We start from the raw sequence: 112806 nt of genomic DNA on the forward strand, positions 1-112806 counted from the left end.
TCCGCTGAGGTCTTCCTCATTCTTGGAGATAAGGATCTCCGAAGGATTGCTTACTTCCCGGAGTCCGTTCCCCTGCATCTCGTAAATTCCCAATTCGTTGGTAGAGCCAAAGCGGTTCTTGTGCGCCCGAAGGATCCTGTAAACGTGATTTCGGTCTCCTTCGAACTGCAATACTGTATCTACCATATGCTCCAGCACCTTTGGCCCGGCAATGCTCCCTTCTTTGGTAATATGGCCGATAAGGATAACGGGGACAGAAGTTTCTTTGGCAAACTTTATTAATTCGGCTGTACATTCCCTTATCTGGGAAATGCTTCCGGGACTGCTTTCAATGTAGTCGCTGTGCAGGGTCTGAATGGAGTCAATGATGACGATCTCGGGCTCCAGCTTTTCGATCTGCTGAAAGATGTTCTGGGTTTTGGTTTCGGTGAGAATATAGCAGTTGTTTGAAGCCGGATTGATCCTTTCTGCCCGCATCTTTATCTGCTGCTGACTTTCCTCACCCGATACATACAGGGTGCGGTAATTGAGGTGTAGCGAGATCTGGAGCAGGAGCGTACTTTTTCCAATTCCGGGTTCCCCGCCCAAAAGAGTAAGGGAGCCGGGAACTATCCCGCCTCCCAGTACTCTGTCGAGTTCGTTGTTATTCGTTTTTAACCTTTCTTCCCTTGAAACCTCTATTTCAGAAATTCTCAGAGGCTTTGCTGCCCTTTTCGTGGCAGGGGCTGAAGCAGGAGATCTCCAGTCTTTTTTTTCTTCTTTTTGAAGGACTTCTTCTACCAGGGTGTTCCATTCCCGGCAGGAGCTACACTGGCCCTGCCATTTACTGTGTTGCGTGCCGCAGTTCTGGCAAAAAAAGGTGGTCTTTGTTTTGGCCATTTAGTACCCGAAATCTTTTTTGATGAGTTCAGCTTTTCGAATCATGAAATCTGCGGTGATGAACCCGGCTTCTTTCTTGTCATAGGCGCTCTCATACATCCTCATGGCCTTCTTTGTTTTTCCTCTTTCCTCAAGAGATTTAGCCATATAATAACTGCCCAGCATAGAATCGGGATCCTGCTTCAGGGCAAGTTCGCCCAGTTTTTCAAGTTCGTCCCAGTTTTCTTTATGCTCTATGGCTTTTCCCACTGCAAGAAAATCGTTCAGTCTCACAGGGAGATTCACTCCGTAGAGGTTTTTAATGGTGCCGTATTTCTTGTTCAAAAATGCCAACGGAGAAGAGTCATCGGTTTTAAGCTCCTCGTACTCCTCGAGGTTGATCGGCTTATATGCAGCGAATATTTGCTCCAAGGCTCTTGGAATAGCGTGAGCCACCAAAGAATAATGGAACGGCTTATCAAAATTGTCAAAAGTGTAATGCAGGTTATCGTTGTCAATTGTATTTAGCTGAAGGTGCAGCTGCTCAATAGATCTTTTCAATTCGGCTACATCATTGGATGCTGTTGCCAGGTAGAACCATTTCTGTGACCCTGTGCTCCCAAGCGCCTGGTATAACCTTCCCGCCATTTGCGGAGAAAGATCGGGGCTTAAGTTGATATACGCCTGAAACAATGGCCTGTCCTTGAACAGGTAGAAGTTTGCGAAGTTGGCGGTAAGGTCATGCCCCGCGATCACGTTGAAATTCGTGGTGCGGTATGTGCTGTTGATAAATGGGAATAGTTCGCCCCCAATAAAATCAAAGAAGTTCTTGCCCGATTTTGATGGAAAATACTGTATGTCATCTGCGTAGGTGTCGGCTCTTCTGCTTCCCGCCTGGTTGATCCCAACCACAATGGCTTCGGGAATATCATCCCAGTAAGAGAAGAAATCAACGTTTCCGGCAATGGGTTCAAAAAGGTAATCCCCGTCCAAAACCAGGATTACCGGGTAATGATTTTCAGGATTCTTGTCGTAGTTTCGAGGAAGCTGGATCTTGATCTGTCTTTCCTGCCCCAGCATTCTGGAGTCGATCGATTTGTAAATGGCTTGCGCGTTGGAGAAAGTGGTGACAAAAAAAATAGCTAGAAAAAGGTAGATTTTTGACATAATTGGGGGGTGTTGATTTGGGTAGCAATATATAATTATTTCTTCTGATTAAAAATCGGAAGAAATAATAAAGAGAAACCTCCCAGGAGGATAACTAGCACAGTCTGAGAGCCCCACAAGATCCATCCAAAGGCTTCGCCGGCCTGTTGGTTGACGCCAAAAAGCAGTAGCACGGCTCCCATGGCAATTGGATAAACGCCTATGCCGCCATTGGTGGTTGAGATGGCGAAAGAGCCTACAATGAAAGCTGCCATTATTCCCGCAATGGAAAGAGGTGTGGTCTCCGGAATGGTGAATTTGATCACGTAGAACATTAGCAGGTACATGGACCAGATGAAAACGGTGTGGAAGATGAATTCCTTTTTTCGTTTCATTTGAAGGATGCTTCGCATTCCTTCCAGGAGGCCTCTGGCGAAATTTCTGATCTTGACCATTATGCTGTGCTGAGACCTTTTGATAAGCTTCAGAAGAAAAATACCCAAAAGAACAGCTATGAATACGGTTCCTATGGAAACGAACGGATTGATGTCGTGGTTGTCAAAATAGTTCAGCAATCCTTCGGTTTGAATAAGGAGCCCGGCGATCACTATCAGCAACAGCATCAGGAGATCGGCGATCCTTTCAGAAACTATGGTTCCGAAGGCTTTTTCAAAGGGAATGTCTTCGTAAGTGGAAATGGTGGCGCCTCTTAGCACTTCACCGGAACGTGGAACACCAAGATTGGCGAGGTAACCGCCCATAACCGCCATGAAGCTGTTGGCGAATTTGGGTTGATATCCCATAGGCTCTAAAAGATACTTCCAGCGGTAAGCCCGTGACATGTGGGAGAGGAGTCCTAAAAAAAGCGAGATCGCGATCCATTTATGATCGGCCAGCAGAATATTGTTCCACAGTTCGGCTCGTTCGGCAGGGGTGGCGCTGCTTAAGGAGTACCAAACCAAAAAAACTCCCAGCAGGAGCGGGAGTGTGGTTTTCGCAAATTTTATGATCTTTTTCCTGGGCACTTATTTTAAAAGATTGGTTCCTTCTTCAGGAAAAACCAATGACGGCTTAAAAGATTTTGCTTCCTCAATATCCATCATCGCATAGGTAATCAAGATGAGGATATCGCCTTTGGCTACTTTACGCGCCGCGGCACCGTTTAGCGTGATCTCTCCGGTGTTTCGGGGACCGGGAATGGCGTAGGTTTCCAGTCTTTCCCCATTGTTGTTATTAACGATTTGCACCTTTTCTCCTTCAATTATGTTGGCAGCGTCCATAAGGTCTTCATCAATAGTGATGCTTCCTATATAATTAAGATCTGCCCCTGTTACCTGTACGCGGTGAATTTTTGACTTAACAACGTGTATTTGCATACCTGCCTAATTTAATGCTATATTATCAATTAACCTAATATCGCCAGAATAGGCGGCGATAAAAGCTCTATATTTCTCTCCTTCTTTCTTCTCTTCAACCGGTCGTAGAGTATCGGCATTGGCGATCTCGAAATACTCCAGTTCCAGGCTGGATTCAGACCTAAAACGGTCTCTTACCCAGTCGGTTAGTTCAGATGCACTTTTTGTGCCAAAATCTTCCTTCACCTGTTGCAGGACCTTATAAATGGCCGCGGCGTTCTGTCGTTGCTCGGTGGTTAACCTTTCATTTCGGGAACTTCGGGCAAGACCTGAGATCTCGCGGTCAATAGGGCAGCCGATTACCTCTACCGGCAGATGCTGCTTCTCTACAAGCTTTTTGATGATCTGGAGCTGCTGGTAATCTTTCTCTCCAAAAAAGGCTTTATCGGGCTGCACCATTTCAAACAGCTTCTTCACTATGGTGCCTACTCCGTTAAAATGGCCTTTTCTGAACTTGCCTTCCATTTGATGCTCAAGCCCGTCAAAAGAGAATTCTTCCGAAGTGACATTACTGCCATAGATCTCATTTGCAGCAGGAGAAAATACGATCACCTGATCGCTGATTTCCTTGATCCTGTCCACATCTTTTTCAAGGTCACGCGGATATTTTTCAAGGTCTTCGGGATTATCGAACTGGGTAGGGTTCACAAAAATGCTCACCACCACCTTATCGCAAAGGGATAATGCTTTTTGAATGAGGGAAATATGCCCCTGGTGAAGCGCTCCCATGGTAGGGACAAATCCAATGCTCAACCCGTCATTTTTGTAAGCCTGAATCTGTTCTTTTAGAGATTGCTTCTCCTTTAAAATCTGCATCTTATTGTAAAATTAACAGCGTGCAAACTTAATATAATACTGGCAATCTGCATAAAAATTTGTATTTTTGCGTGTTTTTTATTCACAACAGCACAAAAGCAGTGAACCTATGAAAGATAAGAGGATATTGTACGTATCATCTGAAGTTATTCCCTACCTACCCGAAACTGAGATCTCATCCATGTCATTTGAAGCCCCCAGAATGGTGAATAACCAGGGTGGGCAGATACGGATCTTTATGCCTCGCTTCGGAAATATAAATGAGCGCAGACATCAGCTTCACGAGGTGATAAGACTTTCAGGAATGAACCTGGTGATCAACGACCTGGATATGCCTCTTATCATTAAAGTAGCTTCTATTCCAAAAGAGAGAATGCAGGTCTATTTTATAGACAACGAGGATTACTTTAAAAGAAAGGCGACACTTACCGATGAAGAAGGGAACCTGTTCCCCGATAATGACGAGAGAGCGATATTTTTTGCCAAAGGGGTGATAGAAACGGTGAAAAAACTAAATTGGGCGCCAGATATTATTCATGTGAACGGCTGGCTTTCTTCGCTTTTACCATTGTACCTTAGAAATTACTACGGAAATGAACCTTTGTTCAATACCGCAAAGATCGTGACCTCTGTTTATAATCAGGATTTTGAAGGTACGTTGGACAAGGATATGCAGAAGAAAGTGCTGTTTGACGGTCTTGAGAGCGACCAGGTAAAACATCTTAAAAAACCAGATTACGTGAACCTGATGAAGATCGCCGTTGATAACTCAGACGCTGCCATCATTGCAGGTGACAATATACCCGAGGAACTTAAAAAATACCTTGCCAGGCTGGATAAGCCCGTACTGGAATACAAGAACCGCGAAGAGTTCGCGACGGCTTACCAGGATTTCTACATGAACAAGGTCCTGTCTTAAATTAGAAAAAATAGAAGATTTAATCGAATGAATATAAAGAACACGATGTTGAAAATAACAACAGTCATTGCTGTTGTTTTTTCTTTTGTAGCCTGTGAGGATGATTTTGAAACAGTTGGTGGCAATGTGATAGGTGGACCCAATTTCAATGCCGACGTTTATGACGAGGCGATGATATCGGCCACAAACAACGATCTGGCGCCGGTGCAGACCAATAATCTGCCGGTCAACCTGCTGGGTGTTTACAACGATCCCGTTTTTGGAAGCCAGGTTGCCAGTATTTTAACACAGGTTTCTCTTTCAGCAATCAATCCAGATTTCGGAGACCAGCCTGTGCTCGACAGTGTGGTGCTCAACATCCCATATTTCTCCACTCAGATTGAGAATGACGCCGATGGTAATCCACAATATAAGTTGGATTCCATCTACGGAAATGATCCTATAAAGATAAGTGTGCTTGAAACTAACTTTTTCATGAATCAATTCGATCCTGAAACTAATTTTGAGCAGGCACAGAAATATTATTCTGACCTTGAAGGGCAGATAGAAAACAATCTTACCGGGAAAGTACTTTTTGCTACTGAAAGCTTCAGGCCTTCTGATGAAGAGGTAATTGAATATACAGAGACAGATACCCTGCAGCATGCGCCAAGGATGAAGCTAAAACTGAACTCTGAATTTTTCCAGTCAAAGATCATTGATAAAGAAGGTTCTTCAGAACTTTCCAGCATGGCGAATTTCAGAAATTACTTCAGAAGCATTTATTTGAAAGCTGAAGCAGTAGGACAAGACGGTACAATGATGTCGCTTAACCTGGCGCATGCAGATGCCGGAATTACCCTTTACTACACGGTGCAGGTAGTCGATACAGGTGATTCTGATGATGATGGGGACATTGAGGAAATGGTAAGTGCTCCAAGAAGCTTTAAACTTAATTTAGGGCCTGCTCGTGTGAACACTTTTCAGCAGGAAACACCAGCCTTTCCAGATGCCTCAAACCTCTACCTGAAAGGCGGGGAAGGGTCAATGGTGATCATTGATCTTTTTAATGGCATAGATTCTGATAGTGATGGTATCTCTGATGAATTAGAGTATTTGAGAGGTAACGATTGGCTGATAAACGAAGCCAATCTTGAATTTTTTGTTAATAAATCAGCTGTTTCAGGAGTAAATGAACCTGAACGTTTATATTTATACGATCTTACCAATAACAGGTTCCTTGCAGATTATGTTTTGGATACTCCGGGGCAGGCAAACGCCATGACTTCGGTTTCCAACAATAATCACCTGGGGCCGTTAAAAACAGATGAGAATGGTGAGGGTGTTAGCTACAAGATCAAATTGACCAGACACATAGACAATATATTGAACAAGGATTCCACGAACGTGAGATTAGGTTTGGTGGTTGCCGAAAATGTGAATTTGGTAAGCAGTTCTGCTGTCAAACAAACAGAAACTGCTGATGTTAAGAAGATCCCTACTACTTCTGTTATAACGCCTGAAGCTACAGTCCTTTACGGACCTGCCGCTCAGGATGATCAAAAACGTCTCAAATTAAAGATCTACTATACAGAATCAAAGTAAAGAAAAATTGTTATGTGCGGAATTGTTGGATACATTGGCTATAGGGAGGCATATCCTATAGTTTTAAAAGGATTGCAGAGACTGGAGTACAGGGGATATGACAGTGCGGGTATCGCCTTGTATGATGATAAAGAATTGAAGGTCTCAAAAACTAAGGGAAAGGTTGTTGACCTCAAGGAAAAACTTGAGAGCGAGATCAGCACTACCGGTACCCTGGGAATGGGGCATACAAGATGGGCAACCCATGGTGTTCCCAATGACGTGAACTCACACCCTCACTTGTCAAATTCAGGTAACCTGGTGATCGTTCACAACGGGATCATAGAGAACTATGAGTCTCTTAAAAAAGAACTTACTTCCAGAGGATATACTTTTCATTCGGATACTGACACCGAAGTGTTGGTCAATCTTATTGAAGATGTCATCAAGAAAGAAAATGTAAAGCTTGGAAAAGCAGTGCAGATCGCCCTTAACCAAACAGTTGGTGCATACGCGATCGCAGTATTCGACAAGACCAAGCCGAATGAAATAGTGGTGGCCCGTTTGGGTAGTCCGTTAGCGATTGGAGTGGGTAATGAAGAATATTTCATCGCGTCTGACGCGTCTCCTTTTATAGAATTCACCAACAATGCAATTTACCTTGAAGACGGGGAAATGGCTGTAGTGAGAAGGAATAAAGGTGTGAAGGTGAGAAAGATCAAAGATGATTCTTTGGTGGATCCTTATATCCAGGAGTTGCAGCTTAACCTTGAGCAGATAGAGAAGAATGGCTTTGACCACTTCATGCTTAAGGAGATCTATGAGCAGCCAAGCGCCATCACCGATACTTACAGAGGGCGACTGCTGGTTGACGATGGTATCATTAGAATGGCCGGAGTAGATGATAACCTGGAGCGTTTCCTCAACGCGAAAAGGATCGTTATCGTTGCCTGCGGAACATCGTGGCATGCAGGTCTTGTTGCCGAGTACGTTTTTGAAGACCTCGCACGTATTCCGGTTGAAGTGGAATATGCGTCCGAATTCAGGTATAGAAACCCTATCATCAATTCAGATGACGTGGTGATCGCTATTTCGCAAAGTGGGGAAACTGCCGATACAATGGCTGCTATCAAGCTGGCTAAGGAAAAAGGAGCTTTCGTGTTTGGAGTTTGTAATGTGGTTGGTTCTTCCATTTCCCGTGAAACCAATGCAGGGGCTTATACTCACGCCGGACCCGAAATAGGGGTGGCTTCCACAAAAGCCTTTACTACTCAGATCACGGTGCTAACTCTAATTGCTCTCAAGCTGGCGAAAGCTAAGGGAAGCATTTCAAATTCCGATTTCCACATGCACCTGCGTGAACTGGAGACCATTCCGCAGAAGGTGGAAGAATCACTGAAATCTAATGAACATATTCAGAAAGTGGCCTTTAAGTATAAGGACGCGAGGAACTGTCTTTATTTAGGTAGAGGGTTTAATTTCCCGGTGGCCCTTGAAGGAGCATTAAAACTTAAAGAGATATCTTATATACACGCCGAGGGTTATCCCGCTGCCGAAATGAAGCACGGGCCGATCGCTCTTATTGATGAGGAAATGCCGGTAGTGGTGATCGCCACCAGAAAAGGGCATTATGAGAAGGTGGTAAGCAATATCCAGGAGATCAAATCCAGACAAGGTAAGATCATCGGGATCGTGACCGAAGGAGATACCAGCGTGAGAGAACTTGCAGATTACGTGATCGAGGTTCCCGATACTATTGAAGCGTTGACTCCGCTTATCACGACCATTCCGCTTCAATTGCTTTCTTACCACATTGCAGTAATGCTTGGTAAGAACGTGGATCAGCCACGAAACCTGGCGAAGTCGGTTACTGTAGAATAATCGGTTAAAACCGAATTTTTCAAACCTGCATTCTCTTGGGAGTGCAGGTTTTTTTGTGGAACGAAAGAGTTTGTTCATCAGCTTTTTTCGAAGAAGAAAAAAGTTGTACTTTCTCTTATAGACTTTTATACAAAAAAACTATCTTTGCAGCCTGAAAAAGAGCTTGGCTTTGTGAAATAAGTTCAAAGTTGTTAAGAGTTCTTTTTTAAGTATTTATAAAACAAAAACATTAAAGGATTAGATAATGTCTAAAGTTACAGGTAAAGTTGCACAAGTTATCGGCCCTGTGGTTGACGTAGCGTTTAACACAGAGAATGCTGAATTACCAAGGATCTACGATTCTTTGGAAATTACCAGAGAAGATGGATCTGTATTGGTTCTTGAGGTTCAATCTCACATTGGAGAGGACACCGTAAGAACTGTTTCTATGGATTCAACCGATGGTTTGAGCAGAGGAGTTGAAGTAGTTGCTACAGGAGCGCCTATTCAAATGCCAATCGGAAAAGATGTATACGGACGTTTGTTCAACGTGATCGGGGATGCTATTGACGGACTTGGTAATTTACCAAAAGCTGACGAAAACGGACTTCCAATTCACAGGGAAGCTCCAAAATTCGAAGACTTATCTGTATCTACAGAAGTTCTTTTCACAGGGATCAAAGTTATTGACCTTATCGAGCCTTATGCAAAAGGAGGTAAGATTGGTCTTTTTGGTGGAGCCGGGGTAGGTAAAACCGTATTGATCCAGGAACTTATTAATAACATTGCAAAAGGTCACGGAGGTCTTTCTGTTTTCGCCGGAGTTGGTGAAAGAACCCGGGAAGGAAATGACCTTTTGAGAGAGATGCTTGAGTCAGGTATTATCAAGTACGGTGATGACTTCATGCACTCTATGGAAGAAGGAGGATGGGATCTTCAGAAGGTTGACAAGACCGCGATGAGAGATTCTAAAGCTACTTTCGTATTCGGACAGATGAACGAGCCACCTGGAGCACGTGCGCGTGTTGCCCTTTCTGGTCTTACCATTGCTGAATACTTCCGTGATGGAGCCGGAGAAGGACAGGGGAAAGACGTACTTTTCTTCGTTGATAACATCTTCCGTTTCACCCAGGCAGGTTCTGAGGTGTCTGCACTTCTTGGACGTATGCCATCTGCGGTAGGATACCAGCCTACGCTTGCAACAGAGATGGGTGCGATGCAGGAGCGTATTACTTCAACAAAGAACGGGTCTATTACTTCTGTACAGGCGGTTTATGTACCTGCAGATGACTTGACTGACCCTGCGCCGGCGACAACTTTCGCCCACCTTGATGCAACAACAGTACTTTCTCGTAAGATCGCCGAGCTTGGTATCTATCCTGCGGTAGATCCGCTTGATTCTACTTCAAGAATTCTTACTGCTGAGATATTAGGTGATGATCACTACAACTGTGCTCAGAGAGTAAAAGAATTACTACAGAGATATAAAGAACTTCAGGATATCATCGCCATCCTTGGTATGGAAGAACTTTCTGAAGAAGATAAGCTGGCTGTATCACGTGCAAGACGTGTGCAACGTTTCCTTTCTCAGCCTTTCCACGTAGCTGAACAGTTTACAGGACTTAAAGGAGTGTTGGTAGACATTAAGGATACCATCAAAGGATTCAACATGATCATGGACGGGGAATTGGATCACCTGCCAGAAGCTGCCTTCAACCTTAAAGGAACCATTGAAGAAGCTATCGAAGCCGGTGAGAAAATGTTAGCTGAAGCCAAATAAAAACCCAAATTCCAATACCCAAATTCCAATTGTTCTTAATTGGAATTTGGAATTTGGAGATTGAAATTTGCTAAAACATATGTATTTAGAAATAGTTACTCCGGAGGCCGTTCTGCTAAGTGCAGAAGTTGATTCTGTAAGCGTGCCGGGCATCAATGGGCAATTCCAGATGTTGAACAATCACGCCCCCATTGTTTCTGTCCTGGGAAAAGGTGAGATCAAAGTGTACACGCATTCAAACACTGTGAATAACGAAGATATTTCTGCTGAATTTACCCGCGATGCGAAAGACAGCAAGATCCTGAACCTTCCTATTGCCGGTGGGGTAGTTGAAATGAAAGACAATAAAGTGATCGTTCTTGCCGATTAAGCTGAAGAAGATCAATAAAACATAAAAAACCCGTTGCGAAAGCGACGGGTTTTTTCGTTTCTACAGACTTCAGAGATAAATCTTACATATCGTCTTAGCGAGGCAAATTATTTCCCAGCCATTTATTTCTTGCTTTTTTTGCTGCTTTAGAAGCTTGCTCATCCAGAGAAATGGTATAAGTCGGATCTTTTTCGAGCTCTACATCAATTTTTTTGGTAGTTCCAAACCGGAGGATCTCCAGTTTAAGGGTATCTCCGACTTTAGAATTATTCAGGATTTCATTCCACTCCTTTTCGGTCTTTAATTCTTTCCCGTTTACCTTCAGGATCCTGTCCCCTTTGTCCAGGCCTGCTTTGTAAGCTGGTGAATTTTGCGCCGGGTTGCCACTGATATAGATTCCCTCTGTATCTTCGAGAACAGAAGGCCCAAAAAAGGCCTTTTCTGAACCTCTTTCCAGCTTTAGTCCAACAGATCTGAAAAGCTCTTCATAATTCGGCATCTTACTGTCATAAATGTAGTTCTCGAAAAATATTCGGGCAAGGTCCTTTCCGGCATATTGGGCAAGGCTTGATTCCAGATCTTCCAGGGTGTAGGGTTTTTCGGGTTCGCCGTAAGTTTCCCATAACAACTTCATGTAATCATCAAGATTCAGTCCTTCCATGCGCAGCTTCAGGTCAAGGGCAAGGCCGAGCATACTTCCGTAGGAATAATAGGAGATAAAAGTGTTCTCCCTGTTCACCGGATCAACAGAGGTTGCAGCGTCTACAAAAGGTGCCTGGTAACTCATCTCTACCGGATTGAAATACCGGGTGCCGGGAGAGTTCCACACGTAGTTGAAAGTTCCATTGAGTCCTTTGGCATATTCTTCAGGAGAGATGATGTCCCCACGAACCAGTGTGAGCGGAGTATAGTAACTGGTGAAGCCTTCCGCGAACCATAAAGCGCCGCTCATGTTGGCTTCCGTAAAATCAAAAGGCTCTAAAGACAGGGGTCTTAATCGCTCCACATTCCAGGCGTGGAAGAATTCGTGTGCCACCGTTCCAATATTCCTGTCCATACCACTTTCTGCAAGGCTTCTGGTGCTGGTGAGGATTGTGCTGTTGCGATGTTCCATGCCGTCACCCGAAACATTCGGCATATAACAGGCCAGGAAGGTGTATTCTCCAAAATCGAACTCCGGCAGCTCTCCAAAAATCGCTTTTTGCTCAGCCACTATCTTTTTTACTTTTTCAAAATATTCGTCAAGTTCAGCTTCCGTGCCCTGGTGGTGCAGTACAAATCGGATGTTCTGCCCATCCATTTGAAATTGCCTCATATCGTAATCGCTGATCTCTGTAGGACTGTCCATGAAATAATAAAGATCTGGGGCGTAATATTTATTTCCTTCGAGCTGCTTCAGTTGGGTCGCGACCTTCCAGTCGGGTTGAGATTCCAGATCAAAATTAACCTCTACCGGACGTTCTTTCAGATCTTCAGAATACATGAAAGTTGCAGGGATGTTCAGGTGTGCATGAGTTTCATCGATCTGTGTGTAGGTACCATCTGCTCTGTTCCCGAATAAAGTATATTCGAGCTTCACCGTACCGTCATGGCCGGTTATCTGCCAGGAGTAAGGGTCGGGCCGGCTTATCTGCACAGGCTGTCCTTTAGAATCTTTTGCCTTGACGCCGTATACGTTCTTTGCGAACTCGTGAAGGGCATATCGTCCGGGCGAGGTGCGGCTCATTCTTAACGTGAGCGTGTCTGTTTCTACTTTTGGAAAAGTTGCTGTGATCTTTGCTTCGTGATGTACGGCATTTTTAAACGAAATTTGATATTCTACGGTCTGGCTGAAGCCGGCCGTAGTGAAAAACAGCAGTAGCAGAAAAATTCGCATAATGATCTATGATTTTTGAGAGGCTGTAAAATAGAAAAATAAACCGAGTGCAGGAATAGAAGAAGAGTTTATAACCTGCTGCGGAATGATAAGGTAAAATTATTGAAAATTCGATATTTGTTTTTTCTTGCTGAATTTTAGTTGGTTAGCAGTAGCAGCAGAAAAAAGTTCTTCTCCAGATAATTTTTTTTCTATTTCAGAATTGATTTTCTCAATTACTAAATGTAAGGACCGGGTTTAAATCCTCAATTTTTACTGCTATATTTGCTGTTAATCGAATTCCGAACCTCTACTATGCTTACAGCGATACTTTCAGGTTTTTTCTTCTCTCTTTTCCTGGTCTTTGCAGGAAAATTTTTTAAGGGGAAGCTTGCTGTACTTTCTGCTTTGGTTCCTTTAGGATTGTTCGTGTACTTTGCTTCCTTCATCAAAAGGGTTTCTGAAGGCGAGATCATTACGCAACAATACGAGTGGGTGCCGTCGTTTGGGGTGAACCTAAATTTCACTCTCGATGGACTGTCATTGCTGTTTTCACTGCTCATTACCGGGATCGGATTCCTTGTTTTTGCCTATACCGCCGAATATCTAAAAGGACATAAATATCTCGACAGGTTTTATGGATACCTTGGGATGTTCATGGGTGCCATGTTGGGCCTTGTTTTAAGCGACAATCTTATCTCTCTTTTCGTTTTTTGGGAACTTACGAGTATCAGTTCTTTCTTTTTGATCGGGTTCAATAACACCAGTCAGGCTTCCCGACGATCGGCGATCCTGGCACTAGCCGTAACCGGTTCCGGTGGATTTCTTTTCCTCGCCGGCTCCTTATTGCTGGGGGGTGTGGCAGGAACATACAGCATCACCGAAATGGTGAACCTTAGCCCCGAAATTATTGGCAGCCCGTTCTATTTATGGATCGTGATCCTGCTTTTTGGAGCGGCTTTTACCAAATCGGCTCAATTTCCTTTTCATTTCTGGCTTCCGGGTGCGATGAAGGCGCCAACGCCGGTGTCTACTTACCTGCATTCGGCTACCATGGTAAAAGCGGGTATTTATTTACTATTAAGATTTACCCCCGTCCTGGGAGGTGAGGAGATCTGGAACACAACTTTGATAATAATCGGTGGGATCACCATGTTCTATTCTGCAGTGCATACGTTGTTCAGAACAGACCTTAAAGGTGTCCTTGCATATTCCACTATTTCAGTACTTGGGATTTTGGTTTTCCTGATAGGTTTGGGAACCGAATATGCCTTGACCGCGGCCGCTGTGTATATCGTGGTACACGCTTTATATAAAGCCACGCTGTTCCTTGTTACTGGAATTATAGACCATGAAACGGGAACCAGGGATGTTACCGTGCTTTCAGGCTTAAGAAAGGTGATGATGCCGGTAGCCATTGCCGGATTCCTGGCAGCCATTTCGAGTGCGGGAATGCCACCCACTATTGGTTTCGTGGGAAAAGATCTTGTCTACGAATCTACCCTGCACATGGGCGACTGGTCCACAGTGTTGACCATTCTGGCTATATCCACAAATGTTTTGGTGCTATATGCCGGATTTGTTGCCGGAATAAAGCCTTTTACCGGCAGGTTACCCGAAAGACATTCCAAAGTGCATATGCCCGGATTCCTCATGTGGCTTCCTCCTATGATCCTGGCTTTGCTGGGGCTGATTATTGGGATCTACCCTGCTTTTATTGACGGCCCTATTGTGAAAGGAGTGGTTAAGGCCGTAGGAATGGCAGGTGAAGAGGTGCATCTAAAGCTATGGCATGGTTTTAATTTTATCCTGTTGCTAAGCGCCATTACCCTCACTCTCGGAATCCTGTTGTATTTCCTTTTGAAGCCTTCCAAGAAAAGGGAAAAAGCCATTGCGAAATTCGATTTTATAGCTCCAAAAGAGCTTATCCTGAAGTTTGGTTCTGGCGTTTGGCATTTCTCGAACCTGTGGACAAGGGTATTTCAAAACGGCTTTTTAAGGAACTATGTTTCCACCATCATCCTGTTTCTGGTTGTATTGGTGGGATATTCCCTGTTCAATGGCGAGCAGGAATTCTATATAGATTTTTCCTCCTTCTCAAGAATGACCTACTATGAAATGATCCTGATGGGGATAATGTTCCTGTCTGTGTTGTTTGTGGTGGGAGCCAGGTCAAGACTCACCGCGGTAGTGGCCATGGGGGTGGTAGGTTACGCCATTTGTCTCATGTTCGTTATCTACAGTGCGCCCGATCTGGCTATGACCCAGTTCTCAATAGATACTTTGACCGTTATTCTTTTTGTGCTGGTGTTGTCGAGCCTGCCGAAATATTTGTCTATTTCAGACTATAAAATGAGAATAATCGACGGAGTTCTGTCAATTGGTTTTGGACTCCTCATCACCCTTATCTCTCTTGAAGTGCTCTCTGAGCCGGTTAACAAAGACGTGAGTAATTTCTATGCAGACAATGCCTATATTCTTGCCAAAGGAAAGAACGTGGTGAACGTGATCCTGGTTGACTTCAGGGGTTCTGATACACTAATAGAGATCTCGGTCCTAACGGTTGCAGCCCTTGGAGTGTTCAGCTTATTAAAGCTGAGGCTAAAAAGGGATGACAGGGAATTAAAAGATTAATGAAGATAAAGTAACGAAGATGAAGACAATAATTCTAAGAACCGCCTCAAACTACATGCTGCCTTTGCTGCTGGTCTTCTCTGTATTCATTCTGCTGCGGGGACATTACCTGCCGGGTGGTGGTTTTGTGGGCGGACTTATAGCTTCCATTGCCTTCGTTTTGCACGCATTTGCTAACGGCCTTGGAAATACCAAGAACCTGATCCGTATACATCCGGGATTTTTGATGCCTGTCGGTTTGGGACTGTCATTTCTTAGCGGATTATCTCCCATGCTGGGGGTAGGAAAACCTTTCATGACCGGAATATGGTACCCCGAAAAGATCGCGGTGATAGGAGGTTTAGGTTCTGCATTATTTTTTGATGTGGGAGTTTATCTGGTAGTCGTCGGAGTGACCCTAACCATCATCTTTACAATTTCAGAATCCACCTAAGCTATGGAAGTTCTACTGGCATTTATGATTGGTACGTTGTACGCCTCGGGGATCTATATGATCCTTAGGCGTAGTCTTGTGAAGTTGATCATTGGGATCATCCTCATAGGGAATGGAGCCAATTTATTGATATTTCTGCTTGGAAGGATCGCCAAGGGAAGCCCCCCGATCATCCCGGGAGACTCAAAGGTCTTTATCGAAGCCTATTCAGATCCTCTTCCGCAGGCTCTAATCTTAACCGCCATCGTAATAAGTTTCGGCCTTCAATCATTCGCCATTATCCTGGTGAAAAGGGCCCATAAAGTGGTCAAAACAGATGACCTTGATGAAATGAACGCAACAGACGAATTCTCATGATCGAACAGTTATTAATCTATCCTTTACTGCTTCAAATGGCCCTGGCCATTATCCTGATGTTCGCCTGGAACAATACCAGTACGCAAAAATTCATCAGCATTTCGGGGAGCACCCTTAATTTAGCGTTGGCCGTGTATCTTCTCATGTATGTATGGCAAAACGGTACGCAAACGGTACAGGCCGGGAACTGGGAAGCTCCATTCGGGATAACCTTTGTCGCTGATACCTTTTCAGCTACCCTGGTGCTGCTCACAGCGATTGCAGGACTTGCTGTTTCCAGCTTTTCATCTGGTTCGGTGATACCTCCTCGTTTAAAATTTGGCTATTTTCCTATTTTTCACTTCCTGTTGTTAGGCCTTAACGGAGCATTTTTAACGGGTGACATTTTCAACCTGTACGTATGGTTTGAGATCATCATCATCACCTCTTTCGTGTTGCTTACCATTGGAGGCGAGAAGGCACAACTGGAAGGTGCAGTTAAATATTTTACACTGAATATTCTTGCTTCAGTGATATTCTTAACGGCTATTGCAGTACTGTATGGCCTAACAGGAAGCTTAAATATGGCGGATCTTGCCGCACAGGTGGCGGCCGTGGAAAACAGAACCCTTGTGCAGGTGAATGCCTTGCTCTTCCTGGTCGGCTTCGGAATAAAGGCCGCGGTGTTCCCGCTGTACTTCTGGTTGCCGGCATCTTACCATACCCCGCCATCGGCTGTATCTTCCATTTTTGGAGGTTTGCTGACCAAAGTGGGAGTGTATGCATTGATCAGAGTATTCACCCTCATTTTTGAGCTGGATAACCTTCTGGAAAATGTGCTTCTGGTGATCGCTGTGCTTACCCTTTTCAGCGGAGCTATTGGCGCTATTGTTCAGAATAATATCCGCAAGATATTTTCTTACCTGGTCATTTGTCATATTGGATACATGATAGCAGGTCTGGGAATGATGACCGAGGTTGCCATTGCGGGAGCGGTCTTTTATCTGATACATGACATTATAGTCAAAACGAATCTCTTTATGGTAAGCGGGGTGATCTATAAACTGAAGGCGAACCACAACATAAAGAAACTGGGAGATATTTATGCAGACTTTCCAAAGATGAGCCTGCTGTTCGTTATCCCGTTGTTCTCTTTGGTGGGTATTCCGCCGCTTTCAGGTTTCTGGCCCAAATTATCGCTCATTGGCGCTGGCTGGGACACCGAGAATTATGTCGTTATAGGGAGCATACTTTTTGCCAGCTTCGTTACTCTGTTCGTGATCGTGAAACTGTGGGGAGAGGTCTTTTGGAAGAATGGTGAAAAATTACCTGAGCTTCGTAATTTTCCGTACTTTAAGACTTTAACCTCTGTGCAGAAGGTGCAAATGGTAGCGCCAATAGTTTTCCTGGGCCTAGTGAGCCTTTATATTGGTTTTGCCGCCGAAAACATTCAGCAGCTGGCTTCTCGTATAGCCTTTGAATTATTGGATAATCAGGAATATATTGACGCTGTTTTGAACAGTGCAAAAAAGTAACAAAGCATGAAAAACCGGTTTTTAGCAAATATACTTCTTACGTTCATCTGGGTTGCCCTTACCGGAAGTTTTGCGTTTGCTAATGTGGTATTCGGGTTCTTCTTAAGTTACTTCCTGCTTTTCATTATCACTCGCGGAAGCGGTCGTGCAAGGTATTTCAGGTTGGTACCGAAAGTGGTTTCCTTTTTCTTTTTCTTTTCCTATGAATTGATAAAAGCGAACATACAGGTAGCCTGGGAAGTAGGCACGCCCAGTTTCCATATGAAGCCCGGAATTGTAGCAGTGCCGCTTGACGTTACTTCAGATGGTGAAATTACCATGCTGGCCAATCTTATTACGCTCACCCCCGGAACCCTAAGCCTTGATGTTTCTGAAGATAAGAAGGTGCTTTACGTGTATTCCATGTACATCACCAATAGAGAGGATTTTATCAGGGGCATAAAGAACGGTTTTGAGAAACGCATTATAGAATTATATTCATGACGTTAGATGACTATTTATATTATATAATCCTTCCGGTCCTTTCGGTATCGATACTTTTGGTATTTGTGAGGTTCGTGAAGGGCCCAACAATATCAGACAGGGTGGTGGCAGTTGACCTGCTGGTGACTTCCGGGATTGGGATTATTGCTGTGTATAGCATACTTACACATCAGCCTACTTTCCTGGATATTGCCCTTATCCTGGCCCTGATCGGGTTTTTGGGAACAGTAGCCTATTCCTTCTACATTCAAAAAAGAAAAAATAAATGATCTCTGTAATTATAGCTGTTATCGCCACTTTAGGAACCCTTTTTGTGCTGCTTGCCGCAGTTGGGATCCTTAGGATGCCCGATACCTATCTTCGAATGGCTGTAACTACCAAAGCCGCTACTTTGGGTATAGGTTTGATCCTTATCGCGGCCGCGATCTACTTCTACGATTTTTCTACCACCACCAGGGTGTTGGCCATAATCCTGTTCATTCTTCTTACAGCTCCCGTGGGGGCTCACCTTATTGGAAAAGCTTCTTACATTTCAGGAAATAAGCTGTGGGAAGGGTCTATAATGGATGACCTGAAAGGAAAATACAGGAAGACTGGTAAACACGTTAGCGCGCCAAAAAATCCCGAAGGGGAAAATGAGCAGGAAGAGGAAGAAATCTAATCCTCTGTTTTGTGATCAGGGTCCCGGTTGAGTTTCCTGTTGATGTATTTATCAAGATATCCGAAGAAGACATTTACGAAAACAATAATAATGGTGAGTACCAGCAGTTCGGGGTAAAGTCCCACCGCCGCGAGACAACCCGCTCCTGCACTGCACCATACAGTTGCAGCTGTTGTTAATCCTCTAACCGTGGTTCCGGTGTGCAGAATAACCCCCGCGCCAATAAAACCTATCCCTGTCACTACCTGGCCCATAACCCGGGTAATGTCTACGGAAGGTTCACCTCTAAAATGCAAAGAGACCAGGACAAAAACGGCAGCTCCAAGTGAGACCAGGGCATTGGTTTTAAGACCGGCGTTCTTGTTCCTGATCTCTCTTTCCACCCCAATGAACAAGCCTGAAAGTAAAGCGGCTCCAATTCTAAGACCGTATTCCCATAAATCCATATAGTTATCCAAAAGTTATATTTTTACCGCCATGCACAGATTTCCTTTAAAGTTAGACAAAAACCTTCAGTTAAGAAAGGATGCCAATTCCTTCAGGAAACTGGGTGCCCGGGAGAGGAAGATAGATCTTGCTTCCAATGATTACCTGGGCCTTACTTCAAGTTTAAGCATTCTTGAGGAGGTTCAGCGAATTCTGAAAGAGAAGGATTTGTTAAAAAATGGCGCCGGGGGTTCCAGGCTTCTTACAGGAAACCACCTTCTGTACGACCTGGCCGAAACTGAGGTTTCTGATCTATTTTCTTCGGAAAGCGCGCTGATCTTCAATTCAGGCTATGATGCCAATATAGGTTTCTTCTCAAGCCTTCCGCGACGCGGCGACTATATCATTTATGATGAGCTTTCCCACGCTTCCATAAGAGACGGAATTGCTTTGAGTAAGGCCAAGGCTTTTAAATTTAAGCATAATGATCTCAAGGATCTGGAAGAAAAGATAAGCAGGGTCAAAAAAGACATTTTTGAAGGCGAGATCTACGTCGTGACTGAAGCAGTGTTTTCTATGGACGGGGATATGCCCGACCTTAATGGCCTGATAGAAATTTCTGAAAAATACGGCTGTTTACCAATTTTAGATGAAGCGCATGCAGCGGGAGTAATAGGCGAAAATGGAAAAGGGTCGGTGACCGGTCTTCCTCTTCAGGAAAAGATCTTCGCAAGACTCGTGACCTTTGGGAAGGCTTTTGGAGCGCATGGGGCTGCGATCCTGGGGAGCAATAAACTGAAGGATTATCTGGTGAATTTCTCGCGCAGCCTTATCTACACTACGGCAATGCCTCCGCATTCCGTAGCGACCATTGTGGCGGCCACGAGGCATCTGCAGGGAGAAGGACAACAGGAACTGGAAAAGCTTCGGTCGAACATCAGGTTCTTTACTTCAGAAGTGATAAAAAATGATCTGCAGGAAAGGTTTATTCCTAGTTTTTCAGCCATTCATTCATGTATCATTCCGGGAAATTCCGAAGTAAAAAGAATAGCCTCCGCTCTGCAGGCTGAAGGATTTGATGTAAAACCCATACTTTCGCCCACAGTGAGCGAAGGAAAGGAACGGTTGAGATTTTGTCTTCACAGCTCCAATTCTGAAGAAGAACTTTCGGCTGTCGTATCTTTGCTGGCCCGTCTCATTAAATAATCCTTCAAAAAAAGCAAAATGGAAACTTATTTTATAACAGGAATTGGTACCGAGGTAGGTAAGACCATTGCCTCGGCCATAGTTACAGAAGCCCTGGAAGCCGATTACTGGAAACCCATCCAGGCCGGTGATCTGGATCATTCAGATACCCATAAGGTGAAGGAAATGGTGAGTAATCAAAAGACGATTTTCCACCCCAATAGCTTTGCCCTAGAAACCCCCATGAGTCCGCATGCGGCAGCCGAAATTGACGGAGTGGAAATTGCTGCGGAAAAGATAAATGAACCGAAAACCGAAAACGACCTGGTCATTGAAGGGGCAGGAGGGCTACTTGTGCCCATTAACGATACCCAGACCATCGCGGATATCATTAAACCCCACCACAAAGTGATCCTGGTTTCACGATATTACCTCGGGAGCATCAATCATACCCTGCTTACTGCCGAAGCGCTTAAAAGCAGGGGGCTGAACTGCATAGGGGTTATTTTTAACGGAGAAAAGACCCCTTCTTCAGAAGAGATCATTCTCAAAATGACCGGCCTGCCGACACTTTTGCACATTGACCAGGAAGAGAATTTTGACAGGGAAACTGTAAAGCGATACGCTAAAAAGCTAAGAGAGGCTTTAAAAGCTGAATCTTAGAGAAGCATTTGGGGTAAAGCCCAAAGAGGTATTGTTGACCTCCACGGCCTCCTGGGGGGAATTCTCGTTCACCCTGTAATAGCGGTTGATGATGTTCTTGCGGTCCAGCAGATTTTGGATCCCCAGCCCAATGGTAAGCGTTCCTGAATTTTCGAATTCCATTTTATAAGAGGAGGAAAGGTCTACCCTGAAGAAGGAAGGCAAAACAGCGGCGTTTGGGGTAGTGTAATTCACCACCCAGTTATTTCCCTCCCGCCTGGTCTCATCGCTTTCCACCGGCCTGGTATACGGCTTTCCGCTTCGCAGATAACCGCCCGCCGAAAATTTGAAATTCCGGTAAGAATAATTTGCAGCCAGGGAAACAGAATGCCTTATGTCAAAATTGTTCGGAAAAGTTGAAGGAGTGAGTTCTTCAAAGGTATAATCGTTCTTGCCAAAAGTATAATTAAGGTAGGTGTGTAGCGCCCTGGTCTTTTTGTTGATGAGCACTTCAAAACCTTTTGCGGTATAGCTGCCCGAGGTTCTTATAAACTCATGCTGGTCCTGGAATCCCTGGTTGGAGGTGCTGATTCCTTCTACAAATTTGTAGTAAGCCTCCAGATCTAAATACCAGCCTCTGGCTTTAAAATCAAAGCCGGCAGAAACCTGTTTGCTCTTTATGATGGGATAGGTCTCATTATCGGCCAGGATCCATCTGCGGTTCTCCACTCCCAGAAAATCCTCCTGCAGATCGATTATCTGGCTGGTGGTCTGACTTTTTACTTCGGCCAGGGTTTTAAAGGATACTTTCCTTCCCAGTTCCTGGTTGAAACTAAGCCTGGGTTCCACAAGAAATTCTTTGAATTTGGAAATATAGTTCAGCCGCAAGCCCCCTCTCAAAAACGTAGTTTCTCCGGAATAGTTTCCTTCCGCATAAACAGCGTTATTTCTGATGACATTTTTAATGGTGCTGCTAAAGAACGGGTTGTTCAGGTTTTCAATATTGGAAACTCCGACTTCAGAGAACTGATATCCGCTGAAAAGTTGAAAGTAAGGTGTAAATGTTTTGGTGGTTTTCAGTTTAAAGCCGGTTTCCAGCACTTCGTTCTCCTGGATAAGGCGCTGATCCACGTTGACAGAGTGGTTCATGGCCTCCAGCCTGTAATGCGTGAGGTAAGTAATGGCTTCAGTAGAAAAGCTGCTGCTCCAGTCTGCTTTCCAGGTTCCGCCCAATGCCAGGTTGTCTTGCCCCAGATTGCTTCTGCGCGTTTCTTCGGAAGAAGAGTTAAGCTCGGTGTAGCCCAGTTCGTTGTGCACCTGCATCAGGGAAAAACGGAATTTCTGGGCCTCGTTCAGATCATACAGAAGTTTAAGGCTGGTGTCGTAATAGCTGAAATTAGAATCCTCGAAATTCTCATCATCTGAGCTGAAGGCGATCTCAGAATCCTGAAAAGTGCGGGAAAAATAATTATTGTAGGTAGGAGTGTTGACAAAGTCATTTATGGATCTTCTCCCGGAAACCTGAAGCTCCAGTTTTTCGGAAACCGGAACCTGCAAAAAGGCGTCGGCGCTTACTAAGTTAATTCCGACTCCCCCTGCGAATTCTCCTGAAAGTTCGTCTTTTGAAAAGATCTCTATGGTACCCGATACCCCGTCGCTCAGCCTGGCGCTGCTCCCGTTCTTGGTCACCAGCACTTCGCTGGTTAGATTAGGATTAAAGGCAGAGATCAGTCCGAAGAAATGGCCTGTGAGATACATTTTTATGCCATCAAACAATACCAGGTTCTGGTCGCTGGTTCCTCCACGTATGTTGATGTTAGAAACTGTTTCGTTCACACTTTCCACCCCGGGCAGGGCTTCGACCGTCTGGAGCACATCGGGTTCTATCTGTCCCGGAAGGGTGCCGAAGCGTGCGGTGTTGATAAATGTGGAACCGTCATGCTTCTTGCTGATCCCCGACGTGAGGTAGTTGACGACAATGGCTTCCTGTAGGGCAACTATAGATGGTTCTAAGAAAATAGTGGAGCAATCCTCTCCAGGGGCAGTGGCCTTGACAAGTGTTTCCCTGTAGCCTAAAAACCGGATAATAAATTCGGTTCCTTCAGTGATCCCCGAAAAACTGAATTTTCCATTGGCATTGGTGACGGTGTAATCTAAACCATCTGCAGCTTGCACAGTAGCTCCCTGTAGAGGTTCTCCTGTCTGACTGTCCACGATGATTCCGCAGTAATCAATGATCGCGGGGGAGTAGGTGATGGCGATATAGCGTTCGTCAAGCACCTCAAAGTTCAATACGGTTTGAGATTCCAGGTGGTCAATGACCTCCTGCAAGGTGATCTTCGGTTGCGGTTTGGTTACCTCCAGGCCTGCCAGATCCTGCTCCCGGTAGGAAAAACGTACGTCATATTTCGCTTCCAGGGATGGGAGAAGTTCCTTCAGCAGTACCTTGTCTGGTACTTCTTCCTGCGCCTGCAGTGCGCCACAGCAGAATAGAAAAGTGGTGAAAAAGAGAGTGAGCAGCCAATTCCTGGAGCTATTCTTCATACAAAATGACTTTCTGGGCAGAAACGATCTTGTACTCGATTTTCAAAGGAATCGTAATGGCTTTAAGGGCGATCTCCTTGTTCTTATGGCTAAAGCTGCCCGTAAAGCGCTGGCTTAGATCTACATTCCTGGTTTCAATCTTCACATCAAACTGTCGTTCCAGTTCGGTGACCACCTGGATAAAAGGGACTGCATCAAAATAGGATTCATTTACGGTCCAACCGGGGTTATTGCCTTCAAAAGCCTTCACTCCTAAAACATCTCCGGCTACGACCTTGACCGAACTCCCTTTTTGCAGAATGATCTCCCTGTTCGAAACATTCACCTTTACCGCTCCTTTATAACAGTAAACCTCAAAATAATCTTTTCTGTCCTTCACATTGAACTTTGTTCCGAGTACAGATACCTCCCCCTGATCGGTCTCCACTGTGAATTTCTTTCCTTTTTCAACTTCAAAGAAAGCTTCTCCTTCCAGCTGCAATTTCCTTTGTTTTTCCCATTTCGAAGGCCTGTATTTAAGACGGGAATCGGCGTTAAGCTTTACCACTGAATTATCTGGAAGCTCTACCACGGCGATCTCAGAATTCTGAGTAGTGATCACTTCGGGCCTGTTCATTAAGAAAAATATTCCGGAGGAAATGATGACCACCAGTACGGCTGCGATCTTATAGTATTTTGAGAAGTTAAGTTTCTTTACCGGCGTTTCTTTAGGCGCAGACAATCTTGCTTTAAGGTCTTGCAGAGCCTTTTGTTCATCGAATTGAGGCCTCTTAAACTTTGAAGCATTTTCAACAATTGGTTTGTATGCCTGGTAGTCAGAGGTTTTTTTGAATTCCTCCAGTTCGCGGGCGTCGAGCTCATTGTTGAGCCATTTTGATATGAGGTCCTTGTTTTCCATGTTTCTGTAGATAAAACAACTAAGAAGAGTTTTACCCTACCCGCAAAATGATAAAAAAATTAAAAGTTATCCAACCTCGAACGCAGCTTTTTCAAGGCGCCCATCATTCTTTTCTCTACTGCTTTTTCCGAAATATCTAAAAGTTCGGCGATTTCCCGGTATTTTTTTCCGTCTATCCTGTTCATGAGGAACACTTCCCGCTGGGCTTCGGTAAGATCGGCGATGGCATTTTCAAGTTGTTCCATATACTCTTTTTCCTGCAGCACGAACTGAGGATCTTCGGCTGTGCCAGCTGCTGCCGGTTGCTGTTGGGCGTAAGCTAGTTTAACTTTTTGGTGCTTTACAACGTTCAGGAAAAGATTATTGGCAGTGGTGAAGAGATAGCTTTTGGCTTTCTCAATCTGAATCTTTCCGCAGTTCTGAAAAATCTTGACAAAGGCTTCCTGTACAAGGTCCATAGCCTGGTCTTCGTCACCCGATTTGTAATACATGAAGTTGTAAAGATCCCGGGAATATTTTAAGTAAAAACCGTTGAAAACCTTATCGTTACATAAATTCTCTTGAGGCATCTATAGGGGGCTTGAATAATATAACGGGTCAAAACTATTTATTTTTTTACGGAGGAGGGTAGGGTTAACTTTCTTTTAACTGTTATATGTATAGAATGGTGTGATTTCTTAAAATAGGAGATCAGCCAAAATTACATTTTAACCCAAATCATTAATTATGAAAAATGTTTTCAAACTATTTACCTGCCTGGCTGTCATAGGACTTGCCTTCACTAGTTGTTCAACAGACGATTCCAAAGAAGGAGCCGGATTTAGCGTTAAACTGGTTGACGCTCCCGGAGATTACGAAAAAGTACTTGTAGATGTTCAGGCCATTGAGGTGATCCTTGACGGGGAAGCCCATGAACTCCCTGTTGCCGAACCTGGGGTCTATGATCTGCTGGAGCTTACCGGGGGAGTAAGCGCCATGCTGGTAGAAACCGTGCTTCCTGCCGGAAAAATGAGTCAGATGAGACTTATTTTAGGAGAAGAGAACTCGGTTGTGGCCAACGGGGATACTCTTGAACTTAAAACTCCAAGCGCGCAACAATCCGGACTAAAACTGAACGTACACCAGGAACTTCAGTCGGGAATTCTTTATAATTTCATCCTTGACTTCAACGTCGCGAAGTCTGTGGTGGAAGCTCCAGGGGAAGGTTTGATCCTGAAGCCTGTGCTAAGAGCTACTCTTGAAGCTCAAAGCGGAGCGATCTCAGGAGTTGTGACTCCGGCCGAAGTTCAGAGTCTTGTTACTGCAAAGCAGGACAGCCTTGAAATCTCCGCGCACACTACCCCGGATACTGGAGCCTTCTTATTATATGGTGTGCCTGCCGGTACCTACCAGGTGACTGTAACGCCAGATTCTACTTCAGGTTTTTCCCCTGTGATTATAGAAGATGTTGTGGTTCAAAAAGGAACTATAAAAGATCTTGGCTCTGTTTCCCTGGAGTAAAAATATTGGACTTGACCTGCTTTTTAAAAAGGGTGGTAACCGTTGGTTGCTGCCCTTTTTCAGTCTATAGAGCTGAAAAAGAGAAATAAAATAAATTTTTTTTCGGGTTAGGGGTAGGGTAAATGAAAGCAGGGTTGTTTTATTACCAGAACAAGCAATTGGAACAGCAATTAAAAGTGATGAAAAATTTTCTGAACATATACCTTCTTATTCTCGGCCTGTTGGTTGTAGCCTGCCAGACCGAAAAGCACGAAGTGCTTACTGAAGAGAACTCGGTTAGCTTTACAGAAGGTTCAGAGTTTTACAACCTGGTAGAGCGCAGTGCTATGCATGACGGGTCACAGGACGATGAGCTGGATCAAAGCCCTTGCTTCTCAATAAGTTTTCCCTATAAGGTCATCCTTGAAGGCGTGGAGATTAGAATAGCCTCTTTGGCCGATCTTATGGTTGTGCTCAGCAGGACGGGGAACGGCGGATTGGAAAGTATTGAGCTTGTTTTTCCGGTAGCTGTAACCACCTCTTCTTATGAAAAGATAAGCGTAAGCAGTTGGGAAGAGCTAAGAGAGCTGCAGGAAAGCTGTGTGGCGGAGATCGCAGCCAACGCGGCGCCCATAACCTGTGCCGCCATAGAATTTCCGGTGAAGATGCTGGTCTACAATACAAATACACAGGAAACCACTTCAGCTAACCTGGCAAATAAACAGCAGCTGTATGTTTTCCTTCAGAATAAAGCGCCTCACGAGGTCCTTAGCTTTGAATACCCTGTCACTGTTTCCTTTGAAGGAAGTTCAGAAATGGAGGTGAACAACAGTATGGAACTCAGGAACGCTTTAAGAACCTGCAATAATTAATCTCTAAACTTAATCTAAATAGTTAAACCGTGGCAGGTCAAAACTGCCACACAAATCAAATGTTATGAATTACAGAAATTTATTCAAAGTCGGATTTTTACTTTTTTCAATGCTTTTTATCGTCTCCTGCTCAAAAGATGAGGATGATAACACAGAGCCTTCTGCAGAAACTTATAACACCACTGTAGAAGTTACCGATGCCCCCATAGATAATGCAGAGGTAAAGGGAGCTTTTGTGACCATTACCAATATTAAGATCAACGGGAAAGCCTTGGAAGGATTCAATACCACAACCGTAGATCTGCTGGCATATCAAAATGGTGAAACATTGCCTCTGGGCGATGTTGATCTTGAAGCAGGTGCCACTTCAACTATTGTTGTTGAGCTTTCTAATGATGCTGATGATAAGGGAGAAGCTGTGGCAAATTACATCTTATTAGAAGGTGGTGAGAAAGTTGAACTGGCTTTAGGAACTACCGAAATTGTCTTAACAGATGCCGCTGAGGTCGTTGCAGGCGCGAATAATGCTATCGTACTTGATTTTGATCTTAGAAAAATGATCGCTGCCGAGGGAGAAGGTTATAAATTTGTATCGGGAAGTGATCTTCAAGGGAGTATTCGTGCCGTAAACAGGGTTAATGCTGGTGCCATAGCAGGAACAGTAGAAGATTCAAACGATACTGCTGAAACTATTGTGGTTTACGCTTATGAAAAAGGAAAATACTCAGCTGATCAGGCTAACGAAAACGCCAGTGGAGTTGCATTTTCAGGTGCTGTGAACAGCGCTGTGGTGAGTGAAACTAATGGCAGCTACTCTCTAAATTTCCTTGAAGAAGGTGAATATGAACTTCATTACGCTGCTTATGAGCAGGATGAGACTACCGGAGAAATGACCTTTAAAGGAATGTTAGCAGTTACCGCAGCTACTGGTTTAGATTTTGAAATCTTAGGATTAAGTATCGCTGCTAGGAGTACTACTAAAGCAGATGTTGTTGTTACCGGAATGAAGCAATAATTAGAATTAGAGTTTTATAGAAAAGCCCCTCCACTTGAGGGGCTTTTTTATGCCGTTTCTTTAGCTTTGCCTTCTGAAAGACCAGATCTTATGAAGAAGGAAAATTTATCTCTCGCGCAAAGAGATCAAAAACACTTGTGGCACCCCCTCACCCAACACAAAACTTCGGGCAAAATGCTGCCCATTGTAAAGGCGATGGGAGCTTCCCTTTTTGATGATAAGGGCAAGGAATACATTGACGGCATTGCCAGCTGGTATACGGCAGTGTATGGACATTGCAACAAAAAGATCACCCAAAGGGTCGCCGCCCAGATGCAGCAGCTGGACCAGGTCGTGTTTAGCGGGTTCACTCATGCTCCTGCTATAGAACTTTCCGAAGCTTTGATCAACATCCTCCCGAATAATCAGCAGAAATTATTTTTTAGCGACAACGGTTCTACCGCTACAGAGATCGGGATAAAAATGGCCTTGCAGTACCATCACAACCAGGGAAATGACCGCAAGGTGATGTTGGCTTTTGAGGAAGGCTTTCACGGAGACACATTCGGGGCCATGTCAGTTTCGGGATTATCGGTTTATAATGGCGCTTTTGAGGAGCATTTCATAGAAGTAGTACGGCTAGCGGTTCCCATGGGAAATAATAATCGTGAGGTTTTGGAGCAGCTTCGGGATCTTATTTCTAAATACAATATTGCCGGCTTCATCTACGAACCCCTGGTGCAGGGAGCCGCAGGCATGAAAATGCATGATGCCGAAGGGCTAAATACTATACTGAAGGTTTGTAAGCAGAACAATATTATCACCATTGCCGATGAGGTGATGACCGGTTTTGGAAAGACCGGAAAGAATTTCGCTTCTGAATACCTGGAAACCAGCCCGGATATCATTTGCATGTCAAAAGCCCTGACTGCCGGACTGCTGCCAATGGCGATCACTTCCTGTACGCAGGCAATCTTCGACGCCTTCTATTCAGAAGACATTTCAAAAGGGCTTTTTCACGGCCATACCTATACCGCCAATCCGTTGGCTTGTACGGCTGCCCTGGCCGGATTGGAATTACTCACTTCTAAAGAGATTCAACAGGATATAAAGAGAGTGATGGAATCTCACCAACAATTTGGACAAAGAATAAAAGATCATTCAAAAGTGAAGAATTTGAGGCAGCTCGGCGTGATCATCGCTTTTGAACTGGACGTGGAAATGGAGCGCTACGGAGACTTACGGAATCAGCTTTTCGCACATTTTATGGAAAATGGCGTTTTTCTGCGCCCTCTTGGAAGTACGATTTACATCTCTGCCCCTTACATCATTTCCAAGGTGGAACTGGAAAAAATATATTCTGCCATAGAAGCTGCGCTTGAAAAGTTTTGAGTCGGCAGTTATTTTTAGCATTTCATATTGCTTATTTCGTATTTTAGACTGAAATTCAGTCTATTATGATGCATCCTCATACCGAAGTAAGGTTCATTAGCAAGGAAATTGGCCATGGTGTTGTGGCGACCAGGTTCATTCCCAGGGGTACCATTACCTGGGTACAGGATGAACTGGACAGGGTTCTTACTCCGGCTGAGGTTGAAAAGATGCGTCCCCAGACCCGAGAGCTGGTAGACAAATATTCCTTCAGGAACAATAAAGGACATTTTGTGCTTTGCTGGGACCTTTCCAAATACGTAAATCATAGCTTCAGGTCGAACTGTCTTTCCACAGCCTATGATTTTGAACTTGCGGTTAGGGATATAAATGAAGGGGAGCAGCTGACAGATGATTATGGCTACCTTAATGTGGTCGAGCCATTCAAAGCGCTTGATGAAGGTGCAGAGCGTGATACAGTTTATCCGGACGATCTTTTGCGCTATCATCAGGAGTGGGATGCACAGCTATTTCAGGCTTTCAGGCACTTTAAACAGGTAGAGCAGCCTTTGCTGTCATTTGTGCCTCAAAAGGTGCTTGAGAACATTCGTCAGAAACTGAACAACAATGAGCCCCTGGATTCCATTCTGAACCTCTATTGCGGAGAAATTAACTGATTTCTGCAGGGAATTCTGGATCTCAGCCCTTATTTTTGCCCCAAAATTGCAATTTTTGAAAACGAACATATCTATTACCTCGGTAGGAGCTGTATCAGCTTTAGGTTCGGCTGAATTAGAGGTTTGGGAACATTATAAAGAGGAGCGCCATTTTCTTCGGAAGCATGACTTTGCGGGCACCGAAGCTTTTGGAGCTTTTTTGCCTGAAAGGCTGCGATTGGAGATCGAACAATTACGGGAAGAAAACCCGAACTTCAAAAAAGTGGATGATTCTGTTCTTTTTGGGGTCTATGCCTCGAGAAAGGCAGTGCAAAAGGCAGTATGGGAAAAGGGAGAAGAAATAGGCATCAATATTGGCAGTTCCCGTGGGGCCACGTCACTTTTTGAAAATTACCACCGGGACTTTCTCCAGAACGGCAAGGCTAACACTCTAACCTCGCCAAACACTACTTTGGGTAACATTTCCTCCTGGGTAGCACAGGATCTGCAGAGCAATGGAGTGGAGATCTCCCATTCGGTAACCTGTTCAACCGCGCTGCATGCCGTTTTGAACGGGGTGGCCTGGATCAATTCGGGGATGACCCAAAAATTTCTGGCCGGTGGTAGCGAGGCTGCCTTAACACCTTTTACCATATCCCAGGTGCAGGCCATGAAAATTAGCGCCAGGGAAGATATGGACTATCCCTGTCAGGCCCTGAACCTTCAAAAAAAGCAGAATTCCATGGTGCTTGGAGAAGGGGCGGCGGTGATCTGTATGGAGGCCGGGGAACGGGAAAATGCACTCGCTTTGATCTCGGGGGTTGGATATGCTACGGAAAGATTGAAGCATTCAGTTTCAATTTCAGCTAATGGCTCGGCATTTCAGCAGTCCATGAAAATGGCAATGGGAGATCTTTCTCCGGCTGAAGTTGACGCGATCGTAATGCATGCCCCCGGTACCATCAAGGGAGACCTTTCAGAAATGAAGGCCATAAAGGCTGTCTTTGGGAAGGAATTACCTGCCCTCACCACCAATAAGTGGAAAATAGGGCATACCTTCGGGGCTTCGGGTACCCTGAGCCTGGAGCTGGCAATTCTTATGCTGCAGCAGGGGGAATTCATTTCGGTTCCTTTTTCTTCGGAAAGTAAGGCCCCTAAAAAACTGAGGAATATCCTGGTCAATGCGGTAGGTTTCGGCGGAAACGCGGTAACTATCCTGGTAAGCCTTCCGAAGCAAACACGGGAAAAAGCTTTTTGAAGCAGGCGAAACAAATGCATTTTATTTACTTTTGAATTTCAAAAACATAATTATGGCGATTAGGCACGACTGGACAAAAGAAGAGATACTCGAGATATATAATAAACCTTTTATGGAGCTGCTTTACGAAGCGGCCACTATTCACCGGGAACACCATGATCCCAATACCGTGCAGGTTTCGACGCTTTTGTCGATCAAGACCGGGGGCTGTCCCGAAGATTGCGGGTACTGTCCGCAGGCGGCCCGTTATCACACAGATCTTGAGGGTAATGATTTGATGAGCGTGAACCAGGTGAAAGCTCAGGCCTTAAGAGCCAAGGAATCGGGTAGCTCGCGAGTTTGTATGGGTGCGGCGTGGAGAAATGTAAAAGACGGGGAAGAGTTTGATAATGTGCTTGAAATGGTGCGTACCATCAATAAGCTTGACATGGAAGTTTGCTGTACTTTGGGAATGCTTACCGAAAATCAGGCCCAGCGCTTGGCGGAAGCCGGACTTTACGCGTATAACCATAACCTTGACTCTTCAGAAGAGTATTATAAAGAGGTGATCTCAACCCGCGGTTTTGAAGACCGACTTAAAACTATAGACAACGTAAGGAAAACGAACGTTACTGTTTGTAGCGGAGGAATAATCGGGATGGGTGAAACCGTTGAAGATCGTGCCGGAATGCTAGTTGCTTTATCAACTTTAAGTCCGCAGCCTGAATCTGTGCCTATCAATGCCTTGGTGCCTGTGGAAGGAACTCCGTTAGCCGAACAGGAGCAGGTGCCTATCTGGGATATGATCAGGATGGTGGCGACAACGCGTATCGTCATGCCTGAAACCCAGGTGAGATTATCTGCTGGAAGGACCCAAATGAGCAGGGAAGGGCAGGCCATGTGCTTCTTTGCCGGGGCGAACTCTATTTTCGCCGGAGATAAGCTGCTCACTACTCCAAACCCGGATGTGAACGAGGATATGCAAATGTTCAAAGCTTTGGGATTGAATCCGCAGAAACCATTCACCAAAAAGTCGCAGCCCGAAAGCGTAGATGCCGAAAATTCGAAGTTTCAAAATCTTGGGGAGAAGCCAAAATGGTCAAGGCCCGGGCATACCATTGAACGTAACCTTGCGGCACAGGGTAAGTCTAAAAAGGCTTAAGTATAGTTACTGGCGGGAACCTCAGGGAGATAAGTTGTGGAACGATGAAAGAAGGATTGAAATTAACCGAAATTCCAAGAGAAGAGAGCCTTTCAAAAAAGGACTTTTTAGCGAAGTATGTTAAGCCACAGAAGCCGGTGGTCATCGAAAAACTGATCGGAGACTGGCCGGCATACGAGAAATGGTCGCTTGATTACATGAAGCAAATGGCCGGAGAGAAGGTCGTGCCGCTTTTTGATGACAGGCCCATCTCATCTAAATATAAGTTTAATGAGCCCCATGAAAGGATGAAGATGGGTGATTACATTGAGCTGCTGAAAAAAGGGCCTACCAGCTATCGTGTCTTTCTCTACCACCTGTTGAAGGAGGTGCCGGCATTACAAAAGGATTTTAGTTATCCCAATATCGGTTTGCGACTGCTGAAGCAGATCCCGATGCTCTTCTTTGGTGGGGAAGGTTCCAAGGTCTTCATGCATTATGATATTGACTATGCCAACATCCTGCATTTTCACTTTCATGGAAAGAAGCAATGTATACTTTTTCCGCCTTCAGAAACAAAATACCTTTACAAGGTACCTCATGCTTTGATAGCTCGGGAGGATATAGACTTTATGAACCCCGACTATGAAAAGTTTCCGGCTCTCAAAAAGGCCCAAGGTCTAATTACCGAGCTGAAGCATGGGGAGACGCTATATATGCCTGAGGGTTACTGGCACCAGATGACGTACCTCACTGCGGGATTTTCCATGAGCCTGAGGGCAACACCACGAAACCTCAAGAATCTTTCAAAAGCTGTCTATAATGTCTTTTTTATGCGGCATTTTGATAATTATATGCGCAGTTGGAAAGGTCAAAAGTGGATAGATTACAAGAACGAGCAGGCGGTAAAACGCACTAATCGCAAGAATAAGATCACTCAATAAGAGAACTGGTAAGATCGAAAACCAGTCCGGCTTCGTAGCCTTTTTGAAGCAAGTGGTCTGAAAGCTTTTTTCTTCGTTTTAATTTATTGGGTTCCCTGAGGAGCTTCAGTTTCTTTTCGGCCAGTTCAATAAGGGTTTCACGGTAATCATCTTCATTGATCTCGGTCATGGCCAATTTGATGATAGGAGAGGAGATCTCTCTCAGTTTTAGCTCCTGCCTGATCCTTATTCGCCCCCATTTTTTTATCCGGAACTTTCCGCGGACAAAACTTCTGGCAAAGCGCTCCTCGTTCAGGAAATCCTCCTGCATGAGCTTGATGATGATCTGCTCCCTGGCTTCAGGGATCATTCGCATCTCCAAAAGCTTATCTTCCACCTCCTTTTGCGATCTGTCCCGATAGGCGCAGAACTGCATGAGTTTCACTGTAGCTTCTTTGACGGTATACGATTTTCCGGAGTCTTTATTCAAGGTTCAAGATTCAAAAATAGTTAGTAAAAATAAGATTTTTGGTAGTGAGATCTCAATACTCAATTCTCATATCTCACTACTAGAAATAAAAAAACGCCTCCCAAATTAATGAAAGGCGTTTCTAATGTTATTGAATCACTTCCCCGTCTTTGTCGTGAAAATGATATTCAAGATACGTGTAAGCATCTCTTGGTACAATTTTTACCCAGCGTTTGTGGTCGAAGAACCATTTGGCGCGTGGTGATGGAAAACCATTTGTTAAAAAGGCTGCTATAAAAGGATGTGCACTTAAAGTGATCTTTTTATAGTCTTTTTTGATCAGTTTTTCGAGGTCGGTTGTGATCTTGTTTACCAAAACAATTGGAGCTTCTATTTCATCTCCCTGTTTGTTAGGGTTTTCTTCCCTTGTTTTGATATTCATTTCGGGCCGAACCCTTTGTCGTGTGATCTGTACTAGTCCAAATTTACTTGGAGGCAGTATCTTGTGTTTGGCGCGGTCATCACTCATTTCTTTTCTGAGGTGATCATACAAAGCCTTTCTGTTCTCGGCTTTGTTCATGTCAATGAAATCAACTACGATGATACCTCCCATGTCGCGAAGGCGCAGTTGACGGGCAATTTCTGTAGCACTGATGAGGTTTACCTCGAGTGCGGTGTCTTCCTGGTTCTTGGATTTGTTAGAGCGGTTTCCGCTGTTCACGTCAATGACGTGCATGGCTTCTGTGTGCTCTATTACCAGGTATGCCCCTTTGTTCATGGACACTGTGCGGCCAAAAGTAGTTTTGATCTGTCTCTCTATCCCGAACTTCTCAAAGATCGGTACGTTGGAGTCATACAGCTTCACAATCGATTCTTTTTTTGGAGCGATCTCGCTCACATAATCTTTGATTTGTGTGTACAAAGTCTCATCGTCAACACATATGGAAGTAAAAGTGTCGTTAAACACATCTCTAAGAATAGAAGATGCTCTGTTTAGTTCTCCAAGTACTTTGGATGGATGAGGAGCTTTGTGCAGCTTTTTACACATTCCTGTCCAACGATTCATCAAATTTTGTAGGTCGTTGTCCAGTTCTGCTACTTTTCTGCCTTCTGCTACGGTACGTACAATAATGCCAAAACCTTTGGGTTTTATACTTTTCACCAGTCTTTTGAGCCGGTCTTTTTCTTCCTTGCTCTCTATTTTTTGAGAAACAGAGATGCGGTTTGAAAATGGGACCAGCACGATGTAACGGCCGGGAAGGGAAAGTTCTGAACTTATCCTTGGGCCTTTGGTGGAAATCGGCTCTTTTACTACCTGTACCAGTAGCGATTGATTTGATTTTAAGACATCAGTGATACTTCCGTCTTTATCAATATCTTTTTCAAAAGGAAAATCCTTGAGGGAGTAATCCTTTAATTTACCTGTGCTTACACGTTTTACGAACTTCAGCAAAGAAAGTACCTGTGGGCCAAGGTCATGATAGTGCAAAAATGCATCTTTCGTATAGCCTACATTTACAAAGCCGGCATTTAATCCGGGGACAGCTTTTCTTACTTTGGCGATAAAAATATCGCCTACAGAGAAATTACTGTCGTCTTCTTCCTTGTTGAGTTCTATTAGTTTTCCATCTTTTAATAAGGCAAAATCTACAGCAGAGGAACCGGTTCTAATAATTAACTCTTTGTTCACTCTTAATGATTTTTATCTACACTCACCGGGGCAAGTACAGATGGATTAAACAATAAAATTCACAGGGTTTTTAAATCCTGAAGAAATTTAAACTCCGGTTTAGGTAAAACTGAAGTTTAAATTTCGATTTCAAAGAACGTTTTAAACAAAAAAAGTAGTGTGAAAACTACTTTTTCTTGTGGCGGTTAGCTCTTCTTCTTTTCTTACGCTTGTGCGTCGCTACCTTATGTCTTTTTCTTTTTTTACCACTTGGCATAGTGTGACTTTTAGATTAATAAATTATTTTTTGCCTGCCCTCGGGCAGTAAGGTCTTACTTTACTTCTACGTTGGTCTTTACACCTTCAACAAATACTTTGGCAGGTTTGAATGCCGGAATGTTGTGAGCTGGGATCTTGATAGTAGTGTTCTTGGAAATGTTTCTTCCTGTCTTTTCTGCTCTTGTCTTAATGATAAAGCTTCCAAAACCTCTTAGGTAAACATTATCTCCGGCTTCCAGTGAAGTTTTCACCTCTTCCATGAAGGTTTCAACGGTCGCCTGTACGTCTCCTTTTTCCATTCCTAATTTTTCGGAGATCTTTGCCACAATATCTGCTTTCGTCATTGTCGTATGATTTATTAAATTGGGGTTTGTAAATTTTCGAGGTGCAAATATAGGAATTAAATCTGCAACTTTTCAATCCTAAACCATTAAATAGTAAGAGAATAAAGAATTATTATTGCAGCTAAGAATTTTATTTGATGCCTTTTGCTAAAAAACTGACTTCTTGGTACTTGGAAAATAAAAGGGATCTCCCCTGGCGTAAAACATCTGATCCTTACCGGGTTTGGTTGAGCGAAATTATACTTCAGCAAACGCGTGTCGCCCAGGGAATGCCTTACTATTTTCGCTTTATAAATGTATTTCCTACTGTTTTTGATCTCGCTAATGCTTCGGAAGAAGAAGTGCTCAAACAATGGCAGGGTCTCGGCTACTATTCCCGCGCCCGAAACCTGCAGGCAGCTGCTAAATTCGTGGCTGAAGAGCTCGGCGGAAAATTTCCCGATAATTATCGTGATCTCTTAAAGCTTAAGGGAGTGGGTGACTACACCGCCAGCGCGGTAGCCTCTATATGTTTTAATGAACCGGTGGCGGTGGTAGATGGCAATGTCTTCAGGGTGCTTTCCAGGGTCTTCGGAATAGATACTCCTATTAATACCACTCAGGGTAAAAAGAAATTCGGGGAAAAGGCACAAACGCTCCTCGATAAAAAGGATCCTGCGGAATTCAATCAGGCTATAATGGAATTTGGCGCCCTGCACTGCACTCCGCGGAAACCGCAGTGTGAAATCTGCCCTTTGGCAGCCGAATGTGTTGCCTTTAACCAGAACAGGATCTCCCAGCTCCCGGTAAAGCTGAAGAAGCAAAAGATCAAGACGCGGCATTTCAATTACCTGGTGTTCGTTTCCAAAGAAGAGAAGACAATTCTGCAACAACGCAAAGGCAAAGGTATCTGGAAAGGATTATATGAATTCCCGCTGGTGGAAACCGCTTCCGAAGCTTCATTTTCAAACCTGGTGCAGGAAGACGCCTGCCAGGATTATAACGTAATAAAGGAGGAGAGGGTAGATCTTTTTAATGAAACACCTATAGTTCATAAACTTTCCCACCAGCACATCCACACGAAATTCTGGATCGTGAACTGCGAAGAACTTCCGGAAGAGGGGATAGCCTTTGGTGATGTGGAGAAGCTTCCGGTGCCGGCGCTGATCGAAAAATTTATTGATACCTATGGTTTTTAGACACTCTGCTTTTTTGTACTTTTCCCGAAGTATTTCCGGAAGGAAAGAAAAAGAAAAAGTGCGAATTTTATAACCGAAGCATTTTTTCCTTATTTTAGAATTTAATTCAATTTTTAAACCGAAATAAAATGACCGGAACTTTAAATAAAGTAATGCTTATTGGCCATACTGGTGACGACGTAAAAATGCACTATTTTGAGGGTGGCGGATCTGTAGGTCGTTTTCCATTGGCTACCAATGAGGTCTATACTAATAAAACAACCGGCCAAAGGGTTGAGAATACCGAATGGCACAATATCGTGGTGAGGAACAAGGCGGCCGAGATCTGTGAGAAGTACCTTAAGAAAGGGGACAAAGTTTATATTGAAGGGCGTCTTAAGACCAGGAAATGGCAGGACGATAAAGGAAATGAAAGATATTCTACCGAGATACAGTGTACAGATTTCACATTTTTGACACCTAAAGATCAGAGCTCTGCAGGTCCATCTCAAGGGCAGAACCCATACCAGGCGCAGAGTCAGCAGCCGCAACAATCGCGGCAGAACACGGCACCAAGACAGTCTCCCCAAATTCAGGAGGAGGACGAGGATGATCTGCCGTTCTAAGTTTAATTAAAACCGAAACATTTGGATCCTGATCCTGCCAGTTTAATATCCTCAATTTTAGCAATAGATCTTCCGCAGCTTTTTGGTATAATCGCAGCTGTTTTACTCTTGATCTCTTCCGCCCTCATCTCGGGCGCCGAAGTGGCTTTGTTTTCTCTTACTCCTGCCGATTTTGAAGTGGATGAGGCTAAGAGAACGGTTAAGGAGAATATCGTCATCGCGCTCCTGGATAAGCCCAAGAAATTGCTGGCTACCATTTTGGTTGCCAACAACATGATCAATATTGCCATCATCCTGCTTTTTGACTCCCTTACAGATGCCGCTTTTGAAAATATCAATACGGTTTTCTTTGGCATTAACCTTAAGTTCATTCTTGAGGTAGTGGTGGTGACCTTTTTAATATTACTGTTTGGAGAGATACTTCCAAAGGTGTATGCCAGCCGAAACAAGGTGGTTTTTTCCCATTTTATGGCTTATCCCTTAAATTTCCTCGACAGTTTCTTTTCTCCATTGAGCGTGCCTATGAGGTCGCTTACGGTATTTATTCACGAGAGACTGGGAAATCAGAAAAGCGGGTTGAGTGTTGATCAGCTTTCGCAGGCGCTTGAGCTAACAAGTCAGCACGACACGACCAAAGAGGAACAGAAAATTCTGAAAGGGATCGTTTCCTTCGGAAATACCGATACCAAACAGGTGATGCGTCCAAGAATGGACATTTTCGCCCTTAACGAGACCCAGGCGTACAAAGACATCATTCCGGAGATCATTGAAAATGGTTATTCCAGGATTCCTGTGTACAAAGACAATATTGACTCCGTTCTCGGCATCCTCTATGTTAAAGACCTCCTGCCTTACCTGGAGCTGGAAGAATTTGACTGGATCTCGCTTTTAAGGGAACCTTATTTTGTACCGGAAAACAAGAAACTTGACGATCTTTTGAATGACTTCAAGAATAAGAAAAATCACCTGGCGATTGTGGTGGATGAATACGGCGGTACCAGCGGACTCATCTCTCTTGAAGACATCATTGAGGAGATAGTGGGTGATATAAGTGACGAATTCGATGACGAGGACCTTATCTTCTCTAAACTCGATGACAATAATTATGTTTTTGAAGGGAAGACTCCTTTAAAGGATTTTTACCGGGTGCTGAAACTTGAAGATCCTTCTCTTTTCGAGGAAAATAAAGGGGAGGCCGAAACCCTCGCCGGATTCCTGCTGGAGATCTCGGGAAGCTTTCCGAAAAAGAATGATGTGATATTGTTCGAAAGATACAGTTTCACCATAGAAGTGATAGATCATAAAAGGATCAAACAGATCAAAGTCAGCATTACACAGCTATGAAAAAGTTGATCTTTATAGGAACGTTGATCTTGTTGTTTGCCTCCTGTGGCGATGAGGAGCAGCCTAAGCCCAAGGCCTATCTGGCTCTTGATTATCCTGAGGCCAAGTATAAGCCATTCAATAACGACTGTCCCTATTCTTTTGAGGTAAATGAGCTGGCCGTTGCCAAGAAACCGGCAGGAGCGAAAGATTGCTGGCTAAACCTGAATTACGAGCTTCTGGATGGAACCATTTTTCTAACCTATCAGCCTGTTCGCAATAACCTGGACTCCTTGTTGCGAGATGCGCAAAAATTGCCGCTGCAGCATACCATTAAGGCTGATGCTATAGAGGGTGATGTTTATACAAATCCGTACAACAAGACCTACGGAATGTTCTATGAAGTTTCGGGAAATGCGGCTTCGCAAGCCCAGTTCTACCTGACGGACAGTGTGCGGCATTTTCTCACCGGCTCGGTCTACTTTAATGCCCAACCCAATTTCGACTCAATTATTCCCGCGGCCGCTTATCTTAAAGATGACATTCGGCATTTGATGGAGACCGTGAAGTGGACGGAAAGGGAATAAAAAGTGGTCTTTCGTTTTGCCCTTTTTGATTAATTCCGATTTTTGCCTCCTAATTTTTTAGCATGCCAGATAAAAACCTGAAGTGGGTCTACCTCGGCCTCCTGTCATTGATTTGGGGTAGTTCTTTTATACTCATTAAAAAAGGGCTTGTGGGGCTTACGGCACTGCAGGTGGGTTCTCTCAGAGTGGTCTTTGCTGCCCTTTTCCTCATTTTGGTAGGCCTTAGAAGTTTGAGGCATTTAAAAGGCGGACAATGGAAGTGGATCGCTTTTTCAGGATTCTTCGGAACTTTTTTTCCTGCTTACCTGTTCTCTTATGCCGAGACCCAGATCGACAGTGCTATAGTTTCCATCTTGAACTCCACCACGCCTTTGCTTTCAATGTTGCTGGGCGTTTTCATCTTTGAAGCAGCTTTTGTAAAGCGGAAATTCATAGGTGTGCTTATAGGCCTGGCTGGAACAACGGCACTTATCCTCAGCGGTGCGGCGTTGAATCCGGGGCAGAATTACTGGTATTCATTGCTGGTCATCCTGGCTTCACTTTTTTACGGAATGAACGCGAATGTGATCAAAAGACATTTACAGACCATTCCTGCGCTGGCCATCACTACCGGGAATTTCATGGTTATTCTTATCCCCGCCCTTATTGTGCTGTTTTCTACCGGATTTTTTTCCGCGGAAGTTTTAACGGCACCCGATGTTCCTTTGTCGCTGATGTTCGTGGCGATCCTGGGAATGATAGGTACAGGTGCGGCTCTGATCATGTTCAATAAGCTTATACAGATATCAGATCCTGTTTTCTCTACATCAGTAACTTATCTGGTGCCAATAGTGGCATTGGGATGGGGAATTTTAGACGGGGAGAATTTCTCGTTTTTCCAGTTATTGTCTGGGGTTGTGATACTTGTGGGGGTGTGGGTTGTGAACAGCCGAAAGAAAAATAGCTAAAATTTTTTGGTTTTCTTTAACTAACCCTTAACTTTACACTCACAAGTTCAACCTTAAATCTAAGCGATATGATAAAGAGAATGTTCTTCGGATTGGCCTTATTTGTAGCCCTTTTTACTCTTTTAGCATGGCAATTTGCAGTGGCTGAACTAGCTGAACTTCAGACAGACCCTCAGATCACTGTAGAAGAATCTACTGCTGAAGTAGGGTAAAATCATCTTTTCTTTTTCTTTTTTTACCTAAGTGATTTGGGAAAGCTTTGACAAAAAGTAATCTTAAATGCACTTGAGTTGTCCTGAATGCTCTGGGCGTAACCTTCTGTATTAATTTTTTGCTATATTTTGTTCTTGTTAGAGCAAAAAAAAAGCCGGCTCCAGGGAACCGGCTCTAAAGCTTATCACGATCTTCTACTGAAAATCTGCCTCTGAAACATTGTTGTTGACCTGAATTTCTGATACTTCAAAGTCAATGCTCATTGGCCCCATTTTTTGAGAGATCTCAAAAGGAAATTTAACTCCTTCTACTTCCTGGTAATTGCTGTAAGTGGTCGGCACTGTCATGGTTTGTGGCCCCTGCTTAACAGTTTTAACCGACTGAACCTTTAATCCGGTTTCGGTGTTGTAGTAATTTGTGGTTGCTTCATCCATTTTCACTACGTATGCTTCCTGCTCATTTACCGTTTCAATTCCGTCTAAAGTTGCGTTCTCTGCCTTTAGTTCAGGAAATGGGTGTGAGTCTGCCTTGGCCGCGGCTATCTGCTCTTCAGTGAAAGGTACTTTTTGCCCTCGTGCTACCACGAAACCTTCTGTACCGTTAAAAACCTGCTTCTGGATCACATTCCCGCCCATACCTATTTCGGTAAGGGATTTTCCGGAAGCGGTTACTTTAGAAGAGAGATCAAGTTTCTGTCCCTGCATTTCAGCCTGCGCGGTCATATAAACAGATTCCACATCTTTAACGGCTTCTTCTCCTCCAATGGCTGCAATGTATTTATTAAACACTTTTTCAGCAGTCATATCTGCCGCAACTTTCTTGTTGTAGTTTGGTTTCTCAATAGGATCTGCATTCTTGTCGAAATACTTTACAGGAATTTGCTTTCCGTTGTAGGTAAGGGTTTCAAGTTTTTCGGCTACTTCGCTGCCTTTTCCAACCACTACTATTCGGGCATTGTCTGCCAAATAGTATTTTTTGGCGGCTGCCTGAATTTCTTCCGCAGTCACAGCATTGATCTTTTTAAGATATGTCTGGTAGAAATCTTCCGGCAAATTGTCTGTCTCAATGTTCAAAGCGTACTGAGCAATGGTAGAAGGACGCTCTAAAGCCAGTACAAAGTCTCCGGTATATTTCGCTTTCGCATTAGCCAGCTCTTCGGCAGAAACTTTTTCATTTCTTATTCGGTGCAACTCGTCAAGAAAAGCTACAACAGCCGAATCTGTAACGGCATTACGCACACTGGCGCTGGCCACAAAACGGGCTGCATACTTGTCATCACCTGTGCTTGAGTAAGCCCCGTAGGTATACCCTTTATCCTCGCGAAGATTTAGGAACAATCTGGCCTCACCACCTCCACCAAGGATCTTGTTGGCAAGCAGAACCGCAAAATAGTCAGGATCACTTTTCTTAAGCTGAATGGTATTGGTCACCTGTACCTCGCTTTGTACCGCATTTGGAAAATCCACGAAGTTGACCTGGGTCTGTGCCACATTGTTGACCTTTGGCAGGTTGTTGGCAGGAAGTTGCTTTTGCTTCCAGTCAGAAAAATGCTTTTTTGCGAGTTTCTTTACTTCCTTTGTCTTTACGTCTCCAATTACCACCAGGTAAGCGTTCTGTGGAACGTAGTACGACTGGTAGTAGTTTTTAACATCCTCCAGGGTAAGATTCTCCACGCTTTCTGTGGTCATGAATTCGCCGTAAGGATGATCTTTCCCGTAGCTCAAAGCCTGACTGATACGGCGGGCATTTTGCGCCACGTCTTTTTCTGAAGCTTTTATTCCTTCCAGGATGCGCTCTTTTTTCTTTTGGAATTCTTCTTGCGTAAAATTAGGATTTAAAGCACCCTTTGCCATAAGCTCCATTACACGCGGAAAATATTTTGACAAGGTATTTGCCGTAGCGCCCGAAGCGTGCATATTTACTCTGGCTCCAAGATAATCGATCTCCTCGTTGTACTTGTCTTTTGGAATGTCTTTGGTTCCTTCTCCTAACATTGAACCCATTAGCTGGGCAATACCGGTTTTTTCACCTTCTGCGTGCGGTGGGTTATCCATGGTAAGCACCATAGAAACTCGAGGCAACTTGTGGTTTTCTACCACCATTACCTTAAGGCCGTTCTTTAAAGTAAAAGAATCTGGTTTGTCCAGGTTGATCTCTGGAGCAGGACCTGCTTCTGGTTGGGTGCTGCGGTCTATTTGTGCCTGCATCGCTGTTGCAGTTAGGAACAGGATCGCTATGGCTAAAAATTTATTTTTCATCATTCTCATTTTTAGTTTACTTCTTCAGAATCTTTTTTAGGAAGATACTCCAAAACAAGACGCTGGTTTGGATTGAGGTATTTGTTGGCCACGCGCTTGATATCTTCACGGGTGATTGACCGGTAGATCTCGATCTCCTCATTGATAAGGTCTGTATCTCCATACAGCATTTGGTAGGTTGCCAGGGAACTTGCTATTCCTGCAACGCTGCTGTTAGAGTTCACAAAGCGGTTCTCGAATTGATTCTGAAGTTTATCGTATTCTCTCTGGCTGATAAGTTCGGTTTGCAGTTTTTTGATCTCCTCATCCACTTCAGAAACAAGAGTATCTAAAGAAGTTTCTCCCATTGGAAGTCCGAAAACCACATATTGGCCGTAGTCCTCCTGGGCAATATTGAAGGCGCCTATCTGTAAAGCCTGCTTCTGGTCGTCAACCAGTTTTTTGTACAGCCGGGAAGACTTTCCGTCAGAAAGCACAGCAGAGATCATGTCCAGAACGTAAGCATCCCTTTCTTTCATTGAAGGAGTTCGGTAAGCCATGACAATGGCAGGGATCTGGATGTTTGGGTCGTGGTAAGTTCCCCTTATCTCTTCAGTTATTGGAGCTTCCTGAATGTTGATCTGCTCTACCGGCTCTCCTTTTTCTATAGGGCCAAAGTAATCGCTGATCATTTTCTTGGTTTCCGCAATGTCAATATCTCCGGCAACTACTAAAGTGGCGTTATTCGGCACGTAGTATTTGTCATTGAATGCCCGGAATTCCTCAAGGGTAGCAGCATCGAGGTGCTCCATTGAACCGATGGTAGCCCAACGATAAGGGTGCTTTGTGTAAAGCCTCTTTTTAACTTCGGCCAGGATGTTCCCATAAGGCGCATTATCAACTCGCAGTCTTTTTTCCTCTTTTACCACTTCGTTCTGGGTGTCTACTCCTTTCTGATCAATTATGGGGTGCATCATCCTTTCAGATTCCATCCAGAGCCCGAGTTCCAACTGGTTTGAAGGAAAGATCTCGTAGTAATAGGTGCGGTCATCGGTTGTATTGGCATTGTTGCTTCCGCCATTCGAAGAGACGATCTTGAACCATTCGCCTTTTCCGATATTTTCGGTTCCTTCAAAAAGAAGATGCTCAAAAAAGTGAGCAAATCCGGTTCTTTCAGGGTCTTCATTTTTTGCGCCTACATGGTACATTACAGAAGTTGTTACCACTGGCGCTGAGTTATCCTGGTGCAGGATCACGTCCAGGCCATTATCCAGAGTATACTCTGTAAACTCAACTTCTTGCGCAGTTCCTGCAAAGCACAGGAAAAGAGCAGAGGCTGCAAGTTTGATCTTATTGGTCATGAGATTAAATTTTGATTATAACAATAAATAAGTGTGGGTAAGGAATGATTCGTTACATGAAAAATGATGAAAAATTAGGGAGAAAAATAGCTAGGGTTCTAAATTAACATGGTGTTAAGGGAGATACTGTCTAATTTTTTGGAAATTTATAAAAACATCAAAAAGTTGTGTTCATGAAAAGACATTCTGTTCCAATAATGTATGGTATCTATATAGCAATAGGCCTTATAGCTTATTTCTTGCTGCTCTCCCTGTTCGGTCTGCATAAATATCCAGTGTACAGTGTGTTCAATATTGTGATCACGGGACTGGGAATGTATTGGGCATTGAAAAAATACCGTGCAGAGAAAAAAGCCAAATTTGTTTACCAAAAAGGATTTACCACAATTCTCGGTACCGGTTTTATCGCCACGGTCATTTTCACTGCCTTCTTCGCGATCTATGCCAGCGAACTCAACCCACGATTCTCGAACGAGCTGGTAACCATGTGGGAAACCGATTGGTTTGTGAACATCGGAATGCTGGTTTTTACAGTAGCTCTCATGGGATTCGCTACCAGTTTTGTCATGGCTCTCGCCATTATGCAGCGTTACAAACCAAGCTGGAATACCAAGGAAGGGCAAAAACACACCTATTAAATATTAGCCTTTGCAAATTAATTAATTAGGAGTATATTTGCACCCGCCTGAAAATTATGCAGGCAAGTAAATAAACCCTTAATTAAAGACGCTATGTACGCAATTGTAGAGATAGCAGGGCAGCAATTCAAAGTTGCGAAAGACCAGAAGGTGTTCGTGAACCGTTTGACAGGAGAAGAAGGAGACAGTGTTTCTTTCGATAAAGTTCTTCTGACAGGTGACGGTGACAACATCACTTTAGGCGCCCCAGCTATAGATGGAGCTTTGGTTGAAGCTAAGATCACCAGGCACCTAAAAGGAGACAAAGTTATTGTTTTCAAAAAGAAAAGAAGAAAAGGTTACCGTGTGAAGAATGGTCACCGCCAGTCACTTACCGAGATCTCTATCGAGGGAATCTCTGTGTCAGGTTCTAAAAAATCAACTTCGGCTAAGAAGGAAACTTCAAAGAAAGAGGAAGCTCCAAAGAACGATCTTAGTTCTCACACAGTTGCCGAATTAAGAGAAATGGCTAAGGAAAAAGGAGTTGAAGGATACTCTTCAATGAAAAAAGCCGAATTAGTAGCTGCTTTAAGCTAAAAGTTTAACACTGTAAAAACGAAACAAAATGGCTCACAAAAAAGGAGTTGGTAGTTCTAAGAACGGTAGAGAATCAGAATCGAAACGCTTAGGTGTGAAGATCTTTGGAGGACAAGCTGCCGTAGCCGGAAATATCATCGTTAGACAAAGAGGTACTGCTCACAATCCAGGAGAGAATGTGTACGCAGGAAAAGACCATACTTTACATGCCAAAGTTGACGGTATCGTAAAATTCACTAAAAAGAAAGATAACAAGTCTTACGTTTCTATCGAACCGTTCGAGGCATAGTTGACCTTATCTTTTTAAGATATCAAACCCTTTCCAATTCCGGAAAGGGTTTTTTTGTATCTTTAATAGGCTAACTATTAAGGATATGGACTACATTACCGTTTATGCCACAACCGACGGATCTGAAGTTGCCGTGCTAAAAAGCCTTTTTCAGGGTAAGGGCGTTGATTACAAGATCAATGAAGATCAGGCTTCTGCTGAAGGTAAAAAGGAATTCTACCTGCAGGTTGCCGAGAAGGACCGTGCGCTGGCCCGGGAAATATTGCATGAGAGCGGATATCTCAAGGTGGAGCATCCTCACCGGGAAGCCTCTGCCAGCCGGGGTAAAAAATGGATGTTCATCTTTCTCGCGGCTTTGGTGCTTATCCTGGTGGCCATTCTAATAGGCTGGTTCATGACCGCGCCATAAACAGGATCTAATGGAGTATACTACTATTTGGGAAACGCGAAAACAGAATCAACTTTTCCTGTTGAGGAATATTTTTGAACAGAACAACATTGATTACAGGTTTCTTGATGAAAAAAATACTTCTGGTCTTGTTGTAAGAGTACAGGTGGTAAGAGGGCAGGAGGAAAAGGCAGGTGCTTTGTTGCGTGAGAACGGGCTCCTAAAAGATCCAAGTCCGGGGGCAGAAAGAGTCACCCCGACTAAATTCTGGATCTGGCTGTTTGTAGCGCTTTTTATCATTATAGTTGCCGCCGTCATTATAAACTGGTGGATGCGATAAAAAAATCCCCTTTGGAAGTTCCAAAGAGGATTTTTTTATTTTGTCTAACGTCTAACGTCTAGTAACGATAATATTCCGGTTTGAAAGGACCTTCAACAGTCACGCCAATGTATTTGGCCTGCTCTTCGTTCAATTCGGTCAATTCAACTCCTATTCTGTCAAGGTGCAGCTTGGCCACTTTCTCATCAAGATGCTTCGGAAGCATGTAAACTTCGTTCTTGTACTTATCAGTATTCTTCCAAAGTTCGATCTGCGCCAAAGTCTGATTTGTGAACGAGTTACTCATCACAAAGCTTGGGTGGCCGGTAGCACAACCAAGGTTAACCAAACGACCTTCAGCTAAAAGAATGATATCTTTTCCGTTGATGGTATATTTGTCAACCTGTGGCTTGATCTCCACTTTAGTGTCTCCGTGGTTCTCGTTTAGCCATGCAACCTGGATCTCATTGTCGAAGTGACCGATGTTACAAACGATGGTCTTGTCTTTCATCGCCTCAAAATGCTCGGCTCTTACGATATCCTTATTCCCGGTGGTGGTGATCACGATGTCTGCCTTAGGTAAAACGGTTTCCAGTTTTTTCACTTCAAAACCGTCCATTGCAGCCTGCAGAGCGCAAATTGGGTCGATCTCAGTCACGGTAACTATAGAACCTGCTCCTCTAAAAGAAGCGGCAGTACCTTTACCAACATCTCCGTACCCGCAAACAACTACTCTTTTTCCGGCAAGCATCACATCTGTAGCACGACGGATCGCGTCTACCGCACTTTCTCTACATCCGTATTTGTTGTCGAATTTTGACTTGGTCACAGAGTCGTTCACGTTGATGGCAGGCATAGGAAGGGTTCCGTTCTTCATACGCTCGTAAAGCCTGTGAACTCCGGTAGTGGTCTCTTCAGAAAGACCTTTGATCCCTTCAGCAAGCTCCGGATATTTATCCAGCACCATATTGGTAAGGTCACCCCCGTCATCAAGGATCATGTTAAGTGGCTTACGCTCTTCTCCAAAGAAAAGGGTCTGCTCTATACACCAGTCGAATTCTTCCGCAGTCATTCCTTTCCACGCGTAAACAGAGATCCCTGCATCGGCAATCGCCGCGGCGGCCTGATCCTGGGTAGAGAAGATGTTACAAGAGCTCCAGGTAACTTCAGCACCCAAAGCTACAAGGGTTTCAATAAGCACGGCAGTTTGGATGGTCATGTGAAGACATCCGGCAATGCGCGCGCCTTTAAGTGGCTGCTCGTCCTTGTACTCTTCCCTCAATGACATTAACCCCGGCATCTCGGCTTCGGCCAGTTCTATCTCTTTTCTCCCCCAGTCGGCAAGGGAAATATCTTTTACTTTATACGCAGTATAAGGTGCTGTTTTCGTTGACATATTCTTATATTTGATTTAGCTTTTTCTGAAGTGCAAAAATACAGAATATATAACATTTTTTATGCCCCTTTACAAAAGAATAACAATAGACGCCGATACTAAAGTCCTCATTTGGAAGATAGAAGAGCCATATGAGGACTTAAGTCGTGGTATTGAGCTTACTGCTCATTGCAAGGAGAGGGTGGATGGCATGAAAAGTGACCTGCATCGTCGTGGTTTTATGAGCGTACGCCATCTTTTGGCTGCGGAAGGTTATTCAGACCACGACCTGTATTATGATGAGCAGGGGAAACCGCATTTAAAAGATGATAATCATATTTCCATTACCCATTCCTTTACGTTTTCGGCTATAATCATCGGAAAAAGGGAAGTGGGGATAGATATTGAAAAGCAGCGTGAAAAGATCCTTTTGATCGCACACAAGTTCACTCCGATAGAGGAATACCGCACCCTGGCCAATTCAGATGCTTTGGTAAGGAAGCTTACCATAGTTTGGGGTGCCAAGGAAGCGGTCTATAAGATCTACGCCACTCCTAAGGTCAGTTTTCTGCAACACATCAATATCACCGACTTTGATTTTGACGATCAAAGGACCACCGGAAAGATATCTTTTAACGGCAGCGTTTCCTGGTATGATTTCGATTTCCTGGAATTTGAAGGTTTTACCTGTGTCTATGCCATGCCGAAGGAGGAAAAACCGATAACCGGATGAGGTTGGTGAAAAATGGCATTTTTGAGTCTATTGTCGGACAAGGTCAACTGTTGGCCGTACTCATTGATCCGGACAAATTTGAAGCTGATGTGGTTTCTTCATTTTTGAAGAAGATCCCCGAATTCACCACGCATCTTTTTGTGGGCGGAAGCACAGTGGAAAAGGGTAGGACCGAAGCCTGTATAGAACGCCTGAAGCAGGAGACCTCTCTGCCCATTATCATTTTCCCCGGAGACCATTCGCAGATCACCCCTTTGGCCGATGCCTTATTGTTCCTGAGCCTTATCTCCGGAAGGAACCCCGAGTACCTTATCGAGCAACAGGTACAGGCAGTTGACAGCCTTCAAAATATGGACCTGGAAGTGATCCCTACCGGCTACATTCTGGTTGACGGCGGAAGAGAGTGCGCGGTACAAAGAGTAAGTAAAACCCTTCCCATGTCACAGGAAAGACCAGAGGAGATCGTAAAAACGGCCTTGGCCGGAGAGTTTTCAGGTAAAAAACTGATCTACCTGGAAGCAGGAAGCGGGGCCAAGAAGCCGGTTTCCGAAGAGATCATAAAAGCGGTCAAAAATGCTGTTTCCATTCCTCTCATCGTGGGGGGCGGAATTCGTTCCTCTCAACAACTTGAAGCCGCTTATGCCGCCGGAGCCGATATGGTGGTGGTGGGTACAGCCTTTGAGAAAGGCGAATTCTTTACTGCCACTGCAGCGTGTTCGTCAAATTAATTGAGAAAAAGACTTTCCAAAAGTGTTAAACTTCCTAATTTTGATTAGCGAAATGGTCTTACCGGCCTGTTTTAGTTTATAAATAAAGACTTTTAGAATGCAAATTTCAGTTGAACTTGCTCTTACTCCGCTTCAGGATGATTTTGAGCCCCCGATCAAGAAATTCATAAAAGACCTCAGGAATTCGGGTTTTACAGTAATGGAAAATCCTTTAAGTACTCAGATATACGGCGATTATGATAAATTGATGGAATTCCTGACCGAGGAGATCAAAGAGACCTTCCAGAACCTGGATCATGTGCTCATGACCATGAAGATCGTGAAGAGCAACAGGAGCGACTATGCAGCCAATTTTTGATTTCTTCTTTCAGCAGTACCAGGATTACCCCACTCTATTCATCATTCTGGAGATCATCGCGGTGATCTTTGGTTTTCTTTCAGTCTGGTATTCCAAGCAGGAGAATATTCTGGTATACCCGACGGGTATAATAAGTACGGTCATTTTTGTTTACCTGCTGTGGCAATGGGAACTGCTGGGAGACATGATGATCAACTTCTATTATGCCAGCATGAGTGTATATGGCTGGTATGTATGGACAAGAAAGGTGGATGCAGTGCATTTTACTCCGGTTACCCGTACCACCTCAAAAGAAAAGCTGTGGAGCGTGCTGATCTTTGTGGGAACGCTCATCTTTGTGTATGGAGTTTACGAGGCTTTCGACAAATGGAACAACTGGACCGCTTATATTGATACCGTGACCACGGCCATTTTCTTTGTGGGAATGTGGCTGATGGCCCGTAAAAAGATCGAGAACTGGATCTACTGGATCATTGGCGACCTCATCTCGGTCCCGCTGTATTTTTACAAGGGGCTGACTTTTACCAGTCTCCAGTATTTCTTATTTACAATAATCGCCATTTCTGGCTACTTAGCATGGAAAGAAAGCTTGAACAAGAATCCTGTGACTGCCTAAGGGTGGTGCTCTACGGACCCGAATCTACCGGAAAGACCACTCTGGCAAGAATGCTGGCTGCCCATTTTAATACTGAATGGGTGCCCGAATTCTCGCGCGATTATTTACAGGAGAAGTGGGATGAGCAACAGGAGATCTGTAGCATGGAAGATATCCTGCCTATTGCACAGGGGCAAATGGCCATAGAAAATGAGAAAGCCAGGGAGGCCAATAAGGTGCTTTTTTGCGATACCAACCTGCTCGAAACAGCTGTTTATTCTGCCGCTTATTTTGACGGATTCTGTGAGCCGGCACTTCTTAAACATGCGTTAAATGCTCATTACGATCTCTATTTTTTAACGTATATTGACGTTCCCTGGGTTGAAGACGATTTGCGCGACCGGCCCCATCAACGGGATCTTATGTTCGCCAAATTCAAAGAACCATTAGACAATTACAACAAGCCATATCACATCCTGAAGGGAAATTTGCAGGAGCGATTTGCTATGGCTGTAAAAATGATTGAGGAACTTATAAAAAGTAAAGAAGTTGGGATTTAATAATAAAGACTTAAAGCAAATAAAGCAGAAAGGAATATCTCCGGAAAAAGTAGAACAACAAATAGCTATTTTCGAACGGGGTAATGTAGTGGTCAATATTCGGGAGGCTGCCACTTTAAGGAATGGGATCCTGGCAATTTCTGAAGAGGAAAAGGAGGATCTCGTTGGGATATATGAAAATAAGAAAGAGGAGCTGGATATTCTAAAATTCGTGCCGGCTTCCGGGGCAGCGACGCGAATGTTCAAAGCTTTTTATCAATTTCTGGAGGAATACGATCCCGAGAAGGAAAACCTCGAGGATTATGTGGAGCGCAAAAATGACCCTAAGCTGGAGCTTTTCTTCAGCCGAATGAAAGATCTACCATTTTATGATAACGCCTTGGAGATACTTCGAAAGAAGCATTCGGACTACGACCAGCTTTCCGAAGATAAACAGCAATATTATTTTGTGAAGACCATGCTGGAAGAGGATGGGCTGGACCTGGGAGACCAGCCAAAAGGCCTGGTTCCGTTTCATAAATATGAGGGGCACCTGGCCTCAGCTTTTGAAGAGCATCTAAGAGAAGCTGTTGATTATGCCTCTTCAGGAAACAAGGTGCGCATTCATTTTACAGTTTCCGAAGAGCACCGCGCTAAATTCGAAGCCGAGGCAAAAGAAGTGATTCCGACCCTTGAAAAGGAAACGGGAAAAGATTTTCACATCTCCTACTCTTATCAAGATCCCGAAACCGATACCATTGCCGTTACCAAAGAAAATGAGCCATTTCGTGACGAGAACGGCGACCTGTTCTTCAGGCCCGGTGGCCACGGGGCGCTTATTGAGAATCTCAATGCCCAGGTGGCCGATGTCATTTTTATCAAGAACATCGATAACGTGGTGATCCCGAAGAACCGGCAGGTGCTGAAAGAAAACAAGGAAATGCTGGCAGGAAAACTCCTGGAGCTGCAGGACAAGATCTTCAGCTGTTTGCAGCAGCTTGAAAAGGAACTTAGTCAGAATGATCTGGAGGAGATGATCGATTTTGTTCAGAAGGAGCTCAATTCCGGTCTAAGTATAAACTTTGATGAACTGTCAACTGAAGAAAAAGTTTTCACTCTAAAAAGAAAGCTCAACAGGCCTTTAAGGGTCTGTGGAATGGTAAAGAACGAGGGCGAACCCGGCGGAGGCCCATTTTGGGTGACCCATAAGAACGGGGAGATCTCCTTGCAGATCGTGGAAGGTTCACAGATAGACCACGAAAATTACCAGCAGAGCAAGATCGCGCAGGAAGCAACTCACTTTAATCCTGTAGATATTGTGTGTTCCTTTAAGGATTATAAAGGCAAGAAGTTTGACCTGCATGAATTCGTGGATGAGGAAACCAGTTTTATCGCCAATAAGACCAAAGACGGTAAGGAGCTGAAAGCCCTGGAACTTCCCGGATTATGGAATGGGGCCATGTCTAACTGGATCAGCATTTTTGTGGAAGTTCCAGTAGAGACCTTCAATCCTGTCAAGACTGTGGCCGACCTGCTGAAACCGACCCACCTGGTCAAATAGCAGTGGACGAAAAACAACTCATACACGAAGCCTGGTACAAAGCGGTACGGAGTTCGGGAGCCGGAGGACAAAATGTGAATAAGGTGTCCTCCAAGGTTGAACTTCACTTTGACCTGGCTTCTTCAACAGCTTTTTCAGATGATGAAAAGGCCGGACTTCAGAAAAAACTCCAATCCCGTCTTACCACCAGTAACGAACTTATTCTGCAGTGTGACGAATCCCGAAGTCAGCTCAAGAACAAGGAGATCGTGACCCAACGATTCCTGGAATTGATCAGGGAAGGGCTGAAAAAACCCAAAACCCGTAAAAAGACAAAACCTTCCAAGGCTGCAAAGCTTAAGCGCCTCAGAGAGAAAAAGCATCGTTCAGAAAAGAAGGCTTCCCGCCGTGACCCTCTCAAGGAATAGAAGTCGAAGCTTAACTGAGGAATAATTCTACAATTTTTTGGGGAAAAATCCCAGTTTTACCCACTCTACACATTCGTTAAGGTAATTATAAATCCCCGTATATGCTGGGCTTAAAGGTGATGTGGGCGAATTGGTATGTTTATAGCTCTATACCTAACAACCTTAAAAACTTGAATTAGTAACAAACAAAAAAAATTGAATTATGAAAAAGATAGTTTTATCTGTAGTAGCCGCATCAGCAATGATTTTTTCAACTCAGACTATGAATGCGCAAGTAGCAAACGCTGAAGCAGAAGTTGCCGTTGAGCAAACTGAACAAAAAGCCGAGTGGCGTCAGGTTGAAGTAGCTGAATTGCCTGCCGAAGTACAACAAGCTGTAGAGCGCGACTTTGCAGGTGCTGTAATTGCAGAAGCTCATGTAAAAGAAAAAGAAGGTGAGCAAAAATTCAAACTCGTGGTGCAGACTGCTGAAGGAGAGCAAAAAGAGCTTTACGCAGATGCCCAGGGTAACTGGATTGATAAAGATAAAAAGGATAAGTAATCTTTGACCGCCGCGAATAGGAGAAACCGACTCCTGGTGGCAGACCTCCCATAGGCACACATGTTATAGATTGTCATTCTGTTAATCATATTGTCGTTTTCCCTACAAGCGTCTTTACGATGAAGAGAATGATCGAGACGGGAGGTCTGAAGAAACGGAGGTTAAGTTATACCTTAACAAGGTTAAATTTTTCAGAAAAGGAGCTGTAAAGCTCCTTTTTTTTATACTTATTTTTGGATTTGGCGCTTCATAAAAACCTAATTTTGTGGAGAGTTTAAAGATTTATGGCCAAAATTCTATTAGTTGAAGACGATGTAGCTTTCTGCACCATGCTCAAGACCTTTCTTTTGAAGAAAGGATATGAGGTCGATGCGGTGTATACGGCTACCGAAGCTCTTAATCTTTTAAAGGACACGGATTATGGCGTCATTATTTCTGATGTGCGCCTGCCTGATAAAGAAGGCCTGGAGATTCTGAAGGCGGTAAAGCAAAAAAATGCCCAGACCGGCGTCATCATGATGACCAGCTATGCCGAAATAAGCATGGCGGTAAACGCTATGAAAGAAGGTGCGGTAGACTATATTGCCAAACCTTTTAATCCTGAAGTTATCCTTGATTCCATACAAACCGCACTTCAAATGGAGCAGTCCGAAGTTACAAGACCTGCCCCTAAACCTGCCGCACAGCCGAAGTCCAAAACCGTTACAGATACCTATATTAAAGGTGTTAGTGACGCTTCCGCCAAGCTGAACAATTATATTGACCTTGTAGCACCTACCAATATGTCTGTCCTCATCATGGGGGAAAGCGGTACCGGAAAAGAACAGATAGCGAAAAGCATTCACAACAAAAGCAAAAGAAATTCCCAGCCTTTCATAGCAGTAGATTGCGGGGCCATTCCGCGGGAACTGGCTTCCAGTGAATTTTTTGGTCATGTTAAAGGATCTTTTACCGGTGCAGTGACCAACAAGACGGGGCACTTTGAAGCTGCCAATGGAGGAACCATTTTCCTGGATGAGATAGGGAATTTAAGTTACGAGCTCCAGGTGCAGTTACTCAGAGCCTTGCAGGAAAGAAAGGTAAAACCTGTAGGAAGCAATACCGAGATCAAAGTCGACATCAGGGTGATCGCCGCTACCAATGAAGATCTTTTTGAGCTGGTCAAAAAAGGCGATTTTCGGGAAGATCTTTACCATCGACTTAATGAATTCACCATCAAGGTACCGGCGCTAAAGGACAGGCAGGAGGACCTCATGATCTTTGCCAATTATTTTCTTGACAGTGCCAATAAGGAGTTGGAAAAAGATGTCGCCGGTTTTTCTGATGAAGCGATCACTGCTTTTAAGTCCTATCCCTGGCCCGGAAATTTAAGAGAGCTGAAAAATGCGGTAAAAAGAGCTGTTTTGCTTACCCAGAAGGATATGATCGAGGTGGAGGTGCTGCCTCATGAGGTAAGAACTGCTGAGAAAGAAGAGGTACCCGAATCTTCTTACAGCCTGTTCAAGAACAAGAATGAACAGGAGCTCATTCTTGATGCTTTGGAAAAAGCACATGGTAATAAAAGTAAGGCCGCGAGATTACTTTCCATAGATAGGAAGACGCTTTACAATAAACTGAAGCAATACGGGATCAAACTTTGATCTCCTGGTCCAGGTCCTGCAGCAGCTCATTGATCTCCCGGGTCAACCGGTGCAGATCGATCTTTTTCAGCTCTTCAGTTTTTCCTTTTTCAAGTATTTCAAGACGGGAAACCAGGTGTTCTATTCCCAGCTGCCTAAACATAGGTAGCATTTTATGCGCCAGGTTCGCAACCTTGTCATAATCTTCTTTATGAGCGGCCCGGTTGAGGTCCTCAAGATTGTTCCTGGTGCTTTGTACAAAGGCGGTTAGGATCGCATTCAGAGCTTCCTGGTCTTCCCCCGCGAAGGTCCTTACTTCCTGCAACGTATATTTCTTATGTGGATCTTTAGGAGTGATCTTCTTTTTTTCCTTTTTCTGAAGCTCCACATGCAGTACATCGGCGATCAATTCCAATAATTTTTCCGAAGAATAGGGTTTTAAAAGGCTGCCTTTAAATCCTTCTTTTAAGTAATCAGCGGGAGTCACATTGGGTTGCCCGGATAGAGCGATCACCGGAACCCTTGGCACTTCTGGATTATTGTTGATCTCTGAAAGAAGTTCATGTCCGTTCATACTGGGCATCTGAATATCGGTGAGTACCAGGTCGGCTTTCTCGGCCTTCAGTTTTTGCAGGGCTTCTCTGCCATTGGTGGCGGTGCGGTAGGACATTCCGGTAGATTTGATGAATTCTTTAAGCAGGCCAAGCTGGGCCGGTTCATCATCCACGATCAGGACCGAGTGCTCCTTAAGATCCCTCAGTTCCTTTTTCTTTACATCCGTTTCCTCTTCGTGGTTCTTCGCAAGTTTAACCGGGATCTGCACCACAAAAGTACTTCCTTTGCCGGGTTCACTTTCAAGGCTTATCTTTCCTTTGAGAAGGTCGGTGAGCTTTTTGCTGATCGCTAGGCCAAGCCCCGATCCACCGTATTTTTTTTCAATAGAACTGTCCTCCTGGGAGAATTCTTCGAAAACTTTCTCTCTTTGTTCTTCAGAAATGCCGATTCCTGTATCCTTTACCTCAATGTTCAGGATATCCTTTTCAGCCAGCCATGCATTGATTTCGACACTTCCCTTTTCTGTGAATTTGCAGGCATTGCTCACCAGGTTGGTAATGATCTGTTTAATGCGGAAAGGATCTGTGATCACCGGGCGATCCAGTTCTTCAGAAACATTTACCAGCACCTCTACCTCTTCGGGTTTTTCAGGAGGAATGGCATTTTCTACAGTTTCTTCAATAAGGTTCTTCGGATTAAAGCTCAGTTCTTCAATGGTCATTTTCCCGGCTTCAAGTTTGGAGAGGTCCAGGAGGTCGTTCACCAGGTGAAGCAGATAGTCTGATGATTTTTTCAGCTGATTCAAATACCTGTTTTGAGCTTTGTTGAGGCCCGTTTTTTCCAAAAGACCGGTATAGCCAACTACCGAATTCAGCGGAGATCTCAAGTCATGTGTAACAGTGTTCATGAACTGTTCCCTGCTTTTTAATAGGGATTCCGCATACATTTTCGCATTTTCGAGCTGCATACGGTACCGCTGACTTCTTGACACATCGCGTATGACCAGGAAGATGAAAATTAGGATGATCAAGAGGCTTACTGCTCCCAGGATAGCGATGGTCTTGGAGGTCCTCTCAACAGTGTCCTGCCAGGTGTTCACCTGGCTTAGGGATTTGATCCTTTCTTCAGACTCTATGGTTGAAAGCAGGCTTCTCAACCTGCTGTTGAGCTTGATCTCATTGGCGAGCAGTTCATTTTCCTTGCTTCTTAGAGCGATACGATATTGTCTTTCCCTTTTCTCCAGTTCGTTTAGAACAGATTTTACGGCGATGATGAGGGAGTCTGCTGTAAGGCTTGTCGGCTCTGGGTTGTCTTCTTTTGAATATTCCAGAAGTTTTATTAAAACGCTTCTTTGGTGTGGCTCCAGGTCTTTAAATCGCTCCTCGTATTTAGGATCTTCAAAGGTCTGGTCTACTTTGCTGAGTTCTTCCAGTACCCTGGAATAATAACTTTCTGTTTCCCCGGTTGCCCTTAGCTTCAGTAATTCTTCGAGGTTATCGGCCTTTTGGGAGAGCAGGATGTTGATACTGTCTATCTCTTTTTCAAGTGTATTATCAGGATGAGCTTCCTGCAGCGAAGAAAGCGTCATTTTAATGGAATCTATTTTGGTTGTGAAGGTGTCCAGCCCTTCCAGGTTTCCGGATTGAATGAGTTGCCGGCTCAGGCTTTCGGCTTCGTATAGTTTAGTGGCGGCTTCTCCTACCAGCAGCAACTTTTCGTTACCGGTATTGTTCCTCTCGGTCATGCTGGTGTAGGTGACTACCTGGTTGTACACGAACCATACGGCGAAGCCCGCCAAAGCTGCCAACAGGAAGTATCCGGCAAAGACGGTAATGGTAATAGATGGCCTTTTTTTAGTCATAAAAAGCTGAAAAAGATAAATTTAAAAGCTTTTTGTTCGAAAGCCCTAAAAATTAGGTTAAATCGAAAAAAACCTGTTACATTTGCGGCGTCTCAAAGGGGTGCCTACTCCGGATAAATTCCGGAGGAAGCTGAGATCATACCCAAAGAACCTGGGCAGGTAATGCTGCCAAGGGATCGGCGCTAAAAAGCGCTAAGTATATGCACTCCTGAAAACCGTTTCTGCAATTTAAATTGAATGGTTCTCAGGATTTTTTTATCAAATTTTAATTCAAGAATAATTACCCCTTTTATTCGTAAACAATTTTATTACGAATGAAAAACCTATTCTTAATCGCCACGATTTTATTGGGATCCTTTAATCTTGTTGCCCAGCAGTACCAGGTTTCCGGAAAGGTAACCGACGGCGAAATTCCGTTAACAACAGCTATCGTAAGGGTAGAAGGTGCCTCTCAAGGTACCCAGACCAACAGCCAGGGAGAATATTCCCTTAGCCTTGAAGCCGGGAAATATGTCCTTATTTTCTCTAACGGTAATCAAAAAAGGATTCCCATCGACCTTAGTAGGAATATGATCCTCGACGTCGACATGAGCGATGCCGCCGAAGAACTTGAAGAAGTTTTCTTGTCAGCGGTTCGTGTAACTGCAGATTCGCCTATCACGTATAGTAATTTGAGCAACGAAGAGATCGAAGATCGCAACCTGGGGCAAGATATTCCCAGCCTCATGCAGTATATGCCGGGGGTGGTGACCACCAGTGATGCGGGTGCCGGCATTGGGTACAGCAGCATCAGGGTAAGGGGAACAGAATCCAGAGGCGTAAATGTGACCATTAACGGTGTGCCTTACAATGATGCCGAAAGCCAGGGAACTTTCTGGGTAAACCTTGGAGATTTCGCCTCTTCGGTAGAGAACCTTCAGCTGCAACGCGGGGTGGGGACATCTACCAATGGCGCCGGGGCTTTTGGTGCGAGTATCAACGTGCTTACAGACCGGTATAAGGTGGAGCCTTCCGCAGAGATTTCCAACAGTTTTGGTTCTTACAATACCCGAAAGCATACGGTGAAATTCAGCAGCGGATTGTTTAAAGATCACTGGGAATTTGCCGGAAGGGCTTCTGTGATCAAAAGTGACGGATATATCGACCGGGCTTCGAGTGATCTGAAATCCTATTTTTTCCAGGGAACCTATGTTGACGGCGGAACTTTGGTCAAAGCCCTGACTTTTGGCGGAAGCGAGGTGACCTATCAGGCCTGGGATGGTATAGATGCCGATCAGTTACAGGAAGACCGCAGATTCAATCCTGCTGGAGCTTATATAGATGACGCCGGAAACCTTCAGTTTTACGAAAATCACGTAGACGATTACAAACAGGACCATTACCAGCTGCTCTGGAACCAGAGCTACGGCAGCAATTGGTCCTCTAACATGGCCCTGCACTATACTTACGGTCGCGGATTCTATGAATCTTACCGCGCAGATGAAGACCTGGCAGCTTATGGCCTGCAGAATTTTACGGCAAACGGCGAAGAGATCACCGAAAGTGACCTGGTTACCCGGAAATGGCTGGTGAACGATTTTTATGGTACTACCTTCAATGTGCAGTATGAAGAAGACAATTTAAAAGTAATTGCGGGAGGTGCCTGGAACAACTACCTGGGAGACCATTTTGGAGAGATCGTGTATACGAGGTTTGCGCGCTCGTCATCACCTCTGCAGAGATATTACGACAACCAGTCTCAAAAGAGCGATTTCAATGTCTTCGGAAAAGCTACCGTTGCGATTTCAGAGAATTTCTCCCTTTATGGTGACCTGCAGTTAAGAAGGTTGCACTATGAAGTTGACGGAGTAGAGGAAGAGGAAACTCCTTTCTTCGTTGATGACCGTTTTACCTTTTTTAATCCGAAGGCGGGGATGACCTATGAAATTTCTGATGCCAACCAGTTGTACTTTTCATTTGCACGGGCGCACAGGGAACCTAACCGTTCAGATTACGAGAACGGGAACCCTGAACCGGAAGAACTGAACGATTATGAACTGGGGTGGCGTTTTAAAACTCAGGCAGTACAGATCAATACCAACCTGTATTATATGGATTACCAGAACCAGCTGGTACTCACGGGAGAATTGAATGATGTTGGTGCACCAATTAGAAGAAACAGCGGGAGCAGTTATAGAGCAGGACTCGAAGTGGATGCAGCTGTAAAATTTAGCGACAAATTTACCTGGAGACCTAATGTGGCGATAAGCCGCAACAAGAACGATGAATGGTTCGCTAACTGGGACGGAGAATTACGTAGCTTCGGAAAGACAGATATTTCCTATTCTCCCGAAGTGGTGGCCAGTAACATCCTGGAATTTCGCCCGGTTGAAAACCTGGAGTTAAAGTTGCTCTCCAAATATGTGGGAGAACAGTATATGAGCAACCTGGAAAATGAAGCCGCCCTGCTTGAAGACTATTTCATCAATGACTTCAACATTCAATACACCTGGAAGGACGCGCCTTTGTTCGAGGAGATCGTGTTCACGGGATTGGTAAACAATATATTCGATGAAGAATATGTTTCTAATGGATACTACTACACTTATGACTGGGAAGGTGTCACCTATGAAGGTGCGGGATATTATCCGCAGGCAACAAGGAACTTTTTGGCAGGGGTTACCCTAAGATTTTAAAAGGTGCCACAGTGTTTAATGATGATCAAAAGCCTTCTGTAACAGGAAGGCTTTTTTAGTTCGAAACTTCAAGCACATCTCCTCTTCTCACCACCCTGTAAGGCTTTAAAAAATATTGGCCCTCTCCGGAAGTTTGCTGTCCGGTGATTATAGTGTATTGATTTCCATCATCACAGGAGCAGGTAGCTTCGGTTCCCTCAACTGTGAGTACAGAACAATCCTGTATCACGTGGTTAGGATCGGTTAGTTCAAAAGCCATGTACTGATCATTGTTCAGGTTGTAGATCACTATACCATTTATACCATAGTTATAGGTAGTATATTTATTTCCGGGGAAATTCAGGTTGTTATATTCCGGTAAGCTAAGATCGAGCCTCACCGAAAAGTTGAGGTCTGGCAGGTACGGATTGTTCCTTATTTCATCATCTCCCGAGCAGCTCCAGATCAAAGGAAACAGGCATAAACTGAAGAAAAACTTTTTCATAAAACGTTTTTTCAAAGCTACAAGATATAATTGTACTGGATATTTTAATTTAGTATATTTGTTTGAAATCCCGTCAGAGAATGGGATTTTTTCTATTTATATAAATGATAATGCCATGAGTAAAGTATCATACTATACCGCCGACGGACTTAAGAAATTACGGGATGAACTAAACCAGTTAAGGGATGTGGAGCGTCCTCGTGCCTCACAGGCTATTGCTGAAGCAAGGGACAAGGGAGACCTTAGTGAGAATGCAGAATATGATGCGGCAAAAGAAGCCCAGGGATTGCTGGAAATGAAAATTGCAAAGCTGGAAGAAGTTTACGCCAATGCCCGTTTGATCGATGAATCGCAACTTGATACTTCCAAGATTCTGGTGCATTCAAATGTAAAGATCAAGAACCTTACTAACGGCGCCGAGATGAAATACAAACTGGTGGCTCAAAGCGAAGCCGATCTTAAGGCCGGAAAGATCTCTGTGGACAGCCCTATCGGGAAAGGCCTTTTAGGAAAGAAAGTAGGAGATATTGCGGAGGTACAGGTGCCTAACGGAACACTGAAGTTCGAGATCCTGGATATTTCGCGGTAATAGCAATTATAGCTGAAAGAATTCGTGATCCTTTCCTTGTGGAAAGGATCTTTTTATTTGAGCTTAAAGCTGAAAGTGCTAACTTGTGTACCATTAAAAATTGAAAATTATGCCAACCATATTCACCAAGATCATCAACGGGGAAATTCCCGCATATAAAGTAGCTGAAAATGATAAATTCCTTGCTTTTCTTGATATACGTCCCAATGCCAAGGGTCATACCTTGTGTATCCCGAAAGAGGAAGTGAACAACATCTTTGACCTTGATGAAGAAACCTACCTTGAATTGATGGCCTTTTCCCGGAAGGTGGCCAAAGGAATTGAAATCGCCGTTCCCTGTAAAAGAGTTGGTATGGCCGTGGTGGGACTGGAAGTGCCTCATGTGCATGTGCATCTTATTCCATTGAACTCTATGGGAGATATGAATTTTGCACAAAAACAGGAGCTTTCAGAAGAAGAGTTCAATCAAATAGCCAGGGATATCAAAGCAGCCATTTAATGAGTTTTGAAGATTATAAATTATCGCTGGAGCTGCGTATCGACTTCAGCGACCTCGACATGTACAGGCATGTCAATAACCTTACTTTTATCCGCTTCCTTCAGTCGGGGAGGGTGAATTTCTGGGAAGCGACAGGGCTTGCGGCTATGTTTTCAGAAACTAATAAAGGAGCCATCCTGGTTTCCACTCACTGCGACTTCAAAAAATCGCTTTTTTACCCGGGAACGGCTGTGGTAAAAACCAAACTGGCTTACATCAAGAACAGCAGTTTCGCGCTTGACCAGGTAATTCTTAACGAGACGGGAGAAGTGTGTGCAGAAGGAAGGGATATCGCGGTTTTTTTCGACTTCAGCAAAGACGAATCTCTACCCATTCCGTCTGATCTTAGAGAGTCTATGCAGCGGTTTTGATCTTGTGCAGCACGATCTCTATTGTCGTCCCTTTATTTATCTCGCTGCGTAATACCCTGATGCGCCCTTTATGGTATTGTTCTATAATGCGTTTAGCCAGTGACAGGCCTAAGCCCCAGCCTCTTTTTTTGGTAGTATAGCCGGGTTCAAAGACCTCTTTGTATTTGCTTTTCGAGATCCCTTTTCCGGTATCTCTTACCTGTATGTGTACGTTCTTAGTGTTCTGAGAGAGGCTTATTTCCAGTTCCCCTTTTCCTTTCATGGCGTCAATGGCATTTTTCACCAGGTTCTCAATGGTCCAGCTATAAAGCTGTTCATTAAGGCTTACCAGTATTTTTTCTTCCGGAAGGTTAAGCTTGAAATCGATCAGTTTTGAGCTACGGGCTTTAAGATAATCAAAACTGTCACGGGTCTTTTCCACTATATCTGCCGGCTGCAGGGTAGGCGCAGAACCTATTTTTGAGAACCTTTCAGTAATGGTCTTTAACCGGTCAACGTCTTTTTCTATTTCGCCGATATACACGGGATTTACTCGTTCTTCCTTGAGGATCTCTGTCCACCCGATAAGGGAAGAAAGCGGCGTACCGATCTGGTGGGCGGTTTCTTTTGCCATCCCGGCCCATAGCTTGTTCTGTTCGCTGGTCTTAGTTGTAGTGTAGAAAAAATAGATAACCGCGATGAACATGATGATGATAAGCATCAATGCCAGCGGGTAATACTTCAGCTTGTTGAGCATCGGGGAATTTCCGTAGTACACCTGGTTGACCCGGCCTTCTCCAAGATCCATCTCTATGGGTTCATTTTCAGACTTGATGGTCTTGAGGTAATCCTGGAGTTTATCCTTGTCGGCTCTGATCTCTTCCTCAATGTTAATTGCATCCACGATCTTGCCGTTCTCATCTACAAGGATGGTTGGAATACTTGAGTTGCTGTTGATGATAGCGAGGTAAAGGTCCAGGCCCGTGTCTGTGTCCACCTGGTCGAGATAAACCTGGGCAGAGGCCCAGATGTTCATCTTTCGCCTTTCCTCTTCTTTTATTCGTTGGAAAAAAGCAACTGCGTTCCATACTATAAGGATGATGATAATAAGAGAAGTGAGGATGATGAACCCGCGTCTAAAGTTTCGTTTATCTGAAAACCTCATGTAGGCAGTGCTTTTGTGCGTTTAAATATAAGCGTTTTCAGCAAATAATATTGTGGAGGGCTGTTTTTCATTCCTTGTGCGCTTTACTTACCTTTGTCAAAATTTTTGAACATGCTCAGCATAGATCCAAAAGAAATTCCCACGGCAAAAATGCATCAATACCTGCTTGGAGCGGTTGGTCCCAGGCCTATTGCTTTTGCAAGCACCATAGATGCACAGGGGAGGCCTAATTTATCGCCCTTCAGCTTTTTCAATGTTTTTAGCGCGAATCCACCTGTCCTCATTTTTTCACCTGCCAGAAGGGGAAGAGATAACACGGTGAAACATACTTTTAACAATGCTAAAGCTACCATGGAGGTGGTGATCAACGTGGTGAACTATGAAATGGTGCACCAGGTATCCCTTTCGAGTACCGAATATGAAGAAGGGGTGAACGAATTCGAAAAAGCGGGATTCAGCATGTTGCCTTCAGAAGTGGTTAAACCTTTCAGGGTAGCCGAATCTCCCGTGCAGTTCGAGTGCAGGATCAATGAGATAGTAGAATTGGGGGACCAGGGCGGTGCCGGAAACCTGGTAATATGCGAGGTGCTGAAAATGCATGTTTCAAAAGATATTCTGGATGAAAAAGGTTATATTGATCAGCATAAAATAGACCTGGTAGCACGTATGGGTGGCAACTGGTATACCCGTGCGATCTCCGGAATGTTCGAGGTGCCCAAGCCGCTTCAGACGTTAGGGATTGGTGTAGATGCCATTTCCGAAGAAATAAGAAACAGCAAGGTGCTTACGGGAAATGACCTGGGAAAACTGGGAAATGTGGAACAGTTGCCTTCGGCACAGGACATCATTAGTTTTGTGAAGGAAAATCCTGAAGTGAAGGCCCTACTGGAAAAAGATGAGGAAACTGTTCACAGAAAAGCAAAAGAGTGTTTAGAGAACAATGAACCGGCGGTAGCCTGGAAAATATTATTAGCAAAAAAGATTTGATATGGAAGTACAAGGAAAGATCAAAATGATTGGGGAAACTAAAACCTTTGGGAACAATGGTTTTAGAAAAAGAGAGGTTGTTGTGACGACCGAGGAGCAATATCCACAACACATTCTCATCGAATTTGTGCAGGATAAATGTGACCTGCTTAACAATTACGGAGTAGGGCAGCCCGTGAAGATAGGGGTGAACCTTCGTGGAAGGGAATGGGTTAACCCGCAGGGAGAGACCAAGTATTTCAATTCTATTCAGGGTTGGAGAATTGAGAACCTTGCCGCGCAACCTCAGGGCGGAGCTCCTGTGCCTCCTGCAGACCAGTTCGAGCCTGCAAATGACCTGAACGATGAAGATTACGATGATCTTCCGTTCTAGGCAGGAAAAAAGAAAAGCTGAAAGCCCGGAACCCAAAGTTTCGGGCTTTTTTTATAAGCTGTATTTGAGTATTTTTCAAAAAAGCAAAGATTGAAGTTTTTAGGTCCTCAAGATGATTTTCCCCCTGTTGAAAAGGCCAATTCCATAGGATTATTGGCTTTTGGGGGTGACCTTTCTCCAGAAAGGCTGCTTTCGGCCTACACCCATGGAATTTTTCCGTGGTATGACAGCAGTCAGCCCATACTTTGGTGGAGCCCTGATCCCAGAATGGTGCTTTTTCCTGAAAAGCTCAAGGTCTCGAAAAGCATGAAACAGGTGCTTAAAAAAGGCATTTTTGAGGTGACCTTTGATCAGGATTTTGAGCAGGTAATACAGAATTGCGCAGTCGCACCCCGGGAAGGGCAAATGGGCACCTGGATCACGCCGCAGATGCAGGAGGCGTACGTGGAACTGCATCGCTTAGGCTTTGCAAAGTCGGTTGAGGTGTGGCAGGAAAATGAACTGGTAGGGGGGCTCTATGGGATTTATCTGAAGGATATAAAAGTCTTCTGCGGCGAAAGCATGTTCGCTAAAAAAAGCAATGCTTCGAAATTCGGATTTATAAAACTGGTGCAAAAATTACAGCAAGAGGGTGTTAAGCTCATCGATTGCCAGGTCTATACAGATCATCTCGCCAGTCTTGGTGCAGAAGAGATCCCCAGAAGTGAATTTTTGGAATACCTTAAATAAGGCTATTCGAGTTCCTGCACTTCTTTGTGCCTAAAGCAGCCAACTTCATGGTCGTTTACCATTCCGGTGGCCTGCATGTGGGCGTAAACCACTGTTGGACCTACGAACTTGAAACCTCTTTTCTTGAGGTCCTTGCTTATTCTCTGGCTGAGTTCTGTTTGGGCGGGGGCTTCTTTATAGGAAGCGAGTCCGGGCTGCAGGGGTTGGTCATCAACAAAGCTCCAGATGTACTTTGAGAAACTTCCGAATTCCTCTCTTATCTCAAGGTACGCTTTCGCATTTGCCACACTGGCGTTGATCTTGGCTTTGTTCCTTATGATGCCGCTGTTTTGCATCAGTTCTTCTAATTTTTCTTCGGAATATTCCGCAATTTGACGAAAATCGAATTGGTCAAAAGCCTTTCTGAAATTCTCCCTTTTCCGAAGAATGGTTATCCAACTTAATCCTGCCTGAAAGGTCTCCAGGATCAAAAATTCAAAAAGTCGGTCGTCATCATAAAGCGGCACTCCCCATTCCTCGTCATGATAAGCCTCGTATAAGGGGTCGCCTTCACACCAGCCGCAACGTTTCTTGTTTTCCATTAGTCCTGAAAATAATAAGTTATGGTTCCCGGTTGGGAGGTCCTTCCCGGAAGTTTTGAAAATCTCGCCCCGCCGGCATAATCCAGAGCCATCTCGGTAAGACACTCATTACTGGAGGTAGAACTCCTTTTGTTCACCGAGGTGTCAATCACCCGGCCATCGGAGTCAACGGTAATGTTCACCACGATCTTCCCGGAAGTGTCGCAGGTATATATCGGGTTCGGGATCTCAATGGCCGATCGCCCTACCAGGGAAAAGGAGATGGAACTGTTCCTGAGGCTTCCTTTTTGGGTGGAAAGCTCTTCTGAGGTATCATTCCCTTCTGATGCTTTTTGTCTTTTTTGACGCCGATTTGGTTCCAGGTTGAGGTCTCCGCTGCTGGTAGATGTGCTTTCCTCTTCAGAAGCTTCCTGGCTGGCAGAATTCTTCTCAAAGATCTCATCCAGTCGGGATTCGAAATTCCTGCGGCTCTCTTCCTGATTCTGATTAAAGGCCTGGTGGGTTTCAAAGTTCTGTCTTTGACGCGGCGGAGTTTCGGGCTGTTGTTCGGTTTTGGGCTGTTCCTGTTTTTTTGGCTCTTCGGCTCTCAGGTTATTGAGCTCAATAAGCGTTTCCCTTACTTTTTGGTTAGACCTGGAAATGTTGATGTTGTACATCGCCAGGAACAGAACCGCAAAAAGCAGTACGGTGATGATAAGCGCTTTATGTTCCTCAAAAAAGTCCATTTTTCATGGTTTATTCCTCCCCTGTAAGATACTCATTAATAAATGAATCCAGGTTGTGGGCATCTTTAACTTCATGTGCACCAATTCTTGTGCGTCTAAGTGATGAAAGGTAAGCCCCCGTTTCCAGTTCTTTTCCAAAGTCGTGCGCAAGACTTCTTATGTAGGTGCCTTTGCTGCACACCACCCTGAAGTGCACTTCAGGAAAATTGATCCTGGTGATCTCGAATTCAGAAATATTCACATTTCGTGCCGAAACTTCTACGTCTTCACCTTTGCGGGCATATTCGTAAAGCCTTTTCCCGTCCTTCTTTAATGCTGAAAAAACTGGTGGATACTGCTGAATGTCCCCCATAAACGCCTCTGTGGCTTTGTGGATCTTTTCTTCGGAAAGATGTTCGGTAGGGAACTTTTTGTTCACTTCGGTTTCCATATCATACGAAGGGGTGGTGGCACCTAATGTGAAAGTTCCTGTATACTCCTTTTCCTGCCCCTGAAGCACATCTATGGTTTTGGTGGCTTTTCCGGTGCAAATGATTAGCAAACCGGTTGCCAGCGGATCTAAAGTGCCGGCATGGCCCACCTTGATCTTTTTGATCTTGAAATTCTTCCGAATTAGCCAGCGCACCTTATTCACCAGCTGAAAAGAGGTCCATTCCAGCGGTTTGTCAAACAGCAATACCTGTCCGGCTTTAAATTCTTCTTCGGTCATAGATTAAGCAAAAGCGTATTCATAAGTAATGGCAACTACTCCTACAAGGAAGCAGTAAATGGCAAAGTAGGAAAGTTTGCTTTTCCGCACCAGCGCGATCATCCAGGTGCAGGCGGCAAAGCCCGCGATGAATGCGGCAGTGAAGCCGGCAAAAAGCGGCATCACTTCAATGCTCGTTCCGGTAAGGTCGCCGCTTAAAAGATCTTTCGCGATCTTTCCGAGGATGAGCGGTACCACCATCAGGAAAGAGAATCGGGCGGCTTTGGCCTTATCGTTTCCTAACAACACAGAAGTAGAAATTGTGGCTCCGCTTCGGGAGATCCCGGGGAGGATGGCTACAGCCTGGGAAACCCCTATCACAAAAGCATCTTTATAAGAAACAGGTTTCCCTGTGTTTTTCGCTTTATCTGCCAGCCATAAAAGAAGCGCGGTGAGGATAAGCATGAAACCCACAAAAGTGAGCGCGCCTCCAAAGAAGGTTTCCAGTTCTTCTTCAAAAAGCACCCCAACCAAAGCAGCAGGGATCATGGAAATGATGATTTTTAGGGAAAAAACGAACTCGTCGTTCCATTTAAAGGAGAAGAGTCCGCGAAAAATATCAGCAACATCTTTTCTAAAGACCACTATGGTACTTAACGCGGTCGCGAAATGCAGCACCACGGTCACCATTAAGGATTCTTCGGGAACACTGGTGTCTCCAAGAATGGCTTTGGCGATCTCTAAATGGCCGCTTGATGAAACAGGTAAAAATTCGGTAAGGCCCTGGACGATGCCAAGGAAGATAGCGTCAATAACTTCCATTAGTATTATTTGCGGGGGTTAAGAAGTATGGCGTACACTTCAATGGCAAAACCGAACAACACAAGGGCCGGGGCGAGTCTTATCCTTCTCCAGTTGTAGATCTCCGGATTAAAGACATTGGGATCATCACTGCCGCCTCCTGCCATAAGAATGAAGCCTAGGGCAATGACTGCCAAGCCTATTCCCATTACGATGTAGTTCTTCTTTTCAAAGACGAAATTTAGATCCTGTTTATGTAGTGGTTTTTTGTTATTGTTCATGATTCTGTTTCTTTTTAAGCCACGAATGCACTAATATTTTTTATTAGCGGTCAAATTTAATGACTATCTCTATATTTCTCTTCTTTGCCTTTGATAGTTTTATATTCCTGCCTCTGTCTCATCTTAGCTATGAATGCCCTAATAATTCCTCAAAAGATCATTCGTGAATTAGTGGCAATTTTTAGTAATACAACTCGTCTGTCTTTAGATTAAGGAAACGCTGGGTGGCGAAAAAGGTACTTAGCCAGGTGATGATCACGCCCATGAGGAAAACCCCGACAAAGAGCCCGGTGAGCAAATATATGTCGCTGAGTAGTTCCAGTTCGGGGAAGCTCCTGTTCATGTAATACAAAACAGCTCCCATTCCTGCCAGGGCCAGAATGGCGCCGATCATTCCCAGTTTCACGCTCTTCCAGATAAAAGGTTTCCTGATAAACCTTTTTGTCGCGCCTACCATTTGCATGGTCTTGATGATGAATCGCTTGGAATAAACCGCGAGTCTAATCGAGCTATTGATGAGCAGCACGGCTATAAATGTGAATATTCCGCTTACCACGAGTATCCAGAAACTTATGCGCGTAACGTTCTCATTGAGAAGGGAAATAAGAGGTTTGTCGTACACCACTTCATCCACGAAGTTCATCGCCGTAAGTTCTTCTGCGATCTCGTCTACCTCTCCAGAGCTGATGTAATCAGCCTTCATGTAAACATCTATCGAGTTCTGCAGCGGGTTGTAGCCTAAAAAGTCCATGAAATCCTCACCAATTTCCTTGCTGTGGGCTTCCGCAGCCTCCTCCTTAGAAACATACGTGGTCGATTTGGTATAATCGGCTAAAGCCAGGCTTTTCTTGAGCTGATTGATCTCAACCTCTTTTGCGGTATCTTTCAGGTAAATGGTCAGGGCGATCTGCTCCTTGAAATGATCTGCTATCTTTTTGGTGTTCAAAACCAAAAGGCCCAGCAGGCCTAAGAGAAAAAGCACCAGACCAATACTGATCACCACCGAAAAATAAGAAGAAATAAGACGTCTTTTTTGATACCTTTCAAAAGATGAACTCATAGTGCGGATTAGTAAATTTCTGTAAAAATAAGAAAGTAAATCATTCTCCTTCTTTAAAACGGCCAAACTTTTCACTTTCGTACATTAACCGTATTTTTGCCCTTTCCTGAAGGATTTCGGGATATAATTCGAGATGCAGAGCAAGATATGAGTTACAATTTCAATCAAATTGAAAAGAAGTGGCAGGAGTACTGGGCCAAGAACCAGACTTTCAAAGCCAAAAATAATTCTGAAAAACCTAAATATTACGTCCTTGACATGTTCCCTTACCCTTCGGGGGCGGGGCTGCACGTGGGGCACCCGCTTGGGTACATTGCCAGCGATATCTATGCCCGCTTTAAGAGGCATAAAGGTTTCAATGTTCTGCATCCGCAGGGTTACGATAGTTTTGGGCTGCCGGCCGAGCAGTATGCGATACAGACCGGGCAGCACCCGGCTATTACCACCGAGGCCAATATCAAACGCTACCGTGAGCAGCTGGACCAGATAGGCTTCTCTTTTGACTGGAGCCGTGAAGTGCGCACCAGTGAGCCAAATTATTACAGATGGACCCAGTGGATCTTTATTCAGCTTTTTGAATCCTGGTATGATTTTGAAGCCGATAAAGCCCGTCCTATAACTGAACTGGAGAAGATCTTTGCTGCGGAAGGGAATTCGGGGGTGAACGCGGCCTGTGATGAAGATGTAGCTGAATTCACCGCGACCGAATGGAATGGTTCTTCTTCCGAAGAAAAACAGGAACAGCTACTAAAATACCGTCTCACATACCTTGCTGAAACCGAAGTTAACTGGTGCCCTCAGCTTGGAACCGTGTTAGCAAATGACGAGATCGTCAACGGGGTTTCCGAACGCGGCGGATACCCGGTGATTCGAAAAAAAATGACCCAGTGGAGCATGAGGATCTCTGCTTATGCCGAACGTTTGCTGCAGGGACTGGATAAGATCGACTGGACCGAGAGTCTGAAGGAGAGCCAGAGGAACTGGATCGGAAAATCGGTGGGAGCTCTTGTTGAATTCAATATTCAGGATTCTGAATTTAAAATTCCTGTTTTCACCACCAGACCTGATACGATCTACGGAGTTACCTTCATGACCCTGGCACCGGAGCATGACCTGGTGCAAAAGATCACTACTCCGGAGCATAAGGCTGAGGTGGATGCCTATATTGAGGCTACGGCTAAAAGAAGTGAACGCGATAGAATGGCCGATGTGAAGACCATCAGCGGAGTGTTCACGGGAGCTTATGCCGAACATCCGTTCACAAAAGAACCGGTGCCTATCTGGATTGGAGATTATGTATTGGCAGGCTACGGAACGGGTGCCGTAATGGCCGTTCCTTGCGGCGACCAGCGGGATTATGACTTTGCCAAGCATTTTGACCTGCCTATCAGGAACATCTTCAAGGATGTGGATATTTCCGAAGAAGCCTATTCAGGCAAGGAAGGCACGGTCATCGCGAATTCAGATTTTCTGAACGATCTGGAATATAAAGAAGCCCTCAATAAAGCCATTTTAGAACTGGAAAAGATAGGGCAGGGAAGAGGCAAGACCAATTACCGATTACGGGATGCGGTCTTCAGCCGACAAAGATACTGGGGAGAACCTTTTCCGGCTTATTACGTGAACGGCCTGCCGCAAATGATCGAAAAGGAACATTTGCCCCTGCGTCTTCCCGAAGTGGAAAAATATTTACCAACCGAAACCGGAGAGCCACCACTTGGCAACGCTTCAGTCTGGGCATGGGATATTGAAAAGAACGAAGTGGTGGAGAACGAAAAGATCGACCATAAAACGGTTTATCCGCTGGAGCTGAACACCATGCCCGGATGGGCGGGCAGTTCCTGGTACCTGTTCAGGTATATGGATGCCGGGAATGAAACCGAATTCGTTTCAGAAGAAGCCCAGAAATACTGGGAAAATGTGGATCTGTACATAGGCGGTAGCGAACACGCCACGGGACATTTGCTGTACTCCCGCTTCTGGACAAAGTTCCTCTATGACCGCGGAATGTTAACAGTAGACGAACCTTTTAAAAAGCTGATCAACCAGGGAATGATCCTGGGGACCAGTGCTTTTGTGTACAGGTTGGAAGGAGAAAACAAATTTGTTTCTAAAAACCTTTCAGAAGCGCATAATGTGCAGCCTATTCACGTTGATGTTTCTTTGGTGAATGCATCAGATGAGCTGGACATTGAAGGCTTTAAGAACTGGCGCCCCGAATTCTCAGACGCCGAATTCATCACAGAAGATGGAAAATATATCGTAGGACGAGAGGTAGAGAAAATGTCCAAGTCCAAATACAACGTGGTGAACCCCGATGATATTTGCGAAGATTATGGAGCCGATACATTAAGGATGTACGAGATGTTCCTAGGTCCGCTCGAACAGGCCAAGCCGTGGAATACTGCGGGGATCACAGGAGTGCACAACTTCCTGAAGAAATTATGGAAACTCTACCATAAAGGAGAGAATTTTGAAGTTTCAGAAGAAAAAGCTTCCGCAGAATCATTAAAGAGCCTGCATAAGACCATCAAAAAAGTGGCAGAGGACATCGAAAATTTCAGTTTCAATACTTCGGTCTCCACTTTCATGATCTGTGTGAACGAACTTACCGCTCAAAAATGCAATTCCAGAGAGGTTTTAGAGCCTTTAGCGATCCTGATCGCACCTTACGCGCCGCACATCGCCGAGGAATTATGGGAGAAACTTGGTCATGACACCTCAGTTGCCACGGCTGAATATCCGGTTTTTGAAGAGAAATACCTGGTGGAAAGCACAAAGGAATACCCTATTTCTTTCAACGGGAAAATGAGGTTTACGCTGGAGCTTCCAATGGATATGAGCAAGGAGGAGATCGAGAAAACGGTACTTGCCAATGAAAAGACTCAGCAGCAGTTGAACGGACGAGAGCCTAAAAAGGTGATCGTGGTACCCGGGAAGATCGTGAACATTGTTGGATAGCCCGCAGCAGCAGCAGGACAGACAAAATTTCAGTAGTGTAAATTGGCTGGATTTTTGTTTATACATTTACACGTTATAAAAAACATTTAGAAACTATGATGGGATATTATTTAATTGCCATTCTCATTTTTATTGTGAGCTTGTATGTGAGCAATAAACTTAAAAGTAAATTCAAGCACTATTCAAAAGTGCACCTGCAAAATGGGATGAGTGGTCGCGAGATCGCCGAAAAAATGCTGGCCGATAACGGGATCTATGACGTAAAGGTCATTTCTACTCCCGGGATGCTGACAGACCATTATAACCCTGCAAAAAAGACAATAAACCTGAGTGAAGCAGTTTATACGCAGCGCAACGCTGCGGCGGCAGCTGTGGCAGCGCACGAATGCGGTCACGCCGTGCAGCATGCCAAAGCGTACAGCTGGCTGCAAATGAGGAGCAAACTGGTGCCGGTAGTAAGTGTTGCTTCCAGATTCTCTCAATGGGTGATCTTTGGAGGGCTTATGTTAATGGCCACTACCGCTATGGGAAGTACTGTATTATTGATCGGTATCATCATGTTTGGGCTCGGAACACTTTTTAGTTTTATCACGCTTCCGGTAGAATATGATGCAAGTAATCGTGCCCTGGCTTGGCTGGAAACAGAGAACATGCTGAACTCCCAGGAACATAAAGCTGCGGAAGATTCCCTTAAATGGGCCGCCAGGACCTATGTAGTTGCTGCAGTTGGTTCTTTGGCTACTCTCCTTTACTTCCTGAGCATCTATATGGGAAGAGACTAAGAAAGAGAAATGTATAAAAGTAAAAAAAGGCGCCACAGGCGCCTTTTTTTTTGTTGTTATTCTCCGTGTTTGATCCTTTCGTCGATCAGCTTTAATGCTATGCCATCGGTACCCATGAGGTCGAACATCTCAAGAATTCTTCGGAATTGGTTTTCTTCTTCCATTTGTTCGTGGACGAACCACTGCAGGAAGTTTTCAGAAGCGAAATCCTGTACTTTTCTACATTTTGCCACTATATTATTAATTGACTTCGTGATCGCGATCTCCTGGTCTAATGCAGTTTCAAAGATCTCCTGCAGGGAATTGAAGTCGTGCAGGATGTTGCTTACTTCAGGCGAGTAGGCTGTGCCGCCATTCTCATTGATAAACCTGAAGATCTTCATCATATGATCCCTTTCTTCCAGGGACTGCTTGTATAGGAATTCTGCACTTCCGGTAAGGCCGTTATGATCACACCAGGAGGCCATGGCTAGATAAGCCGATGATGAATGAGCCTCCTTAGAGATCTGCTCGTTGAGCATGTCCATTATGTCAACGTTTATTCCAATTTTTTGGCGAACTATATCTTTCATGATTTTTCGTTTTTCCTAAAATTACGGAAAAGAAAAGTCCTTTCCTGAAAGAACAGGAAATTTATACTTAATCTAAATATGTAGGGATCAGGAATGTGTGACCAGGGAGTTTAACTCCAGCATTCCAAAAGTGGCTTTGATAAGCTCTTTCATTTCAATGACCTGCATGGTATCAAGGATAAACAGGTGTTCCCGATTGCATAAAGTGAGGATCTCAATGCCGCTGTAGTTCAGATCTTTGTCAAAGTGGGAATCCAGGTCGATTTTTTGCACTTTCTGCCTTAAAGAAAGCAACTGGCAAAAGCTGAGCTTTACGGTCTTATGACCAAAGTCAATGTAAAAGCAGCGGCTGCGGTCGCATTGATAAGAAGCGAAATTATATGACTTAAATAGTAGGTTCATTCAGGGGTCAAAAGTAACTTTTATTTAGATTTATTCCAAACAACCTGAAGCCTAAGAACGTTAAAACTGACCTCTCTCATAAAAAATGCCCCGAAGTATTCTTCGGGGCATTAAATTGAGGTTCAGGAAGTTTTAATTGCCTACCATTCCAAAGGGATTGTAGCCAAGGTATTCTTTTTCTTCTTCCCTGAAAACGATACCATTTTCGGCAAGTTCTTCCAGAATGGGTTCATAAACTTCTTTAGTGATGGGTAGTTGCACCCCGGGAGTGTTTATAGTTCCGTTAAGGATCTTAATGGCAGCAATGCCTACCGGCAACCCAACTGTGCGGGCCATGGCCGTATGGCTCTGGTCTTTTCCAATATTCACCATAGTGGCATCAATCTGTTTTCTCTCCCCATTGAGTTCATAGCCAAACTTATGGTACATCACGATCATGTCCTTATCATCTGGCGCCAGCGACCATTTTTCCATCAATATCTTCTGAAGGATCTGTGCAGGAGTGGCATTTTTAAGTCCTACCTTTTTGTTCGGATTGAAAATATCAAGTTCCAGCAGTTTTTCCCACATGATATCATCCTGATCGATCTTCAGGTTGTGGCGGAATTTCAGTTCTACAGAATCTGTAGGGGAATAAGGAAGGAAAGAATTAACGAAGTCGCGGTAGCTCATTTCTTCGGAATTTTCCATAACATAACTGTCATCTGTGAGCCCCAGCTGCACGAACATGTTCCAGGCCTTGCTGAAGCCTACCCGCCGAATGGTTCCGCGGTAAAGGGTAAGTACGTCATCCAGTCCGTAGATGCTCTTGTACTTCAGGGAATTTCGGTTTGCGTACACCTCGAATTTTCCGTAGTCTTTTACCTCCAGGAATTCGGTACGTCTAAAAAGGCGGTTATAAGGAATGTATTTGAACTTGCCTTCCTGCAGGAACTTGGCCACACCGCCCTGACCTGCCACCACCACGTTTCGGGGGTTCCAGGTGAATTTGTAGTTCCAGAGATTGGTGTCGCTTTCGGGCGCTACCAGTCCGCCGGTAAAAGACTCGAAAAGAAGCATTTTTCCGCCGGCATCACGAATGCGGTCTATCACATGCATGGCACTCATATGGTCAATGCCGGGATCGACGCCTATTTCATTCATGAAAACCAGATTTTTTTTCTTCACTTCCTCATCGAGCAGCTGCATCTCATCACTGATGTAGGACGCGGTGACCATGTTCTTGCCATAATGCAGGCAATCTTTAGCCACTTCGATGTGGAATCTCGCCGGAAGCATGGAAATCACAATATCGGCCTCCTTTACAGCCTTTTCACGTTCTTCCTTCTTGAAAATGTCAAGGCTGATGGCTTTTGCGTTAGGATGGCCACCTGCCAGTCTTTCGGCATTTTCAAGCTGCAGGTCTCCAATAATGAGCTGAAGGTTTTCTGAAGCGGATTTATTAAGCAGGTAATCTATAAGTACCGAAGTGGATTTGCCGGCACCGACAATTAGAATTTTTCGCATAAGGTTTAAGTTGTAAGTTTGTTGTTTGTTTGGATAACGAATGTAGTTAATTGCAGACGTCTTTAAAAATCTACTATGAACAGAAAACTTTTGATAGCAGGGGCTTTCTTCGGAATGATCGGGATCATTTTTGGTGCTTTTGCAGCCCACGGACTTAAACCTGTACTTTCAGCTGAAAGTATGGGAACTTTTGAGACCGGAGTTAAGTATCAGCTGTACAGTGCTTTATTCCTTTTGGTGCTCGCCGCTCTTCCCATCGCTTCAGAAAAAGTTAAAAAAGCCTGTTTCTATTTAACAAGTATTGGGATTCTCTTTTTTTCTGGAAGTATTTATTTTTTGGCGACAAATTCTATGACATCTTTTGATTTTCGGGTAATTGCATTGGTCACTCCGCTAGGTGGATCCTTGCTTATTTCGGCTTGGATGGTCCTGTTAATCAGCGCTATTAAGTTAAAAATTAAATAAAAGAAATAGTGCCCGGTTGTTTCTTTAGAAGATTTTCTACTTTTGTTCACCTAAGATAAACACACAACTTATAGATTTTATGTTGGCAAAAAAACCACTTACGAAAACGATTGCGCTGGAGAAATACGGAATTAAGAATGCACAGGTGAACTATCAGCTCTCTCCTGAAGAATTGCACAAGATCACCATTGAAAAAGGTCAGGGAGTAGAATCTGCTTCAGGAGCCTTAGCGGTGAACACCGGAGAATTTACCGGCCGCTCTCCTAAAGACAGGTTCATTGTAAAGGATGATATCACCAAGGATAAAGTTTGGTGGGGAGACATCAACATTCCTTTTGATGCCGATAAATTTGATGCCCTTTATGATAAGGTGACCGATTATCTGTCGGGAAAGGAAGTTTTCGCGAGAGACTCCTATGCCTGTTCAGATGACAAATATAGGTTGAACATCAGGGTAATCAATGAATATCCCTGGTCCAACCTTTTCGCATATAACATGTTTCTTAGGCCTCACGGAAAAGAGCTTGAGAATTTCCAGGAAGACTGGTTGATCGTCAATGCGCCGGGCTTTGAAGCCGATCCTGAAGTCGACGGAACCCGTCAGCATAACTTCGCTATCCTGAACTTCACCAAAAAGATCGCTCTTATTGGAGGTACAGGGTATACAGGAGAGATCAAGAAAGGGATCTTTTCTGCCCTTAATTTCATCCTTCCTGTAGATAAAGATACATTGCCTATGCACTGTTCTGCTAACGTGGGTGATGATGGAGATACTGCTATCTTCTTCGGACTTTCGGGAACAGGAAAAACTACCTTGTCTGCAGATCCTGAAAGAAAACTTATTGGTGACGATGAGCATGGATGGACCAAAGAGAACAAGGTATTCAACTTTGAAGGTGGATGCTACGCCAAAGTCATAAATCTTTCCGAAGAAAATGAGCCGGATATCTACCGTGCCATCAAACCGGGAGCTATCCTTGAAAATGTCATTTTAGACGAGAATGGCGAAGTGGATTTTGAAAATACCGAGATCACACAGAATACCAGGGTGAGTTACCCAATTCACCATATTGATAATATACAGACACCTTCAATAGGTGAGAATCCGAAGAACATATTTTTCCTTACCGCGGACGCTTTTGGAGTACTACCTCCAATCAGTAAATTAACTCCGGGGCAGGCCGCATATCATTTCATTAGCGGTTACACTGCGAAGGTTGCCGGTACAGAGGCAGGTATAGATGAGCCTGTACCGAGTTTCTCTGCTTGTTTTGGTGCGCCATTCATGCCATTGCACCCAACCAAGTATGCCGAGATGCTAAGCGCCAAAATGAAAGAGAATGACGTGAATGTGTGGCTTGTGAATACCGGCTGGACAGGAGGTCCTTACGGAGTGGGCTCACGTATGAAGTTAAGGTACACCAGGGAAATGATCTCTGCTGCGCTCGAAGGAAAACTGGATAATGTAGAATTTGAACAACATCCTGTGTTTGGACTGGCCATGCCTAAAGAGGTGGAAGGCGTGCCAACAGAGGTGTTGAACCCAAGAAATACATGGAGCGACAAGGAGGCGTATGACAAAAAAGCTAAGACCCTTGCAGATTCCTTTAATAAGAACTTTGAAAAATTTGAAAAGCAGGCAAATGAAGAGATCCTTTCAGGAGCTCCAAAAGCCTGATTTTGATTAGTTGTGATTCATAAAAAAGACCGGCAATTGCCGGTCTTTTTGTTTGGATAAAAGAAGCTTTTTAGCTGTGCTTTTTGTTCTGCTCCTTGATGTACTTTTCCAGCGCCATGGTCATGGATGGAGTTTCGGGAGTGGGAGCCTGTATGTTCACCGTTAGGCCATGCTCTTTTGCGGCCTTAACCGTGGTATTTCCAAATACAGCGATCCTTGTATCATTTTGTTTGAAGTCGGGGAAGTTCTCAAACAGAGATTTGATTCCGCTGGGGCTAAAGAAAACCAGTATGTCATAAAATACTTCTCTAAGGTGAGACAGGTCACTTACCACTGTTTTGTAGAAAACCGCCTGTTTCCAGTCCACACCAAGTTTGTTCAATGTTTTTGGTACGTCCGGCTTCAGCATGTCTGAAGACGGAAGCAAGAATTTTTCGTTCTTATATTTTTTGATGAGCGGGGAAAGTTCAGCAAAGGTCCTTTTCCCAACATAGATCTTTCTCTTACGGTACACCACGTACTTCTGAAGGTAGTAGGCCACAGCCTCGCTTTGGCAAAAATACTTCAGGGTGTCAGGTACCTTGAACCTCATTTCTTCAGCTATACGAAAGAAGTGATCTACAGAGTTACGGCTGGTAAGGATGATGGCGGTATATTTAGAAAGATCAACTTTTTGTTGCCTTACGTCCTTGGAGGAAACTCCCTCTACATGGATAAAAGGGATAAAATCGATTTTTACTTTTTGTTTTTCTTCAAGATCAAAATAAGGGGAATTTTCAACCTTCGGTTCTGGCTGAGAAACCAAAATTGTTTTCACTTTCATATACATTTACTTTTATTCACCTTACAGCTTTGTAATTAGCTTATATAAAATAAAATAAGGTCCAATTTCGAGAGCGCAAAGATACAAAATAAAATAAAACCAACGGGTCAAAATAAACTGCTGATTTTTCCTGTAGAGGCTCAAGATGGTGATGAGGTTCATTAGCAGCAGGATTCCGATGCAAATATAAAGAGCTAATATAGAAGGCTCCCAAATGTAGATAAAGGCCATGCACACCGGCAGCAGCACCAGCGCCATGAAGTTTCTGTAGCTTAATTTATAGAACAGGTAAAAATTCAACTGTTTGTCTGCCGAAACAATATTAGCCAGGATCTTTTCAATGGTGAATTTTAGGAGTACAAAAGTGGCGTAGGCAGTAGCTATTCTCAGGTACAGCACCTTGGGCCGGTCGGGTTGGTCCTCGCTGATGCCATTGTAGAAGATAAATATGAAAAGAGCTACCGTGATGATGTTGACGGTAAAAAATAACAGGTTAAACGGGTGGAAGATCTTGGGATCCTTGCCTTTAAGGAGCAGATACTTGTCCGTCGCGAACAACATGACAAAATGGTTGAAGCGCTGCGGAAAAGTATATTTGGTGGCAACCAGAACAACCAGCACCAGTAGGAGGAGAAGGGTGATCCAGTCTTGTCCAACAACATGTCTTTCTATGGCTTCCAACCGCATAAATTTTCTACAAAGGTAAAATTTATACGATTAAAAGCCTTCGCAAAACTAAAATGTAAACCTTAAATTTGGTTACATTTGTCCAAAAGAATTTTATGCCAGATGGGATTGTTATAATACCCACCTACAACGAAAAGGAAAACATTGGGCGCATAGTAAAGAATGTATTTTCATTGCAGCGCAACTTCCACATACTTGTGGTAGACGATAACTCCCCAGACGGTACTGCCGAAATTGTTAAGGACCTGCAAAAGAAGTTCGAAAACCGGCTTTTTCTGCTGGAGAGACGGGAAAAATCTGGATTGGGAACTGCTTATATTGCGGGTTTCAAATGGGTCTTAAAAAGAGAATACAAGTACATCTTTCAAATGGATGCCGACTTCTCCCATAACCCCAATGACCTCATAAGGCTTTACAATGCCTGCAAAAGAGAGGGTGCAGATGTCGCCATCGGGTCCCGGTACAAAACCGGTGTTAACGTGGTGAACTGGCCAATGAGCAGGGTGCTGCTCTCCTGGATGGCTTCAAAATATGTAAGATTGATCACTGCCATGCCGGTGGAAGATACTACGGCAGGCTTTGTGTGTTATAAAAGAAAAGTTCTGGAAAGGATCCACCTGGACAAGATCAAGTTCGTTGGGTATGCCTTCCAGATCGAGATGAAATTCAAAGCCTATCTCGCGAAATTTAATATTGTTGAGGTTCCGGTGATATTCACAGACAGGACCCGGGGCGCTTCAAAAATGAGCGGGTCTATCATATGGGAAGCAGTTTTTGGCGTGGTGAAAATGAAGTTTTATAGTGTGTTTAACAAGATGACGATATAATGAAGAAGGTACTTATTAAGAATGCGAAAATTGTAAACGAAGGTTCTATTATAGAAGGGGATGTGTTTATTGAGGATGGGATCATTAGCGAGATCTCCTCAAGTATAAGTGCTAAATCTCCCGAACTTAAAATAATTGATGCCGAAGGAAATTACCTGCTTCCGGGAGTGATCGATGATCAGGTTCATTTTCGCGAACCAGGCCTTACCCATAAGGAAACTATAGAGGGAGGTTCAAAAGCGGCAGTGGCAGGAGGGATCACCTCTTTTATAGAGATGCCCAATACGCAGCCACAAACCACAACTATTGAACTGCTTGAGGAAAAATTCAAACGCGCCGAAAAGACTTCTTACGCGAACTACTCCTTCATGTTTGGAGGAACCAACGATAACCTGGAGGAGATCAAGAAAATAGATCCTAAAACTACGGCGGCCTTGAAACTTTTTTTAGGATCTTCAACAGGGAATATGCTGGTTGATGATGAAAAGGTTCTCGAAAAGATCTTTAAGGAATCACCTGTTTTGATCGCGGCACACTGTGAAGACGAGGGGACTATTAAAAAGAACCTGCAGGAATGTATCGATCGTTACGGAGACGATATTCCTATTGAACTGCATCCAAAAATTAGAAGCGAAGAAGCCTGCTATTTGTCTTCTTCCAAAGCTGTTGCCCTGGCAAAGAAAACAGGTGCAAGGCTGCACGTTTTCCACATTTCGACTGCAAAGGAACTGCAGCTTTTTGAAAACAAGAAGCCTCTGAAGGACAAGAAGATCACGGCTGAGGTTTGTATCCACCATTTGTGGTTCAACGACAAAGATTATGTCAAAAAAGGAACCTTTATCAAGTGGAACCCAGCTGTTAAGACTGAAAAAGATCAGGAGGCGCTTCTAAAAGCCGTTCTGGAAGATAAAATAGATGTGATCGCGACAGATCATGCGCCTCACACCCTTGAGGAAAAGAAGAACGTCTATACCAAAGCTCCGAGTGGAGGTCCGCTGGTGCAGCATGCCCTTCCGGCAATGTTGCAGTTCTATCATCAGGGGAAGATCTCACTGGAGAAGATAGTTGAAAAGATGTGCCACAATCCGGCGATATTATTTCAGATCGAAAAAAGAGGATTTATCAGGGAAGGTTACAAGGCCGATCTTGTGTTGGTAGATCTTAATGCTCCCTGGAGTGTTCAGCCGGGAAATATCCTGTACAAGTGCGGTTGGTCACCTTTTGAAGGAGTCACCTTTAAATCCAGGATCACTCACACCTTTGTAAACGGAAACCTGGTGTATAACAATTTCCGATTCGCACCTTTTGTAAAAGCTGAACGTCTAAGTTTTGATCGCTAAAATGAGACTGCTGTATGCACTTTTGATCATGGCCCTCTTCGCGGGATGTCAGGATATTCAAAAAACCCCTAAGCCAGAAGACCTTATTTCTAAAGATAAAATGGTAGACGTCCTTACCGAAATATCTTTGCTGCATGGCGCACGCAGTTACAACGTGAACCTGCTGGAGGAAAAAGGAATAGATCCCAATAAGTATATTTATGAGAAGTACGATATCGATAGCCTGCAGCTGGTAAAGAGCAATGATTATTACGCGGCAAATTATAGGGATTATCAGGATATTTACAACAATGTCAAGGAGCGGCTGGAAGCTTTAAAGGTAGAATACGATACCATAAGGGTAAGGGAAGAGCGCAGAAAGGATTCTTTAAGGAAGCTTGAACGGGATACTCTGCTGGAGGATAGTATCAGAAAACCGGAAAGAGATTCCCTGCTTCAGGACAGTATTAGAAGACCACGAAAGGATTCCCTCTTGCTCAAAAAGTTCAGGAGAGGGGATAAACAACTGCCGGTGCCAATGTCCAGACGCGATTCTATTCGCTAAATTCTTTTCTGAAAGATCTTCCTGTAGCTTCTATGGAATCTTCCACAGGAGTAAACTTAAAATTGAATGTTGACTTGAGTTTCTCACTACTGTAATAGCTGTCCTTAAAAGCGGTTTTTGCAGAATGCCTGTTGAGCTTTCTGTCTTTGCCTGAAAAAGGAGCGGTAAACTTTTCAAAAATCCAGCCTAGATAGATCATCCAGGGTTTCAGCACCTTTTTTGGAGCAGGTTTGTTCAGGCTTTTGGCGACCTCTTCCAATACCACTTTGAACGACAGATTTTCTGAGACGACCACGTAAGCTTCATTTTCAACGGGAGATCGCATCGAGAGCAGCATGATGCTTACCAGGTCTTCCACTCCCACAAAACCCGTGACCTTCGGGAAATAATAATTGAGGCCGTTATTTACCCTTTTAAAGATGTGTCCGCTCCCGCTGTCCCAGAAGCCGGGTCCAATAATGATCCCGGGGTTTAAGATCACTACCGGTACGCCCTCCTGGCTGGCACGCCAAACTTCGGTCTCTGCCCCGTACTTGGTTATAGCATATATATTATGGTCATTTTCCTTGTTCCATTGAGAGGCTTCGGAAATGACATTTTCACCGGGTTTTTTATCCAGTGTCGCGATTGAACTAAGAAAAACCAGTTTTCTCACCTTTTCCTTTATGCAGAAATTCACCACATTGGCCGTACCTTCAATGTTGGTTTTCCGTAGGCGGGAATCTTTGGAAGGGTCAAAAGAGATCAATGCTGCGCAGTGATACACTTCCTTTACTCCGTTGAAAGCCTGTGAAAGGGAAGGAATGTCGGTAATATCTGCTTTTTGCCACTCTATCTGTCCGAAGAGCTTTGCAGTTTCTTCTTCGCAATTTGTGTAGGAAAAGACCTTTTTTACGGCCTCAAGGCTTTCTTCTGTTCTATAGATGGCTCGTGGTTCTTCTCCTGCTTTTACCAGCTCGAGCAACAAATGCGAACCCACTAAACCTGTGCCTCCGGTTACTAGAATCATTCGGTAAATATAAAGAAATCCGCTTAGGAAAAATGCTGGTTTATGGTATCTTTACGGCTGTTTTTATTTCAAAAGAGTAAGCATGAAAAAGAATTTTGTAGAAGAACTGACCTGGAGAGGAATGATCCACGATGTGATGCCGGGCACCGAAGAGCATTTGCAGGAAGGCCTTAGAGCCGCTTATGTGGGAATAGATCCAACTGCCGATTCCCTGCACATTGGTCACCTGGTGGGAGTGATGATGCTGAGGCATTTTCAAATGTGCGGACACAAGCCTGTAGCCCTTGTTGGAGGCGCGACCGGGATGATAGGTGATCCTTCAGGAAAATCTAATGAAAGAAACCTTCTTGATGAGGCTACTCTGCTGCACAATCAAAATGCTTTAAAAGCTCAGCTTTCCAGATTCCTTGATTTTGACAGTGATTCTGAAAATGCTGCCGTGCTGGTGAACAATTACGACTGGATGAAGAACTTTTCTTTCCTGGAATTCATCAGGGATGTAGGGAAGCACATCACCGTGAACTATATGATGTCTAAAGACAGCGTAAAGAAGCGTTTGTCTTCAGATTCTTCCGAAGGAATGTCTTTTACAGAATTCACTTACCAGCTGGTACAGGGCTATGATTTCCTCCACCTTTACAGGGAACAGAACTGTACGCTGCAAATGGGTGGAAGCGACCAGTGGGGTAATATCACCACCGGTACCGAATTGATAAGAAGAATTGGAGATGGCAAAGGCTATGCGCTTACCTGCCCGTTGATCACCAAGGCAGACGGGACCAAATTCGGAAAGACCGAAAGCGGGAACATCTGGCTGGATGCTGAAAGGACCTCTCCATATAAATTTTACCAGTACTGGTTGAACACCAGCGATGAGGATGCCGAAAGGTTCATCAAGATCTTTACATTCCTTCCGAAGGAAGAGATCGAAGCCCTTGTGGCCAAACATCAGGAAGAGCCGCATCTGCGCCAGTTACAGCGCAAGCTTGCCGAAGAGATCACCGTTATGGTGCATTCTAGAGAGGATTACGACAACGCGGTAAAGGCTTCGGAAGTGCTTTTTGGAAAAAGTACTGCCCAGGATCTCAAAAGCCTGAACGAAGCGACATTTTTGGATGTGTTTGAAGGAGTGCCGCAGGCCAAGGTGAACAGGGAAGATGTGGAGCACGGCCTTGACATGATCGCGGCGCTTTCAGCTAAAACAGATTTCTTAAAATCGAACGGAGAGGCGAGACGCGCTCTAAAGGAGAATTCTATTTCTGTGAACAAGGAAAAAGTTGGAGAAGATTTCAGTATAACTACTAATGATCTTATCAACGACAAGTACGTCATCATCAACAAAGGAAAAAGAAATACATACATCATAAAGGTGGAGTAAAAGAAAACCCCCAAATCGCCGGGCGGCGAAGGGGGCTTCTAACTAACCAACCAATTATGAAAACATAATCTAACCGTAAGTTAAGTCGTCTAAAAATCAATTCCTTACACTTACGGTTAATTTTTTTATGTTAAAAAACCATTAGGTTACAACCGCGGATATCGCTGTTGTCAAAACGTCCCAAAATTTCGATTTTTCCGGCTCCCAAATCCTTCCCGAGATCCTGCGTCGCGATAAAGGAGCAGGAATTGATATTAGCCAGGTCGATCACATTTATTCCTCCCGATTTACCTTCAGGAAGTAAGCTCAGGGCATCTTCAGGATCACGAATGATGATCTTCATCCAGGGGGGGCATTCAAAAATGCCGTCTCCCGTTGAATATGCCTGAGAAAGCAGCTCGGTCATTCCATATTCACTGTGGATTTTTTCCACACCAAAGCCTGCTTTTAGAACCTGATGAAGTTCTTTCCTGATCATTTCTTTGCGGCGGCCTTTCATGCCTCCTGTTTCCATGATAACGGTATGCTTCAGGTTAAATCGAAATTTCTCTACCAGGTCGAGCAGAGCAAATGAAACTCCTATTAAAAGAATTTTTTGTTCCTGATGCTCAAGAAGTTCTATTTTTTCTTTCAGGGCATCGAGATCGTGAAGATAGAAACCGCTGTGGGGGTTTTCGCTCTTTTTTATAAGATCATCTACCATGTAGATGAGGGAGGATCCTTCGCGTTCCAGGTAGGACGGGAGCAGGGCGAGCACTGCATAGTCTTCCACACTTCCGTAGAAATGTTCAAAGCCCCTGCGGAAACTTTCTACATAAACCTGCAGGTCGGTCACATAATGTTTGCTGGTATTTTGTCCGGTGGTGCCGCTGCTGGTGAAAATCTTTTCTGAAGATGGTCCCCAACTTAATATTTTATGAGTTTTGAAGAACTCTATAGGCAAAAAAGGTATGTCCTTAACATGCTTAACCTCTTCCGGAGTTCTGCTAAGCAAGTCACAGAATTGCCTGTAAACCTTATTGTTGGTGTACTGAAATTCAAAAACTTCCAGGGCCCGGGCATCAAAAGCTTCGGGAGCTGAAATGTCAAAAATGTCGAATTTATTGTGCATGCAGGCACAAAGGTACAGAAAAGCCCTTTTTTAAAGCTATAGAATAAAAATGGTGAATTACCGCACTACCAGTTTTCGTGTCGCCGAGCTCTTGCCTTCCTGGATCTTCATGATATAAACTCCGGGATCAAGAGAGGAGATATTGAGTTCATTACCGGCCAGGTTGGCGGAAAGGATATTCTTTCCTAAAACATTATAGACCTCAATGATCTTGGGCTTGTTGCTCCTGGTGTTAATATATACTTTCTGCCCAGATGCGGGATTTGGGTAAATAGAAAGCCCTTCAATTGGAAATTCTTTTACCGATGCTGTTGCGGCAGTTGCTGTAGGCGATATTTGTGCGGTAGCCGGTTCTGCAAAGAGCAAAAGGCTAAATATCAATAAGAAAGACAAGTAGATTTGTTTCATTTTCAGCGCACTATTAGAGTAAAATTACAATAAAAAATTCAAAAACCAGACCAAAGCAGCTGCTATATAACGTTAAAGTCCCCTTAAAAAACAATAAACCGGAAGTGCAGGTCGTTGCTTTTCAGGTTCAAAAAATGGGCCGAAAATCAGGTTCTTGGAAGATTTATTTTTCAGCCTGTTTAACCTTAATATCACCTCAAGGTTACCAGATAGTTAACAATTCCTGTTTCATAGCCATCATTTAATTTTATCTTTACATTTACGGGAGTTTAAGCACTTTTTTAATGAAAAAGAAAGACATCTGTATACTTCTGGTCGATGACGAGCCGGATATTATCGAGATCATTCGTTATAACCTTTCTTCGGAAGGTTATAAAGTAGTCACCGCCGAAAACGGCAGGCGCGCTTTGGAAGTGGCAAAAAAAGAAAACCCGCAGCTTATCATTCTTGATGTGATGATGCCCGAAATGGATGGTATGGAAACCTGCATTCAGCTGCGCAAAGATCCTGAGCTTAGAGAGACGGTGATCGCATTTTTGACCGCCCGGGGAGAAGATTATTCCCAAATGGCCGGCTTTGATGCGGGAGCCGATGATTACATCACCAAACCAATAAAGCCAAAGATACTTACCAGTAAGGTAAAGGCTTTGCTTAGGCGCTTTAGGGGAGGTGAGGCCAAAAGCAACAATGTACTTACAGTTAGCGACCTTGTTATTAACCGTGATGAATACAAGGTTATAAAAGATGATGAGGAGATCATGTTGCCGCGCAAGGAGTTTGAATTGCTGTACCTTTTGGCCTCTCAACCGGGGCGGGTTTTTAAAAGAGTAGAGATCATGGAGAAGATATGGGGTAACGAAGTAGTGGTGGGAGACCGAACCATAGATGTGCATGTGAGAAAGCTAAGAGAGAAGATCGGCGATGACAGGATACAGACAGTGAAAGGAGTAGGATACAAGTTTGTGGAATAATGTCTAACAATTTTAGGAGATCATATAAGTTCGCGGCAAAGACCTCTCTTTACCTCACGCTTTTCATGACCATATTCTCGGCAGGTTTCCTGATCTTTTCGGGCTTGTTTTCCATGAAACTTATTGTTGTCTACGCTTTATCCTGTTTTATATTTTCCTTTTTGATCATTCAGTACCGGGTCGAATTCTTTATTTATAAGAAAATAAAGAAGATCTACGAAAATGTAAGTTTGCTGAGTTCTTCTACTCTAGATCCAGATAAAATGACCCTTACCGATATGACCACCCTTTCGCGGGAGGTGGAAAAGTTCGCGGAAGGTAAAAAGCTCGAGATAGAAGCGCTTCAATTGCGAGATAGTTACCGAAAGGATTTTATGGGCAACATTTCCCATGAATTGAAGACGCCTTTATTCACCGTCCAGGGATATATCGAGACCTTGCTTGATGGCGCTATGAAAGACAAGAAGGTGCGAAAAAAATACCTTACCCGTGCAGCTAAAGGAGTGGAAAGACTCATTTATATCGTCAGAGATCTGGATATGATCACCAAACTCGAAACCGGTGAACTGCGACTGAACAAAGAAAACTTTGACATCATTGAGGTTGTCCAGGGAGTTTTTGATCTTCTGGAAATGAAGGCGGCAAAGAAAAATATTACTCTGGTTTTCGATACGGACTATGAACCTGTGATGGTCTATGCCGACAGGGACCGTATTCAGCAGGTGTTGACCAATCTGGTGGTTAATTCCATAAAATATGGCAAAAATGACGGTACTACCGAAGTAATGATCGAAAACAGGTCCAAGAACAAGATCATCGTGCGGGTGAGTGATAACGGTGAAGGGATCGAAGAAGCGCATATTCCGCGGCTTTTTGAGAGGTTCTACCGGGTGGATAAAAGCGGTTCCCGTAAAGAAGGAGGCTCGGGTCTTGGGTTGTCTATCGTGAAACACCTGATAGAAGCGCATAAGGAACGTATTTTTGTAGAGAGCACTCCCGGCCTGGGAAGCGAATTTTCATTCACCCTCAAAAAGGCTAAAAAGTCCGGAAAAACTGCAAACAAATCCAGGGTCGCTTAGTCCATAAAATTTATCAGACTTTTTCAGCATTTCGGGATGGAACTCATTTTGTGAACAGGAACCCGCAATGCCCAGCCTGTTCATTCTTTCGGCTAAATATTCCTGTTCGAACTGCCCCGGCGTGGGAATGAAAAATGCTTTTTTCTCCAGCTTTGCCAGATCCATCAAGGTGGTGTAGCCTGATCTTGCCACAATTAGTTTGCTCGAGTTTAGCGCGTCTTCCAGTTTACTGCCGTACATATAATTCCGGATGGTCAGGTTTGAATTATGGTGCCTGCATTCTTCCTCCTTGATCACCCCTCGAACGAACAGGATCTTTTGAGTGGTGTCGCTGAAGGAATGAAGCAGTTTTTCCTCCAGGAGCCTCCTCTGCGGCTCAGGACCTGAAAGGAGAACCATAATGTCATACTTCTGCGGAAGAGTCTTTTTTTCGAACCTGCTGAGGATGCCAATGTACTTGATACTCTCCCCCGGGTTTTTAACATGCCCTAACATTCCGCTGAGGTTCTTTGCGCCGGGAGCATCGGGAACCCAGCACTCGTCGAATTTTCTGATGTACTTTTGATGCAGTTTACTGCTAAGATAAGTGGTGTTGCCGGAGAGTACGTTCAGCTGATGGGTGATGAAAACATTTGTAAGATGCTTATAGCGTACTCCAAAGCGGCTGTCTGAAATGATACCTGAAAGATTTTCCTGTTCCACGAGTTTTTTTGTAGCCTTTCGTTCCTTTTTGATATTCCGAAGAATAGAAGGAGTGTCCATCAATAATTTCCATTTTAGCAGGCTTCCCTTGCTGGTGTAGGTGATGTTGTATGAGGGGAGTTCAAAACTTTTAAGGTGCGGAAATTCCTTTTTCAGCAAAAGAAGCGCATCGCCGTCTGATGCGATCACAGGTTCAAATTCTTTTTCCTCAAGCTTGCGAATGAGGGGGATACAACGGGTGGCGTGCCCCAGTCCCCAGTTTAAAGGGGCTACTAAAATGCGTCTCTTGTGCATATTGTAAATATAAAAAGAGGGGGCTGTGGAGTATTTTATTTAATTTTACCAAAATATTAAATTTTCAGGTGGGAAGTAAGAATAAATTAAAGCGGTTTAGAGAGAACGAAACTTTTTCAAATGTGATACAGCCAACCCGCGAGGAGGTTGTGGAAGGAAGATTCCCTCTTAAGGGGAACTGGAGTAAGGACTTCTTTAAGAATGACAAACCTATAGTACTGGAACTTGGTTGTGGAAAAGGGGAATACAGCGTTGGTCTTGCCCAGGAATATCCCGAAAAGAATTTTCTTGGCATTGACATTAAAGGGGCCAGATTTTGGCGTGGTGCCAAGACAGCTTTGGAAGAAGGTCTTGAGAATGTCGGGTTTTTGCGCAGCCAGATAGAACTGGTAGACCTGCTTTTTGCTGAAAATGAAGTAGACGAGATCTGGATCACCTTTCCAGATCCGCAGATCAAATACAAACGCACCAAACACAGAATGACGAATTCAGAATTCCTTCAGAAGTATAAAAAGATACTTAAGCCTGAAGGAGTGGTAAATTTGAAGACTGACAGCGAATTCATGCATGGCTACACCCTTGGGCTTTTGCACGGTGAAGGTCATGAGATCATCCAGGCCAACCACGATGTGTATAAGAACGAATATTCCCCTAAAGAAGTGGTTGGGATACAAACTTTCTATGAAAAACAGTATCTTGAGCAGGGAAAACCAATAACTTACGTTCAGTTCAGAATAAAATAGGCGCTTTTGGAGGAAACTAAAATTTTCCTTATTACTTATTTTGCCGCTTTACTGGGAGTCGTACCCCCGGGCCTTGTCAATATGACGGTGGCCAAGACCTGTGTGCAAAAAGGTAAAAAGAACGGTATCTATGTGGCTGCAGGCGCTTCTTTTGTGGTGCTGATACAGGCCACAATAGCCGTTTTACTTACCCGGTATATTTTTGACAATCCTTTTGTTCGAAATGTGCTTTTAAGGGCGGGGCTGGTGATCTTCATTATTTTAATGGTCTATTTCCTGATTATGGCCAAGTACAAAAGAAAAAAGGTGGAAGTGAGTCCAACCTCTGGTGTAAAAAGTATTTTTAAAGGGTTTATGATTGGTGCCCTTAACATCTTTCCAATTCCTTATTTTGTAGCCCTCAGCGCGGCCTTGAATGTGAACGGACAGGTGGAATACCTGCTGCTGAACAATACCGTTTTTGTGCTTGCGGCATCCCTGGGTACTTTTACGACCCTCTACCTTTATGCGCTCTTCTTCGCCAAAATTGAGGCCGAAGAAACCTTTTTCGCAAAATATTCCAATTATTTCATGGCCGGGCTCATGCTTATCCTGGTCATCATTACCTTCATCAGGATCTTTTACTAATGAAAGAAGAAAATTTCTTTGAGAGGGTTTACGACGTGGTAAGGCTTATTCCTGAAGGGAGGGTGACCAGCTATGGGGCTATCGCTGTTTACCTGGGTGCGGCAAGAAGCGCCCGAATGGTAGGTTGGGCAATGAACAATGCCTCAAAAATGGAGGATGTGCCTGCCCACCGGGTGGTGAACCGCAATGGCCTTTTGACGGGCAAACACCACTTTCCCGGCACCTACGTGATGCAGCAACAGCTTGAAGAGGAGGGGGTGCAGGTAAGAGAGGATAAAATTGTGGATTTTAAGAAGCATTTCTGGGATCCTGCCAAGGAGTTATAGCCTCTATTTCCCTATTATTTATATCAATGGTCAAAAGTGGGTAAGAACTTCGTTATCTTAGCTTTTCGGCTTATATTTGCGTTTAGAATGAATCTATATAAGCCATTCCAAATCTATACAATACAACATGAAACTAGATAAAAAAGAAATAATGAAAGCTCTGGAAACCATTTCGGTTTCCGGGGAAGGTAAAAATATGGTTGAAAGTGGTGTGGTGCAGAACATTATGACCTTTGGTGATGAGGTTGTGGTTGATCTGTTATTGAGCACTCCGGCACTTCACATTAAAAAAAGGGCCGAAGTGGACGTGATGAAGGCAATTCATGAGCATGTTTACCAGAAAGCCAAGGTGAAGGTGAATGTAAAAGTGCAGGCACCCGAAAAAACTGAAATAAAAGGGAAAGCCATTCCCGGGATCAAGAATATTGTTGCTGTAGCCTCCGGAAAGGGAGGAGTAGGAAAGTCTACCGTTACGGCAAATCTGGCGGTGAGCCTTGCAAAAATGGGCTTTAAAGTGGGACTTTTGGATGCCGATATCTATGGACCGTCAATGCCAATGATGTTCGATGTGCAGGCCGAAAAGCCTCTGTCTGTAAATGTTGATGGAAAGTCTAAAATGAAACCGGTTGAGAATTACGGTGTAAAACTTCTTTCCATAGGATTCTTTACGCAGCCCAATCAGGCGGTGATCTGGAGAGGACCAATGGCTGCAAAGGCGCTGAACCAGATGATCTTTGACGCGGCCTGGGGAGAACTTGATTTTCTTTTAGTTGACCTTCCTCCGGGAACAGGAGATATTCACCTTTCCATCATGCAGTCGTTACCGGTAACCGGTGCCGTTGTGGTAAGTACTCCGCAGAACGTGGCCCTGGCCGATGCCAAGAAAGGGGTGGCGATGTTCAAACAGGAAGCTATCAATGTTCCGGTGCTGGGGATAGTAGAGAACATGGCTTACTTTACTCCGGAAGAGTTGCCGGAAAATAAATATTATATCTTCGGAAAAGAAGGAGCCAAAATGCTGGCAGAAGATCTTGAGGTGCCATTTCTAGGTCAGATCCCGTTGGTGCAAAGCATCAGGGAAGCGGGAGACATTGGTCACCCGGCAGCCTTGCAGGAAGAAACGCCTCTTTCTGAAGCTTTTGATAAGTTAACTCAAAACATTGTTCAGGAAACGGTTGACCGCAACAGCAGTCTTCCTCCTACCGAAGCGATAAAAATCACCACTATGGCCGGCTGTAGTGCAGTTAAAAAATAGTCATGACAAGCGAAGAAGTACGATTAAATGTTGAAAAAGCGCTGGACGAGATCAGGCCTTTTCTAAAAAGTGACGGCGGCGATATCTCCCTTTTAGGGATCGAGGAAGACCGCGTTGTAAAAGTGCAGTTGTTGGGAGCTTGCGTAGGCTGCACGGTCAATCAAATGACCCTTAAATCGGGAGTGGAGATGACCATTAAAAAATATGCTCCCCAAATAGAGAAAGTGCTGAACATAGAAAAGTAGCTTTTTCTGCAATTTTTAAAGAGGAAGAAATGATTAAGACAGATATGTTGATCATCGGTGCTGGGCCTACGGGCCTTTTTGCCGTGTTTGAAGCAGGATTATTAAAGTTAAAATGTCATCTAATTGATGCCTTGCCCCAGCCAGGCGGGCAGTGTGCAGAGATCTATCCCAAAAAGCCTATTTATGACATCCCGGCTTTTCCCGAGGTTCTTGCCGGAGACCTGGTAGATAACCTCATGGAACAGATAAGACCTTTTGAACCGGGTTTCACCCTGGGCGAAAGAGCAGAAACCATTGAAAAGCTTGAAGATGGTTCCTTTGTGGTCACCACCAACGAGGGTACAGAACATCACGCTCCTGTGGTGGTGATCGCCGGTGGCCTGGGCAGTTTTGAACCGCGAAAACCGCCTATTACAAATATCTCCAAATACGAGAACAAAGGCGTTTCTTATATGATCAAAGAGCCTGAAGATTATCGCGATAAGCGAGTAGTTATAGCAGGAGGAGGGGATTCAGCGCTGGACTGGGCGATTTTCCTTTCTGATGTAGCTTCGGAAGTTTCTCTTGTTCACAGAAGGAATGAATTCCGTGGGGCATTGGATTCCGTAGAAAAGGTTTCAGAACTGGCCAAAGAAGGAAAGATCAACATGATCACCGAAGCCGAAGTGGTAGGCCTGAAAGGGGATGATCACCTGGAATCTGTGGTGATACGTCATAAGGGCGAAGCTTCCGAAGAAGAGATCAAGGAAACCGATCATTTTATTCCGCTTTTCGGACTCTCCCCAAAGCTCGGGCCTATTGCCAATTGGGGACTGGAGATCGAAAAGAACGCGATCAAAGTGGACAATAGCTACGATTACCAGACCAACATTCCCGGCATTTATGCAATTGGCGATGTGAATACCTATCCGGGGAAGCTCAAGCTTATTCTTTGCGGATTCCACGAGGCGGCTATCATGTGCCAGAGCGCCTATCAGCGTATCTTCCCCGATAAGAAGTACGTGATGAAATACACCACCGTGAGCGGGGTGAGCGGCTTTGACGGCAGTAAGAAGGAAGCCAAGAGAGAAGTTGTAAAAAGTATTAATTAAAAAATTAAGATCAGACCTGGCAGGTTGACCAAGATCTGTCGGGTCTTTTTATCATATAATGTCAGATATCAAGATCACCATTATAGACCGCGAAGGCCACGCCCACCAGGTGGATGCTCCAACCGACATGAACATGAACCTCATGGAAGTGATCAAGATGCATGAGCTCGCTCCTGAAGGGACTATCGGCATCTGCGGCGGCATGGCCATGTGTGCCTCCTGTCAGTGCTACATCCAGAATAAGGAACACCTTATGCCGGAAAAAGGATATGAGGAAGAAGACATGCTGGACCAGGCTTTCTTTGTGGAGGACAACAGCCGCCTGAGCTGTCAGATCCATATTGAAAAAGAACTTGACGGACTAGAAGTCAAGATCGCGCCCTACAATGCCGATTAGATTTTTTGCGGGTTATTTTCTCTAATTAATTGTATTTCAGATAAAAAGGTTCGGTTTTTGTAAATGGAACCGTGACAAATAATAGGTCTTGCCAATGCTATATTCGGTTATTGTTTTTTATTCTGAAAAATCCCGCGATTATGTTCAAATAGATGGAGTGGTTTCGAAGAAACCCGTCAAATTGAAGACCGAATGCTGTGAGAAATATAAAAAGGGCAAACGCTGTAAGCGTTGCCCTTGTTTTGATCTGCTGCAGTAATTCCGAATTTAAAATTCAAGATTATATTTCCGAAGCTGTCGTAGATCGTGAAAGATCGATATTGAATCTTGAATTCAAAATTTTGAATCTATTGGAACGCCGGAATTCCGGTTATATCTGCGCCGGTAATCAGCAGGTGAATATCATGTGTCCCTTCATAAGTGATCACACTTTCAAGGTTCATAATATGGCGCATTATGCTGTATTCTCCCGTGATTCCCATTCCTCCAAGCATTTGCCTGGCTTCTCTCGCGATCTCTATCGCCATATTCACATTGTTTCTTTTTGCCATTGAGATTTGGGCAGAAGTTGCTCTGCCTTCATTCCGAAGAACTCCCAGCCTCCATGCCATCAACTGAGCTTTCGTGATCTCGGTGATCATTTCGGCCAATTTTTTTTGCTGTAGCTGGAAACTCGCAATGGGTTTTCCGAACTGTTCCCGTTCTTTAGAATATCTGAGGGCGGTATCATAGCAATCCATAGCGGCACCAATTGCTCCCCATGCAATACCATAACGTGCGGAATCAAGACAACCCAAAGGTGCTCCCAAACCACTTTTTTCGGGCATCAGGTTTTCCTTCGGAACCTTAACATTGTCAAATATCAGTTCTCCTGTGGCACTGGCACGCAGGGACCATTTGTTATGTGTTTCCGGAGTAGTAAAACCTTCCATTCCTCTTTCCACGATTAGTCCATGGATACGGCCTTCTTCATTTTTTGCCCAAACTATCGCAATGTCGGCAAAAGGAGCATTTGAGATCCACATTTTTGCCCCGTTAAGCAGGTAGTGGTCTCCCTTGTCTTTAAAGTTAGTGGTCATTCCGCCGGGATTCGAACCGTGATCGGGTTCAGTAAGACCAAAGCAGCCCATCATCTCGCCGGTAGCCAGCTTTGGCAGGTATTTTTTCTTCTGTTCTTCAGTTCCGTATTTAAAAATAGGATACATGACCAGGGAAGATTGTACTGATGCTGTTGATCGTACTCCGCTGTCGCCTCTTTCTATCTCCTGCATGATAAGTCCATAGGAGATCTGGTCGAGTCCTGCACCGCCGTATTCTTCGGGGATGTAAGGGCCAAAAGCACCTATTTCGGCAAGACCATTTATTAATTGCTTCGGAAATTCTGCTTTTTGTGCCGCCTCTTCAATAATGGGAGAAACTTCTCTTTTCACCCATTCTCGTGAGGCGTCGCGCACCATTTTATGTTCGTCACTTAATAGGTCGTCCAGCTGGTAATAATCCGGAGCCTGAAATTGATCTTTCATTTGTTTGGTAGTTTACTGTTTGTCTGGAAAGTAAATTTAAGAAATCGGGCACTAGGGACAAGCAGGAAATGCAAATGAATTATCTGTAAGCTTTTTGTTCTATTGAAAAGAAGCTGAAAATTTACATTTTCAGGTAGAAATCTTTCACCAGTTCCACATATTCGGGAGTGTAATTATGGCGTGAATTTTCAATGGCCAGTTCAGTGGGAGTCACTTCTTTTTCAGTGAAACCAAACTCGATCAAAGTTCTTTTGACCTCAGATCTTACATCTCCCCGTACATGAGTGATTCGTTGAGGGAAAAGCCGATGCTTTTTTGCTGTTTTTAAGAAGTTTTCTTCTTCTTTCTTCGGAATAATTACGTTGAACTTTCCTTCTTCTGAAAGCAGTGCCGCCACACCCGAGATCAGTTCTTCAAAAGGCAGGGCTTCCGCGAACCTCGCCTGGTCGCGTTGTGCATTTCCGGAAGTATATTCGTCAGAATAAAACGGCGGATTGGAGATGATGAGATCGTATTTTTCCTCTTCCTGCATCTCTTCCACGAATTCATCAAAAGCCGCATGGTAGCAGAACAAACGGTCGCCCCAATCACTGTTTTCAAAATTCTCCACGGCCTGCTCGTAAGCATCCTCGTCTATCTCGAGCGCGTCAATTAATTCCGCAGAACTGCGCTGCGCTAACATGAGCGCGATCACTCCCGTTCCTGTCCCAATATCCAAGATAGAATAAGGATGGTGCTCCAAAGAAGCCCAGGCACCCAGCAGCACCCCGTCTGTGCCTATTTTCATCGCGCAGCGGTCCTGGTGGATGGTGAAATGTTTAAATACGAAGGGTTTGTTCATGATAATGCAAAGAAAAAGCACCAAATTCCAAGCACCAAATTCCAAGGGTGTGAAATTAAGATTTGTTTATTATAGCAGATAAAATTTTGCGAAGCTCTTGTGCTTCGCTGACCATCTGATCTATATCTGGTTCAAATTGTGGATTAGAGGCTTTTAAGAGCCTGAGCCAATACCCTGATTCCTTTGCCTCCTTGCGTGCTATCTTCAGGCGAAAAGAAAAATCTTTTTCACCAAGTTTCTCATTGGCTTCAATGTAATTTGCCCCTACAGACCCTGAAGATCGTATAAGTTGCTTTCCGTCCTCAATGTTAGCGATAGATTTTGGAAGAATAGATATTAATTTTCTACAGTCTCTGGCAAATTCAAAAGTCCTTTCTTCTAGGGCGTAAGGTTTCATGCTCTCTCTTTACATTTAAAGATAGACAATTTCTTACTCGCTACTTGGAAATTGTTTATGTAGTATTGGAATTTGGAATTTGTTATTTGGAAGTTTTGATTTATAGATATAAATCAATCAATCCCTCCGGCGTCCTTACAAAAATGGTCTTGTTCTTCTTGTCCACCTTCTGCAGGAATTCGTCATTCATGGGAATAAGGATCTGCCTGCCGTCTTTCTCGATCTCAAAAAGGGCCTGGGCAGTGGTGTCGTTGATGCCGGTTATTTTGCCTACGCTTCCGTAGTTCTCGTCCTCGACTGAAAAGCCGATGATCTCATGGTAGTAGAACTGATCTTCTTCCAGCTTGGGCAGGAGGTTGAGGGGCAGGTACAGGTCGCACTTTAAAAGATCTTCAGCATCTTCTTCAGAATCTACCTCCTCAAATTTCACCCGCAGCAGATTGCTCTTTTGCAGGGAACTTTTTTCAATAAAAAATGGAACCAGATTATCGTCATAATCGACGAAAACTGATTCCATTTCTAAATAGGTTTCGGGTTCATCGGTGTCGAGTTTGATCAACACCTCGCCCTTAAAACTGAATTTACTAACGATCCTGCCAAGATAGAAACACTCTTCTTTTGTCATTGCTCGTTAGGTAAGAAAATTAAGATCCTGCCTGGTCTTGTTTTTCGTCAGCTTTAGCTTCTTCTGCAGTAGCGTCTTCTGTTTCGTTTGCAGCAGCAGCTTCCTGGTCTTCAGTAGTTTCTTCTACTTCAGGTTGTGCAGCGGCAGCAGCTTCAGCCTCACGCTTTGCATTTACTTCTTTTTCAGCTTCAAGAGCTTTCGCTTTGGCAGCTTCCTGCTCTTTGCTCAATGCTTCTTTCTTAGCGTCAACTTTTCCTTCTTTTTCCGCAACCCACGCGTTGAATTTCTCCTCAGCCTGTTCTTCGGTCAAAGCGCCTTTTCTTACTCCACCGGCAAGGTGGTTCTTAAGCAAAGCTCCTTTGTAAGATAGGATAGCCCTTGCAGTATCTGTTGGCTGTGCACCATTCTGTAACCATTTTACAGAACTGTCCACGTCAAGCTCGATAGTCGCAGGATTTGTAGTAGGATTGTAGATACCTAATTTTTCAAGGAATTTACCATCTCTTTTTGCGCGTGAATCCGCAGCTACGATCCAGAAAAAAGGCTTTCCTTTTTTACCGTGTCTTTGTAATCTTATTTTTACTGGCATAAAAATTAATTTGTGGGGTTCCCGACCCCGGTTATTAATAAGGCTGCAAAGATACTATTATTTTTTATTGTAAATTAAGTGGTTAGCAAAAAATATTTCTGTGGCAGATATCCCTTTTTTTGCCGCTGTTTTCAGTTTTAAAGCTTTCGTAATAAGCGGTTAACGACCTGCTAAACCCTGTTAAACCGGGGGCTTGTCCTTATTTATTGTTTTATCTTGAGCCTAATGTCCAATATGGGCATTTAGAAACCGATTGTTAATTTAAATGAAAGAGAATTATGAGTGCTAAGGAGTTAACAAGCATGTTGAACGAATTGCTGGAAAAGAATTATGATACCGAAAAAGTGTATAAAACAGCTGCCGATGATGTGAAGCACGAAGGTCTTAAATCCTTTTTTAAGGAAAAGGCCATGCAGCGGTACGATTTTGGTCATGAACTAAAAGCAGAGATCAGGAATTTCGGAGAGGAGCCAGATAAGGGTTCCAGTATGAAAGGAGATACTCACCGGGCCTGGATGAATCTTAAGACCGCACTTTCGAGCGATAAGGAAGAGGCGGTACTGGAGGAAGCCATCAGGGCCGAAAAAGCGGCTGTTGAAGATTACAATAAAATGATCAAGGCTGACGGATTCCCGCCAACCACGGCAAACCTGCTCATCAAACAACGAAATGCTATTGAGAGAAGTCTTGCAGAGGTAAGGGAACTTGAAGAAAAGTTTGACTAATGTTTAAATTTTATACCCGGGCCTTCCCGGGAACTATTCAAATAAACCCGTGTCATTTGGCGCGGGTTTTTTCATTTCCGGAAGCCAACCATCCCGTTAATAAATCCTGAAAAGTTTAGCTGGAACCTCGTCAAATAATCCTTATTTTTACCCCTTCACAGTTGCTCCTAAATTTCCTGTCATCTGGCTGGAATTCATTAAAATATACTTTTATGTACCTTATCTTTGATACTGAAACCACCGGTCTTCCCAAGCGCTGGGACGCACCTCTTACCGATTCAGATAACTGGCCGCGGTGTATACAGATCGCCTGGCAGTTGCACGATGAAACGGGTAAGGTGATAGACCATCAGGATTACCTGGTGCAGCCGGAAGGTTTTAATATCCCTTTTGACGCCGAACAGGTACATGGTATCTCTACCGAGCTGGCTCAAGAGCAGGGTGTGACTTTGAAAGAGGTGCTGGAAAAATTCAATATTGCGCTGTCCCGTTCAAAGTTCGTTGTGGGACAGAACGTAGGGTTTGATGTGAATATCATGGGAGCCGAATTCCATCGACTTGAAATGGGTACTTCTTTACATGAACTGCCGGTGCTGGATACCTGTACCGAAACTACGGCCCAGCTTTGCTGTATTCCCGGAGGAAGGGGAGGTAAGTTCAAGCTTCCTACCCTTACAGAACTTCATGAATTCCTCTTTAACGAACCTTTTGCTGAAGCACATAACGCGACTGCCGATGTGGAAGCAACTACCCGTTGTTTCCTGGAATTGATCAGGAAAGGGGTATATACTTCAGAAGAACTTGATGTACAGCCCGATTATTTTCAGAATTTTTCCGAAGCCAATCCGCAGCCGATTGAGCTGATAGGGCTGAAGCACATCAACCTGAAAAAAGCTTCCGAAGAAATAAGAAAAAGGCTTCAGAAGGAGCAGGGTGGTGCTGAGATATCTTCCGCAGAGATCAAGGAAAATCTGGAGAAGCTTGATGAGGTGAAATTTTCACACCTTCATAACCACAGCCAATTTTCTATTTTACAATCCACCATCAGCATTAAAGACCTGGTAGACGCGGCCGCCAAACAAGGCATGCCGGCTGTGGCCCTTACAGATCACGCGAACATGATGGGAGCCTTCCACTTTGTAAAAGAAGTAGGAGCTTACAATAAAGGAGTGAAGGCAAAGAATGCCGAAGCTTTAGAAAACAATCAGCCCGCAGAAGCCCAGGAGTTAAAAGCCATTGTGGGGTGTGAATTCTTTGTGTGTGAGAACCACAAAGATAAATCGAGAAAAGATAACGGCTACCAGGTGGTCTTCCTGGCCAAGAATAAAAAAGGTTACCACAACCTGGCTAAGATGTCTTCCATAGCTTATACGGAAGGGTTTTATTACGTGCCGCGTATTGACCGGGAGGTGATAAAGCAGTATAAGGAAGATGTCATTGTACTTACCGGAAACCTCTACGGAGAAGTACCGGGGAAAGTGCTGAATGTGGGAGAAAACCAGGCTGAAGAAGCCCTTTTATGGTGGAAAGAACAGTTTAGAGATGATCTTTATGTGGAGCTTATGAGGCACAACCAGGAAGATGAGGACAGGGTGAATCCTGTGCTGATAGACCTCGCCCGAAAGCATGATGTAAAACTGGTGGCCACTAACAATACTTATTATTGCGAGCAGGAAGATGCCAACGCGCATGATATTCTTTTATGTGTGAAAGACGGGGAAAAGCAGTCGACGCCTATCGGGCGTGGCCGGGGGTATCGTTACGGGCTGCCGAACAATGAATATTACTTTAAAAGCGGGGACGAGATGAAGGCCCTGTTTAAGGACCTTCCTGAAGCTATTTCTAACGTGCAGGAAGTGGTAGATAAGATCGAACCTTTTGAACTGGCACGTGATGTACTGCTTCCGGCCTTTACCATTCCCGAAGAATTCATCGTGGAAGAGGATAAAGTTGACGGGGGGAAAAGAGGGGAAAATGCCTATTTAAAACATATTACCTACAGGGGAGCCGAGGAGCGGTATGGGGAAATCACCCCTTCCATAAAAGAGAGGCTTGATTTTGAACTTTCGGTAATTGAGAATACCGGTTATCCAGGTTACTTCCTTATTGTGGAAGACTTCATCAGGGAGGCTCGTAACATGGATGTTTCGGTAGGACCGGGACGAGGATCGGCTGCCGGTAGTGCCGTGGCTTACTGTCTTGGAATTACGAATATCGACCCTATTAAGTACGACCTGCTTTTCGAGAGGTTCCTGAATCCGGACAGGGTGAGCATGCCCGATATTGATATTGACTTTGATGATGAAGGCCGAAGCCGGGTAATGGATTATGTGATCAAAAAATATGGAGCCAACCAGGTGGCCCAGATCATTACCTACGGAACCATGGCTGCAAAGTCCTCTATTCGGGATACCGCCCGGGTTCTGGACCTTCCGCTTAATGAAGCCGACCGTATTGCCAAACTTATTCCGAATACCAAGTTGGGTAAGATCTTCGGAATGGATGAAAAAGAAATAAGAGGGAAATTCCGAAGTGAGGAAGTAGAGAAGATCAATGAGCTGCTTAACATTTCTGAAGGCGATGACCTGGAAGCTCAGACCGTGAACCAGGCAAGGATCCTGGAAGGATCTGTGAGAAATACCGGAATTCACGCCTGTGGGGTGATCATTACTCCAAGCGATATTACAAACTTTGTCCCGGTTTCCGTAGCTAAGGATTCAGATCTGTATGTGACTCAGTTCGATAACTCGGTAGTTGAAAGTGCGGGGTTGCTGAAGATGGATTTTTTGGGTCTGAAGACCCTTACGCTGATAAAAGATACAGTTAAGATCGTGAAGGGCCGGCACGGGATAGATCTTGATCCGGATAGTTTTCCGCTTGATGATCAAAAGACATATGAATTGTTCCAGAGAGGTGAGACGGTAGGGATCTTCCAGTACGAATCTCCAGGAATGCAGAAGCACATGAAAGATCTCAAGCCTACTGTGTTTGATGACCTTATCGCGATGAACGCGCTGTACCGTCCGGGTCCTATGGAATATATTCCCAGTTTTATTGCCCGGAAACACGGGGATGAGGAGATCGTATATGACCTTCCGGCGATGGAGGAGTATCTTAAGGAAACCTACGGGATCACCGTTTACCAGGAGCAGGTGATGTTATTGTCGCAGAAACTTGCGGGTTTCACCAAAGGTGAAGCCGACGTGCTGAGGAAGGCGATGGGGAAAAAGATCTTTGCCCTGTTGGAAGAACTTAAACCCAAATTTCTTGATGGTGGGGAAGCCAAAGGGCATCCGCGAGAGGTCCTTGAAAAAATATGGAAAGACTGGGAAGCCTTCGCGTCTTATGCTTTCAACAAATCGCACTCGACTTGTTATGCCTGGATCGCATATCAGACTGCTTATTTAAAAGCGCATTATCCTGCAGAATATATGGCGGCGGTGCTTTCCAATAACATGAACGACATCAAGCAGGTGACCTTCTTCATGGAGGAGTGCAAGAGGATGAAATTGACGGTTCTTGGACCTGATGTAAATGAATCCTACTATAAGTTTTCTGTAAATAAAGAGAACGCCGTGCGTTTTGGAATGGGCGCCATAAAAGGCGTAGGAGCAGGAGCGGTGAATACCATCGTGGAGAACAGGAAAGAAAAAGGACCCTACCGATCGATTTTTGACCTGGCCAAGCGAATCGATCTTAGAGCGGCCAATAAAAAGGCTTTTGAGAACCTGGCATTGGCCGGTGGTTTCGACAGCTTTGGTCTTACTCACAGGGCACAATACTTCCATGATGAAGGAGACGGAATTACCTTTTTGGAGAAGGTGATGAAGTACGCAGCCAAGTTCCAGGAGAATGAAAATTCGGCGCAGGTGAGTCTCTTTGGAGAGGCCAGTGAAGTGCAGATCCCGGAACCAACCGTTCCTCCCTGTGAAGAGTGGGGTACCATGGAAAAGCTGAAACGCGAAAGGGAAGTTGTAGGAATCTATATTTCAGGACATCCTTTGGATGATTTCAAGACCGAACTTAAATGTTTCTGTAACGCTGTTCTGGCCGATTTTCATCACATGGATAAAGCGGTAAATAATGAACTGTCTTTTGGCGGAGTGATAAGCGATGTGCAGCACAGGGTTTCTAAGACCGGCCAGGGATGGGCCTCATTTATTGTAGAAGATTATACAGATTCGTACGAATTCAGGCTGTTCAAGGAAGAGTATTTAAAGTACCGCCATTTCCTGGTTCCTAACTCCTTTATATACGCCAAGGTGTTCATTAAGGAAGGGTGGACCAATAAAGAAACCGGCAAGAAAGGAGAGCCAAGGCTGCAGTTCAACAACATGCAGTTGCTGCATGATGTGATGGAGACCTATGCCAAAAAGCTCACCATTCAGTTGAACATAGATGAGCTTAAGGATGAGCAGATCGAAAGGCTAAGGGATCTTTTTAGCCTTCATAGTGGTGAGAACAGGCTGAATTTTGTGGTATATGAAATGAAGGAAAGGATCAAACTTCATATGCCAAGCCGTAAACAAAAGGTGAAGATCTCGCAGGAGTTGCTCAATGCCCTGGAAGAGCAGCAGGTATTATACAAGTTGAACTAAACAGCCGGAAAAGAAAAAGGGATCCTGTTTTTGAAGCAGGATCCCTTTTAAAATATTATTGTTTCTTCCTTATCTGGTGAACTCCATAAAAAGAAGTCCTAAAGCGAAAAGAGAAGTAGTGAAAATGAACGCCACAGTAAGGCCGATAACCGCTTTTTGAGTAGTTGTGAATTCGTTAGTTTTTTCTGACCAAAGTTGAGTTAAAATTGCCATAATTGTGTTTTTTAGGGGTAAAAGTGTTTCCTTAATTGAATTTTTAATAATTTTCTGACACAAATCTATAATATCAAAACCATAAAAATTGGGTTTTTTTTAAGAAAACGATGGACAGTAATGTATTTCTGGTGAACCACTTATAAATTCCATTTTTTGTAAGTAGTTTCTTACATTTATCTAATTTTTGAGAGAAAAATCCCTCATTTTGAGGAGGTTTAAAAACGGGATTTGCCCACTATAGATAAATAAAGCCTCACAATATATCAATAATGAAATCTGATACAGGCAATGTAAGGTTTGGCTAAATATTTGACTACTTTTACGTAAGTTTATAGTAAAGAATATAAAAAATAGAAATTATGGCATTAGAGATAACTGACGCTACTTTTGAAGAACAAGTATTAAAGAGCGATAAACCGGTAATGGTTGATTTTTGGGCAGCATGGTGCGGACCATGTAGAATGGTGGGACCTATCATTGATGATATCAGTAAAGAATACGAAGGAAAAGCAGTTGTAGGAAAACTTGATGTGGACGCCAATCAGGAATACGCTGCAAAATATGGTGTACGTAACATTCCTACCGTACTTATTTTCCAGAATGGAGAAGTAGTAGGAAGACAGGTTGGTGTTGCACCGAAGAATACCTATGCTGAAGCTCTTGATCAACTATTGTAATAGAAAAATTTTTCAGATGAAAAAGTCCGGTAATTACTTGCCGGACTTTTTTTGTGACCGAAATTCAGTAACTTGAAAGAAATGCTGTGACAAATGGATCTGGAGAGAGAAGTACATAAAACCGGCGGATTCGGGAATCTGGACCTGTTGGCCCGGCAAGTGGTAGAAGGTTTTATATCAGGCCTTCATAAAAGTCCTTTTCACGGCTTTTCCGCAGAATTCGCCGAACATAAGGTATACAATAATGGCGAGAGTACCCGACACATAGACTGGAAGCTGTATGCCAAGACAGATAAATTTTACACAAAGAGGTATGAAGAGGAAACTAATCTTAGGTGTCATATAATTATAGACAATTCGGCCTCTATGCATTATCCTGAATTAAGGAAGCAGGGGCTGGGAAATCTCAATAAGACAGGTTTCTCTGTTCTGGCTTCTGCCTGTATCATGCAAATCCTTAAAAAGCAAAGAGACGCGGTAGGTTTGAGCATTTACAGTGATAGCTATGAATATTATGCACCGGAAAAAGGCAGCGAACGCCACAGGCAAATGTTGTTGCATAGGCTCGAGGAGACCGTTTTGTGGCCCTCTAAAGGCAAAAAGACCGAAACCTTTACCTTTTTACACCAGATCGCTGAAAAGCTGAAGAGAAGGTCGCTGATCTTTCTTTTCTCAGATATGTTCCAGGCAGACGTGGAGGAGGAGCGGATGTTTGAAGCTTTGCGCCATCTAACCTTTAACAAGCATGAACTGGTGCTTTTTCATGTGATGGATAAAAAGAAAGAATACGATTTTGATTTTGGGGGCAGGCCCAGGAGATTTACAGATGTGGAGACAGGAGAAAAAATAGATCTCTATGCCGAAAATGTGAAAGAAAGCTATCAGGAGATGGTCGAAAATTACTTCGCTGCCCTAAAGCTGAAGTGCGCCCAGTATGGGATCAAGTATGTCATGGCCGATGTAAATGAAAATTTTGATAAAATAATTTCCACCTACTTAATTGAACGTCAAAAGTTTGTTTGAGAGGGCTGAAAAAAGAAGTAAAAATATTTGAAAAAAGATTTGCCAAAGTGAAAATGTGCTGTATATTTGCACTCGCAATAAAGCAACGGTCTGGTAGTTCAGTTGGTTAGAATACCTGCCTGTCACGCAGGGGGTCGCGAGTTCGAGTCTCGTCCAGACCGCAAAATTGCTAAAAGCTCCTCTTCATGGGGAGCTTTTTTTGGCAGTAATGATTAGTTGTGTTGTTTGTGGTAAATCATTGATTTACCTGGGTTTAGAAGTAAACCAATGAGAAGCTTTTCCCTTTAAGGGAAGGGCTTTTTTGTTTTTGGAGCATTTCTACTCATACTGATATATTCTTGCGTTTATCCGCTATTTTTAGCCAAAAAAGGACAAAAAAAGAGACCCAAATAAGGTGTCTTACCCGTGTCAATTCATTCCTGCGGCATTTCTGCCGCTATTGTCTTTGAGAATTAATTTTTGGCTGCCTTTGAAAAGCTATGACGAGGTCAGTTTAAGGGTTCTAAAACAAATGCTGTAGAAAGGAATACTTCCATTCAAACCAGAGGGCAAGTATGGCTAGTCCGGTAATAACAGTAATAAATATCAATCGGGGGCTCTTAAGGATCCACCAGTTCACAGAGGTGATCTTTTGGAGAAGGGATTTATTTTCGGGTCTAAAACTGATCTTTTTCATATTTGGAAATTAAACTCCAGGACATCGGAGTTCACTACCAATAATCGCGAAGATTGAATGGCAAAGAACAGGCGAATGCGACGCTTATCCTAATTAAAAATGTTAAAATTTTTAAGAATATCATACGCAAGACCCTTTAAATCAATCATGTGGATTTATCCAGACCCTTTATTTATAGTACTGAAGAGGTTTGATGAAGTTACGAATAAGGCCCTCTGCTATAGGCGTATTTTTCGATCTCCGAATTTAATTCCGCACCCAGTAAAATGATAAAGCTGGTAAGGAACAGCCAGAGTAAAAGAACCACAACTGCCGAGATCGAACCGTAGACCTCGCCGTAGCTTCCAAAATTGCTCACGTAAAATGAGAATCCCCAGGAGGCAATAAGCCAAAGTAATGTGGCAAGAAGCGCTCCCGGTACCACCCACTTGAAATGAGGAGTGCGTTTATCGGGCGCGTGTTTATAAACCATTCCTAAGAACCACACCACGATCACCGCCAGCAATAACCACCGGCCCCAGCTAATGAGGTTTTCAATTCCGCCGGGCAATCCAAGCTGTCCTACCAGTGCGGGAAAGGCCACGATCAGCACCATGCTGATAATGACCAGCACTATTGCGCCAAAAGTGAATAAAAGCGTCAAGCCATTCTGTTTAAAAAAATTGCGGTGGTTCTCAGTGTCGTAGGCAATATCAACTCCTGTAAAAAGCGATTTGGTGCCTTTGTTTGCACTCCAGATACTAAAAAGAATACTGATGGCCATGCTCCATCCCAGGGCAGAACCAGAGGTTTCCATCAGCTTTTCTATCTGTGCTTTTAGGATCTCATAGGCCTGCTGTGGCATTACCCCATACAATTGGGATAGCTGATCCTGGATGTTCTGCGGATTCATAGCGAGGCCGTAAATAGAGATCAAGGCTGCTATGGCAGGAAATATGGCAAGGAAGGCATAAAAGGCGACGCCTGCCGAAACTATTGACACGTTGTTTTCTCCTATTTCGTCCTTGATGCGCCAAACGATCTTTTTCCATCCCGAAAACGGGATCTTTAAAGGACTTTTTAATTTGGCTTTGTGCGGGTGGTGTTCCAAAAGAATCTTTATTGGTTGGTTTTCTTCAATTTATGAAAATCTACTTCCACCTGCGAAAAAGTCATTACTAAACAATTGTTAAGACTGACAAGTTATTTTCGGCAGTATGATCATTCAGGTTTTTTGCTCAGATCCCCTTTTCTTCGGAAGTAATCCATGGCCGACGGTGCAGTGAGTCCGTGCAGGACAATGGATATCAGAATAATATAAGCCGTTATGGAGTAGAGTTCATTTTTATACTCGAATCCGTCGAACTGAACCATGGCCCAGGAAAGGTAAAAGACCGATCCAATTCCCCTTATTCCAAAGAAACTGATAGCGAACTTACTGCGCTTTGACTCTTTAACACCGGCAAGGGCAATGAGACCGGCCAGGGGACGTATGAGCAGCACAAAAATAAACGCGAAGGTAATACCTCTCCAGTCGGTTAAAGTCAGCATCCCGTTCATGATGGATCCTCCAAACAAGATGATCCAAACCACCAGGAGAAGGTGTTCCACCTCATGCACAAAATCGTGGAGTTTCTTTTTATAATCTCCGCTAACTTTTTCGTAATATCTAAGGCTAAAACCCGCAAAGAATACAGCAAGGAAGCCATACCCGTGAAGCAGTTCGCTAATACCATAGGTGGTGATGGTGAGGGAAAGGGCAAGGAAGCCCACAAATGTTTCCACTCCCGTGTATTTATAGAGCCTGTCCAGGAGGAAGCCTATTAATCGACCTATAACAAAGCCTATCACTATCCCCAGGAAGATCTTCAGAAAGAATTTGTCCCACAGCCAGTCGGTGAAATTAAATGCTGCCCAGGAACCTGCCTGGGCCACCAGCACTGCGAGGTAGGAAAAAGGATAGGCGATCCCATCATTGAGGCCTGCCTCGGCGGTAAGGGAGAAGCGTATATTGTTCTCATCCTCCTCCTGCTCCAATGGATCTTTTAACTGAACTTCAGCTGCCAGTACAGGGTCTGTAGGCGCCAGCACAGCTGCCAGTAGAAGGCTTGAAGGCACGCTTAATACCAAAAAATACTGTCCCAGAAGATAGGCTGAAACCATACAGATAGGCATGGTCAAAAACACTAGTAGCAATGGCTTTTTCCAGGAACTCCAGGAGTAGTGGGCCCCGATCTTAAGTCCGGCTCCCATTAGGGAAATAATGACGATGATCTCTGAAAAATACATGAGCCATTGATCATTCCACAAGGGATCTGGCCATAACAAGGGAATATCTACAGAGAAAAGCAGAAAACCCACCAGTAACAGAATGATGGGGGAGCTTACCTTGATCTTTTGGGAAAGGGATGGCAGCCACGCCATTATTAAGGTGGCAAGGCCAAGTCCGGCCAGAATAAGATAATGGTCCTTCATAGGTACTTAAAAATAGGATATTTAAGACTTGTTGCTATGGCAGCAACAGTTAAAAAGATATCAAAATTTACATTTTTGGAGTATTTCCAATAAATCGAAAGGAATATTTCCTAAAAAAGTTATATTTGTGTATGGGAACAGATGTATCTATCGAAATAAACCGCTTTAAACAGGTTCGTGATGATCACGGATTTACACAAGCGGAATTCGCCAAAATGCTGGGTATCAAAAATTCCACAGCAGATATCGAACGTGGCCGCACCAAATTGTCAGGGAAAATAGTAGCTGAACTGCTTAGGCAGTTCGGGATCAATCCGCTGTGGTTGTTCGGTGAAAGTAATCAGAAATTCTTGCAGGTAAGCCAGGGCGATGTAAGCCCCAAGGTTATTAGCCTTAATTCCGCCGAAAATGAGAACATAGTGCTGGTGAACGTGAAGGCTGCCGCAGGTTATCCGCATAATGTACAGGATGTAGACTGGTACCAGCAGTTACCGGCTTTTGATCTTCCCCTACCTGAGTTCAGGAACGCGACCCACCGCGGGTTTCAAATTGAAGGGGATAGTATGTTGCCTAATTACCGGCCGGGGGAATGGGTGTTGGGAAAAGCCGTGCCAACCATAGAGGAGGCCAACAATAACCGAGTACACGTGGTGGTGCTGCATGATTCTGTGCTGGTGAAGAAACTTCAGAAATTACCTGATCCTTCTAAGCTGCTCCTTATATCCCTTAACGAAGAATACCTTCCTATTGAGGTTAACGTAAATGATGTTCAGGAACTGTGGCAGGTGAACAGTAAACTCACCTTTAATCTTGACGCCCCTTCAGAAAGCAGCCTGCTCAGGCAGCTGCAGGAATCTATGGACGAACTCAAGAGCGAATTCAAAACTCTCAGAAAATAAGAAACGGCCTGAAGGTTCAGGCCGTTTCTCAAGATCCTAATGATCTTGGGCTAGTCGGTTAGTATTTTGGCTTACATATCATCGGTGCCGCCAACACCGGTGTTTTCACCTACTTCTTCTACACCTTCCTCAACCGCTTCTCCGGTCTCTTCGGCTGCATCCTGGGTTTCTCTACAGGAAACAAGCGAAGTGGAAAGCGCGAAAGAGAAGAATATCAAAAAAATGTACTTTTTCATAAACTATAATTTTAAGGGTTGAGTAAATGGATTAATCCATGTCGTCATCCATTTCATCTATCTCTTCCTCCATTTCATCACCCATCTCATCCATCTCTTCCTCCATTTCCATGTCGTCTGCTTCTCTTTCTGTTTCCCGACAGGAAATAAAAGATGAACTCACTGTAAATAACAGGGCGAATAATAAAATTAACTTTTTCATTTTTACGGTTTTAAAGGTTAGTACTATCAAATTTAAAGAAAGTATCTGTTTATTAACCTTTTAACTGCTAAAATTTTCATAAAGTAGCCTTAAGGTAAGGGTCTTTTCATTCCTGTTCTATGCTCAGGAATTAGTTATCGTCTCCGATCTTTTCGATCTCTTCATTTACTTCTTCATTAACTTCCTTGTCGACTTCTTTGGCTGTCCTCTCAAGAATGCCTTCACGGTCTTCTGTTTCTTTTTCAACTTCTACTTCTTCAACTTCGCGCACTACTCTTTCTTCTCTTACCGTTTCTCTACATGAAGTAAAGAACAATGTGGCAACGACAAGTAGGGCGAACATTTTTGTAGTTTTCATTTTTCTAAGTTTAGGGTTTTCTAATTGACCAAGGTAGGGAATGCTTCTGCTGCTTCCAGAGTGTTTAGTAAAAGTTTAATAGATTATCTCAACATAAGGCTAATTAAATTGATTAAATGGGGGGCATTTAAACTTTTCTTTAGAAAAAAGGAAATTCTTTTTTTCAATGTCTTAGAAAAGAACACTTTCTAAAGCCAGCATTCCGCCCACCGCGGAAGCCGCTGCCGAAACGATCGCAGTGGCCACAAGCCACCATGCTGCAGTTGCCGCTGCTTTTCTTGATTCTTCGGCTGCAATGAGTGCTTTTTCCCTGGCTTCTTTCATTTTCTCGTTCACTTTGGCTTCTACTTCGTTGGCCTTAGTGATCACTCTGTCTCGTGCGGATACTATCTTTTCAGCAACAGATTCGGCCTCGGTGTGGCTCAGGGAAGTTTTATTGGTTATTAAAGCCGTCATTTCGTTCTTATTGTAGTGCTCCAATTTGTATTTTAGGTCTGGCCCTGCGCCGGAATCCCTAAATAGTGAAACGAAATCTGAGTAAACCTGGTTGAGGTTTCCTGATTTGCTTGCGAAAATGCCTTGCACTTTTGCCTGCAGATCTTTTGTCTTTCCTGCAGCCTCACCTTTTTTAGCTGAAACTTTTTCCTCTCCGTCGCTAAAGAAGGTATTCAGTTTATCAAGCACTTTCTCTGCCTGGGAAACTCTCTTATCAGCTTCCTGCTCATCCATGTTCTGGGAAGCAAGCAGCTTGACCAGGGTATCTCTGTCAACTGCACTGGCCTTGACTTTCGCTATCCTGGAGGCTTCTTTAGGTTCGTTGAGGATCCTTTTAAGGTCTGCCTCCAGTTTTTCCGGTTGCAGCTCTCCATTATTGGTGTTCTTAAGGGCAGCTTTGATCTTTTCCTGATACTTCTCTACCTGTTGTTTGTCGGCAGGGGTTAGATCTGTTATACCTGCTTTGGCTTTTTCTTCGGCAGAGGCATCGCTTTGAGCAATACCTTTAAGGCTATTGATGTGATCTTTGACTACCTGCTTATCTTCTTTGGACAGTTTGCTTTGGTCAGCCTCTTCAAGCATCATCTTTTTAACTGAATTGGGATAATCATAATCTGCTTTTTCAGTTACCTGTAGATCGGTGATGAGATCCTTCAGTTGCTTTTTGAGGTCTTGGATGTCGATACGCTGCGGTTCCAGTTTTTGTATATAATCTTCAACTTTCTCATCTATATCATGGCTGCTGAACATTTTCTCGAACTGCTTCCGCATTTGTTTGGCCTCTTCTTTGGCGCGCGTTCTGGCCACATCTTTTGAAACACTTTCTTCAGATTTTGCAAACACCGAAGATGCCGAAGAAAGGCTGTTCTTTACTGTTGATGCCAGGCCGCCTACCAGTGAGGAAACAGATTTCACTTCCAGGTAAGTGATCAGCATAAAGAAAGTCGCCCATATCACAAGCCCAAGTGTTGCCCCGATGAAATTCGCACCTATTAAGCCCAATTTGACTCCTAATAAACTGGCAAAAAATAAACTGATGGAAGTAGTGATAAGAGTCCATGCTCCCAATCCTGTAGAGACTTTTTGACCGGCATTCATTCCGTGATCATGATCACTTTCTGAACTGTGTGAAGAAGGCTGATGGGCCTTTTTTCTGATATTTCCTACGGCCGTTATTCCGGTTGCTACCGAGATGGCTGTAAGCAATAGTTGGAATCCCACTGCCAGCAATACTCCTGCCACAACACTAATAAAAAAGTTCGTGTCTTCCAGGATCACCATTTCACCGGTGGGAATTTGTGCAGATAAATTGATAGGGATCAATCCTAAGATTGTCAATAATGTAGATTTCATAACTGATTTTTTTGGTTATACCTTAATGTAAGGGTTTTGAAAATCAGTTTATTTTAAAGGATTCATAAATGTCTATTAATGAACCTTTTAAATGAAATTATGAATGAAGCAAATGCTGTACTCTGGAATGCAGGGTCTCGCAGGCTTCTTTAGAAAGAGGTTTTTCCAGGTACTCTATAACCCTTGAATATTTCGCGGCTCTTTCCTTATCGCTGGAATTAATGGAAGAAGTGACCATTACCACCCAAACATTATTATCGCACTGTTCCTGACTAATTTTGTCCAGAAGATCCCAGCCGCTCATGCCGGGCATGTTGATGTCAAGAAGAACCAATAAAGGCTCGTTAGTAGTGCGGTTACACAAATAAGAATACGCGTCGTTGCCGTTATCGAAACAAAAAAGGGCTGACGATAAGGGACTTTTTTCAACCAGAATTTTGTGCAGAAATAGGACCACTGCATCGTCATCTATAATAACAACGTCTGTATTCATATTAAGTAGGGTGAGGCAAGAGTAAGTTCGGGACTAAGTTCGCCTGTAGTATTTAACTGTTTCAGGTAAATTCTGGTTTATAAAGCTCTAAAGATAAAAAAATAATGTTTTCTGCAATGAAGCTGCTCCTTACCAGGAGAAAATTTCTCCTTTATATTCCCATAACCTGTAAATAAACAGCAACAGGAAGATACCTGTCACTACGAATTCCATAAAGGCCGATGCTATTAGGCCGATAAAGGATCCCGAAGCCGCTCTTAATGCATGTCGGGAATTGCTTTTATTGAGGATCTCTCCCAGGTAAGCACCCACGAACGGCGCTATAAGAATGGCGAACGGAATGGGAATGAAGACCCCTGCAATAAGACCTATGGTGGCACCATACATCCCGCGTTTGCTGCCACCCAGGTATTTGGTTCCCAGGGCAGGGATGGCATACTGAAGGGCGAAAATAACTATAGCCACCAGTAAAGTGAAACTCAAAAACGTGTAGTCCATCGGTACCGTGGCAGTGAGGTGTAGCAGTAGAAGGCCAAGCCAACTTAGGGGAATTCCCGGCAGGATGGGGAGAAAACTTCCGAGTACCCCAAGGATTAAAAAAATAGCTGCTGCCACTATCAGTAAAATATCCATTGCTGTTCGATTTGATGGACTAATATACTCAAAGGGAAAAAATTAACAACTAAAATATTAGTTTAAACTAAATATTTAGTTATATTAGCGGTAAATAATTCCGTTTCATGAAACAGTTGACCAAAGCCGAAGAAGAGATCATGCAGATACTCTGGAACCTTAAGGAAGGAAATGTGGCTTCCATAATTGAAGAGATGCCTGAGCCTAAACCTGCTTAC

121 protein-coding genes and 1 tRNA gene (2 of these 122 only partly in view) are annotated in these 112806 nt (G+C 44.0%); 73 read left to right on the forward strand and 49 right to left on the reverse strand.

Features of this window, described 5'->3' with window-relative positions; genetic code table 11:
- The 5 genes in view from radA to panC are tightly spaced (at most 35 nt apart) and all read right to left on the reverse strand, a layout consistent with a single transcriptional unit that may run on beyond the window.
- A protein-coding gene (gene radA / locus BLS64_RS03400) for a DNA repair protein RadA (protein WP_093111705.1) crosses the window boundary here: on the reverse strand, positions 1–879 show its 5' portion. 489 nt of this gene lie to the left of the window's left edge; only the first 879 of its 1368 coding nucleotides appear in the window; it begins with the start codon at positions 877–879; its stop codon lies beyond the left edge, outside the window.
- Positions 880–2025 carry an alpha/beta hydrolase gene (locus BLS64_RS03405; protein WP_093111708.1) on the reverse strand — a complete coding sequence of 382 codons (1146 nt, stop codon included), beginning with the start codon at positions 2023–2025 and terminating at the stop codon, positions 880–882.
- A 35-nt stretch (positions 2026–2060) separates the two neighbouring features.
- The gene (locus BLS64_RS03410) at positions 2061–3029 is read right to left on the reverse strand and encodes a lysylphosphatidylglycerol synthase transmembrane domain-containing protein (RefSeq protein ID WP_093111710.1); all 969 of its coding nucleotides are present in this window, start codon (positions 3027–3029) and stop codon (positions 2061–2063) included.
- A complete protein-coding gene (gene panD / locus BLS64_RS03415; protein ID WP_093111712.1) occupies positions 3030–3380 on the reverse strand; it encodes an aspartate 1-decarboxylase in 351 nt (116 codons plus the stop codon).
- Positions 3381–3386: 6 nt separating this feature from the next.
- On the reverse strand, positions 3387–4235 hold the full coding sequence (panC, locus tag BLS64_RS03420) for a pantoate--beta-alanine ligase (protein WP_093111714.1): 849 nt from the start codon (positions 4233–4235) through the stop codon (positions 3387–3389).
- Between the two features lie 109 nt (positions 4236–4344).
- On the opposite strand from panC, the gene BLS64_RS03425 reads away from it, so the two are divergent.
- The 5 genes from BLS64_RS03425 to BLS64_RS03445 all read left to right on the forward strand — a co-directional run bounded on the left by BLS64_RS03425 (position 4345) and on the right by BLS64_RS03445 (position 10727).
- The gene (locus BLS64_RS03425; RefSeq protein WP_093111716.1) at positions 4345–5154 is read left to right on the forward strand and encodes a glycogen/starch synthase; all 810 of its coding nucleotides are present in this window, start codon (positions 4345–4347) and stop codon (positions 5152–5154) included.
- A gap of 45 nt (positions 5155–5199) precedes the next feature.
- A complete protein-coding gene (locus BLS64_RS03430) occupies positions 5200–6738 on the forward strand; it encodes a DUF4270 domain-containing protein (RefSeq protein ID WP_245693366.1) in 1539 nt (512 codons plus the stop codon).
- A 12-nt stretch (positions 6739–6750) separates the two neighbouring features.
- Positions 6751–8598: a glutamine--fructose-6-phosphate transaminase (isomerizing) gene (glmS, locus tag BLS64_RS03435; protein ID WP_093111720.1), complete on the forward strand. Its 1848-nt coding sequence runs from the start codon at positions 6751–6753 to the stop codon at positions 8596–8598.
- 244 nt (positions 8599–8842) lie between these two features.
- Positions 8843–10357, forward strand: a complete 1515-nt coding sequence (gene atpD, locus BLS64_RS03440; RefSeq protein WP_093111722.1) for a F0F1 ATP synthase subunit beta — start codon at positions 8843–8845, stop codon at positions 10355–10357.
- A 79-nt stretch (positions 10358–10436) separates the two neighbouring features.
- A complete protein-coding gene (locus BLS64_RS03445; RefSeq protein WP_093111724.1) occupies positions 10437–10727 on the forward strand; it encodes a FoF1 ATP synthase subunit delta/epsilon in 291 nt (96 codons plus the stop codon).
- Positions 10728–10821: 94 nt separating this feature from the next.
- Here the strand turns inward: BLS64_RS03445 and BLS64_RS03450 are convergent, their stop codons facing one another.
- The gene (locus BLS64_RS03450) at positions 10822–12603 is read right to left on the reverse strand and encodes a M61 family metallopeptidase (RefSeq protein ID WP_093111726.1); all 1782 of its coding nucleotides are present in this window, start codon (positions 12601–12603) and stop codon (positions 10822–10824) included.
- Positions 12604–12897: 294 nt separating this feature from the next.
- Here BLS64_RS03450 and BLS64_RS03455 point away from each other — a divergent pair, with 294 nt between their 5' ends.
- Genes BLS64_RS03455 through mnhG form a run of 7 tightly spaced genes read left to right on the forward strand, consistent with a single transcriptional unit; the run spans position 12898 to position 18664 of the window.
- The gene (locus BLS64_RS03455) at positions 12898–15216 is read left to right on the forward strand and encodes a putative monovalent cation/H+ antiporter subunit A (RefSeq protein WP_093111728.1); all 2319 of its coding nucleotides are present in this window, start codon (positions 12898–12900) and stop codon (positions 15214–15216) included.
- Between the two features lie 19 nt (positions 15217–15235).
- A complete protein-coding gene (locus tag BLS64_RS03460) occupies positions 15236–15649 on the forward strand; it encodes a Na+/H+ antiporter subunit B (RefSeq protein WP_093111730.1) in 414 nt (137 codons plus the stop codon).
- A 3-nt stretch (positions 15650–15652) separates the two neighbouring features.
- On the forward strand, positions 15653–16006 hold the full coding sequence (locus BLS64_RS03465) for a Na+/H+ antiporter subunit C (protein WP_093111732.1): 354 nt from the start codon (positions 15653–15655) through the stop codon (positions 16004–16006).
- Positions 16003–17520 (forward strand): proton-conducting transporter transmembrane domain-containing protein, encoded by a 1518-nt coding sequence (locus tag BLS64_RS03470; RefSeq protein WP_093111734.1) that lies wholly within the window; start codon positions 16003–16005, stop codon positions 17518–17520. The genes BLS64_RS03465 and BLS64_RS03470 overlap by 4 nt, the downstream gene beginning before the upstream one ends.
- A gap of 6 nt (positions 17521–17526) precedes the next feature.
- Positions 17527–18003 carry a Na+/H+ antiporter subunit E gene (locus BLS64_RS03475; RefSeq protein ID WP_093111736.1) on the forward strand — a complete coding sequence of 159 codons (477 nt, stop codon included), beginning with the start codon at positions 17527–17529 and terminating at the stop codon, positions 18001–18003.
- Positions 18000–18272 carry a cation:proton antiporter gene (locus BLS64_RS03480; RefSeq protein WP_093111738.1) on the forward strand — a complete coding sequence of 91 codons (273 nt, stop codon included), beginning with the start codon at positions 18000–18002 and terminating at the stop codon, positions 18270–18272. The genes BLS64_RS03475 and BLS64_RS03480 overlap by 4 nt, the downstream gene beginning before the upstream one ends.
- Positions 18269–18664, forward strand: a complete 396-nt coding sequence (mnhG, locus tag BLS64_RS03485; protein WP_093111740.1) for a monovalent cation/H(+) antiporter subunit G — start codon at positions 18269–18271, stop codon at positions 18662–18664. Before BLS64_RS03480 ends, mnhG begins: the two co-directional genes overlap by 4 nt.
- Here the strand turns inward: mnhG and BLS64_RS03490 are convergent.
- Positions 18661–19110 (reverse strand): MgtC/SapB family protein, encoded by a 450-nt coding sequence (locus BLS64_RS03490; protein WP_093111742.1) that lies wholly within the window; start codon positions 19108–19110, stop codon positions 18661–18663. The two genes, mnhG and BLS64_RS03490, sit on opposite strands and share 4 nt — an antisense overlap.
- Before the next feature lie 31 nt (positions 19111–19141).
- Here BLS64_RS03490 and BLS64_RS03495 point away from each other — a divergent pair, with 31 nt between their 5' ends.
- Both BLS64_RS03495 and bioD read left to right on the forward strand, forming a co-directional pair.
- On the forward strand, positions 19142–20296 hold the full coding sequence (locus BLS64_RS03495) for an aminotransferase class I/II-fold pyridoxal phosphate-dependent enzyme (RefSeq protein WP_093111744.1): 1155 nt from the start codon (positions 19142–19144) through the stop codon (positions 20294–20296).
- Between the two features lie 18 nt (positions 20297–20314).
- Complete coding sequence (gene bioD, locus BLS64_RS03500; protein ID WP_093111746.1) at positions 20315–20938, forward strand: dethiobiotin synthase; 624 nt, start codon at positions 20315–20317, stop codon at positions 20936–20938.
- Here bioD and BLS64_RS03505 read toward each other — a convergent pair.
- The 3 genes from BLS64_RS03505 to BLS64_RS03515 are packed head-to-tail and all read right to left on the reverse strand — an operon-like array spanning position 20921 to position 24928.
- On the reverse strand, positions 20921–23461 hold the full coding sequence (locus tag BLS64_RS03505; RefSeq protein ID WP_093111748.1) for a TonB-dependent receptor: 2541 nt from the start codon (positions 23459–23461) through the stop codon (positions 20921–20923). The genes bioD and BLS64_RS03505 overlap by 18 nt on opposite strands.
- A complete protein-coding gene (locus BLS64_RS03510) occupies positions 23451–24359 on the reverse strand; it encodes a FecR family protein (RefSeq protein ID WP_093111750.1) in 909 nt (302 codons plus the stop codon). The genes BLS64_RS03505 and BLS64_RS03510 overlap by 11 nt, the downstream gene beginning before the upstream one ends.
- 59 nt (positions 24360–24418) lie before the next feature.
- Positions 24419–24928: an RNA polymerase sigma factor gene (locus BLS64_RS03515; protein ID WP_093111752.1), complete on the reverse strand. Its 510-nt coding sequence runs from the start codon at positions 24926–24928 to the stop codon at positions 24419–24421.
- 157 nt (positions 24929–25085) lie between these two features.
- Here BLS64_RS03515 and BLS64_RS03520 point away from each other — a divergent pair, with 157 nt between their 5' ends.
- The 8 genes from BLS64_RS03520 to BLS64_RS03555 all read left to right on the forward strand — a co-directional run bounded on the left by BLS64_RS03520 (position 25086) and on the right by BLS64_RS03555 (position 33053).
- Positions 25086–25859 carry a DUF4382 domain-containing protein gene (locus tag BLS64_RS03520; RefSeq protein ID WP_093111754.1) on the forward strand — a complete coding sequence of 258 codons (774 nt, stop codon included), beginning with the start codon at positions 25086–25088 and terminating at the stop codon, positions 25857–25859.
- A 179-nt stretch (positions 25860–26038) separates the two neighbouring features.
- A complete protein-coding gene (locus BLS64_RS03525) occupies positions 26039–26710 on the forward strand; it encodes a hypothetical protein (protein ID WP_143019266.1) in 672 nt (223 codons plus the stop codon).
- A gap of 64 nt (positions 26711–26774) precedes the next feature.
- Positions 26775–27725 carry a DUF4382 domain-containing protein gene (locus tag BLS64_RS03530; RefSeq protein ID WP_093111758.1) on the forward strand — a complete coding sequence of 317 codons (951 nt, stop codon included), beginning with the start codon at positions 26775–26777 and terminating at the stop codon, positions 27723–27725.
- A 90-nt stretch (positions 27726–27815) separates the two neighbouring features.
- The gene (gene bioA, locus BLS64_RS03535) at positions 27816–29096 is read left to right on the forward strand and encodes an adenosylmethionine--8-amino-7-oxononanoate transaminase (protein WP_093112303.1); all 1281 of its coding nucleotides are present in this window, start codon (positions 27816–27818) and stop codon (positions 29094–29096) included.
- 65 nt (positions 29097–29161) lie between these two features.
- Complete coding sequence (locus BLS64_RS03540; RefSeq protein ID WP_093111760.1) at positions 29162–29752, forward strand: SET domain-containing protein; 591 nt, start codon at positions 29162–29164, stop codon at positions 29750–29752.
- Positions 29753–29807: 55 nt separating this feature from the next.
- Positions 29808–30989 carry a beta-ketoacyl synthase N-terminal-like domain-containing protein gene (locus BLS64_RS03545; RefSeq protein WP_093111762.1) on the forward strand — a complete coding sequence of 394 codons (1182 nt, stop codon included), beginning with the start codon at positions 29808–29810 and terminating at the stop codon, positions 30987–30989.
- A 52-nt stretch (positions 30990–31041) separates the two neighbouring features.
- Entirely contained in the window at positions 31042–32130 is a 1089-nt protein-coding gene (gene bioB, locus BLS64_RS03550) for a biotin synthase BioB (protein WP_093111764.1), read from the forward strand.
- Between the two features lie 44 nt (positions 32131–32174).
- Complete coding sequence (locus BLS64_RS03555; protein ID WP_093111766.1) at positions 32175–33053, forward strand: cupin-like domain-containing protein; 879 nt, start codon at positions 32175–32177, stop codon at positions 33051–33053.
- On the opposite strand, the gene BLS64_RS03560 is transcribed toward BLS64_RS03555, so the two are convergent.
- The 3 genes from BLS64_RS03560 to BLS64_RS03570 form a co-directional block, all read right to left on the reverse strand.
- The gene (locus BLS64_RS03560) at positions 33043–33522 is read right to left on the reverse strand and encodes a regulatory protein RecX (protein WP_245693367.1); all 480 of its coding nucleotides are present in this window, start codon (positions 33520–33522) and stop codon (positions 33043–33045) included. The two genes, BLS64_RS03555 and BLS64_RS03560, sit on opposite strands and share 11 nt — an antisense overlap.
- A gap of 127 nt (positions 33523–33649) precedes the next feature.
- The gene (locus tag BLS64_RS03565) at positions 33650–35191 is read right to left on the reverse strand and encodes an Rne/Rng family ribonuclease (RefSeq protein WP_093111768.1); all 1542 of its coding nucleotides are present in this window, start codon (positions 35189–35191) and stop codon (positions 33650–33652) included.
- Between the two features lie 311 nt (positions 35192–35502).
- A complete protein-coding gene (locus BLS64_RS03570) occupies positions 35503–35808 on the reverse strand; it encodes an HU family DNA-binding protein (protein WP_256325185.1) in 306 nt (101 codons plus the stop codon).
- A gap of 122 nt (positions 35809–35930) precedes the next feature.
- On the opposite strand from BLS64_RS03570, the gene mutY reads away from it, so the two are divergent.
- From mutY to BLS64_RS15140, 6 genes are all read left to right on the forward strand, one after another.
- Positions 35931–36971, forward strand: coding sequence for an A/G-specific adenine glycosylase (gene mutY / locus BLS64_RS03575; protein ID WP_093111772.1), 1041 nt, complete (start codon positions 35931–35933; stop codon positions 36969–36971).
- A 128-nt stretch (positions 36972–37099) separates the two neighbouring features.
- The gene (locus BLS64_RS03580) at positions 37100–37576 is read left to right on the forward strand and encodes a single-stranded DNA-binding protein (protein ID WP_093111774.1); all 477 of its coding nucleotides are present in this window, start codon (positions 37100–37102) and stop codon (positions 37574–37576) included.
- Positions 37577–37597: 21 nt separating this feature from the next.
- Positions 37598–38920 carry a gliding motility-associated protein GldE gene (locus BLS64_RS03585; protein WP_093111776.1) on the forward strand — a complete coding sequence of 441 codons (1323 nt, stop codon included), beginning with the start codon at positions 37598–37600 and terminating at the stop codon, positions 38918–38920.
- Entirely contained in the window at positions 38917–39486 is a 570-nt protein-coding gene (gene gldD, locus BLS64_RS03590) for a gliding motility lipoprotein GldD (RefSeq protein WP_093111778.1), read from the forward strand. The genes BLS64_RS03585 and gldD overlap by 4 nt, the downstream gene beginning before the upstream one ends.
- 62 nt (positions 39487–39548) lie before the next feature.
- Positions 39549–40433, forward strand: coding sequence for a DMT family transporter (locus BLS64_RS03595; RefSeq protein WP_093111780.1), 885 nt, complete (start codon positions 39549–39551; stop codon positions 40431–40433).
- 68 nt (positions 40434–40501) lie between these two features.
- Positions 40502–40645: a hypothetical protein gene (locus tag BLS64_RS15140; protein ID WP_176763414.1), complete on the forward strand. Its 144-nt coding sequence runs from the start codon at positions 40502–40504 to the stop codon at positions 40643–40645.
- A 195-nt stretch (positions 40646–40840) separates the two neighbouring features.
- Here BLS64_RS15140 and BLS64_RS03600 read toward each other — a convergent pair whose 3' ends face one another.
- Both BLS64_RS03600 and BLS64_RS03605 read right to left on the reverse strand, forming a co-directional pair.
- Positions 40841–42907, reverse strand: a complete 2067-nt coding sequence (locus tag BLS64_RS03600) for a M16 family metallopeptidase (RefSeq protein ID WP_317039626.1) — start codon at positions 42905–42907, stop codon at positions 40841–40843.
- Between the two features lie 8 nt (positions 42908–42915).
- On the reverse strand, positions 42916–44244 hold the full coding sequence (locus BLS64_RS03605; protein WP_093111783.1) for a M16 family metallopeptidase: 1329 nt from the start codon (positions 44242–44244) through the stop codon (positions 42916–42918).
- 173 nt (positions 44245–44417) lie between these two features.
- On the opposite strand from BLS64_RS03605, the gene BLS64_RS03610 reads away from it, so the two are divergent.
- The 5 genes from BLS64_RS03610 to BLS64_RS03630 all read left to right on the forward strand — a co-directional run bounded on the left by BLS64_RS03610 (position 44418) and on the right by BLS64_RS03630 (position 46475).
- Complete coding sequence (locus BLS64_RS03610; RefSeq protein WP_093111785.1) at positions 44418–44882, forward strand: DUF4199 domain-containing protein; 465 nt, start codon at positions 44418–44420, stop codon at positions 44880–44882.
- Between the two features lie 93 nt (positions 44883–44975).
- On the forward strand, positions 44976–45458 hold the full coding sequence (rplU, locus tag BLS64_RS03615; protein ID WP_093111787.1) for a 50S ribosomal protein L21: 483 nt from the start codon (positions 44976–44978) through the stop codon (positions 45456–45458).
- Between the two features lie 28 nt (positions 45459–45486).
- Positions 45487–45747 (forward strand): 50S ribosomal protein L27, encoded by a 261-nt coding sequence (gene rpmA, locus BLS64_RS03620; protein WP_007646798.1) that lies wholly within the window; start codon positions 45487–45489, stop codon positions 45745–45747.
- A gap of 85 nt (positions 45748–45832) precedes the next feature.
- Positions 45833–46156, forward strand: coding sequence for a hypothetical protein (locus tag BLS64_RS03625; RefSeq protein ID WP_093111789.1), 324 nt, complete (start codon positions 45833–45835; stop codon positions 46154–46156).
- Positions 46157–46166: 10 nt separating this feature from the next.
- Complete coding sequence (locus tag BLS64_RS03630; RefSeq protein ID WP_143019267.1) at positions 46167–46475, forward strand: hypothetical protein; 309 nt, start codon at positions 46167–46169, stop codon at positions 46473–46475.
- Between the two features lie 58 nt (positions 46476–46533).
- Here BLS64_RS03630 and ahcY read toward each other — a convergent pair whose 3' ends face one another.
- Positions 46534–47850, reverse strand: a complete 1317-nt coding sequence (gene ahcY / locus BLS64_RS03635; protein ID WP_093111793.1) for an adenosylhomocysteinase — start codon at positions 47848–47850, stop codon at positions 46534–46536.
- Between the two features lie 61 nt (positions 47851–47911).
- Here ahcY and BLS64_RS03640 point away from each other — a divergent pair, with 61 nt between their 5' ends.
- The 9 genes from BLS64_RS03640 (at position 47912) to BLS64_RS03680 (ending at position 54931) form a co-directional block, all read left to right on the forward strand.
- Positions 47912–48562, forward strand: a complete 651-nt coding sequence (locus BLS64_RS03640; RefSeq protein WP_093111795.1) for a 4'-phosphopantetheinyl transferase family protein — start codon at positions 47912–47914, stop codon at positions 48560–48562.
- Positions 48559–49290 carry a phosphoglycerol geranylgeranyltransferase gene (locus BLS64_RS03645; RefSeq protein WP_093111797.1) on the forward strand — a complete coding sequence of 244 codons (732 nt, stop codon included), beginning with the start codon at positions 48559–48561 and terminating at the stop codon, positions 49288–49290. The genes BLS64_RS03640 and BLS64_RS03645 overlap by 4 nt, the downstream gene beginning before the upstream one ends.
- A gap of 97 nt (positions 49291–49387) precedes the next feature.
- Positions 49388–49648: a YkoF family thiamine/hydroxymethylpyrimidine-binding protein gene (locus tag BLS64_RS03650; protein WP_093111799.1), complete on the forward strand. Its 261-nt coding sequence runs from the start codon at positions 49388–49390 to the stop codon at positions 49646–49648.
- Positions 49632–50264 carry a nicotinamide riboside transporter PnuC gene (gene pnuC / locus BLS64_RS03655; RefSeq protein ID WP_093111801.1) on the forward strand — a complete coding sequence of 211 codons (633 nt, stop codon included), beginning with the start codon at positions 49632–49634 and terminating at the stop codon, positions 50262–50264. The genes BLS64_RS03650 and pnuC overlap by 17 nt, the downstream gene beginning before the upstream one ends.
- Positions 50225–50803 (forward strand): AAA family ATPase, encoded by a 579-nt coding sequence (locus BLS64_RS03660; protein WP_093111803.1) that lies wholly within the window; start codon positions 50225–50227, stop codon positions 50801–50803. Before pnuC ends, BLS64_RS03660 begins: the two co-directional genes overlap by 40 nt.
- On the forward strand, positions 50793–52343 hold the full coding sequence (locus BLS64_RS03665; RefSeq protein ID WP_093111805.1) for a DUF4301 family protein: 1551 nt from the start codon (positions 50793–50795) through the stop codon (positions 52341–52343). Before BLS64_RS03660 ends, BLS64_RS03665 begins: the two co-directional genes overlap by 11 nt.
- Before the next feature lie 2 nt (positions 52344–52345).
- Positions 52346–52750, forward strand: a complete 405-nt coding sequence (gene arfB / locus BLS64_RS03670) for an alternative ribosome rescue aminoacyl-tRNA hydrolase ArfB (RefSeq protein WP_093111807.1) — start codon at positions 52346–52348, stop codon at positions 52748–52750.
- A 202-nt stretch (positions 52751–52952) separates the two neighbouring features.
- Positions 52953–53291: a hypothetical protein gene (locus BLS64_RS03675; RefSeq protein ID WP_143019268.1), complete on the forward strand. Its 339-nt coding sequence runs from the start codon at positions 52953–52955 to the stop codon at positions 53289–53291.
- A 284-nt stretch (positions 53292–53575) separates the two neighbouring features.
- Entirely contained in the window at positions 53576–54931 is a 1356-nt protein-coding gene (locus tag BLS64_RS03680) for a sigma-54-dependent transcriptional regulator (protein WP_093111811.1), read from the forward strand.
- Here the strand turns inward: BLS64_RS03680 and BLS64_RS03685 are convergent.
- On the reverse strand, positions 54921–57326 hold the full coding sequence (locus tag BLS64_RS03685) for a hybrid sensor histidine kinase/response regulator (RefSeq protein ID WP_093111813.1): 2406 nt from the start codon (positions 57324–57326) through the stop codon (positions 54921–54923). The two genes, BLS64_RS03680 and BLS64_RS03685, sit on opposite strands and share 11 nt — an antisense overlap.
- Before the next feature lie 314 nt (positions 57327–57640).
- Between BLS64_RS03685 and BLS64_RS03690 the strand changes: the two genes are divergently transcribed.
- Positions 57641–60001 carry a TonB-dependent receptor gene (locus BLS64_RS03690; RefSeq protein WP_093111815.1) on the forward strand — a complete coding sequence of 787 codons (2361 nt, stop codon included), beginning with the start codon at positions 57641–57643 and terminating at the stop codon, positions 59999–60001.
- Positions 60002–60056: 55 nt separating this feature from the next.
- On the opposite strand, the gene BLS64_RS03695 is transcribed toward BLS64_RS03690, so the two are convergent.
- The gene (locus BLS64_RS03695; protein ID WP_093111817.1) at positions 60057–60485 is read right to left on the reverse strand and encodes a Rieske (2Fe-2S) protein; all 429 of its coding nucleotides are present in this window, start codon (positions 60483–60485) and stop codon (positions 60057–60059) included.
- 115 nt (positions 60486–60600) lie between these two features.
- Here BLS64_RS03695 and greA point away from each other — a divergent pair, with 115 nt between their 5' ends.
- The 3 genes from greA (at position 60601) to BLS64_RS03710 (ending at position 61983) form a co-directional block, all read left to right on the forward strand.
- The gene (gene greA / locus BLS64_RS03700; protein ID WP_093112309.1) at positions 60601–61074 is read left to right on the forward strand and encodes a transcription elongation factor GreA; all 474 of its coding nucleotides are present in this window, start codon (positions 60601–60603) and stop codon (positions 61072–61074) included.
- A 109-nt stretch (positions 61075–61183) separates the two neighbouring features.
- Positions 61184–61573, forward strand: coding sequence for an HIT family protein (locus BLS64_RS03705; protein ID WP_093111819.1), 390 nt, complete (start codon positions 61184–61186; stop codon positions 61571–61573).
- Entirely contained in the window at positions 61573–61983 is a 411-nt protein-coding gene (locus BLS64_RS03710; RefSeq protein ID WP_093111821.1) for an acyl-CoA thioesterase, read from the forward strand. The genes BLS64_RS03705 and BLS64_RS03710 overlap by 1 nt, the downstream gene beginning before the upstream one ends.
- On the opposite strand, the gene BLS64_RS03715 is transcribed toward BLS64_RS03710, so the two are convergent.
- Positions 61967–63127: a sensor histidine kinase gene (locus BLS64_RS03715; RefSeq protein ID WP_093111823.1), complete on the reverse strand. Its 1161-nt coding sequence runs from the start codon at positions 63125–63127 to the stop codon at positions 61967–61969. The two genes, BLS64_RS03710 and BLS64_RS03715, sit on opposite strands and share 17 nt — an antisense overlap.
- A gap of 111 nt (positions 63128–63238) precedes the next feature.
- Between BLS64_RS03715 and BLS64_RS03720 the strand changes: the two genes are divergently transcribed.
- The 3 genes from BLS64_RS03720 (at position 63239) to aat (ending at position 65216) form a co-directional block, all read left to right on the forward strand.
- Positions 63239–64114 carry a flavin reductase family protein gene (locus tag BLS64_RS03720; protein WP_093111825.1) on the forward strand — a complete coding sequence of 292 codons (876 nt, stop codon included), beginning with the start codon at positions 63239–63241 and terminating at the stop codon, positions 64112–64114.
- Position 64115: 1 nt separating this feature from the next.
- Positions 64116–64487, forward strand: coding sequence for a DUF3127 domain-containing protein (locus BLS64_RS03725; RefSeq protein WP_093111827.1), 372 nt, complete (start codon positions 64116–64118; stop codon positions 64485–64487).
- A 90-nt stretch (positions 64488–64577) separates the two neighbouring features.
- Positions 64578–65216: a leucyl/phenylalanyl-tRNA--protein transferase gene (aat, locus tag BLS64_RS03730; protein ID WP_093111829.1), complete on the forward strand. Its 639-nt coding sequence runs from the start codon at positions 64578–64580 to the stop codon at positions 65214–65216.
- Between the two features lie 2 nt (positions 65217–65218).
- Here aat and BLS64_RS03735 read toward each other — a convergent pair whose 3' ends face one another.
- From BLS64_RS03735 to BLS64_RS03760, 6 genes are all read right to left on the reverse strand, one after another.
- Positions 65219–65797: a DNA-3-methyladenine glycosylase I gene (locus tag BLS64_RS03735; protein WP_093111831.1), complete on the reverse strand. Its 579-nt coding sequence runs from the start codon at positions 65795–65797 to the stop codon at positions 65219–65221.
- Positions 65797–66522 carry an energy transducer TonB gene (locus BLS64_RS03740; protein WP_093111833.1) on the reverse strand — a complete coding sequence of 242 codons (726 nt, stop codon included), beginning with the start codon at positions 66520–66522 and terminating at the stop codon, positions 65797–65799. Before BLS64_RS03740 ends, BLS64_RS03735 begins: the two co-directional genes overlap by 1 nt.
- A gap of 10 nt (positions 66523–66532) precedes the next feature.
- The gene (gene truB / locus BLS64_RS03745; RefSeq protein ID WP_093111835.1) at positions 66533–67231 is read right to left on the reverse strand and encodes a tRNA pseudouridine(55) synthase TruB; all 699 of its coding nucleotides are present in this window, start codon (positions 67229–67231) and stop codon (positions 66533–66535) included.
- A 3-nt stretch (positions 67232–67234) separates the two neighbouring features.
- Entirely contained in the window at positions 67235–68032 is a 798-nt protein-coding gene (locus tag BLS64_RS03750) for an undecaprenyl-diphosphate phosphatase (RefSeq protein ID WP_093111837.1), read from the reverse strand.
- Between the two features lie 5 nt (positions 68033–68037).
- A complete protein-coding gene (locus tag BLS64_RS03755) occupies positions 68038–68292 on the reverse strand; it encodes a DUF3098 domain-containing protein (protein ID WP_093111839.1) in 255 nt (84 codons plus the stop codon).
- A gap of 181 nt (positions 68293–68473) precedes the next feature.
- Positions 68474–69352: a cell division protein FtsX gene (locus BLS64_RS03760; protein ID WP_093111841.1), complete on the reverse strand. Its 879-nt coding sequence runs from the start codon at positions 69350–69352 to the stop codon at positions 68474–68476.
- A 147-nt stretch (positions 69353–69499) separates the two neighbouring features.
- Between BLS64_RS03760 and leuS the strand changes: the two genes are divergently transcribed.
- Both leuS and BLS64_RS03770 read left to right on the forward strand, forming a co-directional pair.
- Entirely contained in the window at positions 69500–72313 is a 2814-nt protein-coding gene (gene leuS, locus BLS64_RS03765; protein WP_093112311.1) for a leucine--tRNA ligase, read from the forward strand.
- Positions 72314–72408: 95 nt separating this feature from the next.
- Positions 72409–73095 carry a zinc metallopeptidase gene (locus tag BLS64_RS03770; RefSeq protein ID WP_093111843.1) on the forward strand — a complete coding sequence of 229 codons (687 nt, stop codon included), beginning with the start codon at positions 72409–72411 and terminating at the stop codon, positions 73093–73095.
- 56 nt (positions 73096–73151) lie between these two features.
- On the opposite strand, the gene BLS64_RS03775 is transcribed toward BLS64_RS03770, so the two are convergent.
- The 3 genes from BLS64_RS03775 to BLS64_RS03785 form a co-directional block, all read right to left on the reverse strand.
- Positions 73152–73667 carry a ferritin gene (locus tag BLS64_RS03775; RefSeq protein WP_093111845.1) on the reverse strand — a complete coding sequence of 172 codons (516 nt, stop codon included), beginning with the start codon at positions 73665–73667 and terminating at the stop codon, positions 73152–73154.
- An 87-nt stretch (positions 73668–73754) separates the two neighbouring features.
- Positions 73755–74069 carry a hypothetical protein gene (locus tag BLS64_RS03780; RefSeq protein WP_093111847.1) on the reverse strand — a complete coding sequence of 105 codons (315 nt, stop codon included), beginning with the start codon at positions 74067–74069 and terminating at the stop codon, positions 73755–73757.
- 132 nt (positions 74070–74201) lie between these two features.
- Positions 74202–75575, reverse strand: a complete 1374-nt coding sequence (locus tag BLS64_RS03785) for a saccharopine dehydrogenase family protein (protein ID WP_093111849.1) — start codon at positions 75573–75575, stop codon at positions 74202–74204.
- 75 nt (positions 75576–75650) lie between these two features.
- Here BLS64_RS03785 and BLS64_RS03790 point away from each other — a divergent pair, with 75 nt between their 5' ends.
- Together BLS64_RS03790 and pckA are read left to right on the forward strand one after the other, a co-directional pair.
- Complete coding sequence (locus BLS64_RS03790) at positions 75651–76040, forward strand: DUF423 domain-containing protein (RefSeq protein WP_093111851.1); 390 nt, start codon at positions 75651–75653, stop codon at positions 76038–76040.
- Between the two features lie 79 nt (positions 76041–76119).
- Positions 76120–77718 (forward strand): phosphoenolpyruvate carboxykinase (ATP), encoded by a 1599-nt coding sequence (pckA, locus tag BLS64_RS03795; protein WP_093111854.1) that lies wholly within the window; start codon positions 76120–76122, stop codon positions 77716–77718.
- Between the two features lie 70 nt (positions 77719–77788).
- Here pckA and BLS64_RS03800 read toward each other — a convergent pair whose 3' ends face one another.
- Positions 77789–78541, reverse strand: coding sequence for a uroporphyrinogen-III synthase (locus BLS64_RS03800; protein WP_093111856.1), 753 nt, complete (start codon positions 78539–78541; stop codon positions 77789–77791).
- Between the two features lie 21 nt (positions 78542–78562).
- Positions 78563–79222, reverse strand: coding sequence for a DUF4271 domain-containing protein (locus tag BLS64_RS03805; RefSeq protein ID WP_176763415.1), 660 nt, complete (start codon positions 79220–79222; stop codon positions 78563–78565).
- Positions 79223–79323: 101 nt separating this feature from the next.
- On the opposite strand from BLS64_RS03805, the gene BLS64_RS03810 reads away from it, so the two are divergent.
- The 3 genes from BLS64_RS03810 to BLS64_RS03820 are packed head-to-tail and all read left to right on the forward strand — an operon-like array spanning position 79324 to position 81939.
- Positions 79324–80055, forward strand: coding sequence for a polyprenol monophosphomannose synthase (locus tag BLS64_RS03810; protein WP_093111860.1), 732 nt, complete (start codon positions 79324–79326; stop codon positions 80053–80055).
- Positions 80055–81395, forward strand: a complete 1341-nt coding sequence (locus BLS64_RS03815; protein WP_093111862.1) for a dihydroorotase — start codon at positions 80055–80057, stop codon at positions 81393–81395. Before BLS64_RS03810 ends, BLS64_RS03815 begins: the two co-directional genes overlap by 1 nt.
- A 1-nt stretch (position 81396) precedes the next feature.
- Positions 81397–81939 (forward strand): DUF4296 domain-containing protein, encoded by a 543-nt coding sequence (locus BLS64_RS03820; RefSeq protein WP_093111864.1) that lies wholly within the window; start codon positions 81397–81399, stop codon positions 81937–81939.
- Here BLS64_RS03820 and BLS64_RS03825 read toward each other — a convergent pair.
- Complete coding sequence (locus tag BLS64_RS03825; protein ID WP_093111866.1) at positions 81929–82948, reverse strand: NAD-dependent epimerase/dehydratase family protein; 1020 nt, start codon at positions 82946–82948, stop codon at positions 81929–81931. The genes BLS64_RS03820 and BLS64_RS03825 overlap by 11 nt on opposite strands.
- An 82-nt stretch (positions 82949–83030) precedes the next feature.
- Here BLS64_RS03825 and tyrS point away from each other — a divergent pair, with 82 nt between their 5' ends.
- Positions 83031–84326 carry a tyrosine--tRNA ligase gene (gene tyrS, locus BLS64_RS03830; protein ID WP_093111868.1) on the forward strand — a complete coding sequence of 432 codons (1296 nt, stop codon included), beginning with the start codon at positions 83031–83033 and terminating at the stop codon, positions 84324–84326.
- Positions 84327–84456: 130 nt separating this feature from the next.
- Here tyrS and BLS64_RS03835 read toward each other — a convergent pair whose 3' ends face one another.
- Together BLS64_RS03835 and BLS64_RS03840 are read right to left on the reverse strand one after the other, a co-directional pair.
- Positions 84457–85437 carry a LuxE/PaaK family acyltransferase gene (locus BLS64_RS03835; protein ID WP_093111870.1) on the reverse strand — a complete coding sequence of 327 codons (981 nt, stop codon included), beginning with the start codon at positions 85435–85437 and terminating at the stop codon, positions 84457–84459.
- Positions 85438–85494: 57 nt separating this feature from the next.
- On the reverse strand, positions 85495–85845 hold the full coding sequence (locus BLS64_RS03840; protein WP_093111872.1) for a T9SS type A sorting domain-containing protein: 351 nt from the start codon (positions 85843–85845) through the stop codon (positions 85495–85497).
- A 284-nt stretch (positions 85846–86129) separates the two neighbouring features.
- Here BLS64_RS03840 and BLS64_RS03845 point away from each other — a divergent pair, with 284 nt between their 5' ends.
- Positions 86130–86816 (forward strand): response regulator transcription factor, encoded by a 687-nt coding sequence (locus BLS64_RS03845; protein ID WP_093111874.1) that lies wholly within the window; start codon positions 86130–86132, stop codon positions 86814–86816.
- Entirely contained in the window at positions 86816–87895 is a 1080-nt protein-coding gene (locus BLS64_RS03850; RefSeq protein ID WP_093111876.1) for a sensor histidine kinase, read from the forward strand. Before BLS64_RS03845 ends, BLS64_RS03850 begins: the two co-directional genes overlap by 1 nt.
- Here the strand turns inward: BLS64_RS03850 and BLS64_RS03855 are convergent.
- Positions 87833–88891: a glycosyltransferase gene (locus tag BLS64_RS03855; protein ID WP_093111878.1), complete on the reverse strand. Its 1059-nt coding sequence runs from the start codon at positions 88889–88891 to the stop codon at positions 87833–87835. The two genes, BLS64_RS03850 and BLS64_RS03855, sit on opposite strands and share 63 nt — an antisense overlap.
- A gap of 68 nt (positions 88892–88959) precedes the next feature.
- Here BLS64_RS03855 and trmB point away from each other — a divergent pair, with 68 nt between their 5' ends.
- The 7 genes from trmB to BLS64_RS03890 all read left to right on the forward strand — a co-directional run bounded on the left by trmB (position 88960) and on the right by BLS64_RS03890 (position 93575).
- The gene (trmB, locus tag BLS64_RS03860; RefSeq protein ID WP_093111880.1) at positions 88960–89634 is read left to right on the forward strand and encodes a tRNA (guanosine(46)-N7)-methyltransferase TrmB; all 675 of its coding nucleotides are present in this window, start codon (positions 88960–88962) and stop codon (positions 89632–89634) included.
- A 6-nt stretch (positions 89635–89640) separates the two neighbouring features.
- Positions 89641–90261: a LysE family translocator gene (locus BLS64_RS03865; protein ID WP_093111882.1), complete on the forward strand. Its 621-nt coding sequence runs from the start codon at positions 89641–89643 to the stop codon at positions 90259–90261.
- A complete protein-coding gene (locus tag BLS64_RS03870; protein WP_093111884.1) occupies positions 90261–90587 on the forward strand; it encodes an MGMT family protein in 327 nt (108 codons plus the stop codon). Before BLS64_RS03865 ends, BLS64_RS03870 begins: the two co-directional genes overlap by 1 nt.
- Before the next feature lie 127 nt (positions 90588–90714).
- The gene (locus BLS64_RS03875; protein ID WP_093111886.1) at positions 90715–91842 is read left to right on the forward strand and encodes an Mrp/NBP35 family ATP-binding protein; all 1128 of its coding nucleotides are present in this window, start codon (positions 90715–90717) and stop codon (positions 91840–91842) included.
- Between the two features lie 2 nt (positions 91843–91844).
- Positions 91845–92087, forward strand: a complete 243-nt coding sequence (locus BLS64_RS03880; protein ID WP_093111888.1) for a NifU family protein — start codon at positions 91845–91847, stop codon at positions 92085–92087.
- A 29-nt stretch (positions 92088–92116) separates the two neighbouring features.
- Positions 92117–93178: an NAD(P)/FAD-dependent oxidoreductase gene (locus BLS64_RS03885; protein WP_093111890.1), complete on the forward strand. Its 1062-nt coding sequence runs from the start codon at positions 92117–92119 to the stop codon at positions 93176–93178.
- A gap of 58 nt (positions 93179–93236) precedes the next feature.
- The gene (locus BLS64_RS03890) at positions 93237–93575 is read left to right on the forward strand and encodes a 2Fe-2S iron-sulfur cluster-binding family protein (protein ID WP_093111892.1); all 339 of its coding nucleotides are present in this window, start codon (positions 93237–93239) and stop codon (positions 93573–93575) included.
- A gap of 347 nt (positions 93576–93922) precedes the next feature.
- Here the strand turns inward: BLS64_RS03890 and BLS64_RS03895 are convergent, their stop codons facing one another.
- From BLS64_RS03895 to BLS64_RS03915, 5 genes are all read right to left on the reverse strand, one after another.
- Positions 93923–95098, reverse strand: a complete 1176-nt coding sequence (locus BLS64_RS03895) for an acyl-CoA dehydrogenase family protein (protein ID WP_093111894.1) — start codon at positions 95096–95098, stop codon at positions 93923–93925.
- A 121-nt stretch (positions 95099–95219) separates the two neighbouring features.
- A complete protein-coding gene (locus BLS64_RS03900) occupies positions 95220–95939 on the reverse strand; it encodes a tRNA1(Val) (adenine(37)-N6)-methyltransferase (protein ID WP_093112313.1) in 720 nt (239 codons plus the stop codon).
- A gap of 55 nt (positions 95940–95994) precedes the next feature.
- Positions 95995–96336 (reverse strand): four helix bundle protein, encoded by a 342-nt coding sequence (locus BLS64_RS03905; protein ID WP_093111896.1) that lies wholly within the window; start codon positions 96334–96336, stop codon positions 95995–95997.
- A 100-nt stretch (positions 96337–96436) separates the two neighbouring features.
- Positions 96437–96961 (reverse strand): ribosome maturation factor RimM, encoded by a 525-nt coding sequence (gene rimM, locus BLS64_RS03910; RefSeq protein ID WP_093111898.1) that lies wholly within the window; start codon positions 96959–96961, stop codon positions 96437–96439.
- A gap of 19 nt (positions 96962–96980) precedes the next feature.
- Positions 96981–97550 carry a 30S ribosomal protein S16 gene (locus BLS64_RS03915; protein ID WP_093111900.1) on the reverse strand — a complete coding sequence of 190 codons (570 nt, stop codon included), beginning with the start codon at positions 97548–97550 and terminating at the stop codon, positions 96981–96983.
- A gap of 278 nt (positions 97551–97828) precedes the next feature.
- Here BLS64_RS03915 and BLS64_RS03920 point away from each other — a divergent pair, with 278 nt between their 5' ends.
- Both BLS64_RS03920 and dnaE read left to right on the forward strand, forming a co-directional pair.
- A complete protein-coding gene (locus BLS64_RS03920; RefSeq protein WP_317039627.1) occupies positions 97829–98275 on the forward strand; it encodes a ferritin-like domain-containing protein in 447 nt (148 codons plus the stop codon).
- A 212-nt stretch (positions 98276–98487) separates the two neighbouring features.
- Complete coding sequence (gene dnaE / locus BLS64_RS03925; RefSeq protein WP_093111904.1) at positions 98488–102873, forward strand: DNA polymerase III subunit alpha; 4386 nt, start codon at positions 98488–98490, stop codon at positions 102871–102873.
- Positions 102874–102942: 69 nt separating this feature from the next.
- Here dnaE and BLS64_RS15145 read toward each other — a convergent pair whose 3' ends face one another.
- On the reverse strand, positions 102943–103086 hold the full coding sequence (locus BLS64_RS15145; protein WP_176763416.1) for a hypothetical protein: 144 nt from the start codon (positions 103084–103086) through the stop codon (positions 102943–102945).
- A gap of 362 nt (positions 103087–103448) precedes the next feature.
- On the opposite strand from BLS64_RS15145, the gene trxA reads away from it, so the two are divergent.
- The 3 genes from trxA (at position 103449) to BLS64_RS03945 (ending at position 104950) form a co-directional block, all read left to right on the forward strand.
- Positions 103449–103766 (forward strand): thioredoxin, encoded by a 318-nt coding sequence (gene trxA / locus BLS64_RS03935; RefSeq protein ID WP_093111908.1) that lies wholly within the window; start codon positions 103449–103451, stop codon positions 103764–103766.
- Positions 103767–103859: 93 nt separating this feature from the next.
- Positions 103860–104789, forward strand: a complete 930-nt coding sequence (locus tag BLS64_RS03940; RefSeq protein ID WP_093111909.1) for a DUF58 domain-containing protein — start codon at positions 103860–103862, stop codon at positions 104787–104789.
- Between the two features lie 87 nt (positions 104790–104876).
- Positions 104877–104950: transfer RNA gene (locus BLS64_RS03945), tRNA-Asp, on the forward strand.
- A gap of 341 nt (positions 104951–105291) precedes the next feature.
- On the opposite strand, the gene BLS64_RS15150 is transcribed toward BLS64_RS03945, so the two are convergent.
- The 3 genes from BLS64_RS15150 to BLS64_RS03955 form a co-directional block, all read right to left on the reverse strand.
- Entirely contained in the window at positions 105292–105465 is a 174-nt protein-coding gene (locus BLS64_RS15150; protein WP_176763417.1) for a hypothetical protein, read from the reverse strand.
- Between the two features lie 199 nt (positions 105466–105664).
- A complete protein-coding gene (locus BLS64_RS03950) occupies positions 105665–106555 on the reverse strand; it encodes a YihY/virulence factor BrkB family protein (protein ID WP_093111939.1) in 891 nt (296 codons plus the stop codon).
- A gap of 110 nt (positions 106556–106665) precedes the next feature.
- On the reverse strand, positions 106666–107919 hold the full coding sequence (locus BLS64_RS03955) for a cation:proton antiporter (RefSeq protein ID WP_093111941.1): 1254 nt from the start codon (positions 107917–107919) through the stop codon (positions 106666–106668).
- 131 nt (positions 107920–108050) lie between these two features.
- Here BLS64_RS03955 and BLS64_RS03960 point away from each other — a divergent pair, with 131 nt between their 5' ends.
- Positions 108051–108818: an XRE family transcriptional regulator gene (locus BLS64_RS03960; protein ID WP_093111943.1), complete on the forward strand. Its 768-nt coding sequence runs from the start codon at positions 108051–108053 to the stop codon at positions 108816–108818.
- Positions 108819–108889: 71 nt separating this feature from the next.
- On the opposite strand, the gene BLS64_RS15155 is transcribed toward BLS64_RS03960, so the two are convergent.
- The 6 genes from BLS64_RS15155 to BLS64_RS03980 form a co-directional block, all read right to left on the reverse strand.
- Positions 108890–109054, reverse strand: coding sequence for a hypothetical protein (locus BLS64_RS15155; protein ID WP_176763418.1), 165 nt, complete (start codon positions 109052–109054; stop codon positions 108890–108892).
- A 31-nt stretch (positions 109055–109085) separates the two neighbouring features.
- Positions 109086–109256, reverse strand: coding sequence for a hypothetical protein (locus BLS64_RS15160; RefSeq protein WP_176763419.1), 171 nt, complete (start codon positions 109254–109256; stop codon positions 109086–109088).
- Positions 109257–109386: 130 nt separating this feature from the next.
- Entirely contained in the window at positions 109387–109614 is a 228-nt protein-coding gene (locus tag BLS64_RS03965) for a hypothetical protein (protein ID WP_093111945.1), read from the reverse strand.
- A 171-nt stretch (positions 109615–109785) separates the two neighbouring features.
- Positions 109786–111462 (reverse strand): hypothetical protein, encoded by a 1677-nt coding sequence (locus BLS64_RS03970; RefSeq protein WP_143019269.1) that lies wholly within the window; start codon positions 111460–111462, stop codon positions 109786–109788.
- A gap of 97 nt (positions 111463–111559) precedes the next feature.
- Positions 111560–111955, reverse strand: a complete 396-nt coding sequence (locus BLS64_RS03975) for a response regulator (RefSeq protein ID WP_093111949.1) — start codon at positions 111953–111955, stop codon at positions 111560–111562.
- Positions 111956–112084: 129 nt separating this feature from the next.
- A complete protein-coding gene (locus tag BLS64_RS03980; RefSeq protein ID WP_093111951.1) occupies positions 112085–112588 on the reverse strand; it encodes a DUF456 domain-containing protein in 504 nt (167 codons plus the stop codon).
- A 107-nt stretch (positions 112589–112695) separates the two neighbouring features.
- Here BLS64_RS03980 and BLS64_RS03985 point away from each other — a divergent pair, with 107 nt between their 5' ends.
- Positions 112696–112806, forward strand: the 5' portion of a protein-coding gene (locus BLS64_RS03985) for a BlaI/MecI/CopY family transcriptional regulator (RefSeq protein WP_093111953.1). Its footprint extends 252 nt past the window's final position; the window shows 111 of its 363 coding nt (coding positions 1–111); its start codon is at positions 112696–112698; its stop codon lies off the right edge, out of view.

The sequence above is a fragment of the Salinimicrobium catena genome, from assembly GCF_900102915.1.
Taxonomy (GTDB): domain Bacteria; phylum Bacteroidota; class Bacteroidia; order Flavobacteriales; family Flavobacteriaceae; genus Salinimicrobium; species Salinimicrobium catena.

Bases quoted from the DNA above. Each gene is read 5' to 3' on its own strand.
- BLS64_RS03405 (WP_093111708.1), bottom strand. From the start codon at position 2,025: ATGTCAAAAATCTACCTTTTTCTAGCTATTTTTTTTGTCACCACTTTC.
- panD (WP_093111712.1), bottom strand. From the start codon at position 3,380: ATGCAAATACACGTTGTTAAGTCAAAAATTCACCGCGTACAGGTAACA.
- panC (WP_093111714.1), bottom strand. From the start codon at position 4,235: ATGCAGATTTTAAAGGAGAAGCAATCTCTAAAAGAACAGATTCAGGCT.
- BLS64_RS03425 (WP_093111716.1), top strand. From the start codon at position 4,345: ATGAAAGATAAGAGGATATTGTACGTATCATCTGAAGTTATTCCCTAC.
- BLS64_RS03430 (WP_245693366.1), top strand. From the start codon at position 5,200: ATGTTGAAAATAACAACAGTCATTGCTGTTGTTTTTTCTTTTGTAGCC.
- glmS (WP_093111720.1), top strand. From the start codon at position 6,751: ATGTGCGGAATTGTTGGATACATTGGCTATAGGGAGGCATATCCTATA.
- atpD (WP_093111722.1), top strand. From the start codon at position 8,843: ATGTCTAAAGTTACAGGTAAAGTTGCACAAGTTATCGGCCCTGTGGTT.
- BLS64_RS03445 (WP_093111724.1), top strand. From the start codon at position 10,437: ATGTATTTAGAAATAGTTACTCCGGAGGCCGTTCTGCTAAGTGCAGAA.
- BLS64_RS03450 (WP_093111726.1), bottom strand. From the start codon at position 12,603: ATGCGAATTTTTCTGCTACTGCTGTTTTTCACTACGGCCGGCTTCAGC.
- BLS64_RS03455 (WP_093111728.1), top strand. From the start codon at position 12,898: ATGCTTACAGCGATACTTTCAGGTTTTTTCTTCTCTCTTTTCCTGGTC.
- BLS64_RS03460 (WP_093111730.1), top strand. From the start codon at position 15,236: ATGAAGACAATAATTCTAAGAACCGCCTCAAACTACATGCTGCCTTTG.
- BLS64_RS03465 (WP_093111732.1), top strand. From the start codon at position 15,653: ATGGAAGTTCTACTGGCATTTATGATTGGTACGTTGTACGCCTCGGGG.
- BLS64_RS03470 (WP_093111734.1), top strand. From the start codon at position 16,003: ATGATCGAACAGTTATTAATCTATCCTTTACTGCTTCAAATGGCCCTG.
- BLS64_RS03475 (WP_093111736.1), top strand. From the start codon at position 17,527: ATGAAAAACCGGTTTTTAGCAAATATACTTCTTACGTTCATCTGGGTT.
- BLS64_RS03480 (WP_093111738.1), top strand. From the start codon at position 18,000: ATGACGTTAGATGACTATTTATATTATATAATCCTTCCGGTCCTTTCG.
- mnhG (WP_093111740.1), top strand. From the start codon at position 18,269: ATGATCTCTGTAATTATAGCTGTTATCGCCACTTTAGGAACCCTTTTT.
- BLS64_RS03490 (WP_093111742.1), bottom strand. From the start codon at position 19,110: ATGGATTTATGGGAATACGGTCTTAGAATTGGAGCCGCTTTACTTTCA.
- BLS64_RS03495 (WP_093111744.1), top strand. From the start codon at position 19,142: ATGCACAGATTTCCTTTAAAGTTAGACAAAAACCTTCAGTTAAGAAAG.
- bioD (WP_093111746.1), top strand. From the start codon at position 20,315: ATGGAAACTTATTTTATAACAGGAATTGGTACCGAGGTAGGTAAGACC.
- BLS64_RS03505 (WP_093111748.1), bottom strand. From the start codon at position 23,461: ATGAAGAATAGCTCCAGGAATTGGCTGCTCACTCTCTTTTTCACCACT.
- BLS64_RS03510 (WP_093111750.1), bottom strand. From the start codon at position 24,359: ATGGAAAACAAGGACCTCATATCAAAATGGCTCAACAATGAGCTCGAC.
- BLS64_RS03515 (WP_093111752.1), bottom strand. From the start codon at position 24,928: ATGCCTCAAGAGAATTTATGTAACGATAAGGTTTTCAACGGTTTTTAC.
- BLS64_RS03520 (WP_093111754.1), top strand. From the start codon at position 25,086: ATGAAAAATGTTTTCAAACTATTTACCTGCCTGGCTGTCATAGGACTT.
- BLS64_RS03525 (WP_143019266.1), top strand. From the start codon at position 26,039: ATGAAAAATTTTCTGAACATATACCTTCTTATTCTCGGCCTGTTGGTT.
- BLS64_RS03530 (WP_093111758.1), top strand. From the start codon at position 26,775: ATGAATTACAGAAATTTATTCAAAGTCGGATTTTTACTTTTTTCAATG.
- bioA (WP_093112303.1), top strand. From the start codon at position 27,816: ATGAAGAAGGAAAATTTATCTCTCGCGCAAAGAGATCAAAAACACTTG.
- BLS64_RS03540 (WP_093111760.1), top strand. From the start codon at position 29,162: ATGATGCATCCTCATACCGAAGTAAGGTTCATTAGCAAGGAAATTGGC.
- bioB (WP_093111764.1), top strand. From the start codon at position 31,042: ATGGCGATTAGGCACGACTGGACAAAAGAAGAGATACTCGAGATATAT.
- BLS64_RS03555 (WP_093111766.1), top strand. From the start codon at position 32,175: ATGAAAGAAGGATTGAAATTAACCGAAATTCCAAGAGAAGAGAGCCTT.
- mutY (WP_093111772.1), top strand. From the start codon at position 35,931: ATGCCTTTTGCTAAAAAACTGACTTCTTGGTACTTGGAAAATAAAAGG.
- BLS64_RS03580 (WP_093111774.1), top strand. From the start codon at position 37,100: ATGACCGGAACTTTAAATAAAGTAATGCTTATTGGCCATACTGGTGAC.
- gldD (WP_093111778.1), top strand. From the start codon at position 38,917: ATGAAAAAGTTGATCTTTATAGGAACGTTGATCTTGTTGTTTGCCTCC.
- BLS64_RS03595 (WP_093111780.1), top strand. From the start codon at position 39,549: ATGCCAGATAAAAACCTGAAGTGGGTCTACCTCGGCCTCCTGTCATTG.
- BLS64_RS15140 (WP_176763414.1), top strand. From the start codon at position 40,502: ATGATAAAGAGAATGTTCTTCGGATTGGCCTTATTTGTAGCCCTTTTT.
- BLS64_RS03600 (WP_317039626.1), bottom strand. From the start codon at position 42,907: ATGATGAAAAATAAATTTTTAGCCATAGCGATCCTGTTCCTAACTGCA.
- BLS64_RS03605 (WP_093111783.1), bottom strand. From the start codon at position 44,244: ATGACCAATAAGATCAAACTTGCAGCCTCTGCTCTTTTCCTGTGCTTT.
- BLS64_RS03610 (WP_093111785.1), top strand. From the start codon at position 44,418: ATGAAAAGACATTCTGTTCCAATAATGTATGGTATCTATATAGCAATA.
- rplU (WP_093111787.1), top strand. From the start codon at position 44,976: ATGTACGCAATTGTAGAGATAGCAGGGCAGCAATTCAAAGTTGCGAAA.
- rpmA (WP_007646798.1), top strand. From the start codon at position 45,487: ATGGCTCACAAAAAAGGAGTTGGTAGTTCTAAGAACGGTAGAGAATCA.
- BLS64_RS03625 (WP_093111789.1), top strand. From the start codon at position 45,833: ATGGACTACATTACCGTTTATGCCACAACCGACGGATCTGAAGTTGCC.
- BLS64_RS03630 (WP_143019267.1), top strand. From the start codon at position 46,167: ATGGAGTATACTACTATTTGGGAAACGCGAAAACAGAATCAACTTTTC.
- ahcY (WP_093111793.1), bottom strand. From the start codon at position 47,850: ATGTCAACGAAAACAGCACCTTATACTGCGTATAAAGTAAAAGATATT.
- BLS64_RS03640 (WP_093111795.1), top strand. From the start codon at position 47,912: ATGCCCCTTTACAAAAGAATAACAATAGACGCCGATACTAAAGTCCTC.
- BLS64_RS03645 (WP_093111797.1), top strand. From the start codon at position 48,559: ATGAGGTTGGTGAAAAATGGCATTTTTGAGTCTATTGTCGGACAAGGT.
- BLS64_RS03650 (WP_093111799.1), top strand. From the start codon at position 49,388: ATGCAAATTTCAGTTGAACTTGCTCTTACTCCGCTTCAGGATGATTTT.
- pnuC (WP_093111801.1), top strand. From the start codon at position 49,632: ATGCAGCCAATTTTTGATTTCTTCTTTCAGCAGTACCAGGATTACCCC.
- BLS64_RS03660 (WP_093111803.1), top strand. From the start codon at position 50,225: ATGGAAAGAAAGCTTGAACAAGAATCCTGTGACTGCCTAAGGGTGGTG.
- BLS64_RS03675 (WP_143019268.1), top strand. From the start codon at position 52,953: ATGAAAAAGATAGTTTTATCTGTAGTAGCCGCATCAGCAATGATTTTT.
- BLS64_RS03680 (WP_093111811.1), top strand. From the start codon at position 53,576: ATGGCCAAAATTCTATTAGTTGAAGACGATGTAGCTTTCTGCACCATG.
- BLS64_RS03685 (WP_093111813.1), bottom strand. From the start codon at position 57,326: ATGACTAAAAAAAGGCCATCTATTACCATTACCGTCTTTGCCGGATAC.
- BLS64_RS03690 (WP_093111815.1), top strand. From the start codon at position 57,641: ATGAAAAACCTATTCTTAATCGCCACGATTTTATTGGGATCCTTTAAT.
- BLS64_RS03695 (WP_093111817.1), bottom strand. From the start codon at position 60,485: ATGAAAAAGTTTTTCTTCAGTTTATGCCTGTTTCCTTTGATCTGGAGC.
- greA (WP_093112309.1), top strand. From the start codon at position 60,601: ATGAGTAAAGTATCATACTATACCGCCGACGGACTTAAGAAATTACGG.
- BLS64_RS03705 (WP_093111819.1), top strand. From the start codon at position 61,184: ATGCCAACCATATTCACCAAGATCATCAACGGGGAAATTCCCGCATAT.
- BLS64_RS03710 (WP_093111821.1), top strand. From the start codon at position 61,573: ATGAGTTTTGAAGATTATAAATTATCGCTGGAGCTGCGTATCGACTTC.
- BLS64_RS03715 (WP_093111823.1), bottom strand. From the start codon at position 63,127: ATGAGGTTTTCAGATAAACGAAACTTTAGACGCGGGTTCATCATCCTC.
- BLS64_RS03720 (WP_093111825.1), top strand. From the start codon at position 63,239: ATGCTCAGCATAGATCCAAAAGAAATTCCCACGGCAAAAATGCATCAA.
- BLS64_RS03725 (WP_093111827.1), top strand. From the start codon at position 64,116: ATGGAAGTACAAGGAAAGATCAAAATGATTGGGGAAACTAAAACCTTT.
- BLS64_RS03735 (WP_093111831.1), bottom strand. From the start codon at position 65,797: ATGGAAAACAAGAAACGTTGCGGCTGGTGTGAAGGCGACCCCTTATAC.
- BLS64_RS03740 (WP_093111833.1), bottom strand. From the start codon at position 66,522: ATGGACTTTTTTGAGGAACATAAAGCGCTTATCATCACCGTACTGCTT.
- truB (WP_093111835.1), bottom strand. From the start codon at position 67,231: ATGACCGAAGAAGAATTTAAAGCCGGACAGGTATTGCTGTTTGACAAA.
- BLS64_RS03750 (WP_093111837.1), bottom strand. From the start codon at position 68,032: ATGGAAGTTATTGACGCTATCTTCCTTGGCATCGTCCAGGGCCTTACC.
- BLS64_RS03755 (WP_093111839.1), bottom strand. From the start codon at position 68,292: ATGAACAATAACAAAAAACCACTACATAAACAGGATCTAAATTTCGTC.
- BLS64_RS03760 (WP_093111841.1), bottom strand. From the start codon at position 69,352: ATGAGTTCATCTTTTGAAAGGTATCAAAAAAGACGTCTTATTTCTTCT.
- leuS (WP_093112311.1), top strand. From the start codon at position 69,500: ATGAGTTACAATTTCAATCAAATTGAAAAGAAGTGGCAGGAGTACTGG.
- BLS64_RS03770 (WP_093111843.1), top strand. From the start codon at position 72,409: ATGATGGGATATTATTTAATTGCCATTCTCATTTTTATTGTGAGCTTG.
- BLS64_RS03775 (WP_093111845.1), bottom strand. From the start codon at position 73,667: ATGAAAGATATAGTTCGCCAAAAAATTGGAATAAACGTTGACATAATG.
- BLS64_RS03780 (WP_093111847.1), bottom strand. From the start codon at position 74,069: ATGAACCTACTATTTAAGTCATATAATTTCGCTTCTTATCAATGCGAC.
- BLS64_RS03785 (WP_093111849.1), bottom strand. From the start codon at position 75,575: ATGCGAAAAATTCTAATTGTCGGTGCCGGCAAATCCACTTCGGTACTT.
- BLS64_RS03790 (WP_093111851.1), top strand. From the start codon at position 75,651: ATGAACAGAAAACTTTTGATAGCAGGGGCTTTCTTCGGAATGATCGGG.
- pckA (WP_093111854.1), top strand. From the start codon at position 76,120: ATGTTGGCAAAAAAACCACTTACGAAAACGATTGCGCTGGAGAAATAC.
- BLS64_RS03800 (WP_093111856.1), bottom strand. From the start codon at position 78,541: ATGAAAGTGAAAACAATTTTGGTTTCTCAGCCAGAACCGAAGGTTGAA.
- BLS64_RS03810 (WP_093111860.1), top strand. From the start codon at position 79,324: ATGCCAGATGGGATTGTTATAATACCCACCTACAACGAAAAGGAAAAC.
- BLS64_RS03815 (WP_093111862.1), top strand. From the start codon at position 80,055: ATGAAGAAGGTACTTATTAAGAATGCGAAAATTGTAAACGAAGGTTCT.
- BLS64_RS03820 (WP_093111864.1), top strand. From the start codon at position 81,397: ATGAGACTGCTGTATGCACTTTTGATCATGGCCCTCTTCGCGGGATGT.
- BLS64_RS03825 (WP_093111866.1), bottom strand. From the start codon at position 82,948: ATGATTCTAGTAACCGGAGGCACAGGTTTAGTGGGTTCGCATTTGTTG.
- tyrS (WP_093111868.1), top strand. From the start codon at position 83,031: ATGAAAAAGAATTTTGTAGAAGAACTGACCTGGAGAGGAATGATCCAC.
- BLS64_RS03835 (WP_093111870.1), bottom strand. From the start codon at position 85,437: ATGCACAATAAATTCGACATTTTTGACATTTCAGCTCCCGAAGCTTTT.
- BLS64_RS03840 (WP_093111872.1), bottom strand. From the start codon at position 85,845: ATGAAACAAATCTACTTGTCTTTCTTATTGATATTTAGCCTTTTGCTC.
- BLS64_RS03845 (WP_093111874.1), top strand. From the start codon at position 86,130: ATGAAAAAGAAAGACATCTGTATACTTCTGGTCGATGACGAGCCGGAT.
- BLS64_RS03850 (WP_093111876.1), top strand. From the start codon at position 86,816: ATGTCTAACAATTTTAGGAGATCATATAAGTTCGCGGCAAAGACCTCT.
- BLS64_RS03855 (WP_093111878.1), bottom strand. From the start codon at position 88,891: ATGCACAAGAGACGCATTTTAGTAGCCCCTTTAAACTGGGGACTGGGG.
- BLS64_RS03870 (WP_093111884.1), top strand. From the start codon at position 90,261: ATGAAAGAAGAAAATTTCTTTGAGAGGGTTTACGACGTGGTAAGGCTT.
- BLS64_RS03875 (WP_093111886.1), top strand. From the start codon at position 90,715: ATGAAACTAGATAAAAAAGAAATAATGAAAGCTCTGGAAACCATTTCG.
- BLS64_RS03880 (WP_093111888.1), top strand. From the start codon at position 91,845: ATGACAAGCGAAGAAGTACGATTAAATGTTGAAAAAGCGCTGGACGAG.
- BLS64_RS03885 (WP_093111890.1), top strand. From the start codon at position 92,117: ATGATTAAGACAGATATGTTGATCATCGGTGCTGGGCCTACGGGCCTT.
- BLS64_RS03890 (WP_093111892.1), top strand. From the start codon at position 93,237: ATGTCAGATATCAAGATCACCATTATAGACCGCGAAGGCCACGCCCAC.
- BLS64_RS03895 (WP_093111894.1), bottom strand. From the start codon at position 95,098: ATGAAAGATCAATTTCAGGCTCCGGATTATTACCAGCTGGACGACCTA.
- BLS64_RS03900 (WP_093112313.1), bottom strand. From the start codon at position 95,939: ATGAACAAACCCTTCGTATTTAAACATTTCACCATCCACCAGGACCGC.
- BLS64_RS03905 (WP_093111896.1), bottom strand. From the start codon at position 96,336: ATGAAACCTTACGCCCTAGAAGAAAGGACTTTTGAATTTGCCAGAGAC.
- rimM (WP_093111898.1), bottom strand. From the start codon at position 96,961: ATGACAAAAGAAGAGTGTTTCTATCTTGGCAGGATCGTTAGTAAATTC.
- BLS64_RS03915 (WP_093111900.1), bottom strand. From the start codon at position 97,550: ATGCCAGTAAAAATAAGATTACAAAGACACGGTAAAAAAGGAAAGCCT.
- BLS64_RS03920 (WP_317039627.1), top strand. From the start codon at position 97,829: ATGAGTGCTAAGGAGTTAACAAGCATGTTGAACGAATTGCTGGAAAAG.
- dnaE (WP_093111904.1), top strand. From the start codon at position 98,488: ATGTACCTTATCTTTGATACTGAAACCACCGGTCTTCCCAAGCGCTGG.
- BLS64_RS15145 (WP_176763416.1), bottom strand. From the start codon at position 103,086: ATGGCAATTTTAACTCAACTTTGGTCAGAAAAAACTAACGAATTCACA.
- trxA (WP_093111908.1), top strand. From the start codon at position 103,449: ATGGCATTAGAGATAACTGACGCTACTTTTGAAGAACAAGTATTAAAG.
- BLS64_RS03940 (WP_093111909.1), top strand. From the start codon at position 103,860: ATGGATCTGGAGAGAGAAGTACATAAAACCGGCGGATTCGGGAATCTG.
- BLS64_RS15150 (WP_176763417.1), bottom strand. From the start codon at position 105,465: ATGAAAAAGATCAGTTTTAGACCCGAAAATAAATCCCTTCTCCAAAAG.
- BLS64_RS03955 (WP_093111941.1), bottom strand. From the start codon at position 107,919: ATGAAGGACCATTATCTTATTCTGGCCGGACTTGGCCTTGCCACCTTA.
- BLS64_RS03960 (WP_093111943.1), top strand. From the start codon at position 108,051: ATGGGAACAGATGTATCTATCGAAATAAACCGCTTTAAACAGGTTCGT.
- BLS64_RS15155 (WP_176763418.1), bottom strand. From the start codon at position 109,054: ATGAAAAAGTACATTTTTTTGATATTCTTCTCTTTCGCGCTTTCCACT.
- BLS64_RS15160 (WP_176763419.1), bottom strand. From the start codon at position 109,256: ATGAAAAAGTTAATTTTATTATTCGCCCTGTTATTTACAGTGAGTTCA.
- BLS64_RS03965 (WP_093111945.1), bottom strand. From the start codon at position 109,614: ATGAAAACTACAAAAATGTTCGCCCTACTTGTCGTTGCCACATTGTTC.
- BLS64_RS03970 (WP_143019269.1), bottom strand. From the start codon at position 111,462: ATGAAATCTACATTATTGACAATCTTAGGATTGATCCCTATCAATTTA.
- BLS64_RS03975 (WP_093111949.1), bottom strand. From the start codon at position 111,955: ATGAATACAGACGTTGTTATTATAGATGACGATGCAGTGGTCCTATTT.
- BLS64_RS03980 (WP_093111951.1), bottom strand. From the start codon at position 112,588: ATGGATATTTTACTGATAGTGGCAGCAGCTATTTTTTTAATCCTTGGG.